114 protein-coding genes and 1 pseudogene (1 of these 115 only partly in view) are annotated in these 111,351 nt (G+C 71.0%); 47 read left to right on the forward strand and 68 right to left on the reverse strand.

Going from position 1 to position 111,351, the window contains the following annotated elements:
- The 24 genes from ACWGO8_RS18710 to ACWGO8_RS18825 all read right to left on the reverse strand — a co-directional run.
- Window positions 1-684 carry the 5' portion of a quinone-dependent dihydroorotate dehydrogenase gene (locus ACWGO8_RS18710; protein WP_452044452.1) on the reverse strand. The gene continues 384 nt to the left of window position 1, outside the view, so only the first 684 of its 1,068 coding nucleotides appear in the window; the start codon lies at window positions 682-684; its stop codon lies beyond the left edge, outside the window.
- A 46-nt stretch (window positions 685-730) separates the two neighbouring features.
- On the reverse strand, window positions 731-1,204 hold the full coding sequence (gene nrdR / locus ACWGO8_RS18715; RefSeq protein WP_376954497.1) for a transcriptional regulator NrdR: 474 nt from the start codon (window positions 1,202-1,204) through the stop codon (window positions 731-733).
- A gap of 24 nt (window positions 1,205-1,228) precedes the next feature.
- Complete coding sequence (gene hisD, locus ACWGO8_RS18720; RefSeq protein ID WP_452044453.1) at window positions 1,229-2,542, reverse strand: histidinol dehydrogenase; 1,314 nt, start codon at window positions 2,540-2,542, stop codon at window positions 1,229-1,231.
- Between the two features lie 46 nt (window positions 2,543-2,588).
- Window positions 2,589-6,059: a DNA polymerase III subunit alpha gene (gene dnaE, locus ACWGO8_RS18725; protein ID WP_452044588.1), complete on the reverse strand. Its 3,471-nt coding sequence runs from the start codon at window positions 6,057-6,059 to the stop codon at window positions 2,589-2,591.
- Between the two features lie 149 nt (window positions 6,060-6,208).
- The gene (locus tag ACWGO8_RS18730) at window positions 6,209-7,129 is read right to left on the reverse strand and encodes an RluA family pseudouridine synthase (RefSeq protein WP_452044454.1); all 921 of its coding nucleotides are present in this window, start codon (window positions 7,127-7,129) and stop codon (window positions 6,209-6,211) included.
- A 2-nt stretch (window positions 7,130-7,131) separates the two neighbouring features.
- Entirely contained in the window at window positions 7,132-7,818 is a 687-nt protein-coding gene (gene lspA / locus ACWGO8_RS18735; protein ID WP_452044455.1) for a signal peptidase II, read from the reverse strand.
- The gene (locus ACWGO8_RS18740; RefSeq protein ID WP_452044456.1) at window positions 7,808-8,488 is read right to left on the reverse strand and encodes a DivIVA domain-containing protein; all 681 of its coding nucleotides are present in this window, start codon (window positions 8,486-8,488) and stop codon (window positions 7,808-7,810) included. Before ACWGO8_RS18740 ends, lspA begins: the two co-directional genes overlap by 11 nt.
- 117 nt (window positions 8,489-8,605) lie before the next feature.
- Window positions 8,606-8,923: a YggT family protein gene (locus ACWGO8_RS18745; RefSeq protein ID WP_376954490.1), complete on the reverse strand. Its 318-nt coding sequence runs from the start codon at window positions 8,921-8,923 to the stop codon at window positions 8,606-8,608.
- A 6-nt stretch (window positions 8,924-8,929) separates the two neighbouring features.
- Complete coding sequence (locus ACWGO8_RS18750) at window positions 8,930-9,412, reverse strand: cell division protein SepF (protein WP_376954489.1); 483 nt, start codon at window positions 9,410-9,412, stop codon at window positions 8,930-8,932.
- Between the two features lie 33 nt (window positions 9,413-9,445).
- Window positions 9,446-10,117, reverse strand: a complete 672-nt coding sequence (locus ACWGO8_RS18755) for a YggS family pyridoxal phosphate-dependent enzyme (protein WP_452044457.1) — start codon at window positions 10,115-10,117, stop codon at window positions 9,446-9,448.
- Window positions 10,118-10,148: 31 nt separating this feature from the next.
- On the reverse strand, window positions 10,149-11,372 hold the full coding sequence (gene ftsZ / locus ACWGO8_RS18760) for a cell division protein FtsZ (protein ID WP_452044458.1): 1,224 nt from the start codon (window positions 11,370-11,372) through the stop codon (window positions 10,149-10,151).
- Between the two features lie 222 nt (window positions 11,373-11,594).
- Window positions 11,595-12,758, reverse strand: coding sequence for an FtsQ-type POTRA domain-containing protein (locus tag ACWGO8_RS18765; protein WP_452044459.1), 1,164 nt, complete (start codon window positions 12,756-12,758; stop codon window positions 11,595-11,597).
- Window positions 12,759-12,771: 13 nt separating this feature from the next.
- Window positions 12,772-14,175, reverse strand: coding sequence for a UDP-N-acetylmuramate--L-alanine ligase (gene murC, locus ACWGO8_RS18770; protein ID WP_452044460.1), 1,404 nt, complete (start codon window positions 14,173-14,175; stop codon window positions 12,772-12,774).
- Between the two features lie 106 nt (window positions 14,176-14,281).
- A complete protein-coding gene (locus tag ACWGO8_RS18775; protein WP_452044461.1) occupies window positions 14,282-15,382 on the reverse strand; it encodes a UDP-N-acetylglucosamine--N-acetylmuramyl-(pentapeptide) pyrophosphoryl-undecaprenol N-acetylglucosamine transferase in 1,101 nt (366 codons plus the stop codon).
- A complete protein-coding gene (ftsW, locus tag ACWGO8_RS18780; RefSeq protein ID WP_452044462.1) occupies window positions 15,379-16,632 on the reverse strand; it encodes a putative lipid II flippase FtsW in 1,254 nt (417 codons plus the stop codon). The genes ACWGO8_RS18775 and ftsW overlap by 4 nt, the downstream gene beginning before the upstream one ends.
- A complete protein-coding gene (gene murD, locus ACWGO8_RS18785; RefSeq protein WP_452044463.1) occupies window positions 16,592-18,148 on the reverse strand; it encodes a UDP-N-acetylmuramoyl-L-alanine--D-glutamate ligase in 1,557 nt (518 codons plus the stop codon). Before murD ends, ftsW begins: the two co-directional genes overlap by 41 nt.
- Window positions 18,133-19,230 (reverse strand): phospho-N-acetylmuramoyl-pentapeptide-transferase, encoded by a 1,098-nt coding sequence (mraY, locus tag ACWGO8_RS18790; RefSeq protein ID WP_376954479.1) that lies wholly within the window; start codon window positions 19,228-19,230, stop codon window positions 18,133-18,135. Before mraY ends, murD begins: the two co-directional genes overlap by 16 nt.
- A 58-nt stretch (window positions 19,231-19,288) precedes the next feature.
- Window positions 19,289-20,701: a UDP-N-acetylmuramoyl-tripeptide--D-alanyl-D-alanine ligase gene (locus tag ACWGO8_RS18795; RefSeq protein ID WP_452044464.1), complete on the reverse strand. Its 1,413-nt coding sequence runs from the start codon at window positions 20,699-20,701 to the stop codon at window positions 19,289-19,291.
- On the reverse strand, window positions 20,698-22,245 hold the full coding sequence (locus ACWGO8_RS18800) for a Mur ligase family protein (RefSeq protein WP_452044465.1): 1,548 nt from the start codon (window positions 22,243-22,245) through the stop codon (window positions 20,698-20,700). The genes ACWGO8_RS18795 and ACWGO8_RS18800 overlap by 4 nt, the downstream gene beginning before the upstream one ends.
- Before the next feature lie 13 nt (window positions 22,246-22,258).
- On the reverse strand, window positions 22,259-24,052 hold the full coding sequence (locus ACWGO8_RS18805; protein ID WP_452044466.1) for a peptidoglycan D,D-transpeptidase FtsI family protein: 1,794 nt from the start codon (window positions 24,050-24,052) through the stop codon (window positions 22,259-22,261).
- A gap of 20 nt (window positions 24,053-24,072) precedes the next feature.
- Window positions 24,073-24,660, reverse strand: coding sequence for a hypothetical protein (locus tag ACWGO8_RS18810; RefSeq protein ID WP_452044467.1), 588 nt, complete (start codon window positions 24,658-24,660; stop codon window positions 24,073-24,075).
- Window positions 24,657-25,610, reverse strand: coding sequence for a 16S rRNA (cytosine(1402)-N(4))-methyltransferase RsmH (rsmH, locus tag ACWGO8_RS18815; protein WP_452044468.1), 954 nt, complete (start codon window positions 25,608-25,610; stop codon window positions 24,657-24,659). The genes ACWGO8_RS18810 and rsmH overlap by 4 nt, the downstream gene beginning before the upstream one ends.
- A 97-nt stretch (window positions 25,611-25,707) precedes the next feature.
- The gene (mraZ, locus tag ACWGO8_RS18820) at window positions 25,708-26,139 is read right to left on the reverse strand and encodes a division/cell wall cluster transcriptional repressor MraZ (RefSeq protein WP_148735185.1); all 432 of its coding nucleotides are present in this window, start codon (window positions 26,137-26,139) and stop codon (window positions 25,708-25,710) included.
- A 333-nt stretch (window positions 26,140-26,472) separates the two neighbouring features.
- Window positions 26,473-26,859 carry a DUF3040 domain-containing protein gene (locus tag ACWGO8_RS18825; protein ID WP_376954471.1) on the reverse strand — a complete coding sequence of 129 codons (387 nt, stop codon included), beginning with the start codon at window positions 26,857-26,859 and terminating at the stop codon, window positions 26,473-26,475.
- Window positions 26,860-26,933: 74 nt separating this feature from the next.
- On the opposite strand from ACWGO8_RS18825, the gene ACWGO8_RS18830 reads away from it, so the two are divergent.
- A complete protein-coding gene (locus ACWGO8_RS18830; RefSeq protein WP_452044469.1) occupies window positions 26,934-28,046 on the forward strand; it encodes a polyprenyl synthetase family protein in 1,113 nt (370 codons plus the stop codon).
- Window positions 28,047-28,094: 48 nt separating this feature from the next.
- Here ACWGO8_RS18830 and ACWGO8_RS18835 read toward each other — a convergent pair whose 3' ends face one another.
- Window positions 28,095-28,433 (reverse strand): Rv2175c family DNA-binding protein, encoded by a 339-nt coding sequence (locus tag ACWGO8_RS18835; protein WP_452044470.1) that lies wholly within the window; start codon window positions 28,431-28,433, stop codon window positions 28,095-28,097.
- A 163-nt stretch (window positions 28,434-28,596) separates the two neighbouring features.
- Here ACWGO8_RS18835 and ACWGO8_RS18840 point away from each other — a divergent pair, with 163 nt between their 5' ends.
- Entirely contained in the window at window positions 28,597-29,715 is a 1,119-nt protein-coding gene (locus ACWGO8_RS18840) for a LysM peptidoglycan-binding domain-containing protein (protein ID WP_452044471.1), read from the forward strand.
- Window positions 29,716-29,848: 133 nt separating this feature from the next.
- Window positions 29,849-31,762 carry a Stk1 family PASTA domain-containing Ser/Thr kinase gene (pknB, locus tag ACWGO8_RS18845; protein ID WP_452044472.1) on the forward strand — a complete coding sequence of 638 codons (1,914 nt, stop codon included), beginning with the start codon at window positions 29,849-29,851 and terminating at the stop codon, window positions 31,760-31,762.
- 80 nt (window positions 31,763-31,842) lie between these two features.
- Here the strand turns inward: pknB and ACWGO8_RS18850 are convergent, their stop codons facing one another.
- From ACWGO8_RS18850 to ACWGO8_RS18860, 3 genes are all read right to left on the reverse strand, one after another.
- Window positions 31,843-33,213: a class II 3-deoxy-7-phosphoheptulonate synthase gene (locus ACWGO8_RS18850; protein WP_452044473.1), complete on the reverse strand. Its 1,371-nt coding sequence runs from the start codon at window positions 33,211-33,213 to the stop codon at window positions 31,843-31,845.
- A gap of 81 nt (window positions 33,214-33,294) precedes the next feature.
- The gene (locus ACWGO8_RS18855; protein ID WP_452044474.1) at window positions 33,295-33,984 is read right to left on the reverse strand and encodes a lysophospholipid acyltransferase family protein; all 690 of its coding nucleotides are present in this window, start codon (window positions 33,982-33,984) and stop codon (window positions 33,295-33,297) included.
- A gap of 51 nt (window positions 33,985-34,035) precedes the next feature.
- Window positions 34,036-34,986, reverse strand: coding sequence for an ROK family glucokinase (locus tag ACWGO8_RS18860; protein ID WP_376954462.1), 951 nt, complete (start codon window positions 34,984-34,986; stop codon window positions 34,036-34,038).
- 146 nt (window positions 34,987-35,132) lie between these two features.
- Between ACWGO8_RS18860 and ACWGO8_RS18865 the strand changes: the two genes are divergently transcribed.
- A complete protein-coding gene (locus ACWGO8_RS18865) occupies window positions 35,133-36,965 on the forward strand; it encodes an AMP-dependent synthetase/ligase (protein ID WP_452044475.1) in 1,833 nt (610 codons plus the stop codon).
- A gap of 95 nt (window positions 36,966-37,060) precedes the next feature.
- On the opposite strand, the gene def is transcribed toward ACWGO8_RS18865, so the two are convergent.
- The 3 genes from def to ACWGO8_RS18880 form a co-directional block, all read right to left on the reverse strand.
- On the reverse strand, window positions 37,061-37,552 hold the full coding sequence (gene def, locus ACWGO8_RS18870; protein WP_376954460.1) for a peptide deformylase: 492 nt from the start codon (window positions 37,550-37,552) through the stop codon (window positions 37,061-37,063).
- 11 nt (window positions 37,553-37,563) lie between these two features.
- On the reverse strand, window positions 37,564-38,952 hold the full coding sequence (locus ACWGO8_RS18875; protein WP_452044476.1) for a nucleotide-binding protein: 1,389 nt from the start codon (window positions 38,950-38,952) through the stop codon (window positions 37,564-37,566).
- A 61-nt stretch (window positions 38,953-39,013) separates the two neighbouring features.
- The gene (locus ACWGO8_RS18880) at window positions 39,014-42,418 is read right to left on the reverse strand and encodes a pyruvate carboxylase (RefSeq protein ID WP_452044477.1); all 3,405 of its coding nucleotides are present in this window, start codon (window positions 42,416-42,418) and stop codon (window positions 39,014-39,016) included.
- A 74-nt stretch (window positions 42,419-42,492) separates the two neighbouring features.
- Between ACWGO8_RS18880 and ACWGO8_RS18885 the strand changes: the two genes are divergently transcribed.
- Window positions 42,493-43,326 (forward strand): ParA family protein, encoded by an 834-nt coding sequence (locus ACWGO8_RS18885; protein WP_452044478.1) that lies wholly within the window; start codon window positions 42,493-42,495, stop codon window positions 43,324-43,326.
- 138 nt (window positions 43,327-43,464) lie between these two features.
- On the opposite strand, the gene ACWGO8_RS18890 is transcribed toward ACWGO8_RS18885, so the two are convergent.
- The 4 genes from ACWGO8_RS18890 to ACWGO8_RS18905 all read right to left on the reverse strand — a co-directional run bounded on the left by ACWGO8_RS18890 (window position 43,465) and on the right by ACWGO8_RS18905 (window position 45,962).
- The gene (locus ACWGO8_RS18890; RefSeq protein WP_452044479.1) at window positions 43,465-44,013 is read right to left on the reverse strand and encodes a MerR family transcriptional regulator; all 549 of its coding nucleotides are present in this window, start codon (window positions 44,011-44,013) and stop codon (window positions 43,465-43,467) included.
- Between the two features lie 109 nt (window positions 44,014-44,122).
- Window positions 44,123-44,815 (reverse strand): transcriptional regulator FtsR, encoded by a 693-nt coding sequence (gene ftsR, locus ACWGO8_RS18895; RefSeq protein ID WP_452044480.1) that lies wholly within the window; start codon window positions 44,813-44,815, stop codon window positions 44,123-44,125.
- Entirely contained in the window at window positions 44,815-45,258 is a 444-nt protein-coding gene (locus tag ACWGO8_RS18900; RefSeq protein WP_376955627.1) for an FHA domain-containing protein, read from the reverse strand. The genes ftsR and ACWGO8_RS18900 overlap by 1 nt, the downstream gene beginning before the upstream one ends.
- Window positions 45,259-45,338: 80 nt before the next feature.
- A complete protein-coding gene (locus ACWGO8_RS18905; protein WP_452044481.1) occupies window positions 45,339-45,962 on the reverse strand; it encodes a CDP-alcohol phosphatidyltransferase family protein in 624 nt (207 codons plus the stop codon).
- A 32-nt stretch (window positions 45,963-45,994) separates the two neighbouring features.
- Here ACWGO8_RS18905 and ACWGO8_RS18910 point away from each other — a divergent pair, with 32 nt between their 5' ends.
- Entirely contained in the window at window positions 45,995-46,822 is an 828-nt protein-coding gene (locus ACWGO8_RS18910) for a DUF1295 domain-containing protein (RefSeq protein WP_452044482.1), read from the forward strand.
- A gap of 28 nt (window positions 46,823-46,850) precedes the next feature.
- Here the strand turns inward: ACWGO8_RS18910 and ACWGO8_RS18915 are convergent, their stop codons facing one another.
- Together ACWGO8_RS18915 and ACWGO8_RS18920 are read right to left on the reverse strand one after the other, a co-directional pair.
- Complete coding sequence (locus tag ACWGO8_RS18915; RefSeq protein WP_376954450.1) at window positions 46,851-47,300, reverse strand: NUDIX hydrolase; 450 nt, start codon at window positions 47,298-47,300, stop codon at window positions 46,851-46,853.
- 54 nt (window positions 47,301-47,354) lie between these two features.
- Window positions 47,355-47,867, reverse strand: a complete 513-nt coding sequence (locus ACWGO8_RS18920) for a MarR family winged helix-turn-helix transcriptional regulator (protein WP_452044483.1) — start codon at window positions 47,865-47,867, stop codon at window positions 47,355-47,357.
- A gap of 66 nt (window positions 47,868-47,933) precedes the next feature.
- Between ACWGO8_RS18920 and idi the strand changes: the two genes are divergently transcribed.
- The 10 genes from idi (at window position 47,934) to ACWGO8_RS18970 (ending at window position 55,225) form a co-directional block, all read left to right on the forward strand.
- Window positions 47,934-48,479 carry an isopentenyl-diphosphate Delta-isomerase gene (gene idi, locus ACWGO8_RS18925; protein WP_452044484.1) on the forward strand — a complete coding sequence of 182 codons (546 nt, stop codon included), beginning with the start codon at window positions 47,934-47,936 and terminating at the stop codon, window positions 48,477-48,479.
- A complete protein-coding gene (locus ACWGO8_RS18930) occupies window positions 48,476-49,522 on the forward strand; it encodes a polyprenyl synthetase family protein (RefSeq protein ID WP_452044485.1) in 1,047 nt (348 codons plus the stop codon). The genes idi and ACWGO8_RS18930 overlap by 4 nt, the downstream gene beginning before the upstream one ends.
- Entirely contained in the window at window positions 49,519-50,400 is an 882-nt protein-coding gene (locus tag ACWGO8_RS18935) for a phytoene/squalene synthase family protein (RefSeq protein WP_452044486.1), read from the forward strand. The genes ACWGO8_RS18930 and ACWGO8_RS18935 overlap by 4 nt, the downstream gene beginning before the upstream one ends.
- Window positions 50,397-52,067, forward strand: coding sequence for a phytoene desaturase family protein (crtI, locus tag ACWGO8_RS18940; protein WP_452044487.1), 1,671 nt, complete (start codon window positions 50,397-50,399; stop codon window positions 52,065-52,067). Before ACWGO8_RS18935 ends, crtI begins: the two co-directional genes overlap by 4 nt.
- The gene (locus ACWGO8_RS18945) at window positions 52,064-52,510 is read left to right on the forward strand and encodes a lycopene cyclase domain-containing protein (protein ID WP_452044488.1); all 447 of its coding nucleotides are present in this window, start codon (window positions 52,064-52,066) and stop codon (window positions 52,508-52,510) included. The genes crtI and ACWGO8_RS18945 overlap by 4 nt, the downstream gene beginning before the upstream one ends.
- Entirely contained in the window at window positions 52,507-52,839 is a 333-nt protein-coding gene (locus tag ACWGO8_RS18950) for a lycopene cyclase domain-containing protein (RefSeq protein ID WP_452044489.1), read from the forward strand. The genes ACWGO8_RS18945 and ACWGO8_RS18950 overlap by 4 nt, the downstream gene beginning before the upstream one ends.
- Window positions 52,829-53,734 (forward strand): prenyltransferase, encoded by a 906-nt coding sequence (locus ACWGO8_RS18955; RefSeq protein WP_452044490.1) that lies wholly within the window; start codon window positions 52,829-52,831, stop codon window positions 53,732-53,734. Before ACWGO8_RS18950 ends, ACWGO8_RS18955 begins: the two co-directional genes overlap by 11 nt.
- A 9-nt stretch (window positions 53,735-53,743) precedes the next feature.
- Window positions 53,744-54,142 carry an RNA-binding S4 domain-containing protein gene (locus ACWGO8_RS18960; protein WP_452044491.1) on the forward strand — a complete coding sequence of 133 codons (399 nt, stop codon included), beginning with the start codon at window positions 53,744-53,746 and terminating at the stop codon, window positions 54,140-54,142.
- 97 nt (window positions 54,143-54,239) lie between these two features.
- On the forward strand, window positions 54,240-54,533 hold the full coding sequence (locus ACWGO8_RS18965) for a GNAT family N-acetyltransferase (RefSeq protein WP_376954439.1): 294 nt from the start codon (window positions 54,240-54,242) through the stop codon (window positions 54,531-54,533).
- A gap of 2 nt (window positions 54,534-54,535) precedes the next feature.
- Entirely contained in the window at window positions 54,536-55,225 is a 690-nt protein-coding gene (locus ACWGO8_RS18970) for an NAD(P)H-hydrate epimerase (RefSeq protein WP_452044492.1), read from the forward strand.
- 59 nt (window positions 55,226-55,284) lie between these two features.
- On the opposite strand, the gene ACWGO8_RS18975 is transcribed toward ACWGO8_RS18970, so the two are convergent.
- Entirely contained in the window at window positions 55,285-56,148 is an 864-nt protein-coding gene (locus ACWGO8_RS18975) for an aggregation-promoting factor C-terminal-like domain-containing protein (RefSeq protein ID WP_452044493.1), read from the reverse strand.
- 166 nt (window positions 56,149-56,314) lie between these two features.
- Here ACWGO8_RS18975 and ACWGO8_RS18980 point away from each other — a divergent pair, with 166 nt between their 5' ends.
- Window positions 56,315-56,728: a YchJ family protein gene (locus ACWGO8_RS18980; protein ID WP_452044494.1), complete on the forward strand. Its 414-nt coding sequence runs from the start codon at window positions 56,315-56,317 to the stop codon at window positions 56,726-56,728.
- Window positions 56,729-56,753: 25 nt separating this feature from the next.
- Here ACWGO8_RS18980 and ACWGO8_RS18985 read toward each other — a convergent pair whose 3' ends face one another.
- Both ACWGO8_RS18985 and ACWGO8_RS18990 read right to left on the reverse strand, forming a co-directional pair.
- Window positions 56,754-57,242: a VOC family protein gene (locus ACWGO8_RS18985; protein ID WP_452044495.1), complete on the reverse strand. Its 489-nt coding sequence runs from the start codon at window positions 57,240-57,242 to the stop codon at window positions 56,754-56,756.
- Window positions 57,243-57,306: 64 nt separating this feature from the next.
- The gene (locus ACWGO8_RS18990; protein WP_452044496.1) at window positions 57,307-58,173 is read right to left on the reverse strand and encodes an MBL fold metallo-hydrolase; all 867 of its coding nucleotides are present in this window, start codon (window positions 58,171-58,173) and stop codon (window positions 57,307-57,309) included.
- A gap of 236 nt (window positions 58,174-58,409) precedes the next feature.
- Between ACWGO8_RS18990 and ACWGO8_RS18995 the strand changes: the two genes are divergently transcribed.
- A complete protein-coding gene (locus tag ACWGO8_RS18995; RefSeq protein ID WP_376955626.1) occupies window positions 58,410-59,048 on the forward strand; it encodes a GTP pyrophosphokinase in 639 nt (212 codons plus the stop codon).
- Between the two features lie 4 nt (window positions 59,049-59,052).
- On the opposite strand, the gene ACWGO8_RS19000 is transcribed toward ACWGO8_RS18995, so the two are convergent.
- Window positions 59,053-59,730: an ArsR/SmtB family transcription factor gene (locus tag ACWGO8_RS19000; protein WP_452044497.1), complete on the reverse strand. Its 678-nt coding sequence runs from the start codon at window positions 59,728-59,730 to the stop codon at window positions 59,053-59,055.
- A gap of 65 nt (window positions 59,731-59,795) precedes the next feature.
- Here ACWGO8_RS19000 and ACWGO8_RS19005 point away from each other — a divergent pair, with 65 nt between their 5' ends.
- Window positions 59,796-60,578, forward strand: coding sequence for a hypothetical protein (locus ACWGO8_RS19005; protein ID WP_452044498.1), 783 nt, complete (start codon window positions 59,796-59,798; stop codon window positions 60,576-60,578).
- Window positions 60,572-61,360, forward strand: a complete 789-nt coding sequence (locus tag ACWGO8_RS19010) for an isocitrate lyase/PEP mutase family protein (protein WP_452044499.1) — start codon at window positions 60,572-60,574, stop codon at window positions 61,358-61,360. The genes ACWGO8_RS19005 and ACWGO8_RS19010 overlap by 7 nt, the downstream gene beginning before the upstream one ends.
- A 27-nt stretch (window positions 61,361-61,387) precedes the next feature.
- Here ACWGO8_RS19010 and ligD read toward each other — a convergent pair whose 3' ends face one another.
- The 4 genes from ligD to ACWGO8_RS19030 all read right to left on the reverse strand — a co-directional run bounded on the left by ligD (window position 61,388) and on the right by ACWGO8_RS19030 (window position 64,561).
- Window positions 61,388-62,410: a non-homologous end-joining DNA ligase gene (ligD, locus tag ACWGO8_RS19015; RefSeq protein WP_452044500.1), complete on the reverse strand. Its 1,023-nt coding sequence runs from the start codon at window positions 62,408-62,410 to the stop codon at window positions 61,388-61,390.
- Between the two features lie 86 nt (window positions 62,411-62,496).
- Complete coding sequence (locus ACWGO8_RS19020) at window positions 62,497-62,775, reverse strand: DUF2277 domain-containing protein (RefSeq protein ID WP_452044501.1); 279 nt, start codon at window positions 62,773-62,775, stop codon at window positions 62,497-62,499.
- Between the two features lie 9 nt (window positions 62,776-62,784).
- A complete protein-coding gene (locus tag ACWGO8_RS19025; protein WP_452044502.1) occupies window positions 62,785-63,552 on the reverse strand; it encodes a DUF2306 domain-containing protein in 768 nt (255 codons plus the stop codon).
- A gap of 10 nt (window positions 63,553-63,562) precedes the next feature.
- Entirely contained in the window at window positions 63,563-64,561 is a 999-nt protein-coding gene (locus ACWGO8_RS19030) for an EamA family transporter (RefSeq protein WP_452044503.1), read from the reverse strand.
- A gap of 72 nt (window positions 64,562-64,633) precedes the next feature.
- On the opposite strand from ACWGO8_RS19030, the gene ACWGO8_RS19035 reads away from it, so the two are divergent.
- Window positions 64,634-65,551, forward strand: a complete 918-nt coding sequence (locus ACWGO8_RS19035) for a LysR family transcriptional regulator (protein ID WP_452044504.1) — start codon at window positions 64,634-64,636, stop codon at window positions 65,549-65,551.
- 36 nt (window positions 65,552-65,587) lie between these two features.
- On the opposite strand, the gene ACWGO8_RS19040 is transcribed toward ACWGO8_RS19035, so the two are convergent.
- Entirely contained in the window at window positions 65,588-66,094 is a 507-nt protein-coding gene (locus ACWGO8_RS19040) for a nitroreductase family deazaflavin-dependent oxidoreductase (protein WP_452044505.1), read from the reverse strand.
- A 201-nt stretch (window positions 66,095-66,295) separates the two neighbouring features.
- Here ACWGO8_RS19040 and ACWGO8_RS19045 point away from each other — a divergent pair, with 201 nt between their 5' ends.
- Complete coding sequence (locus ACWGO8_RS19045; protein WP_452044506.1) at window positions 66,296-66,490, forward strand: hypothetical protein; 195 nt, start codon at window positions 66,296-66,298, stop codon at window positions 66,488-66,490.
- Between the two features lie 84 nt (window positions 66,491-66,574).
- Here the strand turns inward: ACWGO8_RS19045 and ACWGO8_RS19050 are convergent, their stop codons facing one another.
- The gene (locus ACWGO8_RS19050; protein ID WP_452044507.1) at window positions 66,575-67,639 is read right to left on the reverse strand and encodes a YihY/virulence factor BrkB family protein; all 1,065 of its coding nucleotides are present in this window, start codon (window positions 67,637-67,639) and stop codon (window positions 66,575-66,577) included.
- A 77-nt stretch (window positions 67,640-67,716) separates the two neighbouring features.
- Between ACWGO8_RS19050 and ACWGO8_RS19055 the strand changes: the two genes are divergently transcribed.
- The gene (locus ACWGO8_RS19055; RefSeq protein ID WP_452044508.1) at window positions 67,717-69,306 is read left to right on the forward strand and encodes a Na+/H+ antiporter; all 1,590 of its coding nucleotides are present in this window, start codon (window positions 67,717-67,719) and stop codon (window positions 69,304-69,306) included.
- Window positions 69,307-69,382: 76 nt separating this feature from the next.
- Here the strand turns inward: ACWGO8_RS19055 and ACWGO8_RS19060 are convergent, their stop codons facing one another.
- The 3 genes from ACWGO8_RS19060 to ACWGO8_RS19070 form a co-directional block, all read right to left on the reverse strand.
- A complete protein-coding gene (locus ACWGO8_RS19060) occupies window positions 69,383-70,153 on the reverse strand; it encodes an aggregation-promoting factor C-terminal-like domain-containing protein (RefSeq protein WP_452044509.1) in 771 nt (256 codons plus the stop codon).
- A gap of 425 nt (window positions 70,154-70,578) precedes the next feature.
- Window positions 70,579-72,411, reverse strand: a complete 1,833-nt coding sequence (locus ACWGO8_RS19065; RefSeq protein WP_452044510.1) for a cation:proton antiporter — start codon at window positions 72,409-72,411, stop codon at window positions 70,579-70,581.
- 111 nt (window positions 72,412-72,522) lie between these two features.
- Complete coding sequence (locus tag ACWGO8_RS19070; protein WP_452044511.1) at window positions 72,523-72,684, reverse strand: hypothetical protein; 162 nt, start codon at window positions 72,682-72,684, stop codon at window positions 72,523-72,525.
- A 337-nt stretch (window positions 72,685-73,021) separates the two neighbouring features.
- On the opposite strand from ACWGO8_RS19070, the gene msrB reads away from it, so the two are divergent.
- On the forward strand, window positions 73,022-73,510 hold the full coding sequence (msrB, locus tag ACWGO8_RS19075) for a peptide-methionine (R)-S-oxide reductase MsrB (RefSeq protein WP_452044512.1): 489 nt from the start codon (window positions 73,022-73,024) through the stop codon (window positions 73,508-73,510).
- On the forward strand, window positions 73,507-74,052 hold the full coding sequence (gene msrA, locus ACWGO8_RS19080; RefSeq protein ID WP_452044513.1) for a peptide-methionine (S)-S-oxide reductase MsrA: 546 nt from the start codon (window positions 73,507-73,509) through the stop codon (window positions 74,050-74,052). The genes msrB and msrA overlap by 4 nt, the downstream gene beginning before the upstream one ends.
- A 92-nt stretch (window positions 74,053-74,144) precedes the next feature.
- On the opposite strand, the gene ACWGO8_RS19085 is transcribed toward msrA, so the two are convergent.
- From ACWGO8_RS19085 to ACWGO8_RS19095, 3 genes are read right to left on the reverse strand one after another with little or no spacing between them, the layout of a single operon-like run.
- The gene (locus ACWGO8_RS19085) at window positions 74,145-74,948 is read right to left on the reverse strand and encodes a class I SAM-dependent methyltransferase (RefSeq protein WP_452044514.1); all 804 of its coding nucleotides are present in this window, start codon (window positions 74,946-74,948) and stop codon (window positions 74,145-74,147) included.
- 10 nt (window positions 74,949-74,958) lie between these two features.
- Entirely contained in the window at window positions 74,959-75,753 is a 795-nt protein-coding gene (locus ACWGO8_RS19090) for a ferritin-like domain-containing protein (RefSeq protein ID WP_376954412.1), read from the reverse strand.
- A gap of 31 nt (window positions 75,754-75,784) precedes the next feature.
- Window positions 75,785-76,639 carry a hypothetical protein gene (locus tag ACWGO8_RS19095; protein WP_452044515.1) on the reverse strand — a complete coding sequence of 285 codons (855 nt, stop codon included), beginning with the start codon at window positions 76,637-76,639 and terminating at the stop codon, window positions 75,785-75,787.
- A gap of 112 nt (window positions 76,640-76,751) precedes the next feature.
- Here ACWGO8_RS19095 and ACWGO8_RS19100 point away from each other — a divergent pair, with 112 nt between their 5' ends.
- Window positions 76,752-77,492: an alpha/beta fold hydrolase gene (locus ACWGO8_RS19100; protein ID WP_376954409.1), complete on the forward strand. Its 741-nt coding sequence runs from the start codon at window positions 76,752-76,754 to the stop codon at window positions 77,490-77,492.
- A 64-nt stretch (window positions 77,493-77,556) separates the two neighbouring features.
- Here the strand turns inward: ACWGO8_RS19100 and ACWGO8_RS19105 are convergent, their stop codons facing one another.
- Complete coding sequence (locus ACWGO8_RS19105) at window positions 77,557-77,952, reverse strand: SHOCT domain-containing protein (RefSeq protein ID WP_452044516.1); 396 nt, start codon at window positions 77,950-77,952, stop codon at window positions 77,557-77,559.
- Between the two features lie 287 nt (window positions 77,953-78,239).
- Window positions 78,240-78,890: a TetR/AcrR family transcriptional regulator gene (locus ACWGO8_RS19110; protein ID WP_452044517.1), complete on the reverse strand. Its 651-nt coding sequence runs from the start codon at window positions 78,888-78,890 to the stop codon at window positions 78,240-78,242.
- 29 nt (window positions 78,891-78,919) lie between these two features.
- Between ACWGO8_RS19110 and ACWGO8_RS19115 the strand changes: the two genes are divergently transcribed.
- A complete protein-coding gene (locus ACWGO8_RS19115) occupies window positions 78,920-79,576 on the forward strand; it encodes a DUF4386 family protein (protein WP_452044518.1) in 657 nt (218 codons plus the stop codon).
- A gap of 13 nt (window positions 79,577-79,589) precedes the next feature.
- Here ACWGO8_RS19115 and ACWGO8_RS19120 read toward each other — a convergent pair whose 3' ends face one another.
- The 3 genes from ACWGO8_RS19120 to ACWGO8_RS19130 are packed head-to-tail and all read right to left on the reverse strand — an operon-like array spanning window position 79,590 to window position 81,411.
- Window positions 79,590-80,279 carry an NUDIX hydrolase gene (locus tag ACWGO8_RS19120; protein ID WP_452044519.1) on the reverse strand — a complete coding sequence of 230 codons (690 nt, stop codon included), beginning with the start codon at window positions 80,277-80,279 and terminating at the stop codon, window positions 79,590-79,592.
- A 29-nt stretch (window positions 80,280-80,308) separates the two neighbouring features.
- On the reverse strand, window positions 80,309-80,911 hold the full coding sequence (locus ACWGO8_RS19125; protein ID WP_452044520.1) for a mismatch-specific DNA-glycosylase: 603 nt from the start codon (window positions 80,909-80,911) through the stop codon (window positions 80,309-80,311).
- A 53-nt stretch (window positions 80,912-80,964) separates the two neighbouring features.
- Window positions 80,965-81,411, reverse strand: a complete 447-nt coding sequence (locus ACWGO8_RS19130) for an EVE domain-containing protein (RefSeq protein ID WP_452044521.1) — start codon at window positions 81,409-81,411, stop codon at window positions 80,965-80,967.
- A 172-nt stretch (window positions 81,412-81,583) separates the two neighbouring features.
- Between ACWGO8_RS19130 and ACWGO8_RS19135 the strand changes: the two genes are divergently transcribed.
- Entirely contained in the window at window positions 81,584-82,249 is a 666-nt protein-coding gene (locus ACWGO8_RS19135; protein ID WP_452044522.1) for a peroxiredoxin-like family protein, read from the forward strand.
- Between the two features lie 21 nt (window positions 82,250-82,270).
- Here ACWGO8_RS19135 and ACWGO8_RS19140 read toward each other — a convergent pair whose 3' ends face one another.
- On the reverse strand, window positions 82,271-83,917 hold the full coding sequence (locus ACWGO8_RS19140; RefSeq protein ID WP_452044523.1) for a CDP-alcohol phosphatidyltransferase: 1,647 nt from the start codon (window positions 83,915-83,917) through the stop codon (window positions 82,271-82,273).
- Between the two features lie 69 nt (window positions 83,918-83,986).
- On the opposite strand from ACWGO8_RS19140, the gene ACWGO8_RS19145 reads away from it, so the two are divergent.
- The gene (locus ACWGO8_RS19145) at window positions 83,987-84,385 is read left to right on the forward strand and encodes a hypothetical protein (protein ID WP_452044524.1); all 399 of its coding nucleotides are present in this window, start codon (window positions 83,987-83,989) and stop codon (window positions 84,383-84,385) included.
- A 38-nt stretch (window positions 84,386-84,423) separates the two neighbouring features.
- Here ACWGO8_RS19145 and ACWGO8_RS19150 read toward each other — a convergent pair whose 3' ends face one another.
- A complete protein-coding gene (locus ACWGO8_RS19150; RefSeq protein ID WP_452044525.1) occupies window positions 84,424-85,173 on the reverse strand; it encodes a CDP-alcohol phosphatidyltransferase family protein in 750 nt (249 codons plus the stop codon).
- Window positions 85,174-85,212: 39 nt separating this feature from the next.
- Here ACWGO8_RS19150 and ACWGO8_RS19155 point away from each other — a divergent pair, with 39 nt between their 5' ends.
- From ACWGO8_RS19155 to ACWGO8_RS19180, 6 genes are read left to right on the forward strand one after another with little or no spacing between them, the layout of a single operon-like run.
- A complete protein-coding gene (locus tag ACWGO8_RS19155; protein WP_452044526.1) occupies window positions 85,213-86,241 on the forward strand; it encodes a zinc-dependent alcohol dehydrogenase in 1,029 nt (342 codons plus the stop codon).
- Window positions 86,238-86,639, forward strand: a complete 402-nt coding sequence (locus ACWGO8_RS19160; protein ID WP_452044527.1) for a 6-pyruvoyl trahydropterin synthase family protein — start codon at window positions 86,238-86,240, stop codon at window positions 86,637-86,639. The genes ACWGO8_RS19155 and ACWGO8_RS19160 overlap by 4 nt, the downstream gene beginning before the upstream one ends.
- A 4-nt stretch (window positions 86,640-86,643) precedes the next feature.
- Window positions 86,644-87,729 carry a glycosyltransferase family 4 protein gene (locus ACWGO8_RS19165; protein WP_452044528.1) on the forward strand — a complete coding sequence of 362 codons (1,086 nt, stop codon included), beginning with the start codon at window positions 86,644-86,646 and terminating at the stop codon, window positions 87,727-87,729.
- Complete coding sequence (locus ACWGO8_RS19170; protein WP_452044529.1) at window positions 87,726-88,541, forward strand: SAM-dependent methyltransferase; 816 nt, start codon at window positions 87,726-87,728, stop codon at window positions 88,539-88,541. Before ACWGO8_RS19165 ends, ACWGO8_RS19170 begins: the two co-directional genes overlap by 4 nt.
- Entirely contained in the window at window positions 88,541-89,542 is a 1,002-nt protein-coding gene (locus ACWGO8_RS19175; RefSeq protein WP_452044530.1) for a lysylphosphatidylglycerol synthase transmembrane domain-containing protein, read from the forward strand. Before ACWGO8_RS19170 ends, ACWGO8_RS19175 begins: the two co-directional genes overlap by 1 nt.
- On the forward strand, window positions 89,539-90,234 hold the full coding sequence (locus tag ACWGO8_RS19180) for a RibD family protein (protein ID WP_452044531.1): 696 nt from the start codon (window positions 89,539-89,541) through the stop codon (window positions 90,232-90,234). Before ACWGO8_RS19175 ends, ACWGO8_RS19180 begins: the two co-directional genes overlap by 4 nt.
- A 9-nt stretch (window positions 90,235-90,243) precedes the next feature.
- Here the strand turns inward: ACWGO8_RS19180 and ACWGO8_RS19185 are convergent, their stop codons facing one another.
- Complete coding sequence (locus ACWGO8_RS19185; RefSeq protein WP_452044532.1) at window positions 90,244-91,452, reverse strand: Fic family protein; 1,209 nt, start codon at window positions 91,450-91,452, stop codon at window positions 90,244-90,246.
- 70 nt (window positions 91,453-91,522) lie between these two features.
- On the reverse strand, window positions 91,523-92,449 hold the full coding sequence (locus ACWGO8_RS19190) for a helix-turn-helix transcriptional regulator (RefSeq protein ID WP_452044533.1): 927 nt from the start codon (window positions 92,447-92,449) through the stop codon (window positions 91,523-91,525).
- A 33-nt stretch (window positions 92,450-92,482) separates the two neighbouring features.
- Between ACWGO8_RS19190 and ACWGO8_RS19195 the strand changes: the two genes are divergently transcribed.
- The 5 genes from ACWGO8_RS19195 to ACWGO8_RS19215 all read left to right on the forward strand — a co-directional run bounded on the left by ACWGO8_RS19195 (window position 92,483) and on the right by ACWGO8_RS19215 (window position 98,673).
- Window positions 92,483-93,409 carry a TIGR03619 family F420-dependent LLM class oxidoreductase gene (locus ACWGO8_RS19195; protein WP_452044534.1) on the forward strand — a complete coding sequence of 309 codons (927 nt, stop codon included), beginning with the start codon at window positions 92,483-92,485 and terminating at the stop codon, window positions 93,407-93,409.
- Window positions 93,410-93,468: 59 nt separating this feature from the next.
- Window positions 93,469-94,449, forward strand: coding sequence for an NADP-dependent oxidoreductase (locus tag ACWGO8_RS19200; protein WP_452044535.1), 981 nt, complete (start codon window positions 93,469-93,471; stop codon window positions 94,447-94,449).
- A 114-nt stretch (window positions 94,450-94,563) separates the two neighbouring features.
- Window positions 94,564-97,209: a PEP/pyruvate-binding domain-containing protein gene (locus tag ACWGO8_RS19205; RefSeq protein WP_452044536.1), complete on the forward strand. Its 2,646-nt coding sequence runs from the start codon at window positions 94,564-94,566 to the stop codon at window positions 97,207-97,209.
- Window positions 97,210-97,384: 175 nt separating this feature from the next.
- A complete protein-coding gene (locus tag ACWGO8_RS19210; RefSeq protein ID WP_452044537.1) occupies window positions 97,385-98,383 on the forward strand; it encodes a caspase family protein in 999 nt (332 codons plus the stop codon).
- Between the two features lie 2 nt (window positions 98,384-98,385).
- The gene (locus ACWGO8_RS19215; RefSeq protein ID WP_452044538.1) at window positions 98,386-98,673 is read left to right on the forward strand and encodes a hypothetical protein; all 288 of its coding nucleotides are present in this window, start codon (window positions 98,386-98,388) and stop codon (window positions 98,671-98,673) included.
- 33 nt (window positions 98,674-98,706) lie between these two features.
- Here the strand turns inward: ACWGO8_RS19215 and ACWGO8_RS19220 are convergent, their stop codons facing one another.
- Window positions 98,707-101,880, reverse strand: a complete 3,174-nt coding sequence (locus tag ACWGO8_RS19220; protein WP_452044539.1) for a WD40 domain-containing protein — start codon at window positions 101,878-101,880, stop codon at window positions 98,707-98,709.
- On the opposite strand from ACWGO8_RS19220, the gene ACWGO8_RS19225 reads away from it, so the two are divergent.
- The 3 genes from ACWGO8_RS19225 (at window position 101,785) to ACWGO8_RS19235 (ending at window position 104,284) form a co-directional block, all read left to right on the forward strand.
- A complete protein-coding gene (locus ACWGO8_RS19225) occupies window positions 101,785-102,324 on the forward strand; it encodes a YaeQ family protein (protein WP_452044540.1) in 540 nt (179 codons plus the stop codon). The two genes, ACWGO8_RS19220 and ACWGO8_RS19225, sit on opposite strands and share 96 nt — an antisense overlap.
- A 53-nt stretch (window positions 102,325-102,377) precedes the next feature.
- On the forward strand, window positions 102,378-103,163 hold the full coding sequence (locus ACWGO8_RS19230; RefSeq protein ID WP_452044541.1) for a maleylpyruvate isomerase N-terminal domain-containing protein: 786 nt from the start codon (window positions 102,378-102,380) through the stop codon (window positions 103,161-103,163).
- Between the two features lie 398 nt (window positions 103,164-103,561).
- A complete protein-coding gene (locus tag ACWGO8_RS19235; protein WP_452044542.1) occupies window positions 103,562-104,284 on the forward strand; it encodes a hypothetical protein in 723 nt (240 codons plus the stop codon).
- A gap of 1,033 nt (window positions 104,285-105,317) precedes the next feature.
- Here the strand turns inward: ACWGO8_RS19235 and ACWGO8_RS19240 are convergent.
- Window positions 105,318-105,812: an ImmA/IrrE family metallo-endopeptidase gene (locus tag ACWGO8_RS19240; protein ID WP_452044589.1), complete on the reverse strand. Its 495-nt coding sequence runs from the start codon at window positions 105,810-105,812 to the stop codon at window positions 105,318-105,320.
- On the opposite strand from ACWGO8_RS19240, the gene ACWGO8_RS19245 reads away from it, so the two are divergent.
- Entirely contained in the window at window positions 105,708-105,956 is a 249-nt protein-coding gene (locus tag ACWGO8_RS19245) for a hypothetical protein (RefSeq protein WP_452044543.1), read from the forward strand. The two genes, ACWGO8_RS19240 and ACWGO8_RS19245, sit on opposite strands and share 105 nt — an antisense overlap.
- 225 nt (window positions 105,957-106,181) lie before the next feature.
- On the opposite strand, the gene ACWGO8_RS19250 is transcribed toward ACWGO8_RS19245, so the two are convergent.
- Complete coding sequence (locus ACWGO8_RS19250; protein WP_452044544.1) at window positions 106,182-106,436, reverse strand: DUF3892 domain-containing protein; 255 nt, start codon at window positions 106,434-106,436, stop codon at window positions 106,182-106,184.
- 266 nt (window positions 106,437-106,702) lie between these two features.
- On the opposite strand from ACWGO8_RS19250, the gene ACWGO8_RS19255 reads away from it, so the two are divergent.
- Window positions 106,703-107,143, forward strand: coding sequence for a hypothetical protein (locus ACWGO8_RS19255; RefSeq protein WP_452044593.1), 441 nt, complete (start codon window positions 106,703-106,705; stop codon window positions 107,141-107,143).
- A 93-nt stretch (window positions 107,144-107,236) separates the two neighbouring features.
- On the opposite strand, the pseudogene ACWGO8_RS19260 reads toward ACWGO8_RS19255, so the two are convergent.
- Window positions 107,237-107,857: pseudogene (locus tag ACWGO8_RS19260) on the reverse strand (glycosyltransferase); the annotation flags it as partial.
- 404 nt (window positions 107,858-108,261) lie between these two features.
- Here ACWGO8_RS19260 and ACWGO8_RS19265 point away from each other — a divergent pair.
- Window positions 108,262-108,465 carry a hypothetical protein gene (locus tag ACWGO8_RS19265; RefSeq protein WP_452044590.1) on the forward strand — a complete coding sequence of 68 codons (204 nt, stop codon included), beginning with the start codon at window positions 108,262-108,264 and terminating at the stop codon, window positions 108,463-108,465.
- Window positions 108,466-108,477: 12 nt separating this feature from the next.
- Here ACWGO8_RS19265 and ACWGO8_RS19270 read toward each other — a convergent pair whose 3' ends face one another.
- Window positions 108,478-108,720 (reverse strand): hypothetical protein, encoded by a 243-nt coding sequence (locus tag ACWGO8_RS19270; RefSeq protein ID WP_452044545.1) that lies wholly within the window; start codon window positions 108,718-108,720, stop codon window positions 108,478-108,480.
- Between the two features lie 444 nt (window positions 108,721-109,164).
- Window positions 109,165-110,118, reverse strand: coding sequence for a hypothetical protein (locus ACWGO8_RS19275; protein ID WP_452044546.1), 954 nt, complete (start codon window positions 110,116-110,118; stop codon window positions 109,165-109,167).
- Window positions 110,119-110,412: 294 nt separating this feature from the next.
- Between ACWGO8_RS19275 and ACWGO8_RS19280 the strand changes: the two genes are divergently transcribed.
- Window positions 110,413-111,330: a hypothetical protein gene (locus ACWGO8_RS19280; protein ID WP_452044547.1), complete on the forward strand. Its 918-nt coding sequence runs from the start codon at window positions 110,413-110,415 to the stop codon at window positions 111,328-111,330.
- The last annotated feature ends 21 nt before the right edge of the window (window positions 111,331-111,351 follow it).

A 111,351-nucleotide genomic window follows, 5' to 3' on the forward strand; every position in this document is an offset into this window, starting at 1 on the left:
GATGCGTACCACCTCGGCGTCGTCGAGGTCGGGCGCGATCTTCACGAGCAGCGGGGTGTCGCCCGACGTCGCACGCACGGCCTCGAGCAGCGGCGCGAGCGCGTCGAGCTCCTGCAGTCCCCGGAGGCCCGGCGTGTTCGGCGAGCTCACGTTGACCACGAGGTAGTCGGCGTACGGGGCGAGCACGCGCGCGCTCCGCTCGTAGTCGCCGATGGCGTCCTCGACGGGGGTCACCCGGCTCTTGCCGATGTTCACGCCGAGCACCGGACGGTGCGTCCGGCGTGCGAGCCGCGAGACGCGGCCCACCGCGGCATCCGCCCCGCCGTTGTTGAAGCCCATGCGGTTCACGAGCGCGCGGTCGTCGATGAGCCGGAAGAGGCGCGGGCGCTCGTTGCCGGGCTGCGCGACCGCAGTGATCGTGCCGATCTCGACGTGGCCGAACCCGAGCTGGCCGAGGCCGCGCACGGCGAGGCCGTCCTTGTCGAAGCCCGCCGCGACGCCGAACGGCGACGGGAACGTGCGACCGAGCGCCTCAACCTCGAGCGAGCGGTCGGGCCGGGTGAACAGCTCGACGAGCCGGCCGAAGCCGAGGGTGGGCAGTGCCCGGATGACGCGGAACGCGAGGTGGTGGGCGTCCTCGGGGTCCATGCGGGAGAAGACGAGGGAGAAGAGGAGTCGGTACATGCCGGGACTCAGGCTATCGGAGAAGCCGAGGCGGCCGACGCGCGCGTCACTCGACGGGACGGGCGGGCAGGCGGCCGTGCTCCTCGCGCAGCAGGTCGATGGCCGACTCGAAGTCGTCGAGCGACTCGAACGCCTGGTACACGCTCGCAAAGCGCAGGTAGGCGACCTCGTCGAGCTCGCGCAGCGGCGGCAGGATCGCGAGGCCGATGTCGTTCGCCTCGATCTGCGACGCGCCCGTCGAGCGGATGGTCTCCTCGACCTTCTGGGCGAGCACCGCGAGGTCGGAGTCGGTGACCGGGCGCCCCTGGCAGGCCTTCTTCACGCCGAGCACGACCTTCTCGCGGCTGAACGGCTCGATGACGCCGCTGCGCTTGATCACGGAGAGGCTCGCGGTCTCGGTCGTCGAGAAGCGGCGGCCGCACTCGGGGCACTGCCGACGGCGCCGGATCGAGAGTCCGTCGTCGCTCGTGCGGGAGTCGATGACACGGGAATCCGGGTGGCGGCAGAACGGACAGTACATGGTGCTCCCAGCCTAGCGGCGCCGTCAGGGGCGCTCGCCGAACCGGGCGGTCACGGCCTCGCCGTGCGCCGGGAGTCCCTCCTCGTCGGAGAGCGTCGCGATCACCGGCGCGACCTCGCGCAGGGCCGCCTCGTCGTATCGGACGACCTGCTGCGGGCGGAGGAAGGTCGCGGCCGACAGCCCCGACGCGTAGCGCGCCATGCCCCCCGTGGGCAGCACGTGGTTCGAGCCGGCGGCGTAGTCGCCGAGGCTCACGGGCGAGTACGGCCCGATGAAGATCGCGCCGGCGTTCTCGATGCGCGCGAGGGTGGCGTCGGTGTCGCGCACCTGGATCTCGAGGTGCTCGGCGCCGAACGCGTTCGCGAACGCCGCGGCCTGCTCGAGGTCGTCCACGAGCACGACGGCGGACTGCGCGCCCGTCAGAGCGGTGCGCACGCGATCGGCGTGCCGGGTCGCATCGGCGCGGACCGTGACGCGCTCCCGCACGCGCTCGGCGAACGCGGCGTCGTCGGTCACGAGCACGGCCGCGGCGAGCTCGTCGTGCTCGGCCTGGCTCACGAGGTCGGAGGCCACGAAGTCGGCGTCGGCCGAGTCGTCGGCGATGACGAGGATGTCGGTCGGGCCAGCCTCTGCGTCGATGCCCGTGACGCCCGCGACGGCGCGCTTGGCGGCGGCGACGAACACGTTGCCCGGACCGGTCACGCGCTGCACGGGCTCGAGCCCGAGGTCGGGCACGCCGTAGGCGAACGCGCCGATCGCGCCGGCGCCGCCCATCGCGTAGACCTCGGCGATGCCGAGCAGGGCCGCCACGCCCGCGATCGTCGGGTGGATGCGACCCCCGAACGCCGCCTGGGGCGGCGACGCCAGTGCGATCGAACGCACGCCGGCGATCTGCGCGGGGACGACGTTCATGATGACGCTCGACGGATAGACGAGCTTGCCGCCGGGGACGTAGAGCCCGACGCGCTCGACGGGCTGCCAGCGCTGCTCGACCACCGCGCCGTCGCCGAGCCGGGTGACGACGGGCGCGGGGACCTGCGCCGCGCTCGCGGCGCGGACGCGCTCGATCGTGGACTCGACCGCGCGGCGCACCTCGGGCGTGAGCGCGTCGCGTGCGGCCGCCAGCTCGTCGGCCGGCACGCGGACCGCCGGCGGGCGACCGCCGTCGAACCGGTCGGCCTGGTCGTCGAGGGCGGCGGACCCGTCGCGACGCACGTCGTCGATGAGCCCCCGCGCGATGTCGTACGCGGCCGACACGTCCATCGCGGCGCGCGGCACGAGCCCGAGCAGTTCGGAGACGGTCGGGCGGGTCCCGCGGAGGTCGATGGTGCGCAGCATGATCATCCAGCGTACCGACGTCGGCGACCCCGGCCCGCGGCCGGCGTCACACCAGGCAGTTCGGGCCGAGCAGGCTCTTGATCTCGCCGTAGAAGTCGGCCGTGACCTTCACCGGGTACGGCAGCTCGAAGACCCGTGCGGTGCGGCCCTTCACGAGCTTCAGCCGCACCTCGGTGTCGCCCGCATGCCGGATGAGCACGTCGCCGAGCGCCGTGATCGTGTCGGTCGTGGCGCGCACGTCGGGCAGGGAGATGACGACCGGGCCGGACTCGTCGCCCTGCCCGAGCTCAGGCGAGAACACACTGTACGCGTGCAGGTTCATGCCGTCGTCGCGAAGGCTCACGCGACCGCGCACCACGACGATCGAGTCGCCCCGCAGCCCTGGCGCGAACTCCTGGTACGCCTTGCCCATGAACATGACGGTGATCTCGCCCGAGAAGTCCTCGACCTGGATCATGCCGTACTGGTTGCCGCTCTGGCGGGCGACCCGATGCTGCACGCTCGTGACGAGGCCGGCGATCGTGACGGTCTCGCCGTCCTGCGTGGCATCCGACGACACCAGCTCGGTGATGGTGGTCGACGCGTGCTTCGCGAGCGGCGCCTCGAGTCCCGCGAGCGGGTGATCGGAGACGTAGAGCCCGAGCATCTCGCGCTCGAACGCCAGCTTGTCGCGCTTGGCCCACTCGGGCCGGTCGGGCACGAGCGACGGCGCCGCCTCGCGCTCGTGGTCCTCGAAGAGGCTGTCGAAGTCGAAGCCGACGTCGCCGACCTCCTCGGCCCGCTTCTCCTTCACGGCCGACTCGACCGCGCCCTCGTGGATCTCGACGAGCGCCCGGCGCGTGTGCCCGAGCGAGTCGAACGCGCCCGCCTTGACCAGCGACTCGACGGTGCGCTTGTTCGCGACCTGGATCGGCACCTTCTTCAGGAAGTCGTGGAACGACTCGAACCGGCCCTTCGCCTCGCGCGCGGCCCGGATCGCGTCGACCACGTTGAAGCCGACGTTGCGCACCGCGCCGAGTCCGAACCGGATGTCGTCGCCGACGGCCGCGAAGAACCCGATGGACTCGTTCACGTCGGGCGGCAGCACCTTGATGCCCATGCGGCGGCACTCGTTGAGGTAGAGCGCGAGCTTGTCGCGCGCGTCTCCGACGCTCGTGAGCAGGGCCGCCATGTACTCGGCCGGGTAGTGCGCCTTGAGGTACGCGGTCCAGTAGCTGAGCACGCCGTAGGCGGCCGAGTGCGCCTTGTTGAACGCGTAGTCGGAGAAGGGCAGCAGGATGTCCCACAGCGTCTTCACCGCGGCATCCGAGTAGCCGTTGTCGTGCATGCCCTTCGAGAAGCCCTCGTACTGCTTGTCGAGCTCGGACTTCTTCTTCTTGCCCATCGCGCGGCGCAGGATGTCGGCCTGTCCGAGCGAGAACCCGGCGACGCGCTGGGCGATCGCCATGACCTGCTCCTGGTAGATGATGAGGCCGTAGCTCGTGTCGAGGATGTCCTTCAACGGCTCCTCGAGCTGCGCGTGGATGGGCGTGATGGGCTGCAGCGCGTTCTTGCGGAGCGCGTAGTTGATGTGCGAGTTCGCGCCCATCGGGCCCGGACGGTACAGCGCGATGACGGCGGAGATGTCCTCGAAGTTGTCGGGCTTCATCTGCCGCAGGAGTGAGCGCATCGGGCCGCCGTCGAGCTGGAACACGCCGAGGGTGTCGCCGCGCGAGAGGAGCGCGTACGCCTCGGGGTCGTCGAGCTCGAGGTCTTCGAGCACCGGTCGGAAGCCGCGGTTCGCCTCGATGTTGTCGAGGGCGTCGTCGATGATCGTGAGGTTGCGCAGCCCCAGGAAGTCCATCTTGATGAGGCCGAGCGACTCGCACGCCGGGTAGTCGAACTGCGTGACGATCTGGCCGTCCTGCTCCCGCTTCATGATCGGGATGATGTCGATGAGCGGGTCGCTCGACATGATGACGCCCGCGGCGTGCACGCCCCACTGGCGCTTGAGGTTCTCGAGGCCGAGCGCCGTGTCGAAGACCGTCTTCGCCTCGGCATCCGTCTCGATGAGCGCGCGGATGTCGCCCGCCTCCTTGTAGCGCGGATGGGCGGGGTCGACGATGCCCGAGAGCGGGATGTCCTTGCCCATGATCGCGGGCGGCATCGCCTTGGTGAGCTTCTCCCCCATTCCGAACGGGAAGCCGAGCACGCGACTCGAGTCCTTGAGGGCCTGCTTCGCCTTGATCGTGCCGTACGTGACGATCTGCGCGACGCGCTCGTCGCCGTACTTCTCGGTGACGTACCGGATCACCTCGCCGCGCCGGCGCTCGTCGAAGTCCACGTCGAAGTCGGGCATCGACACGCGATCGGGGTTGAGGAAGCGCTCGAAGATGAGCCCGTGCCGGAGCGGGTCGAGGTCGGTGATGCGCATCGCGTAGGCCGCCATGGAGCCGGCGCCCGAGCCGCGGCCCGGGCCGACGCGGATCCCGTTGCGCTTCGACCAGTTGATGAAGTCGGCGACGACGAGGAAGTAGCCGGGGAAGCCCATCTGCGAGATGACGCCGACCTCGTAGTCGGCCTGCGCGCGGACGTCGTCGGGGATGCCGTTCGGGTAGCGCACGTGGAGGCCGCGCTCGACCTCCTTCACGAACCAGCTCTCCTCGCTCTCGCCCTCGGGCACGGGGAACCGTGGCATGTAGTTGGCGCTCGTGTTGAACTGCACGTTCGCCCGCTCGGCGATGAGCAGGGTGTTGTCGCACGCCTCGGGGTGATCGCGGAACAGGTGCCGCATCTCGGCCGCGGTCTTCAGGTAGAACTCGTCGGCATCGAACTTGAAGCGGTTGGGGTCGTCGAGCGTCGAGCCCGACTGCACGCAGAGCAGCGCCGCGTGGCTCTTCGCGTCGTGCGCGTGGGTGTAGTGCAGGTCGTTGGTGGCGACGAGCGGCAGGTCCAGCTGCTTCGCGAGGCGCAGCAGGTCGTCCATGATGCGCTTCTCGATGCCGAGCCCGTGGTCCATGATCTCGGCGAAGTAGTTCTCGCGGCCGAAGAGGTCGCGGTACTCGGATGCCGCCTTCACCGCCTCGTCGTACTGACCGAGCCGCAGGCGCGTCTGCACCTCGCCGCTGGGGCATCCGGTCGTGGCGATGAGCCCGGCGGAGTACTGCGAGAGCAGTTCGCGGTCCATGCGCGGCTTGAAGTAGTAGCCCTCGATCGAGGCGCGGCTCGAGAGCCGGAACAGGTTGTGCATGCCCTCGGTCGTTTCGGACAGCAGGGTCATGTGGGTGTACGCACCGGAGCCGGACACGTCGTCTTCACCGCCGTTGCCCCAGCGCACGCGCGTGCGGTCGCCGCGCGCCGTGCCCGGCGTGATGTACGCCTCGGTGCCGATGATCGGCTTGATGCCGGCGTCGGTCGCCTGCTTCCAGAAGTCGTAGGCGCCGAACACGTTGCCGTGGTCGGTGACCGCGACCGCGGGCATCTCCTGCTCCTGCGCGGCCTTGATGAGCTCCCCCACCCGAGCGGCGCCGTCGAGCATCGAGTACTCGGAATGGACGTGCAGGTGGACGAAGGAATCGGCGGCCACGGGGCTCCTCATCAGGTACTGCGGGTGGATCTCGGGGGTGCTCCGAGTCTACGGCGACCCTGCGACGCGGAGGGCAGGACGCGCCCTCGCCCGTGGTCGCCTCAGTCGCCGCGCAGCACGTCGAGCGCGTGCGCGAGGTCGGCCGGGTACTCCGACTCGAAGGTGGTCCAGTGGCCGGTGCCCGGATGCGTCAGCGAGAGCTCCTTCGCGTGCAGCCACTGCCGGGTCAGGCCGAGCCTGGCCGAGAGCGTCGGGTCGGCGCCGTACATGGCGTCGCCGGCGCACGGATGCCGCTGCGCCGCCATGTGCACGCGGATCTGGTGCGTGCGGCCGGTCTCGAGGTGCACCTCGAGGAGCGACGCGAACGGGAACGCCTCGATCGTCTCGTAGTGCGTGACCGCGTGCTTGCCGTCGGCCGTGACGGCGAACTTCCACTCCGACCTCGGGTGCCGGCCGACCGGCGCGTCGATCGTGCCGGCCAGCGGATCGGGGTGCCCCTGCACGACCGTGTGGTAGATCTTCTCGACCTCTCGGTCGTGGAACTGGCGCTTCAGCTCGGTGTAGGCGCGCTCGGACTTCGCGACGACCATGAGCCCGCTCGTGCCGGCGTCGAGCCGGTGCACCACGCCCTGCCGTTCGGGCGCGCCCGACGTCGAGATACGGAAGCCGGCCGCGGCGAGGGCGCCGACGACCGTGGGCCCGTCCCAGCCGAGCGACGGATGCGCCGCGACGCCCGCGGGCTTGTCGACGACCACGACGTCGTCGTCGTCGTGCACGATGCCGAGGTCGGGCACCGCGACCGGCACCACCTCGAGGGTGCGCGGCGGCTCCCAGTTCACCTCGAGCCACGCGCCGGCGCGAAGCCGATCGGACTTGTCGACCGTGGCGCCGTCGAGCGCGGCTCCCCCGGCGGCCGCGATGTCCGCGGCCTGGGTGCGCGAGAACCCGAGGAGCTTCGCGAGCCCCTGGTCGACGCGCACGCCGTCGAGCCCGTCGGGCACGGGGAACGAGCGATGCTCCATGCTCAGGACTCGGCGGCGAGCTGCGTGCCCGCGAGCGGGGTCCTGCCGTCGCCCGTGGCGGGAGCGCGGTCGACGCCGTCGGCCGTCGCCGCACCGGGTGCCGCCGCGTCGGGACCGGAGCCCGCCTCGGCGTCGACCTCGGCCTCCGCGTCGCGCGCGGCATCCGATCGCTTCGACTCGCGGGTGCCGTCGAGGCCGACGCCCCGGATCGTGAGGATCATGAAGAGCACCATGCTCGACACGATGGAGATGTCGGCGACGTTGTAGATCGCCGGCAGCATCCACGGGGTCGAGATGAAGTCGATCACGTGGCCGAGTCCGAAGCTCGGCTCACGGAGGAGCCGATCGGTGAGGTTGCCCAGCACGCCGCCGAGCAGGAGCCCGAAGACGAGCGCCCACGCGACGGAGTGGATGCGGCGGGCGAACCACACGATGAACGTGATGACGCCGGCCGCGAGGATCGTGAAGATCCACGTCATTCCGCTCGCGAGCGAGAAGGCCGCACCGGGGTTGCGCACGAACTGCCACTGCAGCACCGGTCCGAGCACCTGCACGACCTCGCCCTCGGTGAGGTTCGTGACGACGAGGTACTTGCTCAGCTGGTCGAGCCCGTAGACCGCGAGGGCGGCGCCGAGCAGGATGAGGAGCGCAGCGGTGGTGCCGACCTTCGCGGCCCGCTCAGCCGCCAAAGCCCTGGAAGGTCGGAGCGGGGGTCTGCTCGGCGGGGATGCCCGAGGAGAAGCCCTGGTTGCCCGAGACCTGCACCGGCGCGGCGGTGTCGAGGTCGCGCAGCTGGCCCTCGATGTAGCTCTTCAGCTTGGCGCGGTAGTCGCGCTCGAACACGCGGAGCTCGTCGACGCGCTTCTCGAGCGCGATGCGCTCCTGGTCGAGGATGCCCATCTGCTGGCGCTGCTTGGCCTCGGCCTCGGCGACGACGCGCGCGGCGGTGGCGTGGCCCTCGGCGATCAGCGCGTCGCGCTTCTCGATGCCCTCGCGCACGTGCTCTTCGTGGAGGCGGCGGGCGAGCTGCAGGAGGTTCGTGGTCGAGGTCTGCTCGTCGAGCTCGGACTGCGGCGCGGCGGGCGCCTGCGTCGGCACGGCGACGGTGGGCGGCGGGGCGGCCGGCTCGGTGTAGACCGCGGCGGGGGCCGGCGCAGCGGGAGCGGCCTTCGACGCGTCCGCGGCACGGGCCTCGGCCGCGGCCAGGCGCTGGCGCAGCTCCTCGTTCTCGCCGTTCAGCCGGCGGAGCTCGACGACGACCTCGTCGAGGAAGTCATCGACCTCGTCCTGGTCGTAGCCCTCCCGGAACTTCGTCGCCTGGAAGCGCTTGTTGACCACATCTTCCGGAGTTAGCGCCATGGCTTCCCATCCCTCGAATCTGTCGGACCGTTTCGATCACGTTCTGCTAACGGTAGCAAAGACCTCATGAGGGCCGCAGTGCCGAACGTCACGGCGTGCCACCCTCGCAGGAGATCGTCAGCCGGATGCCGCGGCTCCGGCCGCCAGCCAGGACACGACGGTCATGGCGACGATGACGAGCAGCATGGCCAGGCTCCACCCGAGGTCGAGTGCGACCTGGCCGATGCGTATCGGCGGCACGAGCCGCCGGAAGAAGCGCACGGGCGGATCCGTGACGCTGTAGATGACCTCCACCAGCACGAGCCAGAATCCGCGCGGACGCCAGGTGCGATTGAACGTGCGCACCAGATCGAGCACGAACCGCGCCCACATCACGAAGAAGTAGATGAGCAGGAGCGTGTAGAGGATGTTCCAGACGACGGCCAGTGCGCCCACAAGCGGCTACGCGTGGGTGAAGAAGGACGCGTCGACGTCTCCGTCGGCCTCGCCCGCCTCGCCCGACACCACGACGTGGGCCGGCGAGAGCAGGAACACCTTGCTCGTCACCCGTTCGATCTTGCCGTAGAGGCCCTGCGAAAGTCCACTCGCGAAGTCGATCAGGCGACGCGCGTCGCCGTCCGACATCTGCGAGAGGTTGATGATGACGGGTACTCCCTCTCGGAAGGACTCGGCGATGACCTGCGCGTCACGGTACTGACGCGGGTGCACGGTGAGGATCTCGTTCATCTCCGCCTGCGGTGTGCTCGGGGGTACCTGGTGCTTGCGAAGCGGCGTCACGGCCGCTCCGGTCTTGGGTGCGGGGGCTGGTGCCGCCGCGTGCACGATCGGTGCAGCGGGCGCCGGCGCGGCCTGGGCTGCCTCGTGCTCGAGCTCCTCATCGGCGAGTCCGAGGTAGACCATGGTCTTCTTGAGCGGGTTCGACATCGCTGCCTCCGTCTTCGATCCGTCTCTTCGAGGCTAACCGGCATCCGGCCGATTGCCGGTGATTGCCGTGCCGATCCTCAGGTGTGTCGCGCCCTCCAAGATGGCGTCCCGGAAATCGTGGGACATCCCCATGGACAGCGAGCCCGCCTCGGGTGCGATCCGCTGCACGCGCTCCGACAGCAGGCGCACCCGGGCGAACGCCGGACGCGGCGGCTCGCCGAGCGGCGCGACCGCCATGAGCCCGCGCAGCCGGAGGCCCGGCGTGGCGAGCACGTGCTCCACGAGCGCGTCGAGGTCGTCGGGCTGCACGCCCCCGCGCTTCGGGTCGTCGGTCAGGTTCACCTGCACGAAGCAGTCGACGGATGCCTCGTCGGACCGCAGCGCGTCGACGAGCGACGTCCGGTCGACAGAGTGGATCGCCGACGCGTAGGCACGCACCTGCCGCGCCTTCTTGCCCTGCAGCTGCCCGACGAAGTGCCAGCGCACGTCGACGTCGGCGAGCTCGGCGGCCTTCTGCTGCGCCTCCTGGTGCCGGTTCTCGCCGATGTCGTGCACGCCGAGCTCAACGAGGTCGCGGATGAGCGACACCGGCTGGAACTTCGTCACGACGATGGTGGTCACCTCGTGCGGGTTCCGGCCGGCGTCCCGCGCGGCATCCGCGATGCTGCCCTGCACCGAGGCGAGCCGTTCGGCGAGGTCGTTCATGGACCTCTCCGCACGACCCGCCGCTCGGGCATCACTTGAGGAAGTCGGGGATGTCGAGGTCGTCGCCGTCGTCCTCGAACGCGGGATCCGAGACGATCTGGTCGGCGGCCGCCGTCGGCGCCTCGCCCCAGTTGGCGGTCTCGACGAGCTCGTCGATGTCGATCTCGCCGATCACGTCGGCGGCCTCGCCGCCGAGCGACGAGCCGCCGAGCGATGACCCGCCGACGGCGGCTCCGCCGACCGCCGCCCCGACCGCGGCCGGCACGAAGTTCGTCCGCCTCGCCTCGACCGGCTGCTTCGCGTTCGGCTCGCCACCGTCGAAGCCCGCCGCGATGACCGTGACGCGGACCTCGTCGCCGAGGGTGTCGTCGATGACGGCGCCGAAGATGATGTTCGCCTCGGGGTGCACGGCCTCCTGGACGAGGCGCGCCGCGTCGTTGATCTCGAAGATGCCGAGGTTCGAGCCGCCCTGGATCGAGAGCAGCACGCCGTGGGCGCCGTCGATCGATGCCTCGAGCAGCGGACTCGCGACGGCGAGCTCCGCGGCCTTGATCGCCCGGTCGGCGCCGCGCGAGGACCCGATGCCCATGAGGGCGGAGCCCGCGCCCTGCATGACGGACTTCACGTCGGCGAAGTCGAGGTTGATCAGGCCGGGGGTCGTGATGAGGTCGGTGATGCCCTGGACACCGGCGAGGAGCACCTGGTCGGCCGTGGCGAACGCCTCGAGCATCGAGATCCCGCGATCGCTGATCTCGAGCAGGCGGTCGTTGGGCACGACGATGAGGGTGTCGACCTCCTCCTTCAGGCGGGCCACGCCCTGCTCGGCCTGCGTCTGGCGCCGCTTGCCCTCGAAGCCGAACGGCTTCGTCACGACGCCGATGGTGAGGGCTCCGATCGACTTCGCGATGCGCGCGACGACGGGAGCGCCGCCCGTGCCGGTGCCGCCGCCCTCGCCCGCGGTGACGAAGACCATGTCGGCGCCCGCGAGCGCCTCCTCGATCTCCTCCGCGTGGTCCTCCGCGGCACGCCGTCCGACCTCCGGGTCGGCACCCGCGCCGAGGCCACGGGTCAGGTCGCGGCCGACGTCGAGCTTGACGTCCGCGTCGGACATGAGCAGGGCCTGCGCGTCGGTGTTGATCGCGATGAACTCGACTCCCCGCAGGCCGAGCTCGATCATGCGGTTGACGGCGTTGACACCGCCGCCGCCGATGCCGACGACCTTGATCACTGCGAGGTAGTTCTGGTTAGTCGACATCTCCGGCCCTCCGTGCGAACTCTGAACCTTGAACCTCTAGTCGAGGGTTAAAGTTTTGCTGAGTATGCAATTCCTGATTCGAAGGTAGGTGCCTGCCGCGCACGGCTCGGCAATGACGCCCCGCGTGTCGCGAACCGTCGGCGAAGGACGCTGCGATCGGCCCGCCTCGAGCACCATCCGGCTCCCGTTCGACCCCGATCGGCGATCAGGAGTCGTCGGCGCTCAGGACGTCACGGGGCTCGTCGGCGCCGACACGTCGTACTGCGCGACGGTGTCGGGCGGCGCCGCGCGCATGAGCGCGGCGAGCACCGTGGCCTTCAGCGCGGACTCCTCCGCGCTCCCCCACACGACGCTCGCGCCGCCCTCCAGCTCGAGGCGCACGTCGTCGGCGGTGTCCGCGGTGGCGCGCGCGAGCTGCGACCGCACGTCGGCCGGAAGGCTCCGCACCACTCCCGCGACGGCGCGGAAGCCCGCGCCCGCCACGCCGCCCTCGACCTCGATGAGCGGCTGGCCTGGGGGGCGCTCGTCGGGGCGTTCGATCACGACGCCCGCGCCGTCGACGAGCTCGAGCCCCGACCCGGTGTCGATCACGCCCACCGGCGTGCGCTCGACGATGCGCACCACCAGGGTGCCGGGCGGGATCGTCTCGGTCGCGTACGTCTCGATGAGCGGGAAGCGCTCGAGCGCGGCCTGCACCTCGGCGCCGTCGATGAGCGGGAGCGGCGTGCCGAGCAGCGTCGCGAATGCGCCCTGCACCTGATCGGCCGGGATGCGCTGCGCGCCCTCGACGCGCACCTCGCGCAGGGCCATGAGCGGGGAGTACGCGCCGATGCCGACCACCGCGACGACGGCGAGCACGGCGCCGACGGCCACGGCCCAGGTGATCCGGCGGCGACGCGAACGCTTGGTGAAGCGGCGCACCTCCTGGCGCTCGTAGCGGCGTCGCTCGCGTGCCGCGGCGGCCAGGGCGCGCTTCGCGGCGCGGGGACTGCGAGGCTCGTCGGCGGCTCTCCCGACGCCGTCGCCGGCGGGACCGCGCACGTCGGCCGCGTCCGGCGATCCGGCCGGCCGCCGCGGGTCGCCGAGATCGCGCAGGTCGGGCAGCACCTCGGTCGCGCTCGTCGCAGACGACGGTCGCGACACCGCGGGCGCCGGCGGAGTCACGACGGGGTTCGCGGCGGTGGGACGAACCGGGGCGCCGACGACCACAGGGATCGGCTCGGTGGAGGTGCGGTCGGCGGCGGGCGGCGAGATCGCCCGCCCGACCGGCGCCGCAGCAGCCGACGACGTCGCCGCATCGGGCGACGACGTGCCCTGGCCCCGCACCGCCCCGCGGTCGGCCGCCCGCGGCGCGGGAGCCCGGTCGAAGCCCTGGGGGCGCTTCACGCGCGGGGCATCCTCACTCGCGCTCCCGCTCGAGCGAGCCGAGCAGCTGCGGCACGATGCGGTAGACGTCGCCGCAGCCGAGCGTGATCACGAAGTCGCCGTCGCGTGCGATCTTCGCCGTGTGGTCGGCGGCCTCCTGCCAGTCGACGATGAACGCGACCTTCGAGGCGTCCGCGAACCGCTCGCTGACGAGCGCGCCGGTCACGCCGGGCACGGGGTCCTCGCGGGCGCCGTACACGTCGAGCACGACGGTCTCGTCGGCGTACTGCTCGAGCACGTCGGCGAACTCCTGCGCGAAGGCCTGGGTGCGACTGTAGGTGTGCGGCTGGTGGACCGCGATGATGCGACCGTCGCCCACGACGGTGCGCGCCGCGGCCAGGGCGGCGGCGACCTCGGTCGGGTGGTGCGCGTAGTCGTCGTAGACGCTCACGCCGCCGACGGTGCCGTGCAGCTCGAAGCGCCGGCCGGTGCCGCCGAACTTCTCGATGCCCGCGAGCGCCGCGGCCGGGTCGTGGCCGAGGCCGACGAGCACGGCGAACGCGCCCACCGCGTTGATCGCGTTGTGGCGTCCGGGGATGCGCAGGCGCGCGGTGTAGGTCGCGCCGTCGTAGTCGATCGCGAAGGCCACGGGACCGTCGGTCTCGACGGAGTGCACGCGCACCGTGGCATCCGCCGCCTCGCCGAACGTGACGACAGTGCCGTGCGAGAGCCGCTCGCGCACGCGCGTCGCCCCAGGGTCGTCGGACGAGATGACGACGAGCTCGCGCGCGCGGTCGGCGAAGTCGACGAACGCCTGCTCGAACGCGTCGCGCGAGCCGTAGTGGTCGAGGTGGTCGGGGTCGACGTTCGTGATGAGCGCGATCGAGGTGTCGTAGAGCAGGAACGAGCCGTCGGACTCGTCGGCCTCGACGACGAACAGCTCGGCGTCGCCCGCGGCCGAGCTCACGCCGAGGTCCGCGATCACGCCGCCGTTCACGAAGCTCGGGTCCTCGCCGAGCTCGAGCAGGCCCGTCACGATCATGCCGGTCGAGGTGGTCTTGCCGTGCGCGCCCGCGACCGAGACGAGGCGCCGGCCGCAGATGAGCGCCGCGAGCGCCTGCGACCGGTGCAGCACGGGCAGGCCGCGCTGCAGCGCGAGCTGGTACTCGGGGTTGTCCTGCCAGAGCGCGCCCGTCACGACGACCGTGTCGACGTCGTCGGGCAGGTTCGCGGCGTCGTGCCCGATGGCGACCACGGCACCGAGCTCGCGCAGCGCCCCGATGTTCGCGGAGTCGCGCACGTCGGATCCGGTGACCCGGTGCCCGTCGCCCAGCACGAGTCGGGCGATGCCGCTCATGCCCGAGCCGCCGATGCCGACGAAGTGCACGGCGCCGAGGTCGGCGGGGATCTGGGCGGTGGGGTCGGGCTTGATGGTCACTGCGGCGGTTCTTCCTCGGGGCGATGGGTGCGAAGCGATGCGTGCGTTGCGTTCGATGCGGTCCGGTCGGCGGGTGGCGGATGCCGCGGCATCCGCTCACTCAACGTTACGCGCTGCCGGCCGAGTCGCCGGCACCCCCGCCGAGTGCCGCGTCGACGAGCGCCACCATCCGGTCGGTGCCGTCGCGATGGCCGACGGATGCCGCGGCCGCGGCCATGGCGTCGACCCGGCCGCGATCGCCGAGCAGCGGCACGAGCTCGGTCGCCACCCACTCGGGCGTGAAGTCGGCGTCGTCGACGAGGACGCCGCCGCCCGCGCCGACCACGTCGGCCGCGTTGAACCGCTGTTCGCCGTTGCCGACCGGGTACGGCACGTACACCGCCGGGATGCCGAGCGCGGCGAGCTCGCTCACGGTCGCGGCGCCCGCGCGGGACACGGCGAAGTCGGCCAGGGCGAGCGCGAGGTCCATGCGGTCGGCGTACTCGACCATGCGGTAGTCGGGCAGGCCGGGGTCCTCCACGTCGGACGACGCGCCCGTGATGTGCAGCACCTGCCAGCCGGTGGCCGCGAGGGCCGCGGCGCTCGCCACCATGGTGCGGTTGATGCGCCGTGCCCCGAGGGAGCCGCCCGTCGCGAGCAGGACCGGGCGCCCCGGGTCGAGCCCGTACAGCGCGGCGGCCTCCTCGCGGAGGCCCGCCCGGTCGAGCACCTCGATCTCGCGGCGCAGCGGCATGCCGACGACCTCCGCGTGCTTCAGGGGCGTGCCGCCGAACGCGACGCCGACGCCCGCGGCCCACCGCGAGCCGAGCCGGTTCGCGAGCCCGGGCTTCGCGTTGGCCTCGTGGATGGCGACCGGCACGTCGGCGCGGCGCGCCGCGAGGTAGGCGGGCGTGGCGACGTAGCCGCCGAAGCCGACGACGACGTCGACGCCGCGCTCCTCGATGATCGACCGCACGTCGTCGATCGACCGGCGGAAGCGCGAGGGGAACGCCACGGCCGCGCGGTTCGGACGGCGCGGGAACGGGACCTTCGCGATCGTGAGCAGCTCGTAGCCGCGCTGGGGCACGAGCCGGGACTCGAGCCCCTCCGCGGTGCCGAGCACGAGCACCTCGTCGTCGGGGTTCCGCTCGCGGAGCCGGTCGGCGACGGCGAGCAGCGGATTCACGTGGCCGGCGGTCCCTCCGCCGGCCAGCAGGTACGTGGTCATCGCGCCGGCCGTCCGGTCGATCGGGCCGTGGTGCGGGCCTGCGCGCGAGCGGCCGCACGCACGGATGCCTCGGGGTCGCGCGCCACCGACAGCACCACGCCGATCGCGAAGAGCGTCGTGAGCAGGGCGGTGCCGCCCGCAGAGACGAGTGGGAGGGGGACGCCGAGGACGGGGAAGACTCCGAGCACGACACCGATATTGACACAGGCCTGACCGACGACCCACACCAGGACGGCTGCGGTCACCGCCTTCGCGAACGGCGTGCGCGCCGCGCGCAGCACGCGCGCGAACGCGATCGCGAGCAGCACGAACAGGCCGATCACGACGACCGCGCCGATGAGGCCGAGCTCCTCGCCGATGATCGCGAAGATGAAGTCGTTGTCGGCCGCGGGCAGCCACGACCACTTCGCGGTCGAGTTGCCGAGCCCGACGCCGAAGATCCCGCCGTTGGCGAGCGCGAACCGGCCGTGCTGGATCTGCCAGCAGTCGTCGTTGTCGAACTGCGTGCAGTTCTCCTGCAGGAACGCGGTGATGCGACGCATCCGGCTGTCGCTCGACACCGCGACGATCACGAAGACGACGCCGCCGAGGAGCACGACCGGCAGCAGGAGCCGAAGGCGCACCCCGATGAGGAAGAGCGCGCCGATGAGCATCGCGCCCATGATCATGACGGTGCCGAGGTCGCCGCCGAGGAGCACGAGTCCGATCGCGCCGCCACCGACGAGGAGGATCGGCAGGATGCCCCGCCCGAAGTCGTCGAGGAGCCCCTGCTTCTTCGTGACGATGAGGCCGAGCCAGATCACGAGCGCGACCTTGATGAGCTCCGACGGCTGGAACTGCACGCCGCCGATGGCGAGCCAGTTCGTGTTGCCGCCCACCGTGATGCCGAGCGGCGTCGCGACGACGAGCAGCTGCAGCACGCACGACACGAGCAGCAGCGGCCAGGCGGCCACCATCCACGCGCGTTCGGGCATCCGACTCGCGATGAGCATGATCGGCACGCCGAACAGCGCGTACAGGCCCTGCCGCTGGGCCTGCACGAAGAACCCGCCATCCTCGAGGTTCGACTCGACCGACGACGACGACAGCACCATCACGAGGCCGAACACCACGAGGAATATCGTCGTGCCGAGCAGCAGGAAGTAGTCCTTCGACTCGACGCGGAAGACGCGCCCGAGCCGGATGCGGGCGGCGGAGACGCCCGCGGCCTCAGCCTTCGGGGGTCGGGCCGTGCGGGGCGGAGTCGCCATCCGCCTCACCTCCCAGCCTCGCCCTGACCGCCTCGTGGAACCGCCGGCCTCGGTCGGCGTAGTCGGCGAACTGATCCATGGACGCCGCGGCGGGAGCGAGCAGGACCGTGTCCCCCTCTTCCGCCACGGCGGCGGCCAGCGCGACCGCCTCGGGCATCACCGTCTCAGTGTCGTCGGTGGCCACCTCGAAGAGGGGCAGCTCGGGCGCGTGTCGCCGGAACGCCGTGACGAGCGCGGCCCGGTCGACGCCGATCACGATCGCGGCGCGCAGCCGGCTGGCGTGCGCGGCGACGAGCGCGTCCGCATCGACGCCCTTGAGCAGGCCGCCCACGATCCAGACGACGCGGCCGAACGCGCGCAGCGACGCCTCGGCCGCGTGCGGGTTGGTGGCCTTGGAGTCGTCGATCCAGCGGATGCCGCCGGCCACCGCGACCGTCTCGATGCGGTGGGCGTCGAGCCGGAACTCCCCCAGCGCGTCGTGGATGACGCCCACGGGCACGCCGTACGAGCGCGCGAGGGCGGACGCCGCGAGGATGTTCTGCACGACGTGCGGTGCCGACAGCCCGTGCGGCTCGAGCTCGGACACCGTGACGATCTCGAGCGCGGCGGTGCGCCGCTCCTCGAGGAACGCCCGGTCGCAGAGGATCCCCTCGACGACGCCGAAGTCGCTCGGCCCCGGCACGTCGAGCCCGAACCCGATAGCGCGGGCGCCCTCCTCGACGTCGGCCTCCTCGACCATGTGCATGGTCGCCTCGTCGGCGCGGTTGTAGACGCAGGCGACCTTCGTGTTCTCGTAGACGGTGGCCTTCGCCGCGCGGTACGCCTCGGCCGAGCCGTGCCAGTCGAGGTGGTCGTCGGCGATGTTGAGGCACACGCTGGCCCACGGATGCAGCGCCCCCGGCCCCGTCTTCGGGAGGTGGTGCAGCTGGTAGCTCGACAGCTCGACCACGAGCACGTCGAACCCGCCCGGGTCGCGGACGGCGTCGAGCACGGGCACGCCGATGTTGCCGCACGGCGCCGCGCGCAGGCCGTTGGCCGCGAGGAACGTGGCGGCGAGCTGCACGGTCGTGGTCTTGCCGTTCGTGCCGGTCACGAGGATCCACTCGGCGGCGTTCACCTTGTCGCGCACGCGCCAGGCGAGCTCGATGTCGCCCCAGACGGCGACGTCGTTCGCGGACGCCCACTCGAGCACGGGGTGATCGGGGTGGAAGCCGGGCGACGCGACGACGAGCTCGGGCTCGAACGCGACGAGCTCGTCGGGCACCGCGTCGAGCGGATGCCGCACCAGCCGAGCCCCGATGACCTCGAGGATGCGGGCGCGGTCGTCGTCGACGGCCGGTGCGAGCACCAGCACGTCCGCGCCGAGCTCGGTCAGCGTGTCCGCGACGGCGAACCCGGTGACGCCGAGTCCGAGCACCGCGACGCGGAGCCCGCGCCAGTCGGCGTTCCAGCTCGTGAGGGTCTCGAGCCGGGCGGCGATGCGCGCGGCATCCGGATCGGTCAACTCTGCAGCCATTCGAAGTAGAAGCTCCCGACGCCGGCCGCCACGAACAGGCCGGCGATGATCCAGAACCGCACGACGATCGTGACCTCGGCCCAGCCCTTGAGCTCGAAGTGGTGGTGGATCGGACTCATGAGGAACACGCGCTTGCCGCCCGAGAGCTTGAAGTACGCCCGCTGCACGATGACCGAGCCGGTCTCGATGACGAAGAGGCCGCCGATGAGGAGCAGGAGCAGCTCGGTGTGGCTCACGATCGCGAGCGCCGCGAGGGCGCCGCCGAGCGCGAGCGAACCGGTGTCGCCCATGTAGATGTGCGCGGGGTTCGTGTTCCACCAGAGGAAGCCGATGAGGCCGCCGACGATGGCCGTCGCCACGATCGCGATGTCGAGCGGGTCGCGCACCTCGTAGCAGCGGTACGCGTCGCTCGGATTGAGGTTCTCGCTGAAGCACGACTGGTTGAACTGCCAGAAGCCGATGATGACGAACGAGCCGATGGCCAGGATCGACGCGCCGCCCGCCAGGCCGTCGAGGCCGTCGGTGACGTTCACGCCGTTCGACGCCGCGACCGTGAGGAGACAGATCCAGATGACGTAGAGGATCACGCCGACGATCGTGCCGAACACCATGAAGTCGAGCGGCAGGTCGCGGATGAACGAGATGCTCGTGTTCGCCGGCGTGACCGCGTGGTCGTTCGGGAACTGCAGCGCGAGCAGCGCGAACGCCGTCGCCACCACGACCTGGCCGAGGATCTTCGCCCATCCGCCGAGGCCGAGGCTCTGCTTCTTGCGGGTCTTCAGGAAGTCGTCGATGAACCCGACGATGCCGAGCCCGACCATCATGAACAGGATGAGCATGGCCGACGCGGTCGGCGGCTCGCCGCTCACGAGGAACGTCGCCCCGAAGTAGCCGAACAGGCTGCCGAGGATGAAGATGATGCCGCCCATCGTGGGCGTGCCGCGCTTGACGTGGTGGCTCTTCGGCCCGTCGTCGCGGATGAACTGGCCCCATCCGATGCGCGTGAACAGCCGGATGAACAGCGGCGTGAGGAACAGCGTGAAGGCGAGCGACAACGCTCCGGCGGTCAGCAGAGCTCTCACGCGAACCATTCTCCAAATCGGTCGCCGAGCAGGCGGATCGTCAGTGCTGCGCCGCCGCTCATGCGAACCATTCTCCCAGTCGGTCGCCGAGCAGGCGGAGACCCGCCGAGTTCGACGATTTCACCAGCACGGTGTCGCCCGGCCGGGCGATCGAGGTCACGAGGTCGAACGCCTCGTCGGCGGTCTCGACGTAGGCGGACTCGCCGTCCCACGACCCCTCGTTGATGGCCGTGATGTGGAGGCGACGCGCGCCGGGCCCCACCACGACGAGCTGCGAGATGCCGAGCCGCACGGCGAGCAGGCCGATGCGGTCGTGCTCCTCGCCCGAGAACTCGCCGAGCTCGCTCATCTCGCCGAGCACGGCGATGGTGCGCGTGCCCGGCTCCTGGACCTGCGCCAGCGTCTTGAGCGCGGCCGACATCGAGTCGGGGCTCGCGTTGTAGGCGTCGTTGATGATCGTGACGTCGTCGCGCCCGCCCATGACCTCCATGCGCCAGCGCTCGGCGAGCGTCACGGTCTCGAGCGCCGCGACGATCGCCGGCAGCGGCACGCCGAGCTCGAGCGCCGCGGCGGTGGCCGCGAGGGCGTTCATGATGTGGTGCTCGCCGAGCACGCCGAAGCGCACGCGGGCGGATGCCCCGCCGGGAGCCGTGACCGTGAACTCCGTGCCGCGCGCGTGCACGACCAGGTCGGTCGCCCGCACGTCGGCGCGCTCGCCGAGTCCGAACCACACGACGCGGGCCGCGGTGACGTCGGCCATCGAGGCGACGCGCGGGTCGTCGGCGTTGAGCACGGCGACCTCGTCGGCCGTGAGCTCGGTCACCATCTCGGACTTGGCGCGCACGGTCTGCTCGATGCCGCCGAACTCGCCGGCGTGCGCGAGGCCGACCTTCAGCACGACGCCGATGTCGGGGTGCGCCATGCGCACGAGCCGGGCGATCTCGCCGACGGCCGACGCGCCCATCTCGGCGACGAGGAACTCGGTGTCGTCGGTGAGCTCGAGCGCCGTGATCGGGCCGCCGACCTCGTTGTTGAACGACTTGCGCGATGCGACGGTGTCGCCCTGCGCGGTGAGGATCTCGCGGAGCAGGTTCTTCGTCGTGGTCTTGCCGTTCGAGCCGGTGACGCCGACGATCCGCAGGCGCCCGCGCGCCCGCACGCGACGCACGACCTCGGTGGCGAGGGCACCGAGCGCGTCGACCGAGTCGGCGACGACGACCTGCGGGACGGGAAGCTCGAGGACCCGCTCGACGACGAGCAATGCTGCGCCCTGCTCGACGGCGGCCGGCGCGAACCGGTGCCCGTCGTCGAACTCGCCGCGCTTGGCGAAGAACACGTCACCCGACCCGACCTCGCGGGAGTCGGTGGTCACGACGCCGTCGACGACCGTGGCGGCCGTGGCATCCGTGCCCTGGAGGTGCAGCATGCCGTCGACCGCCGAGGCGATCTCGGCGAGGGTGAGGGAGATCATGCGTCCCAGCCCGCCTCGCGCAGTGCCTGCTTCGCGTCGTCTCTGGCTGAGTACGGGATCTTCACGCCCTTCACCTCGTGGTAGTCCTCATGGCCCGGTCCGGCGTAGAGGATCGCGTCCCCCTCGCCGACCAGGGCGACCGCGGCGCGGAACGCCTCGCGCGGATCCGCGATCTCGTGGACCTCGCGATCTGGCACGGCCTCGCGGGCGCCCGCGATGAGCGCGGCGCGGATGGCGGCCGGGTCCTCCCACCGCGGGTGGAAGTCGGTGATCACGACGACGTCGGCGCCGCGGGCGGCGATCGCGCCCATCTCGGCGCGCTTCGTGGTGTCGCGGTCGCCGTCGGCGCCGAACACCATGACGACGCGGCCCGTCGTGAACCGGCGGATGGCGCCGAGCGTCTGCAGGAACGCGTCGGGGCTGTGCCCGTAGTCGATGTAGACGAGCGGCCCGCGCTCCCCCGAGATGCGCTCGGCGCGCCCCGGGATGTACGCGTCGATGCCGCCGTCGCGCTCGAGCACGTGCGCGACCTGCTCGAGGTCGTAGCCCGATTCGACGAGCATGACGATCGCGAGGGCGGCGTTCGCCGCCATGTACCAGCCGAGCAGCGGCACGCGGGTCTCGAGGCGTCGTCCGCCCGGACCTTCGAGCACGAACGAGGTGTACGTCGCGGTCTCCTCGAGCACCTGGAGGCGCCAGTCCGCGTCGACCTCGGGGTCGGTCGAGAGGGTCGTGACGGGGATTCGCGACTCGGCGACGAGGCGACGGCCCCAGTCGGAGTCGATCGTGACGACGCCCCGGCGCGAGCGCTCGGGCTGGAACAGCTCGCGCTTCGCCTCGAAGTACAGGTCCATCGACGCGTAGTCGTCGAGGTGGTCGTGCGACAGGTTCGTGAAGCCGACGACGTCGAACACGAGTCCGTCGACGCGGTGCCGCGAGAGCGCCTGCGCGGAGACCTCGATGCCGACGGCGCGCACGTCGACCTCCTGCATGCGCGCGAGCAGGGCGTGCAGCTCGCTCGCCTCGGGGGTCGTCAGCGAGCTCGTGACCGCCTCGTCGCCGATGCGGCGCTCGGCAGTCGACGTGAGGCCGGCGACCACGCCGAGCTGGCGCAGGATGCCGTAGAGGAGGTACACGACGCTCGTCTTGCCGTTCGTGCCGGTCACGGCGAAGAGCGTGGCGGGGTTGTCGGCGGTGCGGTGGATCCAGGCGGCGACCTCGCCGAGCGCGGCGCGGGCGTCGGGGGTGACGAGGAGCGGCAGGCCCGACTCGGCGGCGAGGTCGACCCCGGCCGGGTCGGTGAGCACGGCCACGGCGCCGCCGTCGCGGGCGGCCGCGGCGAACGACGCGCCGTGCGCGTTGCGGCCGGGCACGCCGACGTAGAGGTCCCCGGGGCGGACGGCCCCGGAGTTGAGCACGACGCCGGTGACCTCGAGGTCGTCGATGTCGCCGCGCACGTCGAGGTCGAACGTCTCGGCCAGGCCGTGAAGCGATCGAGGGCTCGGATGCTGCGGCCGGAGGGCCGTTGGAGGCGATCCGGTCACGAACCCAACTTTCTCACCAGGTGGCTGGCAACTCGGGCGCCGGGGCGCCGGATGGAACGGTCCGATACTTCTTCAGCACCTGGCTCATCACCTGTTGGAAGACGGGAGCGGATGCGGCGGACGAGTTCATCTTAACGGGATTCATGATGCTCACCGAAACGACGAACTGGGGATCGTCGGCCGGCGCGAACCCCGACACCGACACGAGGTAGCCGCTCAGGTAGCCCCCGTTCCCATCGGGAACCTGCGCCGTTCCGGTCTTCGCGGCGACGCGGTAGCCCGGGATCTCCCACTTGTCGGCGAGCCAGCCCTCGAGGTACACGCGCTCGAGCATGGCGCTCGTCTGCTGCGACGCGGCGGCCGAGATGACGCGCTCGCCCTCGGACTGCGCCGGGGTGTCTTCGCCGCATCCGTCGACGAGCCGAACCGGCATCCGCACGCCGCCGTTGGCGATCGTCTGGTACACACTCGCGATCTGCACCGCGGTCGTCGTGAGGCCCTGCCCGAACATGGTGGCGTACTTGGTCTGGTTGTCCCAGCCCTCGGGGCCGCCGTGGAGGTCGCCCGGCTCCTCGCCCGGGAAGCCCACCTCGGTGCGCTCCCCCAGGCCGAACGCGAGCATGTCGTCGTAGCGCTCCTGGTCGCTCAGCCGCTCGCCGAACTGCGACATGCCGGTGTTCGACGACTCGATGAGCACGCCCGTGAGCGTGAGCCGCTCGTCGCCGTGGAATCCGCTGTCGTTGATGTTCGCGCCGTTCGGCGGCAGGTACCGGTAGGGCGCGACGATCTGGCTGACCGGGTCGGCCTTGCCGGCGTCGATGACGGATGCAGCGGTGAGCGCCTTGAACGTCGAGCCGGGCTCGAACGGCGCCGTGAACGCGCGCGACCCACGGTTCGCCGAGTCCGTCGCCGACGGCGCGTTCGGATCGACCGTCGGCACGTCGGCGACGGCGAGCAGCCGCCCGGTCTTCGCCTCCATGACCGTGACCGTCGCCCAGTCGGCGCCAACGGCCTGCACCTGCGCCTCGGCGATCCGCTGCACCATCCACTGCAGGTCGGAGTCGATCGTGAGCTTCAGCGTGCCGCCGTCGTGAGCCTGCTCGTGGACGACCTCGGTGCCCGGGATCTGCACCCAGTCCTCGAGGCTGTGCAGGTAGCTGTACGCCCCGTCCTGCCCGGCGAGGCACTCGTCCTCGGAGTACTCGAGGCCGGCGACGGCGTTGCCGTCGGGGTCGACGAAGCCGATCAGGTTGCCGCCCACTGCGCCGTTCGGGTAGTAGCGGCTCGGGTGCTCCCACGGCACGACCCACGGGATGCCGAGGTCCTTCACGCGCTCGTAGGTGTCGGTGTCGACGAGCTTGGCGACGTAGGCGAAGTCCGACTCGGCGTTCTCGGCGAGCGAGTCGGCGATGATCTGCTGCACCTGCTCGCCCGTCAGGCCGATGACGGCGCCGAGCTCGGCCGCGGACTGCTCGAGCGGCACGTCGACCTGCACGGTCTTCGACGGATCGTTCGGATCGGGCTCCCCGCGCGTGACAGGCCCCGCGTTCGCGTTCTTCGGCGACACCGCGATGTCGTACCGCATGACGGTGTCGGCGAGGACCGTGCCGTTGCGGTCGACGATGTCGCCGCGCGCGCCGTACACGGTGACCGACGTCGAGCGTCGACCCTCGGCCTCCTCGCTGAGCTCCGCTGCCCGCACGACCTGGAGGTCGACGAGCCGCACCACGAACACGCCGACGAGCGCGACCAGCACGACCGCGGCGAGGAGGATCCGGCGCATCGGGTGGCGGCTGGTGCCGTTCATTCGAGCCTTTCCTCGGAGGATCAGTGCGTGGCGGGCGTCGGGAGGCCTTCGGCGGGCGGCGGCGGGGCGACCGGCGGTGCATCGGCTGCGGTCGCCGGCGCCTCCCCCGAGGTCCCCCCGTTCGGAGTCTGCCCCTGCTGCTGCTCGGTCACGAGCGGCACGCCGTCGATGAGCGCATTGGGCACGAGCGGGGCGGATGCAGCGGCGCCGCCGGTCGCGGGCGTCGGCTGGCCGAGCACCGCCCCGTCGGACAGGCGCAGGTACACCGGGTCGGCGTTCGGCACCATGCCGAGCGCCTCGGCGTTGCTCGCGAGGTACTGGGGGGACTCGACGCGGTCGAGGTCCTCGGAGAGCTTCTGGTGCTCGCGTGCGAGCTCCGCCTGCTGCACCTGGAAGGCGTCGATCTCGTACGCGCCCTGCGCGACGGCGATCGACAGCAGCAGCTGGACGGCGACGATGAGCCCGACCCCGCCGAGCGCGATCACGGCATAGGCCAGCCGGGGCTTCGCGCGGCGACCGGGTTCGGGCGCAGGACGGAGGCGTCGCTCGGGCTTCGGGGCGGGGGTCTTCCGGGGTGCGGGGGCGGACTGGGCCGGCAGTGCGGTCACGACGGCCTCCTCACTCGTTCCGCGGCGCGCAGGCGCACCGGCTTCGCACGCGGGTTCTCCGCCTGCTCGGATTCGCTCGCCAGCTCGGCGCCCCGGACGAGGAGGCGGAACTGCGGCTTGTGCTCGGGCAGCTCCATCGGCAGGCCGGGAGGAGCCGAGGAGGTGGACGCCGTCGCGAGCACCCGCTTCACGATGCGGTCCTCCAGCGACTGGTAGGCCAGGACGACGATCCGGCCGCCGAGGGCGATCGAGTCGAGCGCGGCCGGCATCGCGCGCTGGAGCACGGACAGCTCCTCGTTCACCTCGATGCGCAGCGCCTGGAAGACCCGCTTGGCGGGGTGCCCCTGACGCTGCACGGCGACGGGCGTGGCATCCGTGAGGATCGCGACGAGCTGCCCCGAGCGCGTGATGGGCTCCTCGGCGCGCGCCCGGACGATCGCCCGGGCGTAGCGCTGGGCGAGCTTCTCCTCCCCGTACTCCTGGAAGATGCGGCGCAGCTCCTGCTCGCTCGACTCGGCGATCACGTCGGCCGCGGTGCGGCCCCGCGTGGAGTCCATCCGCATGTCCAGCGGGGCATCCTTCGCGTAGGCGAACCCGCGCTCGGCGCGATCGAGTTGCAGCGACGAGACGCCGAGGTCGAAGAGCACACCCTGCACCTCGTCGAAGCCCTCGGACCGGATCGCCTCGGCGATGCCGTCGTAGACCGTGTGCACGAACCGGGCGCGGTCGCCGAACGCGGCGAGCCGCTCGCGCGCGATGGCGAGGGCGTCGGTGTCGCGGTCGAGGCCGATGACCGTGAGCTTCGGGAACCGCTCGAGGAACGCGCGACTGTGGCCGCCCATGCCGAGCGTGGCATCGACGAGGACCGCGCCCTCCGCCTCGATGGCAGGAGCGAGCAGCTCGACGGTGCGTTCGAGCATGACGGGGGTGTGGATGCGTTCGATGTCCATGATTCCTTCGGGACCGGTTCCCGGACTCCGATCCCCATCCGTTCGTCCTGGTGCGGGGAAGTGCATCAGGCGCACGGCTGGGAGTCGCAATCCGGGACTAGAACAGCCCGGGGATCACCTCCTCCGCCGTCTCCGCGAAGGCCGCCTCCTGCTCGGCGAGGTATGTCTGCCATGCCTCGGCATCCCAGATCTCCACCCGGCTGCCGGCACCGATGACTGCGAGGTCTCGGTCCAGCCCCGCATAGCTGCGGAGCGTGGCAGGGATGGTGACCCGATGCTGCTTGTCGGGGGTCTCCGCGGATGCCCCCGAGAGGAAGACGCGCATGTAGTCGCGCGCCTGCTTGCTCGTCACGGGGGCCTGGCGGATCTTGTCGCTCATCTGCTCGAACTCCCGTGCGCTGAACACGTAGATGCAGCGCTCCTGCCCGCGCGTGAGCACGAGGCCGGTCGAGAGCTCCTCCCGGAACTTCGCCGGAAGAATGACGCGACCCTTCTCATCGAGCTTCGGTTCGTAGGTTCCGAGGAACATCGCGCCACCCCCTTTCCTCCGGCCAGGATCCAGGTGACCCCACTTTACTCCACTCTCATCCACCGATCAACGACATTCGCTCGTTTCCGGGCACGCTGCGGTGTGAGATCCCTGTGAATACGGGGTGATCCGATCGTGGAGCGGAGTGGAGGGAATTCGCCCAACCGGGAGGAGACCGGGCGCGCCCGGGAGGTTTTCGGGGAGGAAACGCTCCGTTGCCGGCCGCTTCAGGGGCGGAGACGGGCGATGCGGGGCATCCGGACGCCGCTCAGGAGACGAGAAACGGGCCGATCCGAAGATCGACCCGTCGAGGTGGTGGGAAGTGGAGGGCGGCTAGTCCCGACCCTCCTGCCTGCGGTCCCAGCGGTCGTTCAGGCGGTCCATGAACCCGCCGCCCGAGCGCTTGCCCTTCGACGAGCCCGAAGTGGGCTCGGCCGGGGCCGGCGCGGCCGCGCCGCGCTTGCCGGGGGTGATGGCCAGGAGCACGCCGCCGAACATGAGCGCGAAGCCGATGACGCCGACGATCAGCAGCTGGAGCGCGACGCCGGCGATGAGGGCGCCGATGCCCGCGACCGCGAGCAGCACGCCGAGCACGATGGAACGGTAGTTCGGCCGACGACCCCGAACGCCACCCACCGCATGCACGAAATCCGCGTCGTTGCGATAGAGGTTGCGCTCCATCTCCTCGAGAAGACGTTGCTCCTGCTCTGAAAGCGGCATCTCATTCCCCTCAGGCTCGGGATCGACGCATCCGTGGTCATTCTAGCGCCGCGTCGCCTCGCTAGGCTAGGCGCGTGGCTCGTGGTTCCCGGCTCGTCGATCTGGTCCAAACGCGCATCGAGGACTTCCTCGCTGAACGCACTTCCATTCTCCGCTCCATCAGCCCCGACCTCGACCCGCTCGACGAGTTCTCAAGGCGCTTTCTCAGCGGCGGCAAGCGCTTCCGGGCGCTGTTCTGCTACTGGGGGTGGGAGGCGGTCGCGGGGCGCGGGTCCGACCCGTTCGAGTCCGACCGCGGGCGCGATCATTACCCCGTCGTCTCGGCCGCCTCGGCCCTCGAGCTGTTCCACGCCGCGGCGCTCGTGCACGACGACATCATCGACAATTCCGACACCCGTCGCGGAGCCCCCTCGGCGCACCGGCTCTTCGAGTCGCTGCACGCCGAGTCGGGCTGGGCGGGCGGCTCGGCGGACTTCGGACGCGCGTCGGCGATCCTGCTCGGCGACCTCCTCCTCGGCTGGAGCGACGAGCTGCTCGGCGACGGGCTGGACGCGGTGGCCGATCGCGAGGCGGCGCGTGCCGCTCGCGCCGAGTTCATGCGCATGCGCACGGAGGTGACGTCGGGGCAGTACCTCGACATCCTCGAGGAGCGGGCCTGGCTCGTGCAGCCCGAGGCGGAGCAGCGCACCCGCGCCGAGCGCGTGATCGTCTACAAGTCGGCGAAGTACTCGATCGAGTCGCCACTCGTCATCGGCGGCGCGCTGGCCGGCGCGTCCGCGGCGCAGCTCGCGGCGTTGCGGGGGTTCGGCCTCCCACTCGGCATCGCGTACCAGCTGCGCGACGACCTGCTCGGCGTCTTCGGCGACCCCGAGGTCACCGGCAAGCCGAGCGGCGACGACCTCCGCGAGGGCAAGCGCACGATGCTCGTCGCGATCGCACGCGAACGGCTGGCGCCCGGGCAGCGCCGGCTTCTCGACGAACTGCTCGGCGATCCCGACCTCGGCGCCGACCAGGTGCGGATGCTGCAGCGCACGATCTCCGAGTGCGGCGCCGTGGAGGAGATCGAGGCCATGATCGCCGACAACGTCGCTCGTGCGACGGCGGTGCTCGAAGAGGCCCCGATCAGCCGCGACGCGCGCGCCGAGCTCGGCTCGCTCGCGAGGGCCGTGACGCGCCGCACGAGCTGACCCGGAGGCGGGCGCCCGATCGCGCGGTCGCGCTGCAGCCGTTCCGGGTCAGGCCAGGGCCTGGGCGACCCGGCGCACCTCGGACTTGCGACCCGCGCGCAGCGCGGCAATGGGGCTCGTGCCGAGGCTGTCGTCCTCGCCGATCAGCCACTCGAGCGCCTCGGCGTCGCTGAAGCCGGCGTCGGCGAGCACCACGGCGGTACCGTGCAGCTCGGGCAGCGGCGCGTCGTCGCGGAGGAAGGACGCCGGCACCTTCAGCACGCCGTCGACGCGCGCCGCCAGCAGGTGGCGGTCGTCGATGAGCTTGCGGATGCGGCTCGGGGTCTGCCCGAGCAGCTCGACGAGGTCGGGAACGGTCAGCCACTCGATCTGGTCGTCGTCGGTCACGGGACCAGCCTGCCAGAGGAATGCGGCGCATCGGAAGCACCCCCGCCGCGACGCGCGGAGCCGTTCGACCCGGAGTCCGGGGACTCGCGGCGAGGTCGTTGACTCGCCCCACCCCCTGTGGGACGTTGGCGACGGACGAGGGGGTCCGGCCCGAGGGGGGATCATGTCGGACGGCACGGAGGCGGTTCGCTGGGGGCGTTCGCGCCGTACCGGCGCCGCGACCGGAGGAGCGGGGCGTCGCGGCATCCGCTCGGTGCTCGCCGTGCCGATCGCCGTCGTGAGCACCGTCGCGGTGACCCTGGGCATCGTGCAGCCGGCCGACGCCGCGCCCGCACCGCTCCCGAAGCGGCAACTGAAGCCGAAGTCGGTGGGCTCGGCGCCCCGCGCCGGCGCCGCGGTCCCCGCCTCCGTGCCGGCGCCGCCCGAGTACGTCGTGGTCGAGGGCGACACCGTGAGCGGCATCGCCGAGCGCTTCGGGCTCGCGACCGCCGAGGTGCTCGCCGCGAACGGGCTCGGCTGGTCGAGCCTCATCTTCCCCGGCCAGCGGCTCGCGCTCCCCGGCGGCTCCGAGGGCGGATCGGCGCCCGCCCACTCGCCGCCGTCCGCGCCCGAGATCGCGCGCCACGTCGTCGTCGAGGGCGACACCGTGAGCAGCATCGCCGCCGCGTACGGACTCGACTCCGCCGACGTGCTGAGCGCCAACGGCCTCGGGCCGACGAGCCTGATCTTCCCCGGCGAGACCGTCGTGCTGCCGCTGGCCGACCCGTCGCAGACGCAGCCGGTGCCGCCACCCGCGCCCCCCGCCGAGTCCGCCGACCCCGCGCGCGCCGACGCTGCGCCCGCCGAGCCCGCGCCGGTCGCGTCCGTGAGCGTGCCGCTCACCGACGAGATGCGGGCGAACGCGCGGATCGTCATCGACCTCGGACGCGCCCTCGGCGTGCCCGACCAGGGCATCGTGATCGCGCTCGCGGCCGCCGCGCAGGAGTCGGGCCTGCGGAACCTGCACCACGGCGACGGCGACTCGCTCGGCCTCTTCCAGCAGCGGCCGAGCGAGGGCTGGGGCACGCCCGAGGAGGTGCTCGACCCCGTGCGCGCGACGACCGCGTTCTACGGCGGCGCGGCGAACCCGAATCCCGGTCGCACGAGCGGCCTGCTCGACATCGTCGGCTGGGAGGGCATGTCGGTCACCCAGGCGGCCCAGGCGGTGCAGCTCTCCGCGCGCCCCGATCACTACGCGAAGTGGGAGGCGTCGGCGCGGGCCTGGCTGTCCGAGCTCGGCTGACGGCGGCGGGCTCGGCGAGACCTCGCGGCTCGGGGCGCTCTCGTCGTCATCCGGGGTCACGAAGCCGTTGCGATTCCGCCATTCCTCGGCGTTTAGTCGGGTTGGGGCATGCACGGGTTCGTACACTCGAACGGTGACCACCGCGCCCGCCGACCCGATGATCGGCCGTCTCGTCGACGGCCGCTATCAGGTGCGCTCGCGGATCGCCCGCGGGGGCATGGCCACGGTCTACCTCGCGACCGACCTGCGCCTCGAGCGCCGCGTCGCGATCAAGATCATGCACGGCCACCTCGCCGACGACAACACCTTCAAGACCCGCTTCGTCCAGGAGGCGCGCTCGGCCGCGCGGCTCGCGCACCCGAACGTCGTGAACGTGTTCGACCAGGGCCAGGACTCCGACATGGCCTACCTGGTCATGGAGTACCTGCCCGGCATCACGCTGCGCGAGCTGCTGAAGGACTACAAGAAGCTCACGCCCGAGCAGACGGTCGACATCATGGACGCCGTGCTGGCCGGCCTCGCCGCCGCGCACAAGGCCGGCATCGTGCACCGCGACCTCAAGCCCGAGAACGTGCTGCTGGCCGACGACGGGCGCATCAAGCTCGGCGACTTCGGCCTCGCGCGCGCCGCGAGCGCGAACACCGCGACCGGACAGGCCCTGCTCGGCACCATCGCGTACCTGTCCCCCGAACTCGTGACCCGCGGCGTCGCCGACGCGCGCAGCGACATCTACGCGGTGGGCATCATGATGTACGAGATGCTCACCGGCGAGCAGCCCTACGTGGGCGAGGCGCCGATGCAGATCGCCTACCAGCACGCCAACGACACCGTGCCGACGCCGAGCTCGAAGAACCCGGCGGTGCCCGTCGAGCTCGACGAGCTCGTGCTCTGGGCCACGGCGCGCGACCCCGAGGAGCGTCCGCACGACGCGCGCGACATGCTCGACCGGCTCCGCGAGGTCGAGCCCGCGATCCGCGCGCCACGGCAGGCGCCGCGCACGCAGGCCACGGTCGTGCTCCCCGACGCGGCGATGCCCGTGGGCGTCGCGACCGCCGCGACCACCGTCATCGGCGGCGGCCCCGTGATCGCGCCGCCGGCGCCCCCCGAGGCATCCGACGACGAGGCGGCGACCGCCCTGTCGGCGAGCTCCGACCGCCGTCGGCGTCGCGGCTACTGGATCTTCGCGCTCGTGCTGCTGCTCACCGGGCTCGCGGCGGGCACCGGCTGGTACTTCGGCGCCGGGCCCGGAGCCATGGCGACCGTCCCCGAGACGGCGACCCTGCTGCCCGACAACGCCCGCCAGGCGCTCGTCGAGGAGGGCTTCCAGGTCGCCGACGCCGAGCGCAACGACCCACGGGTGCCGGCGGGACAGGTCTCGGGCACCGATCCGGCCGCGGGCGAGCAGGCCCGGCGCGGATCGACCGTGACCATGTTCGTCTCGCTCGGGCCGCGCATGCTGCCCATGCCCCAGGTGTCGGGCCAGCCCGAGGCCGACGCGCGCGCCGCCCTCGGAGACTTCACGGTCGCCGAGCAGGCCGCGCAGCAGTTCTCGGGCGACATCGCAGCGGGCTCGGTCATCGCGGTCCTCGGGGCCGACGGCAACCCCGTCGGAGCCGAGTACCCCGAGCTCGGCGACCTCACGCTCGTCGTCTCGGTCGGCGCGATCCCCGACGTGACGGGCATGCCCGTCGCCGACGCCGAGGCCGCCATCACCGGTGCGGGACTCGTGGTGGGCACCGCCGACCCCGAGTTCAACGACGAGGTGCCCGCCGATCACGTGATCTCATGGGCCCCGGCGACCGATCCCGTTCGCCCCGGCGACACCATCGTGATCACCGTGTCGAAGGGTCCCGACCTGATCGAGGTGCCCAACGTCATCACGGGCCAGACCGTCGCCTCGGCACGCCAGCAGCTCGAGGCGCTCGGGTTCACGGTGACGTCGAACGTGCCCGGCTTCCTCGAGGGCGCCGTCGTCGCGTCGGTGCAGAGCCCGGCGGCCGGCGAGAAGCTCAAGCGCGGCTCAGAGGTCACGGTCAACTTCGGCTGAGCCCGAGCGGATGCCGCGGGGCATCCGTCGGCGCACACGACCACGGCGGGGCATCCGCCTGGACACCCCGCCGTCGGCCGTCAGCGTGCCGTGAGCTCCTCGGCCACGAGGAAGGCCAGCTCGAGCGACTGCATGTGGTTGAGGCGCGGGTCGCAGAGCGACTCGTAGCGCGTCGCGAGGGTCTCCTCGTCGATGTGCTCGGATCCGCCGAGGCACTCGGTGACGTCGTCGCCCGTGAGCTCCACGTGGATGCCGCCGGGGTAGGTGCCCGCGGCGCGGTGCGCCTCGAAGAAGCCCCGCACCTCGTCGACCACGTCGTCGAAGCGACGCGTCTTGTAGCCGTTCGGCGTGGTGATGCCGTTGCCGTGCATGGGGTCGGTGACCCACAGCGGGTTCGCGTCGCTGCGCTTGATCGCCTCGAGCAACGGCGGCAGCGCGTCGCGGATCTTGCCGGCGCCCATGCGGGTGATGAACGTGAGACGGCCCGGCTCGCGGTGCGGGTCGAGCTTCTCGACGAGCTCGAGCATCGTCTCGGGCGACGTGGTCGGCCCGAGCTTCACGCCGATCGGGTTGCGCACCCGCGACAGGAAGTCGACGTGCGCGCCGTCGAGGTCGCGCGTGCGCTCGCCGATCCAGATGAAGTGGCTCGACGTGTCGTAGGGCGTGCCCGTGCGGGAGTCGATGCGGGTCATCGGGCGCTCGTAGTCCATGAGCAGGCCCTCGTGGCCCGTGTAGAACTCGGTGTGCTTCAGCGCCTCGAAGTCGGCGCCGCAGGCCTCCATGAACTTGATCGCGCGATCGATCTCGCGGGCGAGGGACTCGTAGCGGATGTTCGCGGGGTTCGCCGAGAAGCCCTGGTTCCACGAGTGCACCTGCCGCAGGTCGGCGAATCCGCCCTGCGTGAACGCGCGGATGAGGTTCAGCGTCGACGCCGCCATGTGGTAGCCGCGCACGAGGCGCGCCGGGTCGGCCTGGCGCGATTCGGGCGTGAAGTCGTAGCCGTTCACGATGTCGCCGCGGTAGGCCGGCAGCGTCACCCCGCCGCGCGTCTCGGTGTCGCTCGAGCGCGGCTTCGCGAACTGCCCCGCCATGCGCCCCATCTTCACGACCGGCATCGAGGCGCCGTAGGTGAGCACGACCGCCATCTGCAGCACGGTCTTGACCCGGTTGCGGATCTGGTCGGCGGTCGCCCCGGCGAACGTCTCGGCGCAGTCGCCGCCCTGCAGCAGGAACGCCTCGCCGCGCGACGCGGCGGCGAGGCGGGTGCGCAGCATGTCGACCTCGCCGGCGAACACGAGCGGGGGCAGGGTCGCGAGCTCGGCGGATGCCGCGTGCGCCGCCTCGGCGTCGGGCCACGTGGGCTGCTGCTTGATCGGCAGCGTGCGCCAATAGTCGAGGCCGTCGATCACGGAGGGATCTGCGTTGACGACGGGCTCGAGGAGCTGTACCACGGGAGTGTCCTGAGGGGTCGGGGCGCAAGCGCGCCGGAACGGGAAACGCGGCGTCGCCTGCGCGCCGCCGCTTCCACGAGCCTACCCCGATTGCGCGGCCCGCTGCTCCCGCACGGAGCTGGCGTACACGTCGACGTACTCCTGGCCGCTCAGCGACCGAAGTTCGTAGACGAGCTCGTCCGTCACGGAGCGCAACACGAACCGGTCGCCCTCGAGGCCCTCGAACCGCGAGAAGTCGAGCGGCTCGCCGATGATGATGCCGATGCGGCGCACCTTCGGCAGCCGCGTGCCGATCGGCATGACCTTCTCGGTGCCGATCATCGCGACGGGGATCACGGGCACGCCGGCCTCGAGCACCATGCGGGCCACTCCGGTGCGACCGCGGTACAGCCGCGCGTCGGGGCTGCGCGTGCCCTCGGGGTAGATGCCGAGGATGCCGCCCTCCCCGAGCACCCGGAGGCCGGTCGCGAGCGAGGCCTCGGACGCCTTGCCGCCGGAGCGGTCGATGGGAAGCTGCCCCGCTGCCTGGAAGAAGGTGCGCGTCGCCCAGCCCTTGAGGCCCTTGCCGGTGAAGTACTCGCTCTTCGCGAGGAAGATCACTCGGCGGTCGACGATGAGCGGGAGGAAGATCGAGTCGATGAACGAGAGGTGGTTCGAGGCGAGGATGACCGCGCCGTCCCTCGGGACGTTCTGGAGGCCGACGACCCAGGGCCGGAAGATCGCCAGCAGGATCGGCCCGATGACGATGTTCTTCATGATCCAGTAGAACACCCGGACCTCCCCTCGTCGCCGAACGAACGATTCAGCCTAGCGCCGAGCGGCTCAGGCGTGCTCCTCGACCCACACGCGCGCCAGGTCGGCCGCGCCGACGACGCCGGCGTCGTTCACGAGCTCCGCGATGACGAAGTCGGGCTCGGGGTGGTAGCCGCGCGCCGGGAGGTGCTGGAGGTATGCCTCGCGGATCGGGCCGAGCAGCAGCTCCCCCGCAACGGCGACACCGCCGCCGAACACGAAGCGCTGCGGGTCGAGCACCGCCGACAGCGACGCCGACGCCTCGCCGAGCCAGTGGCCGAGCTGCCGGAGCGCGGCCACCGCCCCCGGGTCCTCCTGCTCGATGAGCCCGCCGACGATCGTGCCGTCGAGCGCGCCGCGCTCCTCGCGCGCGGCGGCGAGCTCCCGTCCGATACCACCGGCGTCGGCGATCTCGTTGGCCATGCGCAGCAGCGCGCGGCCCGAGCCGTACTGCTCGAGGCATCCGTACTGGCCGCAGCCGCAGGCGATGCCGCCGGGGACCAGGCGCATGTGGCCGAGCTCGGCGCCGGCGCCGAAGCCGCCGCGGAAGAGCCGGTCGCCGGCGACGATCGCGCCGCCGACGCCCGTGCCGACGGTGAGCATGACCATGTCGCTCACGAGGCGGCCGGCGCCGAACCGGAACTCGGCCCAGCCGGCGGCGTTCGCGTCGTTGTCGACGACCACGGTCGTGCCGACGCGGGCCTCGAGCTTCTCGCGGAACGGCTCGTTGCGCCAGTGGATGTTCGGGGCGTAGTAGACGGTCGACTGCGCGGCGTCGATGAAGCCCGCGGCGGCCACGCCCACCGCCGCGGCCGGTCCGTCGTCGGACAACGACTCGATCATGGCGACGACCGCGTCCTCGAGGAGCTGCGGATCGCCCGCCGGCGTGGGCACTCGCTCCGACCGCACGATGGCGCCGAACTCGTCGACGACGGCCCCCGCGATCTTCGTCCCGCCGATGTCGATGCCGATCGCGTGCACGAGGGAGCCGCCTTTCGCAGGGGTTGGGACCGAGCACGCCCGAGCCCTCGTGGCCGCACGCGCAACGGCTAGAGTGTAGTCGACCCCAATGCCGAGGTTCGCGCGCCCTGTCGCGCCCGAGCTTCCCCGGTGCCGAAGGAGCTACCGTGATCCAATTCGATACCCCCGCCGTCGTCCCAGCCGACCCCGACGCGAATGTCACGGACCTCCTCGTGCAGCGCGTCGCGGCGACGCCCGACTCGGTCCTGTTCTCCCTCCCCACCGGCGACGGTGGCTGGTCCCCGGTCACGACCAAGCAGTTCCACGACCAGGTCGTGGCCCTCGCCAAGGGCCTCGTCGCCGCGGGCATCCAACCCGGCGACAAGATCGGCCTCATGTGCAAGACGCGCTACGAGTGGACCCTCATCGACTTCGCGACGTGGTTCGCCGGCGCCGTGCTCGTTCCGATCTACGAGACGAGCTCGCCCTCGCAGGTCAAGTGGAACGTCAGCGACTCCGGGGCGATCGCCGTCATCGTCGAGACGCCCGACCACTTCGCCCGCTTCGACGAGGTGCACCCCGATCTGCCCGCCATCCGCAACGTGTGGCAGATCGACCTCGGCGACCTCGACAAGCTCACGGCATCGGGCACCGGGGTCTCCGACGAGGAGATCGAGCGCCGCCGCAACATCGCGGTCGGCTCCGACATCGCCACGCTCATCTACACCTCGGGCTCCACCGGCAAGCCCAAGGGCTGCGTTCTCACCCACTCCAACTTCGTCGAGCTCTGCCGCAACGCCGCGGTCGCGCTCAAGGAGGTCGTGGCCGACCCCGACGGCGCCTCGACGCTGCTGTTCATCACCACCGCGCACATCTTCGCCCGCTTCATCGCGGTCCTGTCGGTGCATGCCGGCGTCCGCGTCGGTCACCAGCCCGATACGAAGCAGCTCCTCCCGTCGCTCGGGAGCTTCAAGCCGACCTTCCTGCTCGCGGTGCCGCGGGTCTTCGAGAAGGTCTACAACGTCTCGGAGCAGAAGGCCGAGGCCGGCGGCAAGGGCAAGATCTTCCGCGCCGCCGCCGACACCGCCGTCGCGTACTCGACGGCGAAGGAGGCCGGAAAGGTCCCGTTCGGCCTCAAGCTGAAGTTCATGCTCTTCGACCGGCTCGTGTACGGCAAGCTCCGTCATGCGATGGGCGGCAACGTGAAGTACGCCGTCTCGGGCTCCGCCCCGCTCGGTCCTCGCCTCGGCCACTTCTACCACGCGCTCGGCATCACGATCCTCGAGGGCTACGGCCTCACCGAGACCACGGCCCCGGCCACGGTCAACCTCGCGACCAAGTCGAAGATCGGCAGCGTCGGCCCGGCCCTCCCGGGTGTCTCGGTGCGCATCGCCGACGACGGCGAGATCCAGGTCAAGGGCGTCGACGTCTTCAAGGAGTACTGGAAGAACCCCGAGGCGACCGCCGAGGCGTTCGACGGCGAGTGGTTCAAGACGGGCGACCTCGGCAGCTTCGACGCCGACGGCTTCCTCTCGATCACCGGCCGCAAGAAGGAGATCATCGTCACGGCCGGCGGCAAGAACGTCGCCCCGGCCGCGCTCGAGGACCCGATCCGCGCCAACCCGCTCGTCGGCCAGGTCGTGGTGGTCGGCGACAAGAAGCCGTTCATCTCGGCGCTCGTGACGCTCGACCCCGAGATGCTCCCGGTGTGGCTGAACAACAACGACGAGGACGCGGGCATGAGCCTCGAGGAGGCCACGAACAACGCGGCCGTCCTCGCCGAGGTGCAGCGGGCGATCGACGCGGCGAACGAGCACGTCTCGCGCGCCGAGTCCATCCGCAAGTTCACGATCCTGCCGACCGAGCTCACCGAGGCGAGCGGCCACCTCACGCCGAAGCTCAGCATCAAGCGCAACGTGATCCTCGAGGACTTCTCCATCGAGATCGAGACGATGTACTCGGGCGCTCCCGCGACCGAGGGTCATTCGATCGTGCACTGAGCCGCTTCCACGACACGAGAGGGCCCCGCGGATGCCGCGGGGCCCTCTCGCGTGTCGGGCCGGCGGCATCCGCCGTGCCCGGGTCGCGTGCGCGGTCAGAACCAGTCCGACTCGCGCACCTCCTTCATCGCCGCACGGCGCTCGTCCTTCTCGAGCCGGTCGAGGTAGAGGATGCCGTCGAGGTGGTCGGTCTCGTGCTGCAGCGCCTGCGCCATGAGGCCCGTGCCCGAGACCTCGATCTCGTTGCCGTCGAGGTCGATGCCGCGAACGCGGGCGAACGGATGCCGCGGCGTCTTGTGCCACAGGCCCGGGACCGAGAGGCATCCCTCGTCGATGAGCTCGCGGTCCCCCGTGACCTCGACGATCTCGGGGTTGATGACGTAGCCGACGTCGCCGTCGATGTTGTAGCTGAACACCCGCAGGTTGACGCCGATCTGCGACGCGGCGACGCCGGCGCGACCCGGCAGCCGCACGCTGTCGACGAGGTCGGCGACGAGCGCGCGCACCCGATCGTCGATCTGTTCGACGGGGGCTGAGACGGTCTTCAGGACGGGGTCGCCGAACAGGCGAATGGGACGTTCCGGCAATTGCGCTCCGATCAGTGCCCGCGGTCCACGGGCAGCCCTTCGACCACGAGCGCGGCGAGCTCGCGGGCCGCGTGCTGCGTCACGGGACGCAGCTCGTCCCAGTGCACGACGGATCCGGCGGCGAGCTGCGGGTCGTACGGGATCCGCACGATCTCGCGCACGCGCGAGGCGAAGTGGGCCTCGATCTCGTCGACCTTGACGAGATGGGTGCCCTGCGTCGCCAGGTTGATCGCGACCACGGCGTTGCGCACGAGCTCGCCGTAGCCGTTGGCCTCGAGCCAGGTCAGCGTCTCGGACGCGAGTCGCGCCTCGTCGACGCTGCCGCCCGAGACGACGACGATCGAGTCGGCGCGCTGGAGCGTCGCCCGCATCACCGAGTGGACGATTCCGGTGCCGCAGTCGGTGAGCACGATCGAGTAGTAGCGCGCCGCCAGGCCGGCCACGACGTTGTAGTCGTCGTCGTCGAACGCCTCGGAGAGCGTCGGGTCGGTGTCGGACGCGAGGATGTCGAGCCGCGTCTCGTCGCGGGAGACGAAGTTGGAGAAGTCGGTGTAGCCGCCGATCGACGACGCCTTGTTCACGACGTCGCGCACGGTCTCGCGGGTCTGCCGATCGACGCGCTCCGCGAGCGTGCCGCGGTCGGGGTTCGCGTCGATGGCGACGATGCGGTCGTCGCGCGCGTCGGCGAGGGCCATGCCGAGCAGGGTCGTCACGGTCGTCTTGCCCACGCCGCCCTTGCGCGTGAGCACGGGCACGAAGCGCGCGCCGCCCTCGAAGCGTCGCTGGATGCGTCCGCTGAGCTCCTTGTACGCCCGGACCTTCGCCGAGTCGCCGAGGTTCACCAGGTGCAGCGACGCCTCGTAGAGGAACCGGTTGAAGCCGCCGTGCGGCGCCGGACGGGTCGTGCGGTTGAGGTCGATGAGCCGGTCGGCGGTCAGGGACTCCGACGGCTCGGGCAGCTCGGCCGGGACGACCTCGGCGTCGGGCACGTCGACGATCGCGACGTGGCTGCCCGTGTCGGTCGTGACGCGCTCACGGCGGAGGCGGGACTCGTCGGCGGCCAGCAGCGCGCCGTAGGGCGAGGTGTCGCGACGATACGACTGCCGGTAGCCCGCCGCCGAGAGGGCGGGGGTCACGACCTCGACCGACGTGGTGCTCGGCCCGCCGTCGGTCACGGCGGGGTTCACGGCGACGTCGTCGATCGCGACCGCCACCTCGTCTTCCGGCATCTCGGGTCGCGGAGCGGGTGGGAGGTCGACGCGGATGTTCAGGCTGTCGGGCAGCGCCGACGCGGCGTGCGCACCGGTGGACGGTGCCAGCCGGCCGCGGTCGACGGCTGCGGCGTGCCCCCCGGTCGCGCGGCGTGTCGTGTCGTGGTCATCGCCCCTGTCGTCTGACACCGATACCCCTCCTCATCAGTGCGGAATGCAGTGCGGAGTTCAGTGCGAACTCACCGACAGCCTATCGCGGGCGCACCACGACGAGCAGATCGCCGGCCTCCACCTGCTGGGTCTTCGGGATCGCGACGCGCTCCACGACGCCCGCCACGGGCGACGTGATCGCGGCCTCCATCTTCATCGCCTCGATCGACGCGACGCTCTGCCCGGCCGCGATCTCGGCGCCCGGCTCGACCTGCAGCGTGACCACGCCCGAGAACGGCGCGGCGACGTGGCCGGGCTGCGAGGCATCCGCCTTCTCGGCCGCGCGGGTCTCGACGACGATGCTGCGGTCGCGCACGAACACGGGGCGCAGTTGGCCGTTGAGGATGGTCATGACCGTGCGCATGCCCTTCTCGTCGGCCTCGCCGATCGCCTCGAGGCCCGCGTAGAGGCGTACGCCCTTGTCGATCTCGATCACGTGCTCGGCGCCGGGGCGCAGGCCGTAGAGGTAGTCGGACGTGTCGACGACCGAGAGGTCGCCGAACAGCTCGCGGATCTGCTCGTACTGGCGGGTCGGCGCCGGGAACAGCAGCGTGTTGAGCGTTGCGCGACGCGTCGCGCTGTCGGCCTCGAGGGCGCCGCGCTGGTCGTCGGTGAGCTCGGTCACGCCGATGCGCACGTCCTTGCCGGCGAGCACCTTCGAGCGGAACGGCTCGGGCCAGCCGCCCGGCAGGTCGCCGAGCTCGCCCGCCATGAAGCCGATGACCGAGTCGGGCACGTCGTACTTCTCGGGGTGCTCGGCGAAGTCGGCCGGGTCGGCCTTCACTGCGGCGAGGTGCAGGGCGAGGTCGCCGACGACCTTCGACGACGGGGTGACCTTCGGCACCCGCCCGAGGATGTTGTTCGCCGCCGCGTACATGTCCTCGATGAGTTCGAAGTCGTCGGCCAGGCCGAGCGCGATGGCCTGCTGGCGCAGGTTCGACAGCTGGCCGCCCGGGATCTCGTGGTGGTACACGCGGCCGGTGGGGCCGGGCAGGCCCGACTCGAACGGCTTGTAGATGCGGCGCACGGCCTCCCAGTAGGGCTCGAGGTCGGCGACGGCCTGCAGCGAGATGCCCGTGTCGCGCTCGGTGTGCGCGAGCGCGGCGACGAGCGACGACGCCGACGGCTGGCTCGTGGTGCCCGCCATCGGGGCGCTGGCGACATCGACCGCGTCGACGCCCGCGCGGCTCGCCGCGAGGAGCGTGGCGAGCTGGCCGCCCGCCGTGTCGTGCGTGTGCAGGTGCACGGGCAGGTCGAACCGCTCGCGGAGCGCCCCGACGAGCTTCTCGGCGGCCGTCGGGCGCAGAAGGCCCGCCATGTCCTTGATCGCGATGATGTGCGCGCCCGCGGCCACGATCTCGTCGGCGAGGCGCAGGTAGTAGTCGAGCGTGTAGAGGTCTTCTGCCGGGTCGAGCAGGTCGCCCGTGTAGCAGAGTGCGACCTCGGCGACGGCGTGGCCCGTGGCGAGCACGGAGTCGATCGCCGGGCGCATCTGGTCGACGTCGTTCAGCGCGTCGAAGATGCGGAAGATGTCGACGCCGGTGGCGGCCGCCTCGCGGATGAACGCATCGGTGACCTCGGTCGGGTACGGCGTGTAGCCGACCGTGTTGCGCCCGCGGAGCAGCATCTGGATGTTGATGTTCGGCAGCGCCTCGCGGAGCGCGGCCAGGCGGTCCCACGGGTCCTCGCCGAGGAAGCGGAGCGCGACGTCGTAGGTGGCGCCGCCCCACGCCTCCACCGAGAGGAGCTGCGGGGTCATGCGGGCGACGTAGGGCGCGACGGCCACGAGGTCGCGCGTGCGCACGCGCGTCGCGAGCAGCGACTGGTGGGCGTCGCGGAACGTGGTCTCGGTGACGGCGACCGGCGTCTGGGCGCGCAGGGCCGCCGCGAAGCCGGCCGGGCCGAGCTCGAGCAGCCGCTGGCGGGAGCCCGCGGGCGCCGGCTGGGAGAGGTCGAGCTCGGGCAGCTTCTCGGCGGGGTGCACGGCCGTCGGCGCGGGGCCGTTGGGCTGGTTGACCGTGACGTCGGCGAGCCAGTTCAGGATCTTCGTGCCGCGGTCCTTCGAGACGCGCCCGCGGAGCAGTTGCGGGCGCTCGTCGATGAACGACGTGCTGAGGTCGCCGGCGATGAACGCCGGGTCCTCGAGCACGGCCTGGAGGAACGGGATGTTCGTGGACACGCCGCGGATGCGGAACTCCGCCAGCGCTCGCTTCGCGCGGGCGACGGCCGCCGGATAGTCGCGCCCGCGGCAGGTGAGCTTTGCCAGCATCGAGTCGAAGTGGGGGCTGATCTGGGCGCCGGGGTTGATCGTGCCGCCGTCGAGGCGGATGCCGGCGCCGCCCGGCGAGCGGTAGGTCGTGATCTTGCCCGTGTCGGGCCGGAACCCCGCGGTCGGGTCCTCCGTGGTGATGCGGCACTGCAGTGCGGCGCCGCGGAGTCGGATCTGGTCCTGCTCGAGCCCGAGCTGGGCGAGCGACTCCCCCGCGGCGATGCGGATCTGCGCGACGACGAGGTCGACGTCCGTGACCTCCTCGGTCACGGTGTGCTCGACCTGGATGCGCGGGTTCATCTCGATGAACACGTGCTGGCCGGCGCGCTCGCCCGCGGTGTCGAGCAGGAACTCGACCGTGCCGGCGTTGACGTAGCCGATGGACTTCGCGAACGCGATCGCGTCGCGGTAGAGCGACTGCCGCACGTCGTCGGAGAGGTTCGGGGCGGGCGCGATCTCGATGACCTTCTGGTGACGGCGCTGCACCGAGCAGTCGCGCTCGAAGAGGTGCACGGTCTCGCCCGCGGCATCCGCGAGCACCTGGACCTCGATGTGGCGCGGGCGCAGCACGGCCTGCTCGAGGAACATCGTGGGGTCGCCGAACGCGCTGTCGGCCTCGCGCATGGCCTCCTCGAGGGACGAACGGAGGTCGTCCTTCGAGTTCACGCGACGCATGCCGCGGCCGCCGCCGCCGGCGACCGCCTTCGCGAAGATGGGGAAGCCGATCTCGTCGGCCTGGGCGACGAGCTCCTCGATGTCGCGCGACGGGGGCGTCGACTTGAGCACCGGCACGCCGGCGGCGATCGCGTGCTCCTTGGCCGTGACCTTGTTGCCGGCCATCTCGAGCACCTGCTTGGGCGGGCCGATGAAGGTGATGCCCGCCTCGGCGGCCGCCTGGGCCAGCTCGGGGTTCTCGGAGAGGAAGCCGTAGCCCGGGTAGATGGCGTCGGCGCCCGACTCCTTCGCGACGCGGATGATCTCCGACACGTCGAGGTAGGCGCGCACCGGATGCCCCGGGGTGCCGATCTGGTAGGCCTCGTCCGCCTTCAGGCGGTGCAGCGAGTTGCGGTCCTCGAACGGGTACACGGCGACGGTCTTCGCGCCGAGCTCGACGGCTGCGCGGAAGGCCCGGATGGCGATCTCTCCGCGATTGGCTACCAGGATCTTCGTGAACATGCAGGCCTTTCCGAGGGTTTCCGCACAGCGAACATTTAGGTATCGCCCGAGGTCTAAAGGTAACGTATCTGTTCGTGCACGTTCTCTCCGTCAGCTCCCTCAAGGGTGGCGTCGGCAAGACCACCGTGACCCTCGGACTGGCGTCGGCGGCCTTCGCCCGCGGCGTCCGCACGTTGGTCGTCGACCTCGATCCGCAGTCCGACGTCTCCACCGGCATGGACATCCAGATGGCCGGTCACCTCAACGTCGCCGACGTGCTCGCCTCCCCGAAGGAGAAGATCGTCCGCTCGGCGATCGCCCCGAGCGGGTGGGCCCGGTCCAACCCGAGCTCGACCATCGACGTGATGATCGGCAGCCCCTCGGCGATCAACTACGACGGGCCGCACCCGTCGATCCGCGACATCTGGAAGCTCGAGGAGGCGCTCGCCAACGTCGAGGCCGACTACGAGCTCGTCCTCATCGACTGCGCCCCGTCGCTCAACGCGCTGACCCGCACCGCCTGGGCCGCCAGCGATCGCGTGGCCGTCGTCACGGAGCCCGGCCTGTTCTCGGTGGCCGCCGCCGACCGCGCCCTCCGCGCGATCGAGGAGATCCGCCGCGGCCTCTCCCCTCGTCTCCAGCCGCTCGGCATCATCGTGAACCGTGCCCGCGTGCAGTCGCTCGAGCACCAGTTCCGCATCAAGGAGCTGCGCGACATGTTCGGCCCGCTCGTGCTCTCGCCGCAGCTGCCCGAGCGCACGTCGCTGCAGCAGGCGCAGGGCGCCGCGAAACCGCTGCACATGTGGCCTGGCGAGAGCGCCGAGGAGATGTCGCGCCACTTCGACCAGCTGCTCGACCGGGTGCTGCGCACGGCGCGCATCGGCGAGTACGCGGGCACCCCGCTCGAGCTCCAGTCGCCCGTCATCTGACGGGCGTCGGCCGCCCGAAGTCGGTCGCGGGATCGACGTCACGCGACGTCATGAAGCCCGTCACGGGGCATCGGTCGACCTGAATCGCGTGCGCGCGCTCGACAGCAGCGCACCCCAGGGCGCCGAGCGGATGCCGCGTCAGGAGATCTTGCGCGACCGCGAGCCGCGACGCACAGCGAGCTCGTCCATGGGGTCGGCGGGCTGCGTGTCGAGCTCGACGAGCGTCGACTCCACCTCGCGCAGCACCTTGCCGACGGCGATGCCGAAGACGCCCTGCCCGCGGTTGACCAGATCGATGACCTCGTCGTCGGACGTGCAGAGGTAGACGCTCGCGCCATCGCTCATGAGCGTCGTCTGCGCGAGGTCCTCGATGCCCGCCTCGCGGAGTTGCGTGACTGCGGTGCGGATCTGCTGGAGCGAGATGCCGGTGTCGAGCAGTCGCTTCACGAGCTTCAGCACGAGGATGTCGCGGAAGCCGTAGAGGCGCTGCGATCCGGAGCCGGCAGCACCGCGCACCGTGGGCTCCACGAGCTGCGTGCGCGCCCAGTAGTCGAGCTGCCGGTAGCTGATGCCGGCCGCGCGGGCGGCGACCGCTCCGCGGTAGCCGGTGCCGTCGTCGTGCTCGGGCATCCCGTCGGTGAAGAGCAGGCCGAGGTCGTAGCGTTCGCTCCGGTCGAGCTCACTCATCCGATCGCCCCTCACTCTCACGCCGCACCCCGGCGGCGCGTCTCCCACGCTACCCATCCGGGGGGTTCCGGCCAAACACATCGGGCCGAACGTCACGGCGTGTCGCGGATCAGCGCGCGACGGCCGAGAGCGCGCTGCGGACGACCGACGTGCGGACCGTCTCGAGGTGTCCGGCGAGCTCGAGCGCGGCCTCCGCGGCGCGGGCCTTGTCGGCGGGATCCGACCGCCGGGACGGCGCGATCGCACGCTCGACGAGGGCGGCCTCGCGCTCGGCCGCGGCCCGCAGTCCGCGCAGGTGGCGTGCCTCGATGCCGACACCGCGGAGCGCGACGAGCGCGGTCAGCACGCCGAGCGCGTCGTCGCCGTACTGCTCAGCTGCCGGCAGCAGCGACGCCGAGATCGCCTCGTCGAGCAGCGCGCGGGTCGCGCCCGCGGCCTGGATGAGCTCGGCGCGCCGGTAGCGGCGCGCGCCGGCCAGGAACGACGACGCGTCGACGGCGCCCGGCAGCGCCGGCGTTTCGCCGGCGTCGATGGACTCGAGGTGCGCGCGGATGACCTTGAGCGGCAGGTAGTGGTCGCGCTGCATCGACAGCACGACGGTGATGCGCTCGACGTCGGCGTCGGAGAACTTGCGGTACCCGGCGGCCGTGCGCGCCGGCGAGACGAGGCCCTGCTCTTCGAGGAACCGCAGCTTCGACGGCGTCAGCTCGGGGAACTCGGGCTGCAGCAGCGCGAGGACCTGGCCGATGCCGTGGAGCCGACCCTGGCCGCTCGCGCTCGCGGACGCGGCGGTGCCCGGCACTAGCCGCTCGCCAGCGGCGCCAGGTCGCGTCGGGAGGCGTAGAAGGTGAGCCGGTACTTGCCGATCTGCACCTCGGCGCCGTCGCTGAGGAGCGCGGTGTCGATGCGCACGCCGTCGAAGTAGGTGCCGTTCAGTGACGACAGGTCCTTCACCTCGAACGCGGTGCGGTGGCGGAGGAACTCCGCGTGACGACGCGACACGGTCACGTCGTCGAGGAAGATGTCGGCGTCGGGATGACGGCCCACGGTCGTGACGTCGGTGTCGAGCAGGAACCGCGCACCCGTGTTGGGGCCGCGGCGCACGATGAGCAGCGCGGACCCCGACGGCAGGGCGGCGATGGCCTCCTGCTCCTCGGCCGAGATGTCGGTGTCGACGGCCGAGAGCTGCGCCGCAGCCTCACGACTGAAGCCGATCGTCGTGTCGGCCGTGTTGTCGCCGACGATGCTGTTCGACGAGGTGTCGGGGGCGACGCCGTCGGCCTCGCCGGTTCCGCCAGCCTGAATGTTGTCGGTATCCGCCACGGCTAACCTCCTTGTTCCAGCGTATCCGATCGGGACTCGTCCGCCGCAAGCGGCAGGCGGATGACCCGCGCCGTCTCGATCGCGTAGATGATGCCCGCCCACCAGTAGAGGAACGCGCCCCACAGGGTGATCGCCCAGCCCACGGGCTCGCTCACCGGCTCGACCGACGGGAAGGCGAGGCCGAGCATGATGACGGGCAGCCCGAAGAAGAGCGCGAAGGTCGCGACCTTGCCGAGCTGGTGCACGGGCAGCGGTCCGTAGCCGTGGTTGGCGAGGACGATCCCGAGGATGAGGAGGAACACGTCGCGGGCCACGATGACCACGACGATCCACCACGGGACGAGGCTGTTCGCGGCGAGCCCCACCAGCGCCGCGAAGATGTAGAGGCGGTCGGCGGCGGGGTCGAGGAGCTGGCCGAGCCGGGTGATCTGCCCGAGCCTGCGAGCGAGGTAGCCGTCGAGGAGGTCGGTCAGGCTCGCGACGATGAGCACGACGAGCGCCGACACGTAGTCGCCGATCACGATGAACACGAGGAAGACCGGCACGAGCGCGAGCCGGAGCATGCTCAGCACGTTGGGGATCGTCCAGATCCTGGTCCCCACCGCCCCCGCGCTGTCCCCGGCCACGTTGCGATCCTATCGAGCCCTAGAATGCGGCCATGGGTCCCCTCGGCGTGTGTCTCGTCATCTGCGCGGCGGTCACCGCCGCGACCTGGATCGCCTCGGTGGCGACGCGCGAGTACTCCTGGGTCGACCGCATCTGGTCGATCGTGCCGGTGGCGTACGTGTGGGTGTTCGCGGCATGGAGCGGCTTCGACGCCCGGCTCGTGCTCATGGCCGCGCTGGTGACGCTCTGGGGCATCCGGCTGACGTTCAACTACGGGCGGAAGGGCGGCTACCGGCCCGGCGGCGAGGACTACCGCTGGGCGGTGCTGCGCGGGCGGATGGCGCCGTGGCAGTACCAGCTGTTCAACCTGTTCTTCATCGCGATCTACCAGAACGCGCTCATCCTGCTGTTCTGCCTGCCGGCGTTCACCGCCTACGAGGCCGCCGGCACGCCGCTCGGCGTGTGGGACGTCGTGCTCGCGGTCGCGTTCCTCGGCCTCCTCGCAGGCGAGACGGTCGCCGACCAGCAGCAGTGGGCGTTCCACCGGTGGAAGGCGGCCGAGCGCGCGGCCGGGCGCACGCCCGAGCCCGGGTTCCTGCAGACGGGGATGTTCAGGTACTCGCGGCATCCGAACTTCTTCTTCGAGCAGGCGCAGTGGTGGGTCTTCTACGGGTTCGCGGTGGCGGCCACGGGCGTCTGGCTGCACTGGACGATCGCGGGCGCGGTGCTGCTCACGCTGCTGTTCGTCGGCTCGACGATCTTCACCGAGTCGATCTCGCGCGCGAAGTACCCCGAGTACGACGCCTACCGGGCGCGGACGTCGGCGATCGTGCCGTGGTTCCCGCGCCCGCAGGCCGCCGCGGGCGAGCGCACCGCCTGAAGCTTCGGCAAAAGGCGCGCGGACGGATTCAGAGCCGCTCGCGCAGGCCCGGCCAGGCCTCGGCGAAGCGCGGGTGCAACGGGAGGTCGTCGACGTCGGCGATCGGCACCCAGCGCAGCTCGATGCTCTCGGGGTCGCTCACGACGGGCGTGAAGCGGTCGGCGGCATCGGCGACGACCGTGGTATACGACCAGTAGCCGAGGTCGAGCACCGAGGTGAAGCGCACGTGCAGGGCGTCGGCGGGGACGCCCGCCTCCTCGCCCGCCTCGCGCACGGCGGCGTCCACGGCGCTCTCCCCCTCGTGGCGCGCACCGCCGGGCACGCCCCACGTGCCGCCGAAGTGGCTCCACGCGGCGCGGTGCTGCAGCAGCACCTCGGACCGCGGGCTCACGACGAGGAGGCCCGCGGCGCCGAAGCGCCCCCAGTACCTCGCGCCGTCGGGGCCCTCGACCCAGGTGTCGCCGCTCCCTCTGTGCATTGCTCCAGCATGACGTACTCCCCCGCCGGCGCGATCATCGACCGCAATCCCGGGTCATGCCGGATCGGTGCTCGGCGCGGTCTCGACGACCTCGACCAGGCCGTCGAGGAAGCGGACGATCACCTCGCGCTCGACGTGGTCGAATGACGATGCGAGCCGCATCATCCGCTCGTGCATCGGGCCGAGCGCCTTGCGCACGCGCTCATGGGCGCCGGGCAGCGTGCCGAGCAGCAGCACCCGCCGGTCCGACGGATGCCGCGTGCGCTCGATGTAGCCGCCCTCGCTGAGCCGCGCGACGACCTTCACGGTCGCGGCCGTGGTGATGCCGAGGGCGCGCGCGAGTCCGGCGCTCGTGGCCGGGCGGCCGTCGCGCTCCTCGCGGATGAGCCACCGCAGCGCGGCGAGGTCGGTGTCGCCCATGTCCATGTCCTCGCGCATGCGCCGGCGCATGAGCGCCTCGGCGGCGCGGTGGCGGCGGACCGCCTCGAGCACCTCGAGGGCCGACTCGTCGACGCGACCGTACCAGTAGTGGTCGTCACTCCGACTTTCGGTTGTTCCCTTCGGCATACAGCGATGCTATCGTCAAATCACTAACCTAGTTAGTGAATTATTCGTCGCCATGCTGGAGGGGCCATGTCACAGTCACAGACGATCGAAGCGATCGACGACGAGGTCGTGCTCCTCGACGAGGCGGGCAGCCCCATCGGGCGTGCGCTCAAGAGCGCCGCCCACGGCCCGGACACCGCCCTGCACCTCGCCTTCTCGTGCCACGTCGTGAACGCGCTCGGCGAGGTGCTCGTCACGCGCCGCGCGCTCACGAAGCAGGCCTGGCCCGGCGTCTGGACCAACTCGTTCTGCGGACACCCGAAGCCGGCCGAGTCGCTCGCCGCCGCCGTGCGCCGACGCGCCGACTACGAGCTCGGCATCGACCTCGGCGACGTGGAGCTCGCGCTCCCCCTGTTCCGCTACCGCGCCACCGACGCGAACGGCATCGTCGAGAACGAGGTGTGCCCCGTGTACGTCGCGACCACGAACGACGAGCCCGATCCGAACCCGCGCGAGGTCGCCGAGTTCGCGTGGATTCCGCCGCACGACCTCGTGCGCGCCGTCGAGTCCGCGCCGTGGGCGTTCAGCCCGTGGCTCGTGCTGCAGGCGCGGGAGCTGGAGCTGTTCCGGTGACCGACCTGCTCTCCCCCTCGGTCGACGAGGAGCTCCGCACGTTCTTCGCCGACGCCCGCGAGCGCGCCGGCGAGTACGGCCAGCACTACGCGGCGCTCTGGGAGTCGCTCGAGCAGCAGAGCTCGGGCGGCAAGCAGATCCGGCCGAAGCTCGTGTACGCCGCCTACCGGGGGTTCGGCGGTGACGACCGGCCGGTCGCGACACGGGTCGCGCTCGCGTTCGAGCTGCTGCACACGGCCTTCCTCATCCACGACGACGTCATCGACCGCGACACCGTGCGGCGGGGCGCGCCGAACATCGCGGCGCGGTTCGCGGGGCGGGCTCGCGCGCAGGGGGCCGACGACCGCGTCAGCGAGGTGTGGGGCGAGACCGCCGCGGTGCTGGCGGGCGACCTCGCGCTCAGCCGCGCGCACCGCGAGATCGCCACGCTGCCAGTGGACCCGGGCCGCCGGGCAGCCCTCCTCGACATCCTCGACCGGGCCGTGTTCGTGTCGGCGGCCGGCGAGCTCGCCGACGTGGTGCAGGCCGGCTCGCACCACCCGCCCGAGGTGGCGCGCGTGGTGGCGACCCTCGAGCAGAAGACGGCGGTGTACTCGTTCGAGTGCCCGCTCACGGCCGGGGCCGTGCTTGCGGGCGCCGACGACGCCGCGGTCGGCGCGCTCGCCCGGTACGGGCGCCTGGTCGGCGTCGCCTTCCAGATCACCGACGACATCCTCGGCGTGTTCGGCGATCCGGCGGTGACCGGCAAGTCCACGGCGTCCGACCTGCGCGAGGGCAAGCAGACGGCGCTCACCGCGCACGCGGCGACCACCGACGCCTGGCCCGCCATCGCCTCGCGCCTCGGCGACCCCGACCTCGACGACGCCGGCGCCGACGTGCTGCGCGAGGCGCTCCGCGGCTGCGGCGCCCTCGAGGCCGCGCGCCGGCTGGCCGACGAGTACGTGACGCTCGCGCGGTACGAGCTGGACGCCGAGGACCTGCCGGCCGCGTTGCGCGCCGAGCTGGGCGAGCTCGCGCAGCGAGCCGCGGAGCGTGCGCGATGAGCCGCGAGGCCACGCCGCTCGACCGCTACGACCACGCGGCCGAGGCGAGCGCGGCAGTGGTCATCGGACGGTACTCCACGTCGTTCGGCGCGGCGGCCCGTCTGCTCGACCCGAATGCGCGCCGCCGGATCCGCTCGATCTACGCGCTCGTGCGCGTGGCCGACGAGGTCGTCGACGGCACCGCCCGGGCGGCCGGCCTCGACGACGGCGAGCTCCTCGACGTGCTCGACGAGCTCGAGTCCGAGACCGAGACGGCGATGCGCCGCGGCTATTCCGCGAATCTCGTGGTGCACGCGTTCGCCCTCACCGCCCGCGACGCCGGCATCGGCGAGCAGCTCACCCGTCCGTTCTTCGCGTCGATGCGCCGCGACCTCGACCCGTCGCCGATCCGCGCCGAGGAGGTCGGGCCGTACATCCACGGCTCGGCCGAGGTGGTCGGGCTCATGTGCCTCGCGGTGTTCCTGATGGAGGAGCCGCCGGATGCCGGGCGCCGGGCGCGCCTCGAGGAGGGCGCCGCGCACCTCGGCGCCGCGTTCCAGAAGATCAACTTCCTGCGCGACCTCGCGGTCGACTGGCAGGAGCTCGGCCGCAACTACTTCCCGTGGGTCGACCCCGACGCGTTCACCGAGTCCGACAAGGCGGACATCCTCGCGGACATCGACCGCGACCTCGAGATGTCGGGCCGCACGATCCGGGAGCTGCCGCGCCGGGCCCGCGCGGCGGTGGCCGCGGCGCACGGCCTCTTCTCCCGGCTGGCCGAGCGCTGCCGCGAGACGCCGGCCGAACAGCTCATCGCCACGCGCATCCGCGTGCCCGATCCCGAGAAGCTCGCGATCGCGGTGCGGTCGGCCATCGCTCCCGGCGGGATCGGGCGATGACCGCGGCATCCGAGCGCATCGTGGTCGTCGGCGGCGGCATCGCCGGGCTGGCGTCGGCGGCGCTGCTCGCCCGCGACGGGCATCACGTCACGCTGCTCGAGGCCCGGCGCGAGCTGGGCGGGCGCGCCGGCACGTGGGAGCGGCGGGGCTTCCGGTTCGACACGGGTCCGTCGTGGTACCTGATGCCCGACGTCTTCGACCACTTCTTCCGCATGTTCGGCACGAGTGCAGCGCTGGAGCTCGACCTCGTGCGACTCGACCCCGGCTACCGCGTGTACGCCGACGGGTACGACGCGCCGCTCGACGTGCGCGCGACGCGCGACGAGAACGTCGCGCTGTTCGACTCGGTCGAGCCGGGCGCCGGCGCGGCGCTCGAACGCTACCTCGACTCGGCCGCCTCGACCTACGACGTGGCGGTGCGGCGCTTCCTCTACACGAACTTCGACGACCCCCGTGCGTTCCTCGCGCCGGAGGTGCTCGGGCGGGCCGGCCGGCTGGCGCGCCTGCTCACCACGCCGCTCGACCGGTTCGCCGCGCGCGCGGTGCGCGACCGCCGGCTCCGCCAGGTGCTCGGATATCCCGCGGTGTTCCTCGGGTCGTCTCCCTCGACCACGCCCGCGATGTACCACCTCATGAGCCACATGGACCTCGAGGAGGGCGTGTTCTACCCGCAGGGCGGGTTCGGTCACCTCATGGCCCGGATCGCCGGGATCGCCGCGGCCGCGGGCGTCGAGCTGGTGACGGAGGCACGAGTCGAGGCCATCGAGGTGACGGGCGATGCGACGCCCACGGTCACGGGCGTGCGCTACGTCGACGCCACCGGGTCGCTGCATCGCGCCGCAGCCGACCGGGTCGTGTCGGCCGCCGACCTGCACCACACCGAGACCGAGCTGCTCCCCCGGCACGCGCAGACGTATCCCGAATCGTGGTGGGAACGACGGACCTCGGGTCCCGGTGCGGTCCTCGCGATGCTCGGCGTGCGCGGGCACGTTCCCGGGCTCGCCCACCACACGCTGTTCTTCACCGAGGACTGGAACGCGAACTTCGACCGCATCTTCGGCGACGACCCGGGCATCCCCGATCCGGCGTCGTTCTACGCCTGCATGCCGAGCGCCACGGACCCGACCGTCGCACCGGCCGGCGACACGAACCTGTTCATCCTCGTCCCGGTCCCTGCCGACGTGTCGATCGGTCGCGGCGGCGAGGACGGCGCCGGCGACCGGCTCGTCGAGGACGCGACCGACCGCGCCGTCGCCCGCATCGCCTCGGCGACCGGCACCGCCGACCTCGCGCAGCGCATCGTCGTGCGCCGCACGGTCGGGCCTGCGGACTTCGCCGAGGACCTCCACTCCTGGCGCGGCGGCGCCCTCGGACCGGCGCACACGCTGCGGCAGAGCGCGTTCCTGCGCGGATCGAACCGCTCCCGCCGCGTGCGCGGCCTGTACTACGCGGGCGGATCGAGCGTGCCCGGGATCGGGCTGCCGATGTGCCTCATCGGGGCCGAGAACGTGCTGAAGCGCGTGCGCGGCGACCGGTCGAGCGGGCCGCTGTCCGAACCCCCCGCGGCCCGCCCGACCCCACCGGCCGGCGTGCCCGACCTGCTCGACGTCGCCGCGCTGGACACCGCCGCACTCGACGCCCGCCCGCTCCACCGGAACCGCGGATGACCGGCTTCACCTACCTCGGCGCGCTCCTTGCCTCCATCGCCGCGATGGCCCTGATCGACGTCCGCTGGCGACTCGCGTTCCGGCGTGCGCCGGCCGCCTCGGCGCTCGCGGTCGGCGCGGGCACGCTCGTGCTCCTCGCCTGGGACCTCGCAGGCATCGGCTTCGGCGTGTTCTTCCGCGGCGACTCGCTCTGGGCCACCGGCGTGCTGCTGGCGCCCGAGCTGCCGCTCGAGGAGCCCGTGTTCCTCGTGTTCCTCTGCTACCTCTCGCTCGTCGCGGTGCTCGGCGTCGAGCGGATGCTCGAACGGCGATCAGGGGCGCAGGGTGGCGACGCGGCATCCGATGCGGTGACGGATGCCGCGACGCGACCGAGTCAAACGGATGCCGCGACGCGGCCCACCGAGACGAACGCGGCCGCACGCTCTGGTGGGAGGCCGTCGTGACCTACTCGCTGATCTGCCTGCCGTTCCTCGCCGTCGCGGTCGTGCTGTCGCTCGCGGCGGCCCGACGGCTTCCGCCGGCTGCACGGCGCCGGCGCTGGCTCGCCATCGGGTTCGCGGGCGCGCTCGTGCTCGTGCTGAGCGGCGTCTTCGACTCGCTCATGATCGCCGCGGGCCTGTTCGGCTACGTCGAGGGGACCCGCCTCGGGCCGACCATCGGACTGGCGCCGATCGAGGACTTCGCGTACCCGATCGTCACGGTGCTGCTGGTGCCGGCGATCTGGACGCTCGCGCGGCGGCGCCGGGCGAGGGGCGGTCGTGATGAAGACTGACGTCGTGCGCCCGGGACTCCGTCACGTGATCGGCCAGGTCGTGCTGTCGTCGCGGCCGATCAGCTGGATCAACACCGCGTTCCCGTTCGCCGCCGCGTACCTGCTCACGACGGGATCGGTCGACGCGCTGCTCGTCGTGGGCACCCTGTTCTTCCTCATCCCGTACAACCTGCTCATGTACGGCGTGAACGACGTGTTCGACTACGAGTCCGACCTGCGGAATCCGCGCAAGGGCGGGTCGGAGGGCGCCCTCCTCGAACCGCGCCTGCACCGCGCCGTCGTCTGGACGGGCATCGTCACGGCGGTCCCGCTCGTCATCGCGATGCTGTGGCTCGGCGGCACGGGGCATCCGTGGTCGTGGGCCGTGCTCGCGGTGAGCCTGTTCGCCGTGTTCGCCTACTCGGTGCCCGGGCTGCGGTTCAAGGAGGTGCCGGTGCTCGACTCGATCACGTCGAGCACGCACTTCGTGAGCCCCGCGGTCTACGGCCTCGCGGTGGCGGGCGCCGTGCCGACGCCGCAGCTGGTCGCCGTCGTCGCGGCGTTCTTCTGCTGGGGCATGGCGAGCCATGCATTCGGCGCCGTGCAGGACGTCGTGCCCGACCGGGAGGCGGGCATCGCGTCGATCGCGACCGCGTTCGGGGCGCGCGCCACCGTGCGGATCGCGCTCGGGCTCTGGATCTCGGCGGGCGTGCTGATGCTCGCCACATCCTGGCCGGGCCCGCTCGCGGCGCTGCTCGTGCTGCCGTACGTCGTGACGGCGTGGCCCTACCGCTCGGTGAGCGACGCGGAGTCGGGCACGGCGAACCGCGGCTGGCGGCGGTTCATCGCGCTCAATTACGCGGTCGGCTTCCTCGTGACCATGCTGCTCATCTGGTGGTCGTTCGCGCGGCCGTAGGCTGGCTGCATGTCCGACTCCCCCGTGCGCACGAACCCCGTGCGCGTGGACCCCGTGCGCATCGACGCCTGGCTCTGGGCGGTGCGGCAGTTCAAGACGCGCTCGGCCGCGACGGCCGCGTGCCGGGCCGGGCACGTGCGGGTCAACGGCGAGCGCGCCAAGGCGGCCCAGCCGGTGCGGCCGGGCGACGAGGTGCGGGTGCGGGTCGACGGGTTCGACCGGATGCTGGTGGTGCGCCAGACCCTGGTGAAGCGCGTCTCGGCGACCGTCGCCGCCACGGCCGTCGAAGACCGCACGCCGGCCCGACCGCCCCGGGAGGCCGTGCCGACCGTGCCCGTGCGCGAACGCGGTGCGGGGCGCCCCACCAAGCGCGAGCGCCGCGATCTCGACCGGCTCCGCGGACGCTGACGGCGCGAGTACGGCCCGTCGCCCGCACCCGCTGCCCCGGCGCGCCGTGCGGGCGGGCGCCTGCCGAGGGACCGCGATCCGGGCGTAGCCTGAAGCGGTGCAGAAGGAACTGAGCCACGAACCCGACGCCCGACGCTACGTGCTGCGCCTCGACGGCGACATCGCGAGCGTGCTCGACTACCGGGTGCTCGGCGATTCGGTCGCGTTCACACGTGCCTTCACCAATCCGCCCTACCGGGGCAGCGGACTCGCGGGCGAGCTCGTGGCCTTCGCCGTCGACGACGTCGAGGCGACGTCCGACCGCCGAATCGTGCCGAGCTGCTGGTACGTCGGCGAGTGGTTCGACCGGCACCCCGATCGACGCGCCCTGCTCGATCCCCGGACGGCCTGATCGTGGTCGCCGGCTACTCCGCGGCCCAGGTCCGCGCCGCGGAGGCGCCGCACCTCGCGGCCGGCGAGCCACTGATGCGGCGTGCGGCGGCGGCCCTCGCGGCGAGGCTGCGCCGCGAACTGGCGGAGCTCGGTGCGCCCGACGGTCCGGTCGTGCTCCTCGTGGGCTCGGGCGACAACGGCGGCGACGCGCTGTGGGCCGGCGCGGAGCTCGCCGCGGCGGGCGTGGCCGTGACCGCGATCCCGACGTCGGAGCGGATGCACGTCGAGGGCGCGCAGGCCGCGCGGGATGCCGGCGTCCGCGTCCTCGAGCCGACGGGCACCGATGACGACACGATCGCCGCCGTGTTCGATGACGCCGCCGTCATCGTCGACGGGATCCTCGGCACCGGCACGAGTGCGTCCCCTGCGCTGCGCGGTCGTGCGCGTGAACTCGTCGTCGCGGCGAGCCGTGCGATCGAACCGCGCGGCGTCCGGGTGGTCGCGGTGGACCTGCCGAGCGGCATCCAGCCCGACGACGGCAGCGTGCCCGACCCGACGGTGCTCCGCGCCGACGTCACGGTCACGTTCGGTGCGATCAAGGCCGGCCTGCTGCGGGAGCCCGCCGCCGGCTACGCCGGCCGGATCGAGCTCGTCGACCTCGGCCTCGGCCCCGAGCTCGCTTCGATGACGCCGCTCGTCACCGTCGACTGACGACGAAGCGGGCCGGGGTCCACGACCCCGGCCCGCTCACGATTCCGTCGTTCGTCGGATCAGTACCAGTTCATCGACTGGGAGTGCGACCACGCGCTGCACGGCGTGCCGTACGCGCCGCTGATGTAGCCGAGGCCCCACCGGATCTGCGTGGCGGCGCTGGTCTCCCAGTCGTCGCCGGCGGTCGCCATCTTGCTGCCGGGCAGCGACTGCGGGATGCCCGTCGCGCCGCTCGATGCGTTGTAGGCCTGGTAGTTCCAGCCCGACTCCTTCTGCCAGAGGTTGTCGAGGCACTGGAACTGGTCGCCGCCCCAGCCGTACTGCGAAGCGGCGAAGTCGGCGGCGTACGCGCGCGCGCCGTCGGCGGTGTTCGCGTTGGCGAGCGCCTGCGCGGCGGCCGCGGCGGCCGCGGCGGCGGCCTCGGCCTGCGCCTGGTCGTACGCGGCGATGGCGGCGGTGGTCTTCGCCGCCTCGGCGCGGGTGACCTTCGTGAGGTCGAGGACCTTCTCGGTCGAGATCTTCTTGTAGTCGCTGAGCGACGCCACCGAGGCAGCGAGGCCCGAGGCGTCGGCCTTGCCGTCCGCGGCGGCGAGCGTCTCGTTCGCGGCGGTGATGGTGTCCTTCGCGTTGTCGATGGCCTTGGCGGCCGCGACGCCGGCGTAGGCGCCGAGCTGCTCGTGGCGGAAGCCGCTGGTCGCGTTGAGCGCCTGCGTGGCGTTGATCCGCTCCTGCGTGGCCACGGCGCTCTGCACCGAGAAGCCGGTGCCGACGAGGAGGCCGGCTGCGGCGATGGCGCCCGCGACGATGAGGCGCTTGCGGCCGGTGCGGCGGCGGCGGAGGTCGCGACGCGAGGTGGCTGCGGTGTCGGTGGGAACGGAGTTCGTGTCGGTCTGGGCGTGCGTGTTGGAGGTGTCGTTTCGCATAGATTCAGAGATGCTCGGAACAGGAAGTCGTCGGAGGAATCGTCAGGGGCGTGCCACCGAGCACGGCACAAGTCCCCTACCCTGCACCACGAAACTGAGCAGTTCCTCACTTTTGCCTGTGCACTCCATGTCCATGCATGGTTTGCGGCCCGGGCATACTGGGGCAATGTCCGACGCCCCGGCCGCCTTCCCTGCGCCGTCGTCGACCGATCGCTGCCCCTGCCACAGCGGCGAGGTGTTCGGCGCGTGCTGCGGCCGATTCCTGGGCGGTGCGGCGGATGCCCCGACGGCCGAGCAGCTCATGCGATCGCGCTACTCGGCCTTCGTCGTCGGCGATGCCGCCTACCTGCTCGCGACGTGGCATCCATCGACCCGGCCCGGCGAACTCGAGCTCGACCCGGCGATGCGCTGGTTCCGCCTCGACGTCGAGCGACGCGAGCGTGGTGGACCGCTCGACCGCGACGGGATCGTCGAGTTCACGGCCCACTACCGCCACGACGGGCAGCGCGGCGAGCAGCACGAGGCGAGCGCGTTCGTGCGCGAGGGCGGGCGCTGGAGCTACGTCGGCCCCGTCGGCTGACGGCCGGCCCCTCGGGCGAGCGGGGTCAGTCGCCCGGCGTCGCGTCGTCGCCGCTGCGCTCGGCGTCGGTCGAGAACCCGTCGAGCACCGCGCGTTCGCCCGAGTGGAGCAGCTCCTGGAACAGCGTGACCTGGACCCCGGCCGGCGCGTCGAGCCGCGAGTTCAGCGACTGCCACGGCGTGACGATCGGCTCGGCGACGACCCGGCCGCCTGCGGCCTCGAGCCGGCGCGTGGCGCCCTCGGTGTCGGTGACCTCGAACGCGAGCCGGATGTGCGGGCTCTCGGCGCCGCCCGCCTCGATGCGGTCGATCGCCTGCTTGTGCACGGGGTTCGCGATCTCGAGCGTGGCGCGGCCCGCGTCGAGGATGACGACGCGCTCGTCGCCGCCCTCGGCGAAGGCGAGGTACTCGGGCAGGCCGAGGGTGTCGCGGAAGAACGCGACCGCCTGGTCGTAGTCGACGGCCTCCACGACGACGCGGAGCTGGAGGACCGAGGGCGTTGCGGCATCCGTCATGCCCGAATCCTCCCAGCCGCGGCCGACATCCGCGAGCGAGGCCGACGACTCGGCGTCGGCGGGGTCAGGCGTCGCCGGCGGGCTCGTCGTCGAGCGGCAGCCCGTCGAGGGCCGCGTACGCGCGCTCGATCGCGCCGACGAGCCCCTCGACCGGCACGGGCCACTCGGCGTGGGCGGCCAGCGCCTCGGCGGCGCCGAGTCCCGCGTCGTGCGCGTCGACGAACCGGTTCGCGATCACTCGGAGTTCATCGGCCTGACGTGCGACGAACTCGCGGCGCACCACGCTGCCGTGCCCGGGGACGACGAGGTCGCCGACCTCGAGCTCGTCGCCGAGCGCATCGAGCACGCCGGGCCAGTCGAGTGGGTAGCAGCCCGAGCCGTACACCGGCGGCCCCGACTGCTCGATCAGGTCGCCGACGACCCAGACCCGCTCCTCGGGCAGGAGCAGCACGAGGTCGGTGTCGGTGTGCGCCGGCGACTGCGGCCGCAGCACCACGAGGCGGCCGCCGAGGTCGAGCGTCGTCGCGGTCGCGATCGGATGCGTCGGCGGCACGAGGCGCAGGTCCTCCCATCGCCGATCGGGCTCGAGGGCGTGGTCCTCGCGCCACGACGCGACCCGGGGACCCTCGTAGCGCTCGAAGTGCCGCGCGATCGCCGCATGGCCGTGGATCGCGGCATCCGTCGCCGAGCCCGGGCCGAATACCTGGTTGCCGAACGTGTGGTCGAAGTGGGCGTGCGTGTTCACGAGCGCGACGACGGGCCGCGCGAACCGGGCCGTGACGTCGGCCAGGATCTCGGCGCCCTCGACCGGGTCGGCGCCGGAGTCCACGACGAGGAGGCCGTCATCGCCCTCGACGACCACCACGGAGAGGTCGAAGGGGCCGCCGCGCCGCTGGTGGATGCCGTGCGCGACGGTGGTCCAGGTGGCCATGCCCCGAGCCTACGACCCGCTCGGGTGCCCGGCGCGGTCGACGGCACGGTCGCGGTCCGGGACGCGGCCGCGGCTCATTGCCCGGTCAAAGGGAATCCCGAGGTTCGGCCCGTAGCGTCGAGCACGTGACCCCGCTCGACGGCATCCCCTCCCAACGGCATCCCGACGCTCCCCACCTGCTGACGCCACGGGCGCAGCGCACGCTCGAGGCGATCGACGGTCGCACGCTCGACGAGATGCGCGCCCTGCGCGACGAGACCGAGCGCTTCATGCTCCGCTACAAGTTCGGCATGGACGAGGTGATCACGAAGCTCTCGATCCTGCGCGAGGAGTTCAGCCAGAACCACGACTACAACCCGATCGAGCACATCTCGAGCCGGCTGAAGAGCCTCGACAGCGTCATCGCGAAGATGCAGCGCAAGGGCATCGAGCCGACCTTCGACACGATCCGCGACACCGTCACCGACATCGCGGGCGTGCGCGTCACGTGCAGCTTCGTGTCCGATGCCTACCGGCTCGCCGAGCTCCTCACCGAGCAGCCCGACATCCGCGTCCTCAAGGTGAAGGACTACATCGCCGAGCCGAAGGAGAACGGCTACCAGAGCCTGCACCTCATCGTCGAGGTGCCCGTGTTCCTCTCCACGGGCGCCCACCCGGTCGCCGTCGAGGTGCAGATCCGCACCATCGCGATGGACTTCTGGGCCAGCCTCGAGCACAAGATCTACTACAAGTACGACCGGCAGGTGCCGCAGGAGCTCCTCGACGGGTTGACGGATGCCGCGCACACCGCCGCCGAGCTCGACTCCCGCATGGAGCGCCTGCACCGCGAGGTGCACGGCGCGCCGGTGCACCGGCGCGGCACGATCGCGATCTGACCCGTCAGCGCAGAGCGACGAGCGCCGCGCGCCCCTCGTCGGTGATGCGCAGCGAGCGGTCGCCGGCCACTCGCGACACCCACCCCTCGGCGAGCAGGGTGTCGAGGAGGTGGGCGCCGAGTCGCCCGGCGATGTGCGGCCGCCGCTCGGTCCAGTCGAGGCATCCGCGCACCGCCGGCCGGCGCCCGTCGGGGTCGACGGCGCGCAGGTGCAGGGTCGCCGCGAGTGCACCGTCGACGTCGAGGATCCGTCCCGTCTCCCCGGCTTCGAGCGGCGACAGGGAGCCTTCGGCCACGAGCGCATCGGCGAGGCGCAGCGCGGTGCGGCCGGCGAGGTGGTCATAGCAGGAGCGCGCCTCGGCGAGGCGCTCAGCTGCGGCGGACTGCCGGTACGACCGCACGGTCTGCCTGGGCGCGATGCGCTGCAGCGCCTCGACCGCGTCGGCGACCTCGGGACCCGCGAGCGTGAAGTACCGGTGCCGGCCGAGCCGTCGGTCGGTCACGAGCCCGCCCGCGACGAGCTGCGCGAGGTGGGCGCTCGCGGTCGGCGCCTTCACGCCCGCGATCGCCGCGAGCTCGCTCGCGGGAAGCGACCGGCCGTCGAGGAGCGCGACGAGCATCGCGGCTCGTGCCGGCTCTCCCATGAGTCGGGCCGGGGTGGCGAGGTCGGCGTCTCCGTCCATGGACTCCACGGTACGACCGCCAAGGTTCGTCCGTCATCGAAACGTGCCACGCGTAGCGTCGAGGCATGGACGTCGTCGCCGAGCGCTCCGAGGTCGAGCGCATCCTCGAGGATCCCGCCTGCATCGTGCCCGAGGCGGATGCCGCATCGACCGGTCCGGGCGACCGGTTCCGTGCGAGCGCGTCCCGGTTCGTGAACGGCGCGACGCACGCAGCGCGACGGCACCGCCTCGAAGGGCTGCTCGCCGGGATCGACATCGACGAGCTCTCGCTCGACGCCGCGGTGCGGACCCGGGCGATGCTGCCGGCCGGGATCGACCAGATCGCCGCCCAGGTGCCGGTCGCATGCCTCGCCGCGCGGCTCGGATTCGCCGATCCCGATGCTGCGCCCCCGTGGGTGGCCGCGCTCGCGGCGCACTACCCGACGGGTGGGTCGTCGTCGTCAGCGGATGCCGCGGCGACCCGGCTCATCGCCGCGGCCGACGACCACGCGCATGGCGGCGGCGACCGCGCCGACGACGCCGAGCTTCGTGTACAACTCCTCGTGCAGGCCCACGCCGCCACCGCGGGGCTCATCGGTGCGGCAGTACGCCTGCCCGCTGCGCGGGAGGCCGACGTGCCGACGGCCGACCTCCTCGCGGCCGTGCTGCGCGACACACCGCCCGTGCGGCAGACGAAGCGGCTCGCACCCGACGGCGAAGTGCTCGTGCTCCGCCTCGACGGGGCCGACCGCGGCTCGCCGCACGACCCGCGCACCCTGGCATTCGGCGCCGGGCCGCGCGCATGCCCCGCCATGGCGCACGCGATCGCGATCGCCGCCGCCGTCGTCGACGAGGTGCGCGCATGCTGACGCCGGACGAGTTCCGCGAGCTGCATCGACCGGGCGAACCGTTCGTCCTCCCGAACGCCTGGGACCTCGCGTCAGCACGGTGGCTGCACGCGGACGGCCATCCGGTCGTCGGCACGACGAGCCTCGGCGTCGCGTTCGCCGCAGGGCGCGGCGACGGCACCGGCGAGACCGCCGCCGAGACCCTCGACCTCGCCCGTCGGATCACCGGCGCCGGCATCGCCGTCACCGTCGACATCGAGGCCGGATTCTCCGAGAAGCCCGACGAGGTCGGCCGCTACGCGGCGAAGCTCGCGCGCCTCGGCGTGGTCGGCGTCAACCTCGAGGACTCGGATGCCGCGGGCCGGCTGGTCGATCCCGAGGTGGCCGCCGGGAAGATCGCCGCGGTCGCCGCAGCTGCCCCCGGGCTGTATCTCAACGCGCGCACCGACCCGTTCTGGATCGACGGGGACGCCGACCAGTCCACCCGCACCCACGAGGCGCTGCAGCGGGCGCATCGCTATGTCGCGGTGGGCGCCACGGGCGTGTTCGTGCCGGGCGCGATCCCGCTCGAGATCATCGCGGCACTCGCGCGCGATATCCCCGCCCCAGTGAACGTCCTCGTGCAGTCGCGCGTGCCGGTGCGGGACCTGGCCGCCGCCGGGGTCGCGCGCATCAGCGCCGGATCGCTGCTGTTCCGCGTCGCCCTCGGAGCGATCGCCACGGCCGCACGGCGCGTGAGAGACGACCGGTACCTTCCGGAACCCGGAACGCCGTCCTACGACGAGGTGGCGGGCCTTCGCTGACGGGCCGCGACCGCGCGCGGCATCCGCTCACTCGGGGTTGCGGGCCCGGCTCGGTTGCACGCGCATCGGCTCGCCCGGCATCTTCGGGAAGTCTGGCGGGAACGGCAGCTCGCCGAGGCCGTCGTCGAGGTCGCGCTGCCACCACTCGAGCAGCGTGTCGATGCGCCCGAGCTGCGACCGCATGCCTGCCCACGGGTCGCCGACGTCGCGCAGCCGGTCGGGCATGGAGCGGATCGTGAACTCGCGCGGGTCGGCGGACTCGACCTCGTCCCAAGCGAGCGGACACGACACCGGCGCGTGCGGGAGCGGGCGCGGGCTGTAGGCGCCCGCCATCGTGCGGTCGCGGTTGGCCTGGTTGAAGTCGATGAAGATGCGGTCGCCGCGCTCCTCCTTCCACCAGGCGGTGGTGAGCTCGGCGGGCATGCGTCGCTCGAGCTCGCGGGCGAGGGCGATCACCGCGTGCCGGACGTCGAGGAACTCGTGCTCGGGCTCGATGGGCGCGAAGACGTGGATGCCGCGATTGCCCGACGTCTTCACGAACGGCGTCAGCCCGACCTCGCCCATGAGGTCGCGCAGTGCGAGCGCGGCGGGCACCGCCTCGGCGAAACCGGTGCCGGGCTGCGGGTCGAGGTCGATGCGCAGCTGGTCGGGGTTGTCGGTGTTCGCGGTGCTCGACGCCCACGGGTGGAACACGATCGTGTTCATCTGCGCGGCCCAGACCGCGGCGGCGGGCTCGTCGAGCACGACCTGCGGATGCCGCCGGCCGCTCGGGTAGGTCACCGTCACCGATCGCACCCAGGCGGGCGCGCCCTTCGGCGGGTTCTTCGAGAAGAACTGCTCGCCGTCGATGCCCTCGGGGAACCGCTGGAGCGACACGGGCCGATTGCCGTTCGCCTCGATGAACGGGCCGCCCACGGCGACGAGGTACTCGGCGAGCTCGAGCTTCGTGATGCCCGGTTCGGGCCAGATCACTCGGTTCGGCGAGGAGACGCGCACCTCCCGATCGCCGTCGGGACCGGGCACGGTGAGGGTGACAGCTTCGGCGGCCATGGTGCGACGCTACCGTGCCGGGGTGACACCGCGACAGGGCGGCCGGCGCGGCGGCCGTGCGCGTGCCCCTGCCCGCCGGACGCCGGTCACGCGCTGAGCGTCGCGTACCGCTTCTCGGCCCGGGTTCGCGCCTTCGCGGCCTCGATGTCGCGGTCCTTCGGCGGCGCGTTCGTCACGAGGTCGTCGAGGAGATGCCGCGTGATGTGCGCGATCTCGTGCACGGCGCGGTCGAACGCCTCGGCGTTCGCCTTCGACGGCTTGGTCGATCCGCTCACCTTGCGCACGAACTGCAGTGCGGCCGCGTGCACCTCGTCGTCGGTCGCGGCGGGCTCGAAGTTGTGGAGGGGGTGGATGTTCCTGCACATGCGACGAGCCTAACCCCGGGCGGCTGGGGCCGCCTCGGTTCCCGAGGTGATCCGGTACGACGGGAGCCCGCGGCGCCGGATCAGCCATTCCGCGACGACGAGGTTCGGCAGCCAGGCGAGGAACGGCACCACGCCGTAGGCGTTCGCGAACGCGGCGTCGAAGTCGAAGTCGCCGGGGATCGCCTGCAGGCCGATGAGCAGGCCGAGCCAGAGCCGCAGTGTCACGGCGGCGTAGGTGAGCGCGAAGTTGCGCATCATCCAGGCCCGGTGGCTCGCGACGTCGCGCGCGCGGATCGCCCGGTACGCCCGCCACGCAGTCAGGAGCCAGAGCACGGCGAGCGTGCCGAAGCCGATGAACCCCGCGAGGCCCGCCTCGCTGGACGGGGCGATCACAAGGCCTGAGACACCCGCGATCGCCACGGCCGCGAGGTACCCGCGCCCGATCCACCGGTGCACGGCGCGGTACCGGTCACGGAGTCCGCGCCAGAACTGGAACGGACCTGCGACGAGGGCCAGGCCGCCCGCCACGATGTGCGCGTAGAACGCCGCCTGCACGATGGCCGGCCGGCCGTCGTAGTTGCCGGCGAGGCCGGCGCCCGACTCCGAGAGCTCGGCGAGTGAGGCCGTGAGGTACGGCACGACGGCGAACGCGGCGATGGCGAGCGACGAGAGGACGATCCAGGCCCAGCCCGCCCGGGTCGCGACGAGGCGCGGCGTCGCCCCGCGCGGGCGTCCGGCGGCGGCCGGCTGTGACGGACGTGCGGTTCCGGTGGTCATGCGGCTGACGCTAGGAGCGCCGCTGCACCGCCGGTATCGGGTCAACCCCCCGATCGGATGCCGCGATCCCCCTGTCGTCGTCGGACGTGACGGATGCCGCGGCATCCGCCGCGACCGCGACCGACGCCGCGGGCGCGAGCCGCCGCCGGCGGCGCACCTGCCCGACCGCCACGCCGCCGACGAGGAGCGCGCTCCCGGCGAGCTCGAGGGCGTTCGGCACCTGGCCGAGTGCGAGGGCCGCGGCGGCGAGCCCGATGGGTGGCGTGAGCAGCGCGAACGGCGCCACCATCGCTGCCGGGTACCGGCCGAGCAGCATGTTCCAGATCGTGTAGCCCACGAGCGATGCCATGCCCGCCGTGAAGCCGACGCTCGCGAGCGTCTCCCAGCCGATCGTGGCGAACGCCTCGCCGACCGCTGCGGGTCCGTCGAGCAGCAGGCTGAGCGCGAGCACGGGCAGCGGCACGAACAGGGCGGACCAGACGACGATCCCGAAGCCGTCGGCGCCGGCCGCCGACCGGGAGATCACGTTGCCGACGCCCCAGCTGAGGCCCGCCGCGACGCAGATGAGGAGCGGCACGATCGCCGTGAGCCCCGGCGCGCCCTCGAGGCGGCCGAGCGCGACGATCCCGAGCCCGGCGACGCCGAGGAGCGCACCGAGCAGCTGCATCCGGGTCGGGCGCTCGCGCAGCACGACCGCGCCGATCACGAGCGTGAAGATCATCTGGCACTGCAGCACGACCGCGGCGAGGCCGGCGGGCAGGCCGAGGTGCATCGCGGTGAAGAGCAGGCCGAACTGGCCGGCGCTCATGAACAGGCCGATTCCCGCGATGACGCGCCACGGGGCATCCGGTCGGGGCACGAAGAACACGAGCGGCACGGCGACGAGGAAGAAGCGCAGCGCCACGAGCACGAGCGGCAGGGTGTCGCGCAGGCCGAGGTCGATGGCCACGAAGTTGACGCCCCAGATGAGGGCGACGAGGAGGCCGAGCAGGAGGTGTCGCGGGGTCACGACTCCAGCCAAGCAGGCGACCGGATTCAGCACCAGTTCCGAATTTTTCGCTGGATCACGTACGATCACTACATGATCGATCTGCAGGGACTGCGGGCGCTCATCGCCGTCGACCGGGCGGGATCGGTGGTCGCGGCGGCCGACCAGCTCGGCTACACGCCGTCGGCGGTGTCGCAGCAGGTGAAGAAGCTCGAGCGCGACCTCGACGCCGTGCTGCTCGAGCGTCGCGGCCGCGGCGTGCTGCTCACGGAACGCGGTCGCACGCTCGCGAGCGAGGGTCGCGAGCTGCTCGACGGCCTCGAACGTCTCGAGGCGGTGGCTGCGAGCGGTGCCCGGCCGACGGCCCCACTGCGCATCGCCTCGTTCTCGACCGCCACCCGCGGGCTGCTCGGTCCGGTGCTCGGCGAGCTGCGCGATGCGGATGCCGCGGTGCTCGCGACCGTGACGAGCGTCGACCCCGTCGACGCCATGGCCATGGTCGCCTCGGGCTCCGCCGACCTCGCCGTCGTGCACAACTGGAACTCGGTGCCGCTCATCGCGCCGTCGCACGTGGCCACCGAGCACGTGTGCCACGACGAGGCCGATGTCGTGCTCCCCGTCGACCACCAGCTCGCCGGCCGCGCCGAGCTCGAGCGCGCCGACCTCGTCGGCGAGGCATGGGCGAGCACGCCGAAGGGCGCCATCTGCCACGAGGCGCTCATGCGGATCTTCGCCGACCTCGGCACGGTCCCCCGCGTGGTCGCCGAGGATCCCGACTTCGCCTCCCTCATCGAGCTCGCCCGGCAGGGCGTCGCGATCGCGCTCGTCCCACGTCTGGGGCGGTCGACGCTGCCCGACGGCGTCGTCGCGCGTCCGCTCGCCGACCACAGCCAGGTGCGCGACATCCGCGTCGCCTACCGCCGTTCGATGGCCGAGAGTGCGGGCATCCGCCGCGCGGTGCGCCTGCTCCTCGACGCCGGACGACGAATCGAAGCATCCGCGATCACCTGACCGACGGGGTCGGAGCGAACGGCGACCGGGCCTGGGTCACATCGACGCGTCGTGCGGACCCGTGACGGGCCGCAGGCGGAAGAGCCGCACGATGCGGCCCGAGTCGCGCTCGTACCCGCGGTAGCCGGGCCACTGCGCCTCGATGCGCGCCCACGCGGCGTCGCGTTCGTCGTCGGGGATGCGGCTCGCGCGCACGTGCAGGCGTCGGCCGCGCACGGTGATCGACGCGTCGGGGTGGGCGAGCAGGTTGTAGGTCCAGGCGGGATGCCGCTCCTGCGCGAACGTGGTGCCGGCGACGATCGCTCGGCCACGCCCGTCGGGCGTGTACATGAGGTACGTCTCGCGGGGCTCGCCCGACTTCGCGCCGACCGTGTGGAGCACGAGCGAGGGCACGAGGAGCCCGCTGAGCTGCACGCGCCCGCCGGTGAGCCACGCCACCAGGCGCTCGGCCGGCGGGAGCAGCGCAGGGCCGATCGCGCGGAACAGCCGCGTGCGCGTGACGGGCGCGATGACGGACCGGACGACCTGCTGCACGGTGGGCACGTGCCCATTCTGCTCGCGGCGGCGGACGGCGGAAAGGACCCGCCCGCCCGATCGCCGGGTCGGCGCCGGACGCCGGACGCGGCCCGAGCGGCTACCGCGCCGGTCGCGGCACGTCAATCCCCTGCGCCCACGCTTCGCCCGGCCGTACCGTGGGGCGCAGGCCGACCGACCGGCGGATCGGCCGTGACGATCGGAGCAACCATGTCGGACGCACGACCGGGAGAGCCCTTCGAGGGCGAGTACACGGACTCGGAGCTGCCGCTGAGCGCGGAGCTGCCGAAGGAGGAGTACGACGAGGTCGAGGAGGTCGTCGACGCGGACCGTGACGATGTCGACGTTGACGACGTCGAGGTCATCGAGGTCGTCGACGACGGCACCACGTACCCCGAACGCTGACCCCAGGACGGGCGGCCGGGCGCAGGACTGCAGGGACCAGCGCCCGGCCGTCGCCCGTGTCCGGGGTCCGAGGCACTGCCGCCCTCAGGACGTCGGCGGATGCTGCGCCGCCAGCTCCTTCTCGACCGCCTCGCGGGCCGAGGCGAGCTCCGTCGCGGCATCCGTCGCCCGACGCTCGGCCCGCTGCAGCCGTCGCAGTGCGAGCGTCGGTGCGCCGTGCCGAGCGTGCACGCGGTCCTGCTCCTCGTCGACGGCCGCCACGATGAAGGCGCCCGCGATGAGGATCACCTGCGCCGACAGGTTGATCCAGAGCAGCAGGGCGATCAGCGACGCGAACGACGCGAGCAGCGGGTTCGCGTTGGCGCCGCCGACGAACAGGCTCGAGAGCAGCTGCAGCACGAGCAGCCCCACGCCGCCGAGCAACGAACCCGCCCACAGCGACCGGCCACTCGGCCGGACCCCCGAGAGGATCCGGAACATGGCCGCAATGACGACCGTGTCGATCGCGAAGATGACGATCCCCGAGCCGATCCGGACGAGGACGTCGAAGGCCGGCTCGCGCGTCGAGAGCCCGAGCCAGCCGAAGAACGTGGTGAGGGCGTTCGTGCTCACGAACGTCACGACGGCCGCCAGCGTGAGCGCGGCGCCGAAGCCGACCGCGAGCACGAAGTCCCGCAGCAGCACCCACACGAAGAACGTCTGGTCGTCGGACTGGTCGGCGAGGTCGCGGAACGCGATGCGCAGCGACCCCACGGCGCCGATGGCGGCGCCCACCAGGCCGACGAGCGCGATGACGCCCGCGATGCTGAGCGTGATGGGCTGGATCAGGTCGTCGGGATTGATGACGCCGTTCTCGCCGATCAGGCCCGGGATCGCCATCTCGATGGTCGCGACGAGGGCGTCGAGGGCGTCGGGGCTGCCGGCGAGCCAGATGCCGCCGATCGCGAACCCGAGGAAGACGCCCGCGAACACCGAGAAGAGGGTGCGGTACGTGACGCTGTCGGCGAGCATCGGCCCGTGATGCTCGAGGTAGATGAACCACGCGCGCACGGGCCTGGTCGCGAGCGCCCACGCCGTGAGCTTCGTGCCCCACGCGACGATCCCGGCGAACGGACCCCCCGGTCGTCGCTGCGTCTGCTGGTCGGCCATGCGGTCAGGCTATCGAGGCGCGGGTGGGGATCGCAGTCGCTTGACACGCCCCCAGCCGGAATGGGATGACGGGACGCATGGACGGACTCATCCTCGTCGTGGTGCTCGGCGCCACGATCCTCGGCGGCGGCATGCTCGCGAGACGGATCCGCGTGCCTGCGCCGCTCGTCCTCCTCGTGGCCGGTGCGGCGCTCAGCTTCGTCCCGGCGCTCGGCGACGTCGAGCTGCCGCCCGAGCTCGTGCTGCTCCTGTTCCTCCCCGCACTGCTCTACTGGGAGTCGCTCAACACCTCGCTCCGCGAGATCCGCGACAACCTCCGCGTCATCGTGCTGCTCGCGATCGTGCTCGTGTCCGTCACGGCCTTCGCGATCGCGTGGCTCGCGACGTCGCTCGGCCTGCCGTGGGCGATGGCCCTCGCGCTCGGGGCGATCCTCTCGCCGACGGATGCCACGGCGGTCGCCGCCGTCGTCCGGAGCCTGCCGCGGCGGCAGGGCACGATCCTCCGCGCAGAGAGCCTGCTCAACGACGGGACCGCGCTGGTCCTCTACAGCGTCGCGGTCGGCGCGGCGACCGCCGGCGCGTCGATCTCGTTCGTCGACCTCAGCCTGCAGTTCACCTACGCGTACGCGCTCGGCATCGCCATCGGCCTGCTGATCGGCTACGGCGTGTACCTGCTCCGACGCGTCATCCGCGACGACCGGCTGCTGAGCGGCACGCTGAGCATGCTGACGCCGTTCCTCGCCTACCTGCCCGCCGAGCTCGTGGGGGCGTCGGGCGTGGTCGCGGTCGTGGTCTGCGGCCTCGTCGTCAGCCACTTCGGCCCGCGGATCATCACGGCGGCGACGCGCGCGCAGACCTACGGCTTCTGGCAGCTGGCCAGCTACGTGCTGAACGGCTCCCTCTTCGTGCTGATCGGGCTCGAGCTGAAGCCCGTGCTCGACAGCCTGGGACCCGCATGGCCCGAGGCGCTGCTGTTCGGGCTCGCCTGCGCGGTCGGCGTCATGGCGGTTCGACTGCTCTGGGGCGTCACCACGCCCTACCTCATCCGTGCCCTCGACCGCCGCCCGGCGCAGCGCCTGCGGCGCATCGGCTTCCGCCAGCGCTTCCCGTTGAGCTGGGCGGGCTTCCGGGGGGCGGTCTCACTCGCCGCGGCGCTCGCCCTGCCCGAGGAGACCGCCGCCGGCGATCCGTTGCCGGGGCGCGACCTCGTGATCGCCGTCACGTTCGTCGTGATCCTGTTCACGCTCGTCGTGCAGGGGCTCACCTTGCCCGCGATCGTGCGCTGGTCGCACCTCGGGCCCGACCCGCGCGAGCTCGACGAGGAGTTGCTGGGCGAGCAGCGGATGCTGCGCGCCGCCCTCGACGCGCTGCCGGGCACGGCCGTCGAGCTCGGGTCGGACGACGCGGTGGTCGACGCGCTCCGCGTCGGCTACGAGGAGCGGCTCACGCTCATCCACCGCGAGGACGGACGCCCCGAGGCCGCCGCGCGAGACGGGAGCCGCGCCGACGAGGAGGACGAGCTCCGCCTGGCCCTGCTCCCGGTGAAGCGGGAGGCGCTCATCGCCCTCCGCCACGAACGGCGCATCGACGACGTCATCCTCCGGCGGCTGCAGGCGCGCCTCGACCTCGAGGAGCTGCGCCTGTCGCGGCCGCCCGACGACGAGTGACGCCCGAACAGGGAACGCCCCCGACCGCGCTGCGGTCGGGGGCGTTCCCTGGGGGTCGCTTCGGGTCGGCGACGGATCAGTACCAGCCCTGCGAGTTGAAGGCGTCCCAGGCACCGCACGGGGTGCCGTAGCGGCCGGTGATGTAGCCGAGGCCCCACGAGATCTGCGTGGCGGGGTTCGACTCCCAGTCGGGGCCGGCCGAGGCCATCTTGCTGCCGGGCAGCGCCTGGGGGATGCCGTACGCGCCACTCGGGTTCGAGGCGTAGACGTTCCAGCCGGACTCGTGGTTCCAGAGCTCGACGAGGCAGCCGAACTGGTCGTCGCCCCAGCCGCGCTGGAGCAGCATGTCGCGGGCGATGGCCTGGGCGGCGGTCGGGTTGGCGGGCGCGCCGGGGCGCGAGGACGACGACGACGACGCCTGCTCCGCCTCGGCGGCGGCAGCGGCCTCGGCGGCGGCCTTCGCGGCGGCGGCGGCGGCAGCAGCGGCCTGCTCCGCGGCGACGCGGTCGACCTCCGCCACGGCGGCGCGCACGGTCTCGGCGTGCGCCTGCGTCGAGTCGACGAGGTCGAACACGCGCTCGGGCGCGAGGAGCTTGTAGTCGCCGAGCGCGGAGACCTCGGCGACGAGCGCGGTGGCATCCGTCTTGCCCTGCGCGGCCGTGATGGTGTCGTTGGCGCCGGCGAGGGTCTCCTCGGCCTGCTTCACCGCGCGGGCCTCGAGGATGCCGCCGTGCGCGTCGAGCTGCTGCACGTCGCTGTTCGCGGCGTCGGTGAGCGCTCGGGTCTCGGCGATGCGGTCGTTCTGGGCGGCGACGGCGCCCTGCACGGCGAAGCCGGTGCCGACCATGGCGCCGATCGCGACGACTGCGCCGGCGGCGAGCCATGCTCCGCGGCGCCTGCCGCGCCGGTCGCGCCGATCGCGGCGGGGGACGGTCTCGGGATCGACTGTCTGGAGTGAGCTGGAGTTTTCAGGTGTGGAGGAAGACTGGTTCTGCATGACTTTCACGGGGGCGGCTCTCGGGCGGGGCTGCCGCGCGAACCTTGACTCGACGTTCCACGGGCGCGGGGGCGCCCGGGCGAAGTGGCCAGTCTGCCGAGGGCTTCTGTACAAACCCTCATGTGTTCCTGTGAATGTCCTCCACGTTCTTGACCTTTGCTCACGATTATCGCGAGCGAGTACGCATTCTGCGTGGTCGCGAAGGGCGCGTGACTCGAGTTCTCGGGAAACGGTTGCCGAGCACAGCGCGAGGTCCATCCCCGCGGATGCTGCGGTCAGGCCTCGTCCTGGTGCGCCTGCCGCAACTCCATGCTGATCTGGTCGGCGTCGAGGGTCTCGAGCGCACCCGTGAGCACCGATGCGCTGAAGGTGCCCTCGTCGCGGACCGAGAGGAGGGCCTCGCGCTGTGCCGCGATGATGTCCAGTCGGAGGGCGCGATAGAGCTCGCGATCGGCCTCGGCGTCGCGCGGGCCCGACGGTTCCCCCGCCGCCGTGCGGGCCTCGCGGTGCTCGCGCACGACGTCGTCGGCGACGCCGCGGAGCATCTCGAGCAGATCCGCGCGTTCAGTGCGCGCGGCTTCCCGGTCGACGCCGGCGGGCTTCACCAGCCGCACCAGCCACGGGAGCGACGCGCCCTGGATGATGAGCGATCCGGCCGCGACGAGGAACGCGATGAAGATCACGAGCGAGCGGTCGGGCGTGCCCTGCGGCAGTGTCTGCGCCGCGGCGAGCGTGATCGCGCCGCGCATGCCCGCCCATACGATCACGGTGCCCTCGCGCCAGCCCAGCGGCTCCGCCATGAAGTAGTCGATGTCGGCGACCTTGCGTCGCAGTCGCGACTGGAACCGCTGCAGCGACGCCGACGAGATCGCCCGGTCGGGCGGCCGGCGCCGGAACCGGCGACGGCGATGGTCGGCCGCGGGCTCACCGTCGGCGCCCTCGTCGTCGGTCGGCGGGTCGGCATCGGGGTCGGCGGACTCGATCGGGTCCGGCATGCTGCCCGCTCGCGCCGCGTCCGCCCTCGCGGCGTCGAGCATGAGGTCGGCCTGGGTCGGGTCCACCCCCTCCAGCCGTTCCTGCACGGCGGTGAGGTGCGGCTTCATCCGCTCGCCACGGCGGAAGCTCCGGCGCTGCAGCCCGAGCATGGGGAACACGAACAGCGCCCGGACGACGACGACGCCGAGGAGCGTGATCCCCGCGACGCGGGCGCCGAGCTCGATGCCGCGCACCTCGTTCGTCAGGTCGCTGACGATCGTGGACAGCTCGAGCCCCATGACGAGGAAGACCGCTCCCTCGAGGATGAGCTCGATCGTGCGCCAGTTCTGCACGTCCGACATGCGGTGCTGCGGCGAGAGGCTGCGGATCGCGCCGCGGCCCGTCACGAGCCCCGCGACGACGGCCGCGACGAGCCCGGATGCCCCGAGCGCCTCGCACGGAACCGCCGCGACGAACGGCACGGCGAAGGAGATGACCGTGTTCACCGTGGCATCCGTGACCCGCGACCGGACCCACAGGTTGACCTTGCCCACCGCGTACCCGACGACCACCGCGACCGTGACGGCGAACACGAAGTCGCCGACGATCTCCCAGAACGTGATCGACGCGGCGGTCGCGGCGATCGCCGAGCGCAGCAGCACGAGCGCCGTCGCGTCGTTGAGCAGGCTCTCGCCCTCGAGCACCGTCACGATGCGCGGCGTGACCCCGACGCGCTTCACGATCGAGGTCGCGACGGCGTCGGTGGGGCTGACGATGGCGCCGAGCGCGATGCCGGCCGCGAGGCTCAGCCCCGGCACGATCCAGGTGAACAGCAGCCCCATCGCGACCGAGCTCATCACGACGAGCGACACCGAGAGTCCGCTGATCGCCCCGAACTCGCGGCGGAACTCCATCGAGGGCATCGCGACCGACGCGGAGTAGAGCAGTGGCGGCAGCACCCCCGCGATGATCCACTCGGGGTCGATCTCGATCTCGGGCACGAACGGCAGGAAGCTCACGAGGATGCCGACGATCACGAGCAGCAGCGGCGGGGACACCCGCACGCGCGGACCGAGGGCGGTGGCGGCGGCGATGCCGAGGAGGCCGAGCACGCCGACGACCAGGAGCTCCACCGACGCTCACCTCCCCCGGGATCCTGCCGCCAAGTCTGGCGCATGACCGCCTGCGGGCGCGACGACGGCTCGGTGATCGTGCCCGAGCGAACGTCCCTCGGGGATCGTGCCTCAGCGAGCGTGGAAGTCGGGATACCCCGGCCAGTCCCCCGGGCCGTGCGACCGCACGAACGCGTGGTGCACCTGCTCGCACGCGCCGCGCAGGGTGGTGCCCCATCCGAGCAGCCGTCCGCCGAACTCGGCGCGATACCGCACCCGGCCGTCGATGCGCACGATCGTGACCGTGCCGTACTCGCGACCCGTGCTGTCGATGAGGCGCCAGCGCCCCGGCTCGGGTTCCGCCGCGGCGAGGATCGGGTGCCAGGTGGTGGCCAGTGCTGCTCCTTCCAGAGCGCCCCGGCCGGCGTGGCTCCATCGTACGTCCGCGGGGCGACGGCCACACGTCCGCCGGGTGCCGACGGGCGCTCACAGGGAAGTCACAGCGGGGAGGCCCGAACGGCGGAACAGGACCGCCTCCCCGACTGTTTTCTCTGGTGACGCCGCGAATCGCCAGCCGGTCGAGCGTGCGTCGAGCGCCGCAGCCAGCGGCGCCCGCGAAGGAGGATACGAAGTGCCACAGGACTACCGCAGGACTCCCGAGGCGGTCTCCCGCCTCACCCCCCAGCAGTACCGGGTCACGCAGGAGGACGCGACCGAGCCGGCGTTCCGCAACCAGTACTGGAACAACCACGAGCCCGGCATCTACGTGGACGTCGTCTCGGGGCAGCCGCTGTTCGCCTCGACCGACAAGTACGACAGCCGTTCGGGCTGGCCGAGCTTCACGCGGCCGATCGAGCCCGACGCCGTCACCGAGAAGGTCGACCGGACGCTCTGGATGAAGCGCACCGAGGTGCGCTCCTCGGGCGCCGACAGCCACCTCGGGCACGTGTTCGACGACGGCCCGATCGAGGAGGGCGGCCTGCGCTACTGCATGAACTCCGCCGCGATGCGGTTCGTGCCCGCCGCCGACCTCGAGGCGGAGGGGTACGGCCAGTACCGCTCGCTGTTCCCGACGACGACCCCGGATGCCGCGGCATCCGAGAAGGAGGACGCATCATGACCAACCCCGGCGAGATCACCAGCATCCCCGGCACCGAGACCGCCGTCCTGGCGGGCGGCTGCTTCTGGGGCATGGAGGACCTGCTCCGCAAGCGCCCGGGCGTGATCGACACGCGCGTGGGCTACACCGGCGGCGACGTGCCGAACGCGACGTACCGCAACCACGGCACCCACGCCGAGGCGCTCGAGATCGTGTACGACCCGTCGAAGGTGTCGTACCGCGACCTGCTCGAGTTCTTCTTCCAGATCCACGACCCGTCGACGCGGAACCGCCAGGGCAACGACGTCGGGATGAGCTATCGCTCGGCGATCTTCCCGACGACGCCCGAGCAGGAGGTCACCGCGTACGAGACCATCGCCGACGTCGACGCCTCCGGCATCTGGCCGGGGCCGGCGACCACCGAGGTCTCCCCCGCGGGCGCCTTCTGGGAGGCGGAGCCCGAGCATCAGGACTACCTGGAGCGCTACCCGAACGGGTACACGTGCCACTACGTGCGACCCGGCTGGAAGCTGCCGAAGCGCGACGCGGAGACCGTCGCGTAGCCACCGGCAGGTGAGGTGACGCGAACGGCCCCGGCGCGACATCCCGCCGGGGCCGTTTCCGTGCTCGGCCGTCCGTGCCGAGCCGTCCGTGGTCAGCCCGCGACGATGCCGCGCACGGCCCACGCGCGGGCCACGAGCGGGATCGTCCCGTCGTCCTCGACGGGGAGGAGCTTGCGCAGTCGCTCCCGCAGCTGCCCGCGAGCGGACTCGTCGAGCATCATCGCGTAGGCCGGCGCGACGCCCTGCCCGCCGAGGAACGGCGTCCAGTAGTCGTCGAAGTCGCGGAAGACGGTCGGGATCTCGATGCCCGTCGTCTCCACGTCGAGGAGGCCTGCACCCGCGAAGCGCCACGTGAGCGCCTCGGGGGTGAACTCCGCGAACCGGTCGCGCTCGTCGAGCTCCGCGGCCACGGGGTCGAGGTCGCCCGCGGCATCCCAGAACCACCGCATGAGCTCCATGCGCTCGGCGTAGTCCCACACGTAGGCGGCCACGACGCCGCCGCCGACCGCGACCCGGGTCATCTCGGCGAGCCCGCGGTCGGGATCGGGCACGAAGTTGAGGGCGAGCCCCGACACGACGACGTCCATCGAATCGTCGTCGATCGGCAGTGCCTCCGCTCCCGCCCGGTGGAAGGTGACGCGGCTGCCGAGCTCGGTGACCGCCGCCTCGAGGAAGCCCTCCGAGGGGTCGACGCCGTCGACGGTGGCGGGCATCGCCTGCTCGATGATGGCGGCGCTGAGCGCACCCGTGCCGCATCCGACGTCGAGCCACCGCAGCCCTGGCGGCTGCCGCAGCCACTCGAGGAAGCGCGGGGCGACCTCGCGACTCCACCGTCCGACGTAGGACTCGTACGCGCGTCCGTGCGCCCACGTGTCGGGCTCGCGTTGCTGAGCCATGCCCTTCACGCTACCCGGGCACGCCGATGCGGTCGAGCGCGTCCTGCACGATCGTCAGGCCGTCGAGTCCCGGCATCCCGCTGATGCTGTCGTCGACCTTGCGTGCCGCCCGCCGCCCTTCGGGGCCGCTCATGAGGTGCGTCATGACGTGCCGCACGTCATCGTCGGACGAGATGCTCGAGCCGACGGGCGCCCAGAACCGGCTCAGCGCGAAGCGCGTCACCTTCCGCGCCTTCGCGCTCGCCGCGAGCCGCTCGCGCGCCTGCGAGGTGTAGAACGCGACGTGCCTGGCCTCCTGCTTCGCGATGCGGCGCAGCAGCTCGGCGAGCACCGGATGCTCCTCGAGGTCGGCCATGCGCTGGTACGCCGTGATCGCCGACCACTCGTTCGCCGCGCCCCACGACATGTGCACGGCGACGAAGTCCGAGCCGACGAGCGAACCGAGCACGGACTGCTTGATCGGGTCGAGCCGGTCGCGCCAGCCGAGCTTCAGCCGGCTCGCCTTCAGGGCGTCGTAGTCGACGGTGACGTCGTGCATCGCGAGCACGGCCGCGAGCGCCTCGCCGTGCCAGAACTCCTCGCGGTTCCACATCGTCATGAACGCGCTGACGTCGGCTTCGCGATGCGACGGCGTGGTGAGCAGGTCGCGGGTGTAGCAGACGGTGTGGTACTCCACGTCCGCCATGTAGCGCAGGGTGCGCAGCGACTCGGCCGGCAGCGGCGAATCGCGGAACGACTCGAGGTCGAGGTCGTCCCAGTGCACGCTCACCGAGGTCGCCGTGTAGCGGTCGATGTCGAACGCCATCGGGCCCCCCTTCCCACCTGCGACCATGCAATCACGCCACGGGCCGGGCCGCGAGGGCGGCGAGGCTCGCGGTGACGGATGCCGCGGTGCGCGCGTCGAGGCCCGGCAGCCCTCGGACCTCGTGCTCGAGCACGCCCAGCGCGGCGCGGCCGGCATCGCCGCCGAACGCGAACCGCCCGAATGCGTCGAGCTCCGCCGGCTCGAGCGCCGACCCGCCGAGGGGCCACGAGGTGCGACGCAGTTCGCGCCGGGCGAGCCGTGCCGCACGCGCGGAGGTCCCGAGCCGCGCCCGCGCCTCCCCCTCGAAGAACTCCGCGTGGCGAGCCTTCACGCGCAGGATGCGGTCCGCCGCGGCGGCGAGCGGCGGGCTTCCCGCGACGTCGACGACGCGCAGGTGGGCGGCGCGCAGCATCCGGTCGTCGACGAAGCCGACGGCCATGTGCACGCCGACCACGGCCCAGCCTTGCGTGAAGCCCGCGAGCGCGCGGCGCACCGGCCCGCGCCCGGCGGATGCCGCGACCCGGCCGGTCTGCGCAGGCGCCGCCGCGTCGGGCCGGCCGGCCGAGCCCGGCTCTTCGCCGGTGCCCGCCGCGACGATCGCGCGCAGCGCGTCCGCGATCCAGAACTTCTCGAACGCCCAGGTGACGAGGAACGCGGTCACGCGGGCGTCCTTGTGCGTCGAGGTCACGAGCACGTTGCGGAGGTGCGCCATCGTGGCGCCCTCGAGTACGGCGAGGGCCGCGAGCGTGCGCGCGACCTCGTGGGAGGGCGGCTCGGCGGCGATCGCCGGGAGGTCGAGGTCGTCACGCAGGCTCCCCTGCGCGGTGCGGGCGAACTCGCGCACGTCGAATGCAGGCGGCTCATGGTGGGCCGCGCTCACCGTCATGGGCCGAGGCTACTCCCAGCTTCCGGCTCTGGCGGCGCGATGCGGGCTGCCGTAGCGTTCGGCGTGGCGACCGGAGACGAGTCGCCGCTTCGTATCGAGGAGGGGAAACGACATGACGGATGCGACGACGAAGCCCACGATCGTGCTGGTGCACGGGGCGTGGGCCGACGGTTCCAGCTGGGACGCCGTGACGAGGGCGTTGCAGGCGCAGGGCTATACCGTGCTGGTGCCGCCGAACCTGTTGCGAGGACTCGCCGACGACGCCGCGTACGTGGCGTCGTTCCTCGCCCAGCGGACGAGCGGGCCGGTCGTGCTCGTCGGCCACTCCTACGGTGGCGCCGTCATCACGAACGCGGGGAACCAGGCCGGCGATGTCCGAGCGCTGGTGTACGTGAACGCCTTCATGCCGGATGAGGGCGAGAGCGTGCTGCAGATCCTCGAGGGGTCGTCGTCGGCGCTCGCCGTCGCGGACCCCACCACCGTGTTCGACATCGCGGGCTATCCGGGCGCTCCCGAGGGCGCGGCCGAAGTCTTCCTGAAGCCCGAGGTCGTGCACGGGTCGTTCGCGCAGGACCTGCCCGAGGCCGACCGCTGGACGATCGTCGCGAGCCAACGGCCGGCGTCGCTCGTGGCGAACGTCGTCCCGTCGGGGCCACCCGCCTGGCGCACCATCCCCAGCTGGGCGGTGATCGGTACCGCCGACCGAGTCATCCCAGTCGATGTCCTCCGCCGCCTGGCGGAGCGCGCCGGGTCGACGGTGAGCGAACTCGACGCGTCCCACGTGTCGATGGTGTCGCATCCGGATGCGGCTGTGGACGCCATCCTTGCCGCAGCAGGTTCGATCGAGCCGTAGCCCGGTCCCGAGCGCCCCGGCCGCCGTGGCTTCGGCGCGGCCGGGGCGCTCGTCGTCGGAACGGCTAGAACTTGCCGCCGAGGGCCTTGTTCTTCAGCGCCTCGTACTCGCCGTCGCTGATGACGCCCTGGTCGCGCAGCGCCTTCGCCTTCGCGATCTCGTCGGACGGGCTCGCGAACGAGATCTTGCGCAGCTCCTCGTCGGAGTACTCGACGTACTGCGGACGTCGCTCCGCCGAGCGCTCGGCCATGCCCTTTCCGCGCGCGATGAGGTAGACGAGCGCCGTGATGAAGGGCACGAAGATCAGGAAGATCAGCCAGACAGCCTTCAGCCAGCCGTTCAGCGAGTGGTCGCGGAAGATGTCGATGACGATGTAGATCAGCACGAAGAGGTAGGCGACCCACACGAACACCCAGAAGAAGAACCAGAAGATGTCCCAGACACTGCCGATGAAGTTCATCGATTCCCTTTCGCCCCGCCCCAGGACCCGCCGGCGCGGCAGGTCGTCACATGCGACAACCTACTCGCGGGGTGCGATCGGGTGCTCGTGAATTCCGTGTCGGCGTGTCGTGCAACTCGCGGCGGGCTCACAGGATCGATCGGATACAGTCCCGTCGGGAGCCCTGAGTTCCACCCCCGCCGCGCGAGGGATCCGAGGAGTCGACGAGGACGTCGGCGGCCTCGTCGAGAACTCGCGCGGCGGCACAGCGGGTGCCGCGTGTCGAGCTCGCGCTCCGCGTCGGCTGCTCAGTGCGTCGCGGCCAGCCCCGTCAGGAGCGCCCGCACCGACCTGCGGAACTGCTCCTCGGAGCCGTAGTCGGCGAGCGTCTCGGCCGCTGCCGCGGTGTGCGGCAACCCCTCGACGTCGCGGATGCGTCCGACGACCTCGTCGCGCTCCTGCGCGTCGGGCGAGTGGCCGGCCGCGGTGGTGAACGCCGCCGTGCCGTAGACCACGGCGAGCGTCGCCGTGAACGCGACCGCCGCCGTGTGGGGATCGAGCCCGCGTGCGAAGGTACGGAGGTAGTGCTCCCCCGCCATCGCCGCCGCCGGTCCCGGGTTCGGGCGTGCGAGCAGCACGGGCACCGCCCATGGATGCGCCGTGAGCACTGCGAGGTGCGCGGCCGCCCGGTCGACGCCGGCGTCGATCCAGTCGCCGGGGCCGTCGTCGGGACCGGGGAGCTCCGCGAGCACGCGGTCCGCGACGGCGTCGAGCAGGTCGGCCTTGGTGGCGATGTGTGCGTACAGTCCCATCGGCGACGCGCCGATCCGCGCGGCGACGCTCCGCAGGCTCACGTCGGTCGCGCCCTCCTGGTACAGGTCGAAGGCCGCGGAGACGATCTCGTCGCGGCTGAGGCTGTTCCGCCGTCGCCTGGCGATCGGCCCGCTCCTCATTTCCATAACGTACATTGTACGCTATGCTGTGCCGCATGATCGCGCTCGCCGTGCTGCTCATCGCCACGCCGCTCCTGTTCAACGCGGGCTACGCCGGCCTCGCCGTCCGCTTCGGCTATCCGGGCATCCTGCGCCGCCCGACGGGCGAGATCCTCGAGCGCTTCCGCGCGGGCGGCACCGGGCTCGTGCTGCTCTGGTTCGGCTTCGCGTGGTCGGCGCTGCTGTTCATCCCCGTCGCCGTGCTCGCCGGCGGGCTCATCGCCGACCCCGGGCTCGCCGCGCTCGCGGTCGCGGTCGGCGTCATCGCCGGCACGGTGCAGGCGCTCGGCCTGCTGCGCTGGGTCTTCGTCGTTCCGTTCCTGGCGCGCGAGCACGCGGCCGCGACCGACGGATCGGCGATCGACCTCGTGTTCCAGGTGCAGCACCGTTACCTCGGCGTCGCCGTCGGCGAGCACCTCGGGTACCTCACGACCGGCGCGTGGACCATCCTCGTCGCCGCGGCCGGCGGTCTCCCGCTCTGGCTCGCGATCCCCGGCATCGTGATCGGTGCGATGCTGGTCATCGGCTCGCTCGAGTTCGTGGGTCCGTTCGAGCAGCGCGGCTGGTCGGTCGCCGGCGTGCTGGTGCCGATCGGCTACACGCTCTGGTCGCTGTGGCTCATCGCGCTGGGTGTGCTCCTGCTCGTGCGCTGACGGCGAGCGGGGATCAGGCGCCCAGCAGGTCGTCGCGCTCGACGACGCGCTCCTCGTCCCACGGCTCGACCCAGCCGAGCTCGTCGAACATGCGCGACAGCATCAGCCCGGTCACGCCCCACACGACGCGCCCGCCGACCTCGAATGCCGGCGAACGCCAGATGCGGCCCTGGTAGCTGCCGACCACGTTGCCACGGTTCGCGGGATCGAGCAGGTCGGCCACGGGCACGCGGAACACCTCGACCGACTCGTCGTGGTCGACCGCCGCGACCTCCGACGGCCGCGTCCACCAGGCCGGCACGGGTGTCACGACGTGGTTGCTCACGGGCACCGGCATCGGCGGCAGCGTGCCGAGCGGATCGATGCCGTCGGGGTCGAGCCCGGTCTCCTCGACCGCCTCCCGCAGCGCCGCGGCGATCGGGCCGTCGTCGGATGCCTCGAGGCGCCCGCCCGGGAACGCGATCTGCCCGGCATGGCTGGCGAGCGTCGCCGCCCGTCGGAGCAGCAGCACGTCGAGGTCACGTGGCATCGGGCCGGCCGATCGGGCGGGCACGGAATCGAGGATGCCGAACAGCACGAGCACCGCGGCCGGACGCGCTCCCCCGGCATCCGCCAGCGCTCGCGTGAGGTCGGGCCGCCACTCGAGGCCCCGCTCGCACAGCGCCACGAGCTCGGACCGGGGATCTGCTGACGTCGGCGGCATGGGTTCATGCTACGAGGGCTCTTGGCCGGTCAGTCCCCCGGCCGCTCGCTCGCCGGCTCGGGCCGATCGAGGAGGACTCCCGCGGCCCGGGCCGGTTCGGCGTACGCGCGCGCCAGGTCGGCGACCGTCGCGTGCGCGTTGAGCCCGCTCGGGTTCGGCACGACCCAGAGCTCGGCGTCGGCGATCGGCTCGTCCTGCCGCCCGGCTCGGGCCTTCGGGCGGTCGAAGCCCTGTCGATAGGCGGTCAGCCCGACGATCGCGACGACGCGCGGTCTCCAGCGCGCCACATCATCGGCGAGCCGCACCGCGCCATCGCGCAGCTCGGCTCGGTCGAGCTCGTCGGCGCGGGCGGTCGCGCGGTGCACGAGGTTCGAGATGCCGATGCCGGCGTCGACGAACATCCGCTGGTCGGCCTCGCTGAGTCCGTTCGCGAAGTCGGGGACCCGCGCGATGATGCCCGCCGCGGCGAGCGCCGGATAGAAGCGGTTGCCCGGGTACGCGAAGTGCGAGCCGGTCGCCGCCGTCCAGAGCCCGGGATTGATGCCGACGAAGACGAGCCTCGGATGCTCGGGCATCAGGTCGGCGACGCTCGCCCCGCGGAACGACTCGAGCTCGGCGCGTGTGAATCCCATGAGACGATTCTGCGGCCCGCGTGTGACCTTCGCCTCGCGCATGCTGCTCGTGCCTAGCCGACCAGCTCGTCGGCCCCCATCTCGCGGGCGATGACGTCGAAGTCGTGCTTCGTGAGCTCGAGGTGGCCCCGGCGCAGCTGGAAGCCCCAGTTCGCATTGCCCCGGGTGAGGTCGAGCACGGGTAGCAACGGGGTGATCGGCGCAGGGCGGGCGTGCGACGAGTAGGCCACCGCACGCCGCCACGGGCGGAACCCGGCCATGAGGTTCGGATCCGACTCGGCCTGGTAGACGTCGCCGTCGGCGACCCGGCCGATCGCGGTGAACTCGCGCAGCGGGTCGCCGTCGGGGTGGCTCGTCTTCGGCGAGTAGTACACGAAGCCGTCGCCCGGCTGCATGCGCTGCACGCCGGCCTTCTTGCCGTGGTTCGTCTGAGCGATCCCCCACTCGACGCCGAGCAGCACGTGCGCGCGCTGCACCACGCCGAGCCAGTACCTGGTCATGGGCACATCGTGTCAGCGGCATCCGACATCGGGCTGCCGCGGGTCGCTGGACAGCGTCGCCTGCGGTACGAAAAGCTGATCCTCGAGCCGGCACGCTACGAGCAATGGTCCCAGGTGCACGGGACGACGTCGGGTTGCTCGGTCGCCGACTACTCCAGAGAAGTGGTGCCGCATGGATTCCGAACTGGCCGCCGCCGAGCAGCAATGGCTCGACCTGTGGACGCGCGGACCGCAGCGTCTGCGCTGGGATCGCATCCCGCTTCAGGTCGGTGACGCCGCGCCCGATCTCGTCCTGCCCGACCACACCGGCGCCCCGATCCGGCTGTCGTCGTTGTGGACCGACCGGACCGCGGTCATCCTGTTCTGGAGGCACTTCGGATGCAGCTGCGGTCGTGACCGCGCCCGCAGGCTCCGGGACGAGTACGACGCGCTCATCGAGCTCGGCTGCACAGTGACGATCATCGGTCAGGCCGCGCCCGAGCGCTCGAACCGATACCGTGACCGGAACGAGATCCCGTGCGCGATTCTGAGCGACCCCGACGAGTCCGCCTATCGGGCGTTCGACGTCCTCGAGGGAACCACCGCCCAAGTGCTGTTCGACGCATCCGACGATCTCCTCGCGTGCGAACGGTCGGCGGGCGTGGAGTTGGCAGCCTCCCGGCACGACACGGAACGGGCATCCGTCGACAATCCGTTCCTCCTGCCGGCGGAGTTCGTGATCACCGACGGTGTCGTCCAGCTCGCCTACCGGTACCAATACTGCGAGGACTTCCCCGACCCCCGGGTGCTCACCGCTGCGGTTCGCTTCGGAGGAGCGCCCTCCTCGGGTGCGTCCTGACGACCGACCGCGTGCCCGACCTCAACCGGCGCTGAAGGCGGCGAGGAATCGGTCGCGGAAGTCGTTCATCGGCCAGACGGGCGCGTCGGGCGACGGCAGCATCCCGTCCTGCCACCGCCATCCGTCGATCGCTGCGAGCACCGCCGGGTCCTTCGCGATGATGCTGATCGGCACGTCGTGGCCTGCGCCCTGCCCGCTCACGATCGTCGCCGGCTGGTGGTCGCCGAGCACGACGATCACGAGGTTCGGATCGTCGGCCCGGTGCAGGAAGTCGAACGTCGCGCCGAGCGAGTACTCGACGGACTGCCCGTACGCCTGACGCACCCGGTCGGAATCCCGCCAGACCTCGGTCGCCGACGCCCCCTGCTCAGGCTGGGGATCGAACACGGAACCGTCGCCGATCTCGGACCAGGGCACCAGCTTCGGGAGCGGTGCCCACGGGGTGTGCGAGGAGACGAGGTCGATCTCGGCCATGACCGGCTGGTCGTCGCGGGCGAGTTCGGTGTCGGCGAAGTGCTTCCAGGTGTACTGGTCGGGGATCCGCGCGTACCCGAAGGACGGGCCGCGGTAGCCCATGTTGTGCGCGTTGAGCTGCGTGTCCCAGTGGTAGAACGAGGTGCCGAACGGCCACGGGTCGGTGTTCGACGGGATGACGCTCACCGTGCGCCATCCGGCCGCGCCGAAGGCGTCGCTCAGCGTGAACCGATCGCTCCGGATCAGCTTGCTGTAGAGCGGCTGCCGGTCGATCCACAGCCCGGTCTGGAGCGTCGAGTGCGCCAGCCAGCTGAGCCCCCCGAACGTCGGCGACGTGAGGAACGCGCTTCGAGAGGCGTAGCCGTCGGCGCGGAGCTGCTCCTCGCCGTCGCGCAGCACCCGCCGGACGCCGGCCGAGATCTCCGGGTCCTCGACGGCCACCCGGCCGTAGCTCTCGACGAACGCGAAGACGACGTCCTTGCCGCGCAGTGCGGTCAGCAGCTCGGAGCCGGGGACGTCGCGGTAGGGATCCGTCGTGATCTGCTGCGAGAGCTCGGCGACAGCGGCGATCCCCTCGGCGGCCTCCCTGGTCGATGCGGAGATCGAACCGAACGAGGCGGCCGCGGCGGTCGGCTGGCCCGCCACGATGTGCGCGCCCACCAGGGCGGCGGTGATCCAGGCTGCGGCGACCGCAGAGAGCACCGCCGTGCCGCGCACGCGCGGTCGAAGCGCCCCGGCCGCGCGGAGCGCCGCCCACGAGAGTGCGACGATCAGGCCGACGGCGACGAGCACGAGGAGCGCGAGCAGCGCGCTCGCGGCGGGCCCGCCGATGGAGCCCCGGACGACCCCGTACGCGTCGCCCAGCTGCTGCCAGTCGAGCGGATCGAAGTGGATGTCGAGCACCGTCCGGTAGCCGGAGTCGATCGCGGCGAGCACGAGCGCGACCACGACGAGGACGCCGAAGCCGACCGCCACGACGACGCGTGCCACCCGCCAGGGAAGCAGCACGAGCAGGGCCAGCACGATGATCGACTCCACCGGAAGCCCGATGAGCGGCGCCGGCGAGCCGTGGGTGATCGCTGCCGGCGCGAGCGGCACCTCGACGAGGATCAGGACGGCGACCACGAGCCAGACGACCTTCCACCCGGTCAGCCTCGGCGCGAGTGAACCCTTTGCGCCGCCGTCTCGTGTCACTCCTAGCGTCTCCGCCGGAGGCTTCGATCGGAAGCGAGTCTGACCATGACTGGAAACACTGGCACGACCATGACCCGAACCCCCGACACGACCCTCCTCTGGGTCATGCGGATCCTCAGCGCGATCGTGCTGCTCGCCGTCGGCGGGATCCACCTCTACCTGGTCTTCGTCGGCGTCGGCGGCCTGCTCGGCGTGCTGTTCGTGCTCAACGCCATCGCGGCGCTCGTGCTGGCCATCGGCATGCTGTTCCTGCGCGGACGGCTGCTGAGCATCACCACGGTGCTGAGCCTGCTGTTCGTCATCGCGACGCTCTCGTCGCTCCTGCTCGCGCTGACGGTCGGCTTCTTCGGCATCACCGAGGTGTGGAGCTTCACCCTCGTCCCCGAGACCGTGATCATCGAGTCGATCGGCATCGTGGTGCTCGCGATCGCCACGGCCGTCGTGCTCCGCGCCCCGCGGACGGCATGACCGCTGCTCCTCCTCGGCCGGTTCGGCGGGTGCGTCGATCACGGCGCATCCACCTCGGCTGGGCGAGCGTCGTCGCCGGCACGGCTCCGAGCGGTGCTGCGGCGGCGCAGCGCGAGCCAGATCACGTCGCGACCGAACGACTCGACGAGCAGGGCCAGCGCGATCGCCACCGCCACGCCGGCGAGCATCGGCGCCAGTCCGGATGCCGCGAGCGCCAGCGCGATCCCCTGCACGGCGGTCACGACCTTGCGCCAGTACCGCGGCGGGAGCTGCCCGCGCATCCAGGGCAGCACCCATCCGGCGACGACGAAGGCGTACCGCATCAGCCCGATCGCGAGCACCCATGGCCCCAGGAGCTGCGCGACGAACGCGCTGAGCACGAGGAGGAGGAACGCGTCCACCTCCATGTCGAACCGTGCGCCGAGTTCGGTGATGGAATCGGTACGACGCGCGACCCAGCCGTCCACGGCGTCGAGCGCGAGCGCCGGCACGGCCAGTCCGATGAGCAGCGCAACCGGGATCGGCTCGATGAAGGAGGCGACGACCAGGCCGGTGATGATGCCGACCAGCGCCGATCTCGTCGCCGTGACGACATTCGCCCAGCCGAATCGAACCGCCTGCCGGTGTCGCAATCCACGAAGCAGCAGCGCGGTGCTCACCATCAGGTAGGCCAGCGCCGCCCACCAGCCGGCGGCGGGCAGCGGATCGGCGGCCCAGATCGCCGTGACACCCCCGGCACCGAGGGCGGCCGATGCGACGGGTGGGAGCTGAACCTCGACGCTCGCCATCACGTGTCCTTGTTCGGGAGCGTCGCACGGAGCATATTCATGAATACGGAGGAGATCGTCGGATGGTTCATCGAGGGAGACGTGTCGGTGCGTGAGGCCGTGGCCTTCTGGGTCGACGAGCCGGGCGTCGGAGGCCTGCGCCGCGAGTCGGTCGCCGGCGCGGGCGCGGGCGAGGTGCTGGTGCGCACCCGGTGGACGGGCGTCAGTCGCGGCACCGAGGCATCCGTCTTCCTCGGGCACGTGCCGCCGAGCGAGCGGGAGCGGATGCGCGCGCCGTTCCAGGAGGGCGACTTCCCCGGACCGGTGAAGTACGGCTACCTCAACGTCGGCGTCGTCGAGCAGGGGCCCGACGCGCTCCTCGGGCGCACGGTCTTCACGCTGTTCCCGCACCAGTCCGCCTTCGTCGTCCCCGCCGAGGCCGTGGTCCCGGTCCCCGACGGCGTTCCCGCTCGCCGCGCGGTGCTCGCCGGCGCCGTCGAGACCGCCGTGAACGTGCTCTGGGATGCCACTCCCCTCGTCGGCGACCGGGTCACGGTCGTCGGTGCCGGCATGATCGGATGCTGCGTGGCGCGCCTGGCCGGCGGCATCCCGGGCCTCGACGTCGTGCTCGTCGACGTGGATCCCTCGCGTCGTGTGGTCGCGGATCGACTCGGCGTCGGCTTCGCGGAACCCGGCGACGCACCGGGCGGCCGCGACCTCGTCGTGAACACGAGCGGGTCGGAGGCCGGGCTGCAGCTCGCCCTCGAGTCCGTCGTGACGGACGGCGAGGTGATCGAGGCCAGCTGGTACGGCGACCGGCCCGTGACGCTCGCCCTCGGCGCGGACTTCCACTCGCGCCGGCTGACGATCCGGGCGAGCCAGGTGGGCGCCGTCGCCCGACGTCGACGCGGGACGCGCTCGACGCGCGACCGGCTGGCGCTCGCGCTCGACCTGCTGCAGGACGACGCCTTCGACGCCCTGCTCACCGGAGAATCCCCGTGGAGCGAGCTGCCCGCGGTCATGGCGACGCTCGCCGAGGGACCGGGCCCTGATCTCTGCCACGCGATCGATTGGACGGATGCCTCGTGACCTTCACCGTGACCGTGCGGGACCACATCATGGTCGCCCACAGCTTCACCGGGGAGACGTTCGGCCCCGCGCAGCGCCTGCACGGGGCGACCTTCGTCGTCGACGCGTCGTTCCGCGCGAGCGAGCTCGACGCCGACGGCGTGGTCGTCGACATCGGGCTGGCGTCCGGGGTCCTGGCCGAGATCACGGGCGCGCTGACCTACCGGAACCTCGACGACGAGCCCGAGTTCGCCGGGGTCAACACGACGACCGAGCGGCTGTGCCAGGTCATCGCCGACCGTCTCGCCGAACGCGTCGTCGACGGTCGGCTCGGGGCATCCGCCGCTCGGCTCTCGTCGATCGAGGTGACCCTCCACGAGTCGCACATCGCGTGGGCGAGCTACGAGCGCGAGGTGTGAGCGGATGACGGACGCGACCGTGCACTTCCTCGTCCCCGACGGCTTCGACGACGACGAGCGCGTCAGCGGCGGCAACGTCTACGACCGGCGACTCGCCGAGACGCTGCGCGCTCGTGGCTGCGACGTGCGGATCGTTCCCGTCGCGGTCACCCGAGTGACGGATGCGGCGCGCGCGATGTCGGCGCTCCCCCACGACGCGCTCGTGCTCGTCGACGGCCTGCTCGCCGTCGCGGCGTCCGCCGTGCTGGAGGCGCAGGCGAGCCGCCTTCGCATCGTGGTGCTCGCGCACATGGTGGCGAGCGCCCTGCCGGGGACGCCGGGCCATGCGCGAACCGCCGAGCGGGAACGCGTCGCCCTCGGTGCCGCGCGACGCGTGATCACCACCAGCGAATGGACCCGTTCCGAGCTGGTCGCGCGGGGGCTCGCGGATCCGGATCGGATCACGGTCGCCCTGCCGGGCACGTCCCCGGCGACGGCGGGTTCCGGCTCCGGATCGGGCGGCCACCTGCTCAGCGTCGGCGCCGTCGTCCGGCACAAGGGGCACGACGTGCTCGCCAACGCGCTGGCGGGCATGACCGACCTGCCCGGCTGGCGCTGCACGATCGTGGGCTCGCTCGATGCCGATCCCGAGTTCGCGGATCGCGTGAGGGGCGTGATCAGCTCCGCCGGGCTCGCGGATCGAGTGGTCCTCACGGGCGTGCTCACCGGCGGCCGGCTCGAGGATGCGTACCGCACCGCGGACCTCGTCGTCGCACCTTCGCGGTCGGAGAGCTACGGGATGGTCGTCGCCGACGCGCTCGCCCGTGGCATCCCGGTGGTGGCCGCGCAGGTGGGCGGGGTGCCGGAGTCGATCGCCGGCAGCAGGGGCGGCATCCTCACCCGGCCCGACGATCCGGTGGCGCTGCGCGCGGTCCTGCGGCGGTGGCAGGTGGATCGCGGATGGAGTGCCGTGCTCGAGGCGGAGGCGATGCGCTCGCGGACGGTCTTCGCGACGCGGACCTGGGATGCCACGGCGACGATCGTCACCGCGGTCCTGGGTGAGCTCCGCCCGGCGGCCGACGTCGAGTTCGAACGGCGGCGCACCGCATGAACGAGATCATCGAGGTCAGCAGCGACTGGCTCAGGCTGCGCGAACCCGAGGACGCGCGGTCGCGGTCCCGCGAGCTCGCCCTCGCGGCATCCGGCCTGCTCCGACCCGGCCCCGTCGAGGTCCACGACCTGGGCAGCGGCACGGGCTCGATGATGCGGTGGCTGGCGCCGCTGCTGCCGGGCCCGCAGACGTGGATCCTGCACGACTGGAACCCCGACCTCGTCGAGCTCGCGACGAACGGCGCGGCGCCGCTCGACCGTGACGGGAGGCCCGTCGCCGTCCGCACGCGAACGGGCGAGCTCGGGGCGCTCGACGCCGGCGAGCTCGACGGCGCGTCCCTCGTGACCGCGTCGGCGCTGCTCGACGTGCTGACCTTCGACGAGCTGCGCGCGGTGGCCCGGGCGATCATCGCGGTCGGATGCCCCGCGCTCCTGAGCCTGAGCGTGACCGGCGACGTGCTCCTCGATCCGCCCGATCCTCGCGACGCCGGGGTCGCGGCCGCGTTCAACGCGCACCAGGAACGCCTCGTCGGCGGGCGCCGGCTCCTCGGGCCCTCCGCCGCCGCACTCGCGCAACTCGTGTTCCGCGAGGCGGGCTGGAACGTCCGCACCGCCGAGACCCGCTGGCGGCTCGGCCCGCACGAGCCGGACCTCCTCGAGCAGTGGTTCGACGGATGGATCGATGCGGCGCTCGAGCAGCGTCGCGACCTCGAGGGCGAGTGTGCGGCCTACCGCGCGCTCCGGTCCGAACAGCTGCGGCGCGGCGTGCTCTCCGCCGTCGTCGTGCACGCCGATCTCCTGGCGTGGCCGTGATGTCCGCGTCGACGAGCGCCCCTCGGATCCGCGCGATCCTGTCGTCGACGTGGTTCCGGCTCGCCGCGCGTTCGCTCGTGGGCATCGTCGTGCTGGTCGCGGTCATCGCGCAGGTGGGGTCCGAACCGTTCCTGCAGGGGCTCTCGAGCATCGACCTCCGCGTGATCGCGCTCGCGCTCGCGCTCTCGTTCGTCGCCACGGTCGCGGCGGCGTGGCGCTGGAGCATCATCGCCGGGCGGCTCGGCGTCGGCCTTCCCCTCCGGCAGGCCGTCGGCCGGTACTACCGCTCGCAGTTCTTCAACAGCGTGCTCCCCGGCGGCGTGGTCGGCGACGTGCAGCGCGCGGTCACGCAAGGTCGCGACGCGGGGAACGTCGCGCAGGGCGCCCGCGCCGTCGTCATCGAGCGCACCATGGGCCAGGTGGTCCAGATCGTGCTCGCGGTCGTCGTGCTCGCCGGCTTCGGCTTGGAGTTCGAGGGGTACGTGCTCCCCGCGCTCGGCATCGTCCTCGCGGTGATCGCCCTCGCCGTGTTCGTGACCGCCGCGACGAGCGCCCGCGCGCGGCGCGCGCTGCGACGCGAGCTCGGCGAACTGTCGGCTGGCGTGGGCTCCCCTGGCGCACTCGTGCGCGTCGTCGTCGCCTCGGTCCTGGTTGTCGGATGCCACGTCGCGACCCTCGGCGTCGCGGTCGCCGCGGTCGGGGCGAGCGTGCCGCCGCTCCGCCTCGCCGCCCTCGCGCTCGTCATCCTGCTCGCCGCGTCCATCCCGTTCAATGTCGGAGGCTGGGGCCCGCGTGAAGGCATCGCCGGCTGGACGTTCGCCGTCGCCGGCCTGGGCGCAGCGACCGGCGTCGCGGCATCCGCCCTCTTCGGCGTGCTCGCCATGATCGCCGTCGCACCCGGGCTCGTGCTCGCCGTGGCCTCTGCGGTTCGCCACCCTCGCACCCGGGAACCGGCACCGGGGGTCGTGCTCGCCGGTGCGCGTGGCAGGGTGGACTCGTGAGCGATCGGCCCTATGTGATCCTCAGTGCCGCGATGTCGATCGACGGCTACCTCGACACCGCAGCCCCTCCCCGCCTGGCCCTCTCGAACGCGGCGGACTTCGACCGGGTGGACGAGGTGCGCGCGCACAGCGACGCCATCCTCGTCGGTGCGCGCACCGTGCGCCTCGACAATCCGCGCCTGCTGGTGCGCAGCGACGAGCGACGGACCCGGCGCGAGGCCGAGGGCCTGACGCCGACGCCCGTGAAGGTGACCGTGACCGCGACCGGTGACCTCGATCCCGACTCGGCGTTCTTCGCCACGGGGCCGACGGAGAAGCTGGTGTACTGCCCGCGATCGGCGGCCCGCGGCATCCGTGACCGGCTCGGTGAGCTCGCAACCGTGGTCGGGCTGGGCGAGGAGGTCACGATGGCGGACTTGGTCGATGACTTGGGCGACCGAGGAGTGCGCGCGCTGCTGGTCGAGGGCGGCCGGACGATGATCACGCAGTTCCTGGCGTCCGACCTCGTCGACGAGCTCCAACTGGCCATCGCCCCGTTCTTCGTCGGCGACCCGCGGGCTCCGCGGCTGATCGGCGACGGCACGTTCCCGTGGACGCCCGAGCGTCACGCCGTGCTCGCCGAGAGCCGCCAGGTGGGCGACATGGTGCTGCTGCGGTACGCGCTCTCGGAGCGCTGCGTCACTCGCTCGTGAATCCGGGAGTCAGCGGGTCCGCATGCTCCGCTTCGCGAAGCCGTCGAGGTTGCGGATCACGTCCTGCGCCACCCAGAGGCGGTTGCGGCTCTGAGACGTCGTCTCGGTGAGCACGCCCCGCTCGACCAGCTGGTCGAGGCCGCGGAACACCGCCGGTCCCGAGCGATCGACCTCGGCGCGCACGAAGGTCGAGGTGAGCACGGGGTGCCCGATGGCGAGCCGGGCGATCTCGCGGGCCGCCGAGTCCGAGCGCAGGCCCGACATCCGCTCGGCCCAGTGCTCCTGGGTCGCCTCGATGTCGTCGACCAGCTGTCGCCCGTTGACGATCGCCAGCACGGCGCCGTCGGCGAACACCCGGACGATCGGCTCGACCTCGCCGGCGCGGTAGGCGTCCAGCGCGTCGAAGTACCGGTTCCGCTGCTGCAGGATGCCCGCCGAGATCGGGACCGTCACGCTGCGCGTCAGGCCGGTGCGTCGGAGCGCGGCCTGCACCAGCGCTCGCCCGGTGCGGCCGTTGCCGTCGGGGAACGGGTGGATCGTCTCGAACTGGGCGTGCGCGATCGCGATGCTCGCGAGCGGCAGCGTCGCCACCCGGCCCGAGTACGCCTCGAAGTCCTCCATAGCCGCAGCGACGCGATCGTGGTGCGGCGGGATGAAGTCCGCGTCGTGCGGACTGTAGCTGCCGCCGCCGATCCACACCTGCTGGGTGCGGTACGTGCCGGTGATGTCGGGATCCGTCCGGAACAGCAGCTCACGATGCATCCGGATGATCGTCTCGGCGTTGAGGTCGTCGGCCGCGTCGAGCGCAGCCTGCAGCGCGCGGACGTTGTTCACGATGAGCGGCGCGTTGCCGTCGGCGCGCTCGCCGAGCTCCGCCTCGGCGATCGCCCGCGCCCCACTGGTGAGGTTCTCGATCTGCGAGCTCGACGCCGACTCGCTCCGCAGCAGGATCGACGCGAACGGTGCCGTGATCGACCCCACTTCGGTGTCGAACCGCACGAGCTGCTGCTGCGCGTTCGTCACGTCCTCGACGAGCTCGTCGGGCAGGTCGAACTCGAGGCCCGCGATGACGGCCGGCACGGATGCGTCGTAGGGCCGCGTGATCCGCTCCCAGACGCGTCGACTGACCACGTCCTGCGCGATCGTCGGGCGCCACGGACGCGACTCGAAGCCCACGGCCGTACCGGCGGCGGGCTGCGGTGAGGTCGACGGTGCCATCACGTGTCCTTCATCACGAAGCGAACGTGGTTAATGTTATCGCATAAACGCAACTATGCGGCAGACGTGATCAACGATGCGGCAACTTCGCTGCGGTCGCGTCGTCGGCCGGTACGAAGGTGAACATCGTGATCTCCGAATGCAGGCCGGCGTGCAGCTGGGACACGTCGAAGCTCAGGAGCCCGGCCGTCGGGTGGTCGAAGCTTCGGGTCGTCAGAGGCTCGCGGCTCACGTCGCATCGGTCCCAAAGCTGCGCGAACATGGGCGACTCGGCCGTCAGCCGCTTCACCAAGGATCTCCAGGCGGGCTCGCTGACGTGCTCCGCCCATGCGGCCCGGAAGTCGGCCACGAGACGACGAACCTGCTCCTCCCAATCGATGGTGCGCGCCCGCCAAACGGGGTTCAGCAGGGATTGAACGAGGAGATTGCGCTCGTCGAACGGGAGTGCGTCCAGCTCGCCCATCAACCAGGAGAAGCCCGGGTTGAATGCGAGGATGTCGCAACGCGCGTTGCGCACCATCACTGGATACGGGTCGAGCTTGCCCATGAGCGCGGTCATCGACGGGGTCACCGCGGTGCAGTCCAGCCCACTCAGCGGGTCCGTCATGCCCGCCAGCGTGAAGAGGTGCGCATGCTCGTGGGGATCCAGCCGAAGCGTGCGCGAGACCGCCACCAGCACCTGCTCGGATGCGGTGATGTCGCGACCCTGCTCGAGCCAGGTGTACCAGGTCACTCCGATGCCCGCCAGCTGGGCGACCTCCTCGCGCCGCAGTCCAGGCGTCCGGCGTCGGCCGCCCGCGGGCAGGCCGACCTGCTCGGGCGTGATTCGGGCGCGCCGGCTCCTCAGGAAGGCACCGAGCTCGCCGCGCCGAGCGCTGACGTCGCGAAGCACAGCCATGACCTCCATGGAACCACGCCTGCGGAACGCGATCCAGTTGGTGCTGGTACCAGGATGAATGGACTCCTGGTACCGGTGTACGTTGCGGCGCAGGCTCATCTCATGAGACTTGGACTTCGACTCCCCCAGCGAGTGGGAACCGACCTTCGGCACGACGTGACGGAGGTCGCCAGGACCGCTGAGCGGGCGGGTTTCGAGAGCATCTGGGCATGGGAGCGACTGCTGTTCCCTGAGGCGCCGCGCAGTTCGCTCACGCCTGGCGAGCCGTGGCCTGCGGCGTATCGGCAGGCGGCCGACCCATTGACCCTGCTGGCGGCCGCCGCGGCGGTGACGGAGCGGGTCCGCCTCGGCACGAGCGTCATCGTGGCGGGCCTGCACCAGCCGCTCCAGCTCGCGAAGCGCTTCGCCACGCTCGATCAGCTCAGCGGTGGGCGAGTGATCGCGGGCCTGGGGACGGGCTGGGCGGCCGAGGAGTTCGAGGCGGTCGGCGTGACCAAGTCGGATCGCGGTCGGCTGCTCGATGAGACCCTCGACGTGTTCGACGCGGCCTGGGGTCCGGACCCCGTGAGCTATCGCGGGACTCGCACGCGGATCGATCGTGCCTACGTCCTCCCGAAGCCGGCGGCGCGGATCCCCGTCATGCTCGGTGGCGATGTCGATGCCAGCGCGTCGGGAGGTCCCAATGCACACGTGCTCGAGCGGATCGCGCGACGTGCCGACGGCTGGCTTCCGCTCTTCCCGATCGCCGGTGCAGCCGGTGGTCGGAGACTCCGGACGGATTGGGACATGATTCGCGAGTCCGCGGCAGCGGCGGGGCGCGACCCGTCGACGATGCAGATGATCGTGGTCGGGAACGTCACGTTCTCCGAGACCACCGCCGGCGAAGACCGGAGCGGCTTCACGGGCACCATCCCGCAGATCCTCGATGACATCGCCGCCGTGGCGGATGCGGGCGCGGATGAGCTGATCCTCGACCTGCACCTGCAGGACTGGTGGCGGAACACGTCCCAGATGCTGGACGCTGCACTCGAGATCCGTGAACTCGTCTCGGCTGCATGAGTGCGACGAGAAGGATGGATGGTGCGGCATCCGCCCGAATGCGCTACGAAGGAAGACCGATGAACACCGCAGACTCCCCCGACATGCCGCCCCGACTGATGAAGGCCCTTCGAGCCCACGCCCGGGGCGGACCCGAGCAGCTCGTCTACGAGGACGCGCCGCTGCCGCCGCCGCCCACCGGCTCCGATGTCTGCGTTCGGGTCACGGCAGCCGCCGTCACGTTCGACGAGCTGACGTGGCCCGAGACCTGGGAGTCCGACGGTGTCGACCGGACCCCGATCATCCCGTCGCACGAGTTCGCGGGCGTCGTCTCCGCCGTCGGGCCCGACGTGCACGACTTCTCGATCGGTGACGAGGTCTTCGGCCTCGTGCCCTTCGACCAGGACGGCGCCGCAGCGGAGGTCGTTCGGCTCCCCGCCGCCAGCCTCGCCCGTAAGCCGGCGAACGTCTCCGACGTCGTGGCGGCCGCCGCAGTGCTGCCCGCACTCACGGCGATGGAGGCGGTCGAGGAACACCTGCGACTCGAGTCCGGGCAGCGGCTGCTCATCCGCGGCGGCACCGGCGCGGTGGGCTCGTTCCTGATCCAGTTCGCTCACCGCGCGGGGATCGCGGTCACCGCGACCGTGCGGTCGCAGGACGCGGTGGAGGTCGTCGAGCGCCTCGGCGCGCACGAGGTGCTCGTCGCCGACGAACCCGACGAGGTCGCGCCGGCGAGCTTCGACGCCTCGATCGACTCGGTCGGCGCGGGCACCCCCGAGTGGCTGTATCGGGCGGTTCGTCCTCGCGGGCGGGTCATCACGCTGCAAGAGGCACCGGATGCCGCGCTTGCCGAGGCGTTCGACGTCGATGCGCAGTTCTTCGTCGTCAGCCCCGACGCCGAGCACCTCGATCGACTCGCTGCGCTGCTCTCCGACGGAGGCATCGAGGTGGCCGTGGCGCAGACCTATCCGCTCTCCGAGGGACGGGCCGCCTACGCCGATCGGGGTCGGGCGGGCCGTCTCGGGAAGACCGTCCTCCAGGTGTCGGCGCCGTCGGAGTGAGTCGAGCGGACACGCGGCCGGTGCTCCTTCCGTGCCCTTGCGGCCGTGGCCCCGCAGTGCGATCCTGCTGATAATCCGCACGTGCGGAATTCCTTGGTCCGAAGGACGAGGCAGATGGGCGAAGCGAGCCGAGCACCCTCCGTCGACGAAGACGTCGCCCTCGTCCTCGATCTCGCGCAGCTGTCGGCCGACGACCTCGCGGCCGTCGGGGGCAAGGCCGCGAATCTCGGCGAGCTCATCCGCGCGGGCTTCGACGTGCCGCCCGGCTTCTGCATCACCACTGAGGCCTACCGGCTGGCCGTACGGGGAACGACCGTCGAGGCCGGCACGGGCACGGATGCCGCAGCTGCGCGTGCGGCCGTGCTCGGTGCGCCCTTCCCCGAGTCGGTGGCCGCCGCAGTGCGGGACGCGTACGCGCGACTGGAGTCCGGAACCGACGGACCGGTCGCGGTGCGATCCTCCGCCACCGCGGAGGACCTGCCCGGCGCGAGCTTCGCCGGCCAGCAGGACACCTACCTCAACGTGACCGGCATCGACGACGTGCTCGACGCCGTGCAGCGCTGCTGGGCGTCGCTGTGGACCGACCGTGCGGTCGCCTATCGCGCGGCTCAGGGCATCGACGACGCCGCGGTCGCGCTGGCCGTCGTCGTGCAGCGGATGGTGGACGCCGAGTCGGCGGGCGTGCTGTTCACGGCCGATCCTGTGACCGGTCGACGACGGCAAGCCGTCCTGGATGCCGCGCGCGGCCTCGGTGACGCGGTGGTGTCGGGTGCCGTGGACCCCGACCACTTCGTCGTCGACACGGGAACCGGGCGGATCCTCGACCGGCGGCGCGGCATCCCGGCCGACGACGGCGCGGCCAGCCTGACGGACACGCAGGTGCGAGCGCTGGCGTCGCTCGGCGACCGCGTGGAAATCGCGTTCGGCAGCCCGCAGGACATCGAGTGGGCCGTGGACGCCGACGGACACCCGTGGCTGACGCAGTCCCGGCCGATCACGACGCTGTATCCGGTCCCGGTGCGCGCAGTGCCACCGCCCGCCGACGAAATCCGTGCTTTCTTCTGCATCACGCTCGCGCAGGGCCTCCACCGGCCGGTCACGCCGATGGGCATCGCCGCGCTCCGGGTGATCGGCTCGGGATTCCTGAACCTCGTCGGCCGTCCACCCGAGCGGATCGTCGACGGGCCCAGCGGGTTCGCCGTCTCCGGGGGTCGCATCTTCGTCGATGCCACGCCGATCCTACGTTCGTCGGTGGGCCGGGAGATCTTCCCCCGCGCGCTGGACGTCATGGAGGCACGCTCGGCCGTCGTGCTCCGAGGGTTGTTCGACGACCCGCGGTTCTCCGTGCTGCCGAGGTCACGTCGCCGCTTCGCGGGACCCGCACTGCGTCTTGCCGCCCGGGTCCGGCTGCCGCTGCTCGTCGCGCAGGCGCTGGTCAGCCCGGCGGCCGCGCAGCGCCGCGTGCGGCGGCTCGCGGACGAGGTCCGTGCCGGCTCCGTCCCGGCGGGCGACATCCCGACCCGCGTCGACGGCGTCGTCGACCTGCTCTTCCGCGCGATGCCGCTCGCTCCGCGCAGCCTGCCCGGAGCGGTCGTCGGCTTCGGCATGCTCGGGCTCGCGGGGCGCCTGCTGCGAGGATCGGCGCAACCGGGCGACCTGCAGACGGTCCTCCGCAGCGCGCCCGACAACGTGACCACCGAAATGGATCTCGACCTGTGGAACGTCGCTCTGCGCGCGCGGGACGACGCCGACTCCGCGGCCGCGTTGCGCACGCACACCGGACGCGAGCTGGCCGACGCGTACTGCGCCGGCAGCCTGCCCACCGTTCTGCAGCGCGCCATGACCGCCTTCCTGGACCGCTACGGTCATCGCGCCGTCGCCGAGATCGACCTCGGGATGCCGCGGTGGTCCGAAGACCCCACGCACCTGTTCGGCGTGCTCTCGGGGTACCTCCGCCTCGACCCCGACGCGGCCACGCCCCAACAGCACTTCGCTGACGGCGCGCGCGACGCCAAGGCGATGATGCGTACGCTGGTCGGGCGTGCCCGCCGGCGGGGCCCCCTTCGTGCCGCGGCGGTCCGGTTCTGCCTGCGGCGCGCTCGTGCGCTCGTCGGGATGCGCGAGATGCCCAAGTTCCTCGTGATCACGGCGATGAGCGGGGCGCGAGCGACCATGGCCCAGATCGGGCGCGAGCTGGCCGAGTCGGGCGGCATCGCCGAGCCCGAGGACGTCTTCTTCCTCGACTTCGACGAGACGAAGCGCGCCGCCGCGGGCGACGACCTGCGGGCGACGGTCGCCGAGCGACGGGATCGCTACGACGCCGAGCTGCGGCGCCGGCACGTGCCACGGGTCCTGCTGTCGGACGGGACCGAGCCCGAGGCCGTCGGCTCCGCGTCGGCGGTCGCCGCGGGGGCGCTGCGCGGAACCCCCGCGTCGGCCGGGACCGTCACCGCGCCGGCCCGCGTCATCCTCGACCCCGTCGGCGCCAAGTTGGAGCCGGGCGAGATCCTGGTGGCCCCGTCCACCGACCCGGGGTGGACGCCGCTCTTCCTCACGGCCGGCGGGCTCGTCATGGAGATGGGCGGCGCGAACAGCCACGGTGCGGTCGTCGCCCGGGAGTACGGCATCCCCGCGGTCGTCGGCGTGCCGCGCGCGACGGAGGCGATCGCAACGGGTGCCGAGGTGACCGTCGACGGGGCCGCGGGCGTGGTGAGCCTCTCGAAACGCGTCACCGAGCCAACGGGCAGATCCGCGACATGACCTCTGCCATGGAGGCAAGTCAACGGCGAGTGCGCTGCCATCAAGGAGCGGCCGGCTCTGGTGTGATGCGAGCAATGCGGCCACTCTGGGCGCAAACCCGCCGCGCGACTACACTCGCAACCGTAATCGCAGGGTCGGGGGTCGACATGCGTATCTGCGGTCCGGGGGGCGCGCGATGACCACGCGCAAGGCGCTCATCATCGGCGTCGACTACTACGAGCACATCGCTGGGCTCAGCGGGTGTGTGAACGACGCCCGGTCGGTCCATACCGTGTTGGAGCGGAATGCCGACGGGTCGCTGAACTTCCCGGCACCGAAGCTCATGCTCGCCGACTCGCCCGCCAAGCTGATGACCAAACGCCAGCTCAGGGAAGGCGTTCGCGAGGTCTTCGAAGACGACGCGGAGATCGCGCTCGTCTACTTCGCCGGCCATGGCTACATCGACGCTACCGGTGGGTTCCTCTGCGCCAGTGACGCCGAGACGGGCGACGACGGACTGTCCCTGCAGGAATTGATGGCGTGGGCCAACACGTCGCCTGCAAAGCACAAGATCGTGATCCTCGACAGTTGTCACGGAGGCGTGGTCGGCAACAATCCCGTCGCACAGGACTTGGCAGAGATCTCGGATGGACTCACGATCCTCACGGCGTCGACGGCGAAGCAGAACGCCGTGGAGATGCCGGGTGGCGGAGGCGGCGTGTTCACCCGACTGCTCGTCGACGCGCTCGACGGAGCCGCCGCGAACCTCGTCGGCGACATCACACCCGGCAGCGTCTACGCCCATATCGACCAGTCGCTCGGTCCGTGGGCCCAACGGCCCGTCTTCAAGACCAACGTGAAGAGGTTCGTCTCACTTCGTCGCACCGAGCCACCGATAGCCCTGCGTGATCTGCGGGCCCTGACAACGTACTTCCCGACGGCGAACCACCAGTATCCACTTGATCCTTCATACGAGCCGGAGCGATCGCCCGGGCATTCGACGGACCCGACGATCCCGGAACCCGATCCCGATCACACGGCTACGTTCCGTGTCCTGCAGAACTACGTGAGCGTGAACCTCGTGCGGCCGGTCGGCGCACCTCACATGTGGCATGCCGCCATGGAGAGCAAGGCGTGCGAGCTGACGGTCCTGGGAAAGCATTACTGGAAGCTCGTACACGAGGACCTCATATGATCGTGCCTTCGGACGACGCAGCACGGGCGACGCTTCGCGATCCGGCACTCCTCGAGCAACTCGCTGCGGCCGAGCATGAACGGTGGTCCGATTGGCAGCGGTACGTGTTCACGCAGTGCCAGCAGACTGCGGATGGGTCACTCGTCGTCCCCGCCGAGCTCGTTCGGAAATGGAGCCGCCAGATGGACTCGCCATTCGCGGCGCTGACGGAAGCCGAGAAGGACAGCGACCGCGAGCAGGTCGAACGGTACCTGCCGATCATCGAGCGGGCGCTGGAGGCGTTGGGCTGAGTCCGAGCGCAAAGTCGGACTGAGTTGGAAGCTTCATTTTCGGTAGTCACACTCGAGGGTCCAATCCTCAGGGAGGAGCGGCTCGAACTGGGCTTCAGATACGTACGGTTCAGTGAGTTCGCAGGCGTCGGATAACAGCCAGTGGGTGGGCCACAGCCGCACAGTTCCGTCATCGCCGGCCGTGGCGATGAGTGCCCCGTCCGGGCTGATGGCCACCGACCACACCACACCGTCGTGGCGAGCGAGCGGCTCGCCAACCAGTTCTCCGCTTTCGACGTCCCACAAGCGCATCGTCCCGTCGTAGCCAGTGGTAGCCAGCCAGGTCCCGTCAGGGCTGAATGCCATGCCCGACACCACATCGTGGCCAGTCAGCGATTGCGCGATCTGCTCGCCCGTGTTCGAGTCCCACAGTTCCACGGAACCGTCATCGTTGGTGGTTGCGAGCACCCTTCCATCCGGGCTGAACGCCACTGCCCACCCCCCGCCAGGGAAGGGTTCGCGCACCGGATCACCCGTATCCACGTTCCAGAGGCGAGCACCCTCGATGCCGGCAATGGCCACGAGCCTGCCGTTCGGGCTGAAGACCACCGTCGATCCTCCACCGTAGGTATCGACGGTTATCGGCTCCCCGATCGGGTCCCCTGTATCGGCGTCCCAGAGGCGCAGGGCATCTGATCCGGCGGAAGCGAGGACGGTTCCGTCCGGACTGAATGCCACCGAAAGCACGAAGCCGTCGTGGCCCAGGAGCGGGTCCCCGATCGGATCGCCGGTGGCGACATTCCACAACCGCACGGCCCCGTCACCGCCGGCCGATGCGAGCACCCTTCCGTCGGGTCTGAACGCCAGCGATATCACTTCATTGAACGTGCCGGTGGTCAGTTCCTCGATGAGGTCTCCGGTGGCAGCGTCCCACAACCGCAGTCTTCCGCCACCTCCAGCAGAGGCGAGCACCTTTCCGTCCGGGCTGAATGCCACGGCCCTCACCCTGTCGTCGTGGCCCATGAGCGGCTCGTCCATCGGATCACCAGTTCTGACATCCCAGAATCGAACGGTCCCGTCATCTCCGGCGGAGGCGAGCAAGTTCTCCACGGGACTGAACGCCACCGACGACACTCCCCCGTCGGGAGTGAGCGGTTCACCGACCGGGTCTCCACTCCCGGTGTCCCACAACTGCACCGTCCCGTCGCCTCCAGCGGAGGCGAGCATCTTCGAATCCGGACTGAAGGACACTGATACCGCACCTTCCTGGCCGCCGAGCGGTTGCCCGATCACGTCGCCGCTGTCTGCATTCCTGAGGGTCGCGGCCCCGTAGAGGCCGACGCCGGCAGAAGCGAGCATGGTTCCGTCGGGGCTGAACGCCACCGACGACCCTCCGAAAAGGTCGTCGATGGGGTCACCGACGAGATTTCCAGTGGCCGGATCCCAAAGGCGCACTTTCGCACCGAGCGCGTTGTCAGTGGAAGCGAGCACCGACCCGTCCGGGCTGAAGGCCACCGACCAAGACCCGCCCAAGGGCCCCGGGACCGTGAGCGGCGCTCCGATCAGGCCGCCTGTGTCTGTGTCCCACAGTCGGACGGCGCCGAGGTCCGCAGATGCGAGGCGCTTCGAATCGGGGCTGAAGGCCACCGACAACACAGCCCCACCGGCGGCGTTGATCGGTTCGCCCACCGCGTGGCCGGTGCCGACCTCCCACAACCTGATGGTCCCGTCATCGCCGGCGGACGCGAGTAGATCCCCGTCCGGACTGAACGCCACCGACTCCACCTCGCCCTCGTGCCCCATGAGCGGTTGCCCGACTGGATCGCCGGTGCTGACCTCCCACAACCGCACAGTCCCATCCACTCCCGCGGACGCAAGGGATCGCCCGTCAGGACTGAATGCCACCGTCGACACCGCGCCGTCATGACCGACGAGTGGCGGACCCACCTGATCGGCCGTCGCCGATGCCGCCGCCACGCGAGCGTGCCACATCGCTTTCGCCGCCTGCGACGGTGCCACGGTGGACCCGTTGGCTTCGGCGGCGAACGCAAGTGCAAGGAGCGGGTTGTCGTCCACTACCGATTGGGATTCGGAAACCATTGCCTGTGCGATCGCCTGGTCTCGCTGCCGCCGGGCCTCATCGCGTTGGGCCTGCGCCTCTGCTGCTTGCAGGAGCGCGGAGACTCCGGCAATGACGGCGATCACCGTCAGAATGGCGAGTCCGGCAATCGCGGTTCTGCGCAGCCTGCGCTCTCGGCGCTGCTGACGGAGGTCCTCCCCTGCCAGCTCGGACTTCTCCTTGCCCTGCAACGGCGCTGCGAGGTCGGTGACTCGTTCCCGGAACCCAGCATCTCGCGGGTTCCAGGGAGCGTCCTCGCTGACGTCGACGTAGAAGGGCTGCGCTGGGAGGATCCCGGGCTGAGTGAGGAGATGGGGTGCCGCGGTGGAGCGGGCAGCATCGAAGCACCCTTCCGACTCGTCCCACTCCAAGGTCCCATCGGCGATCACCAGGAACAGGCGCTCCGGCCCGTTGCGATCGAGCCAATACGAGAGTTCCTTGTCCACCCATCTCGACGACGCCGCCTTCGGCGAGAGCATCACGACGAGGTGGCGCGACGCATCCATCGCCTCAGCCACCTTCGCCCAGAGGTCCGGACTGGCCGTCAGGTCAGTCGAATCCCGGAACACGCGCAATGCTCGCAGTTGCCCGAATCGACGACCGATCGTGTGCAAGCCCCGTTGCACGCCTCGGGCGGCGGCTCTGTCGTGGTGGCTGTATGACAAGAACGCGTCGAAGGTCGGCGCGTCCGGTCCCGGCGGAGCCGTCCGCGCCGCCTGTGCTGATTGCGCGGTAGTAGCGCGTGGTCTGTACATTTCGGGCCGCATTGTCCGACATGTGAGCAGTGACCCGACGACAGGCTCATCTTCACGCGAGTGTCGAGCCACTACTACGAATACTCCTCCGGGAGAGTGCCCACCAGCCTCCGGGACAGCCCGGAACCCCGCGACTGCCCGCCGATCGTCCGAGCTCATGCTTCGGATGCCGACAGCATGGAACCGACGTGCATTCGTACCGGCTTCACGCCCAGGACGGTACGGGCCGCGTCGCAACACCGCGTAGGCTCGCTCACCATGGCGACTGGCGCAACCATCCACACCTTCGCGGTACAGCTGGCCGACATGGACCGCGGCGTCTACGAGGACCTCACGCTCCGCGTCGCGCGCCATCCCTCCGAGACGGACGCGTTCATGTTGACGCGCGTGCTCGCGTACTGCCTCCAATTCCAGGAGGGGATCGCGTTCAGCGACGGCATCTCGGCGACGGACGAGCCGGCCGTGTACGTACGCGACCTCAGCGGGAAGCTCATCGCGTGGATCGAGGTCGGCGCACCGGACGCGACCCGGCTGCACTACGGGAGCATGCAGGCCGAGCGGACCGTCGTCTACACGCACCGCGATCCGGCGAAGGTCGCCGCCGCCTGGGCGGGCAAGCGGATCCACCGAGCGGACGAGCTCACCCTGTTCAGCTTCGACCCCGGTTTCCTCGACGCCGCCACCGCGTTGCTCGAACGGCGCAACTCGATCGCGCTCTCGATCACCGAGCACCGCATGTACCTCGAGATCAACGGCACGATGCTGGAGTCGGTCGTCCACGAGTACCCCGTCGCATAGCGGCGCTGCGAAATGGGCGACCGGTCATCTGAGCACAGTGGGAGGAAGGCGGGATGCTCGAGATGCTCACGTTCCCTGATCAGTTGCGGCTGATCGACGAACGATCGGCCGCCTTCCGCGCTGCGGTCGCCGCGGCACCCAGCCTGGATGTGCGGATGGCGACCCATCCCGAGCGGACGCTGTTCGATCACGTGCAACACGTGGGGATGGGTCGCCGCAAGGCAGCCGCCATCGTCGCCGCCGGACCCGCGGACGCTCCGCCGGACGAGTCCGAATGGGGCGGCGGCACGGGTGCGCCTCGGGAGCGCGAGGCGCTCCTGGCCTGGTGGGTGGAGTCCGTCGAGCATCTGGCGAGCGTGCTGCGCGAGGCGGGCCCGGATCGCGCCTGCTGGACCTGGTGGGGTGACTCGCCGTCACCGCAGACCTCCGGAGCCTGGGCGCGGCGCCAGCTCCACGAGATCGCGGTGCACACCTATGACGTCCAGCTCACCGGGGGCGCCCCGCAGCCGATACCGGAACGAATCGCCCTCGACGGGTTCGACGACTGCCAGTTCACCCTCTGCGCGACGACGGTCGCCTGGCCGCAGCACCCCGCCGTCGTCGACTATTACGCGACTGAGGGCCCATCCTGGCGCCTCCGGCTGTCCCACGACGGCGCACAGGTCGCCCGCCTCACGCGCGCTGCCGGCGAGGACCCCGACACGGCCGACGCCTCCGCCCGGGGTACGGCCAGCGACCTGGTCCTGTTCTTCTACGGCCGCATACCACTGGAGTCGCTGGCGTTCGAAGGCGGTCGTCGTATCTTCGATCAGCTCGCGGCCTGGGACCCGTCGGTGTGACAATCTGGCGGGACGACGAAGGCCCGGCAAGATTCTGCATCTCACCGGGCCTTTCCCGTGTCGGGCTGACAGGATTTGAACCTGCGACCCCTTGAAGGTTCCAGCCCGTTTCGGGATGCCTCCGGATGTCTCGGGAACTCGCGGATTCCCTTGTGGTGACTGGGAACCGGGCGGTTCGACAGTTCCGAGTGTACGCGGACGATGCTGGACGTTCACGGTTGATATCGAGGAGAAATCGGTGAGCGACCGCGATTCAGACGTATCCTCGGCGCCGCGGCCCGACGAGGAGCGGACGGCCGATCATGAATGCGCCGTGCCGAATGCCGACAGTGCGTCGACGATTTCACAACGTGCGCCGACGCGTTCGACGTCAGGCAGGTGGGCGGGAGAATGGGCAAATGACGACTGCGACGGCTGCGACCGTGCCCGTGGAGGCGTGGCTGGACTTCATCGAGCGGCGCGAGCGCTGGCTCCACGACACCGAGTCGTTCGAAATCGCGGAGGAACATCAGCTCGAGTTCCAGGCCGTCTACGGTATCTGTGCTCAGGCCATCCGCTACGCGGGCGCGTACGTCGTTCTGTACCGGGCCGGGCGATCACGCGAGGCCGTCGCCGTGGCCCGCCAGGCGCTGGAACACGCGTTCACGGCACAATGGGCGCATTTCGAAGACAGCGGCCCCGATCAGCTCGTCGAGGGGTACCGCCACACCAGCGGGCGCGCGTTCCGAGCGGTCGCCGCATTTCTGAGCACGCCTCAGGGAGAGGTCGATGAGGCACTGAAGTCGATGGAAAGCGAAGGGAAGCGCCTGCTCCGGATCACCAAGATGATCGAGCAGATCGACTACGGCTCTCTTTTCGCGACCCAGTACCTAAAACAGTCGCAGTTCGTACACGTGACTAGCGAGACGGTCACGGCCTTCCTAGACCTTGACGAAGAGAAGCAGTTCACGGTTCTGAGCGAGGCGATTGACCCTAACAAGCGGCAAACGGCGCACTTCACGGCGATGGCCACGATGTTCGCCTCGTGGGTGCTCGAGACGCTCCGCATCGACCCGTCCGGTATGACAGACCTCGACTGGCTTTCGGACGAGTTGGCGTTGCCGCTCAGCGTCCGCGACTGACGGCGGGCGGAATCATGGTACGCGCCGGATCCGCGCGTGACCTCGCCGCGCGCGGTCGGATAATCTGGCCCGGCGAGAGCGGGGGACGCCATGGCGCCGGGGCGCGAGTATTTCGAACCTTCCGACGGTGAGCGCGCGTTCGCAGAAACGAGGCAGTCTGGCCGTTCCCGGGCGGTCCAGCTCCTGCTAATCGCCGAACAGCTCTCGCGCCGCGACGGCGACGAGCTTCCGACCGGGCTACGCGAAGACGCCGCGTCCCTAGGCACTCCGGTACTCAGGCCTGACGGATCCGACGCCCTCCGGGGAGAGCAGCGGGCGCGCGCCGTGGCGGGCACGAGGTTGCGCGGGTACGACGCGGGACTCGCAGGCGAGATGTGGTCGGCGGCGCGGGCGGAGTCCGACCCGGGAGCCGCGATCGACCTGCTCGGGCTCTCGCTCGAAGACCCGTCGCCCTACGCCCGGCTCAGCGCGATCCTCGGCCTGTTGTCGCTGGCGCCTCCGGACGGTTCCATATCCGGAGTCGACGCGTACCTTCTCGCTCGACTATTCGACGAGCAGTACCAAGCGCCGAGCGCCACCGGCGCGTTGGCCCGGGATCTCTTCGACCTCCTGAACGGCCCGCCCGGCGGGGACGTCCCGCCGTTTGGCGCGGTGCCGCCCGCGCCAATCGGTAGCGGCCCTCTCAGCATCGGTGTGCACGGGACCTTCTCCCGCTACGGCACGAGCCGCGTGGCGCCCAGTCATAAGTTCTATGGATACCTTGGGAAGGAGTTCAGTCCGGACCTGTTTCCGGACGCGGCGAGGTTCTTCAGGTGGTCCGGCCGGTATTCTCGCCACGACCGGGCCAAGGGCGCCCGAGACCTTCCACTCTGGCTCCGCTCGGTGGGCGGGGTCGGCGAACTCGACACGGTCTACGCCCACAGCCACGGCGGCAACGTCGCCCTCTCGGCCGCCGCGGACGGCGTCCGGATCAACTTCCTTGTGCTCCTGAGCGTGCCGCCGATCGAGCGGCCGGCCCACGAATGGGTCGCGATCAAGCGGAACGTTGGTTACATGATGTCGCTCCGTTCGAAGCTCGACTGGGTGATCCTCTCCGACCTCGTCGCCGGCCGGACCCGCGGCGCACGCAACCTGCTCGCTGCCGAACGCTCCGCCGGACTCGACTTTCCGCCCGAAGCGGACGTCTACACGACCGCTCCCCTGGGCTGGTTCTCGCACTCGTCGTGGCTGGACAAGCGCGTCTGGCGGTCAACAACGATCGAGGCGGAAGTGCGGAATAAGTACTATCTGACTCACGGCGCGCGCTGAGCGCAGCGTCTCTCACGGCTCGGGGCGCGCGGTAGCGTTGCCTCCGTGAATGCACGCGGCGACGCGACCGGCCAGGGCACGCCTCGACATGAAGCGAGCCGCCGCGCATGACCAAGTGACCCAGTTCGTGCGCCAGGTCGAAGCAGAGGCGCTCCGCAGACTTTTGAGTGTTCAGCAAGATGACTGGCATTGCGCCGTGTCGGAACGAGAACGCGTCGATCGCCTGACGCGGCCCGCCGGCGGAGTAGACCTTGGCGCCCTTCGACTCGAGGCGCCGCATCAGGTTCTTGATCGGCGCAACACCGAGACCCCGGGCACCACGGAGCGCTTCGGCGGCCTGCTCAGGAGCAACCTCGTCGTCTGAGTCAATGAGATCTCGCACGGCCGGTTCGGGTGCATGGTACGTCGCCTCGATCCACTCGGAGAGCTCGATGGCAAGCTTGACAAGCTGCGCGCCGTCGCCTCGTTCTTGGCGAGACGTGAACCGGCGAAAGCGAAGGCGAAGGGTGCCTAGCGAAGATCGGAGCCCGAAATGTGCAGGACAGCACCTGCACATAGGGGTACGGTCCTTCGCCTCGTTGACCTCGCGTCACAGGTCTGGCAGGTCGTCCAGGTTGTCGCGGGTGGTGTAGTTGCGATCGGTGCGGAGGTACTTGCCGGTCGCGCCGTTGACCACCGGGATCACCGTGCGCTTTCCCGGCCACTGCACGTAGTACCTGTGGATACACAGCTCGATGTCGCTGAGGGCGTCCGCCTTCGGACGCGGCGACCAGTACTGGCCGGGCGTCCCGATCGCGATGATGCCACCGTTATCCGACGGGTTCGGGCAATGACGTGATTTCACTCGGTGCAGCCAAATCAGGAGCGGACAGCGAACAACGTATCTCAAGGGTTAATAGTCAGTGGCGGGGACTGTGTCGGGCGCGAGCCATTCGGATCTATCGTGACGTCAACGTCATAGAATGCGTCACCAAGTCCCCCGAACCTGCCGCGAGGACCTCGGTAGCGAGCCAACGATTCGGCCGCCCCGAACATCCCATCCAGGCGAACCGGTGCGTAGACCTCCTCGATCGCGACCGTGTCACGCCGCACTGCAAATACGTAGATCTGATGGCCCTCGTGTACGAACCCATCGACTGGTGCTCTTCCGAAAATGGCGTCATTCGGAACGTGCCATACCCGGTTCGTGATTTGGCGTTCGTCAAGAGTGTCGTCTCCGATGCCGCACCAGACCATGGCGGTGTGATCATCGAGAGTCGCGGCGTCGTCAATTGGGATGCCGTACAGTCTCGTGGTCGTGGTTGCTTCGAGTGCTCTGCGCTTCACTTCTGCGTACCCGAACGTTTCGGAGTCGTGTTCGTGTGCCATCTATCCGTCTCCATTCCCAATTTCGCTCGAAAGCTGGTCCCCGAGCTCGAAGTACGCTTCGTCGCTGCGGCGGCGGTGCTGGAACAGAAGCTTCCGCCGCTCCCAGATACCACCCCTGAGGCAGAGGTCGAAAGCCTGTTCAAAAAGGGGGTGAGATCGCAGGTGCGCCATCACGGCTCTTAGTCGGGGCTCGCTGAAGTGAGCGCATGCGAGTCGAAGCTGGTTGTGTAGGGCCCACACGGGGTCGATTCGATATGGAGATACTTTGCGGAATAGGTGCTTGGCGTCAGCACCCGCAGCGACCCGAAGGTCGTAACCCATAACCCAGAGACGCATGCTCATCTCGACGTCCTCCCAGCCCCAGCAGAGCATTCCGTTGTCGAACCCGCCGACATCCCAAAATGTCTGGCGCCTGAGCGCCGTGAAGCACCCGCAGAGATGCGTCGCCGCGCTCATCGGCCCGCCCGCGGGAAGCCATTCAACGTCCATGTCTGTGCGGCGCATGGTGAGGCCGTAGCCCCAACCGCTCTTGCCGAAGCCCATCACGCGTGGCGACACCGCCCCGACGCGTGGGTCTCGAAGCCCAGCGACAAGCGTCTGCCAGGCGCCCTGGCCCACCGCTACGTGTGCATCACAGAACGCAAGCACTGCGCCGCCCGCCTGAGATGCTCCGTAGTTTCGTGCTCGCGCAACGCCCAGTTGACCGATCGATCTCAGTAGACGTACGCCGGCGTCTGCGTGGAGCGCGGCAAGCGCCGTCCTGTCGTGGGAGCCGTCGTCAACGACCAAGATCTCGCCATCCGCAGGAAGCGTCTCGCGGATCGAGCGAACCGTCGCGGCGATCGTAGGCGCCTCGTTCCTCGCTGGAACGATTACGCTTATGGATGGACGCGGCATGGGACCCTTTCTCAGCGTGCGCGGTTTACGTTCCTATCGCTTTGGTGGATTGAACGCGTGGCACGGACTCGGTCACTGACAAGGTCTGCCTGCCATCCGAAACCTCTCGCGAGCCAATCGCGGTGCAGTTATGCGATGAAAGTCGTGTAGAGGCCCTACCGGCCCATGCCTTTCTACTCGTAACGTTCTTCATCGAGAAGTCCTCACTTATGCGGACTGGGTGTGTTCGAAGAGCACAGCTGCCCGTATCGCTTGGGCGATTTACACCTCGAACCGGAATCCTCTATTCAAGAACGGCACGGAGGTGCGGATCTGCCTCTTCGCTGGCGAAATCTTCATTCGCCGCGAGCGCCACGTACACCGCATCCGCGCCGCCTTGATCTCGGGGAAAGCTGCCGTGCCGGATCTGCCGGTTGCCGATCGCATACGGCATCCCCGGTGCACTCGGCGACGGGTTCGAGCTCGACCACTTCTACTCGGTGCCGTCGCATCCGCACCTGGTCGACGACTGGTCGAACTTCCGCCCGTCCCACTCCCGCTGCAACCGTGCTCGTGGAGACGGTGCACCGCGGGCCGGGCGCTGCCGGCTGAGCCGGAAGTGGTTCTAGGGGCTCGCAGGTCTATTCCGTCTCGCACGCGTCCCGATGCAAGACGTACTGCCGCTCCCACATCTCCTGCTCGGCGACCGAGAGAGAATCGTCGTTCGACTTGATAAGCGCGTTTTCGGCGATCTCGCATTCCGTCGGCGGCTGCGATGCCTGCACTACGCCGATGACGATCGCAGCGACGACAAGGACGAGAACTCCGCACCCTGCGATGGAGCTAGGCGTCCATCGAGTGAGATCCGGCGGCGGCGAAGTCATGCCCGAATCGTATTGGAGGCGAGACGGAGGGGCCGTCGCATCGCGACGAGCGGCGCGTCGGATGCCGAGGTGTTGTCGTCCGGTCAGTACAGTAACGAGGTCTGAGCCCTGCTGCATGGCTTGCAGCCCGCGCCTCGGGCTTTGTGGATATCCTTTGCCAGCTTGAAGGCCAGGCCATTGTGCCTTGCACCGCGACGATGGCCCCCTGCGTCGTATGCACCTGCGCAAGCTCTAGTGGTACGAGGACACGCACACTCGGCCCACGGCCATCAACGCGCCATCCATCTTGTCTAGGAAGAACCGTGCAATGCGCGCCAGAATGGTCGCCGACTCAGGCGCCACACATTAGGTTCGGGAGTCACTCTTATCCCGCAGCAGTCCCGATTACGCTCCAGATTCGTCGGCCCGTTTGGTCGTCACGGCAAGGTACCTTCCCGCGCTTGATCACCTCTCGTGTTGGGCAATTTGGAGCGTCGGGATGTGTCCGCCATTCGGCTCCGGATCCGGTTCGTCCCCATGATGATGTACCTCGTATGTCATAGCCGACAACGTTAGGAAGAAAGCGAACACGGCGTACACGAGCGAGACAGCCACGAGCCAGCCGATACTCCACCCAACCTTGTACGGCAGTACGAGAACAAACACTCGTGCAGCAATGGCCGCAATGGCTATTCCAATAGCCGTGATAGAGAGCCAACGAAGTACCGAGTGCTGCTTGCGCTGGAAGAACCGCCACGCGGCCCGCAGGCCGGGCACACGCGCGTATACCCCTACTAGGGCCAGTATGGAGTTGAGTAGGAGTAGTGTCGCGGCCCCGATGCACCACCAATCAGCCGCGCCAAATTCCATTTGCTCGTTCAGAATCTCGGCTTGCCTCAAGGCCGACCACTGCAGCAGCATCAGAAGTGGAGCCGCGAGGGCTACGGAGATCTTCAAGATACCGACCGCACCGTTAAGCTGACTGCGTCTGCTTTGCTCGTCCGCCGCCGCCGCTCCGAGGAGGACGAGCAAGACATATGGCAGAAGTATCCCTGCACACGTGAAGCCAATGCCCGTTACCACCGCAATAGTGGCCAATCGAGGCGTGCCGTCTGACTCACCCGCGACGACGGCATAGTTCAGACTTACAAGGACCAAGCTGACGAACAGAGCAGTCATAGGCGACGCCGCCATCATCACTGAGTTCTCGCGGTTCGGTTTTAGGCCGGGTGACAATGCAATCGTGGTCAGGCATGCGAACGCGAAGCCAGCGAGGACTGCGGCGAGGGCAGAGTAGTTAGCAGCGACCTCACTGAACTTTCCGATTTCTTGTACGATTTCGTCGGTTTGATCTTCCACGCGACTCCTCATTCCTGGGGTGATTTTGACCTGACGGTAGGGGCTCCTGAGGTAGTTCACACTCCCCCTTTTGGGTGCCCGCGGATCACGCCTGCTGGCCGTGCTCTCCTGCGATGCGATGGGCCATTCTCGGAGTTCCCTTTCGCGAGACCCTGAGGAAAGGGTCGGAATCAACCTGCGAGCCCGAACGTTTGAGTGCGCCAGCGAGTGATCAGCGGCCGCGTATCCACGGCGTCCACCTGCATCGCAAGGCTCATCACACGCCCGAACTCGTTTCGGAGCAGGTGCACCGACGCGCGAGTTGTCGGCGCGTTGAAGTGCTCCCTAGACGCCGTCAACCAGCACCATTGAGGCATGCCACACTCGGAGATACCTGGCCGGCCTGAAGGTGCCACTTCTACCCGCCGAGAGTCAGCCGCCCAGCAAACCGCGGCTGAGGCCTTACTGCCCGTGTTGTTCGAGCGAGTCAAGGAGTTCGAGGGACTCGACGACAGGGGACTACTAATTGTCGAATCGGCGTCGTCATTGGCCATCGACGACCAGTTCGCATATCCGCTCCGGCTTGCAAGTTCGACCCAGCTGGCGCTGGGGTCGGCGATCGATCATCTGCGAACCATTCGACTCGTCGTAGAGAGCGGAGCGATGCCATGGGTGGCGCTATTCTCCATGATGCGAAGCGCATTGGAAACTGCCGCAATCACGATATGGCTACTGGAAAGCGATGACCGAAATGTCCGGTTACTCCGTCTCATGCAGTCGGAATGGCAGGAGGTGGGAGATGGGATCAACATGGTCCAGAATCTGGGCTTCGTCCCCAATCCGCCTCGTGCGGTCAGAGAAGGGCACGTCCTGAGAGCCCACAAGCAACGCCCCGAAGCCGGAACTGTGCGTGACGTGAAGAGGAAGATCACAATCACATCGAAGATCACCGCCGCTCAGTCAGTGGTGAACGGCATGATTCCGCGCGACGGTCGCGCGCCGGGTGCGATCCTCGGTTTGTGGCAGGGGTTCAGCGGCCTCACTCACGCGCGGGGCTATGCCATGCAGGTCATCCTCGACCGGGAGGAACTCGGCTACGACCCGGAAACTGGCGTCGTGAATCTCCACGTCACCACCGGCGCGACCAGTCTCGTGGGCTGCCTGCGCGTCGTACTCGATGTCGTGGACACGGCCGTTCGTCTCTTTGGGAAGCGACGCGTTCATTGGCAGAGTAACTTGCAGGACGCCGAGGATATTGCACGTCTCCGGGCCGGAGAGGACGGTGGCCTCTAGGTCTGCGAAACCAGCCGCCAT

The organism is Agromyces sp. NPDC055661, from assembly GCF_053618135.1.

Coding starts and splice junctions, on each gene's coding strand:
- nrdR (WP_376954497.1), bottom strand. CDS start 1,204: ATGTACTGTCCGTTCTGCCGCCACCCGGATTCCCGTGTCATCGACTCC.
- hisD (WP_452044453.1), bottom strand. CDS start 2,542: ATGCTGCGCACCATCGACCTCCGCGGGACCCGCCCGACCGTCTCCGAA.
- dnaE (WP_452044588.1), bottom strand. CDS start 6,059: ATGCTCGACGGCGCCGCTCGGGTGGGGGAGCTCATCAAGGCCGCGCAG.
- ACWGO8_RS18730 (WP_452044454.1), bottom strand. CDS start 7,129: ATGGAGCATCGCTCGTTCCCCGTGCCCGACGGGCTCGACGGCGTGCGC.
- ACWGO8_RS18740 (WP_452044456.1), bottom strand. CDS start 8,488: ATGGCGCTAACTCCGGAAGATGTGGTCAACAAGCGCTTCCAGGCGACG.
- ACWGO8_RS18750 (WP_376954489.1), bottom strand. CDS start 9,412: ATGTCGAACCCGCTCAAGAAGACCATGGTCTACCTCGGACTCGCCGAT.
- ACWGO8_RS18755 (WP_452044457.1), bottom strand. CDS start 10,117: ATGAACGACCTCGCCGAACGGCTCGCCTCGGTGCAGGGCAGCATCGCG.
- ftsZ (WP_452044458.1), bottom strand. CDS start 11,372: ATGTCGACTAACCAGAACTACCTCGCAGTGATCAAGGTCGTCGGCATC.
- ACWGO8_RS18775 (WP_452044461.1), bottom strand. CDS start 15,382: ATGACCACGTACCTGCTGGCCGGCGGAGGGACCGCCGGCCACGTGAAT.
- ftsW (WP_452044462.1), bottom strand. CDS start 16,632: ATGGCGACTCCGCCCCGCACGGCCCGACCCCCGAAGGCTGAGGCCGCG.
- murD (WP_452044463.1), bottom strand. CDS start 18,148: ATGGCTGCAGAGTTGACCGATCCGGATGCCGCGCGCATCGCCGCCCGG.
- ACWGO8_RS18795 (WP_452044464.1), bottom strand. CDS start 20,701: ATGATCTCCCTCACCCTCGCCGAGATCGCCTCGGCGGTCGACGGCATG.
- ACWGO8_RS18805 (WP_452044466.1), bottom strand. CDS start 24,052: ATGAACGGCACCAGCCGCCACCCGATGCGCCGGATCCTCCTCGCCGCG.
- rsmH (WP_452044468.1), bottom strand. CDS start 25,610: ATGGACATCGAACGCATCCACACCCCCGTCATGCTCGAACGCACCGTC.
- mraZ (WP_148735185.1), bottom strand. CDS start 26,139: ATGTTCCTCGGAACCTACGAACCGAAGCTCGATGAGAAGGGTCGCGTC.
- ACWGO8_RS18825 (WP_376954471.1), bottom strand. CDS start 26,859: ATGCCGCTTTCAGAGCAGGAGCAACGTCTTCTCGAGGAGATGGAGCGC.
- ACWGO8_RS18840 (WP_452044471.1), top strand. CDS start 28,597: ATGTCGGACGGCACGGAGGCGGTTCGCTGGGGGCGTTCGCGCCGTACC.
- ACWGO8_RS18880 (WP_452044477.1), bottom strand. CDS start 42,418: ATGTTCACGAAGATCCTGGTAGCCAATCGCGGAGAGATCGCCATCCGG.
- ACWGO8_RS18890 (WP_452044479.1), bottom strand. CDS start 44,013: ATGAGTGAGCTCGACCGGAGCGAACGCTACGACCTCGGCCTGCTCTTC.
- ACWGO8_RS18910 (WP_452044482.1), top strand. CDS start 45,995: ATGGGTCCCCTCGGCGTGTGTCTCGTCATCTGCGCGGCGGTCACCGCC.
- ACWGO8_RS18915 (WP_376954450.1), bottom strand. CDS start 47,300: ATGCACAGAGGGAGCGGCGACACCTGGGTCGAGGGCCCCGACGGCGCG.
- ACWGO8_RS18920 (WP_452044483.1), bottom strand. CDS start 47,867: ATGCCGAAGGGAACAACCGAAAGTCGGAGTGACGACCACTACTGGTAC.
- idi (WP_452044484.1), top strand. CDS start 47,934: ATGTCACAGTCACAGACGATCGAAGCGATCGACGACGAGGTCGTGCTC.
- ACWGO8_RS18935 (WP_452044486.1), top strand. CDS start 49,519: ATGAGCCGCGAGGCCACGCCGCTCGACCGCTACGACCACGCGGCCGAG.
- crtI (WP_452044487.1), top strand. CDS start 50,397: ATGACCGCGGCATCCGAGCGCATCGTGGTCGTCGGCGGCGGCATCGCC.
- ACWGO8_RS18945 (WP_452044488.1), top strand. CDS start 52,064: ATGACCGGCTTCACCTACCTCGGCGCGCTCCTTGCCTCCATCGCCGCG.
- ACWGO8_RS18955 (WP_452044490.1), top strand. CDS start 52,829: ATGAAGACTGACGTCGTGCGCCCGGGACTCCGTCACGTGATCGGCCAG.
- ACWGO8_RS18960 (WP_452044491.1), top strand. CDS start 53,744: ATGTCCGACTCCCCCGTGCGCACGAACCCCGTGCGCGTGGACCCCGTG.
- ACWGO8_RS18975 (WP_452044493.1), bottom strand. CDS start 56,148: ATGCGAAACGACACCTCCAACACGCACGCCCAGACCGACACGAACTCC.
- ACWGO8_RS18980 (WP_452044494.1), top strand. CDS start 56,315: ATGTCCGACGCCCCGGCCGCCTTCCCTGCGCCGTCGTCGACCGATCGC.
- ACWGO8_RS18985 (WP_452044495.1), bottom strand. CDS start 57,242: ATGACGGATGCCGCAACGCCCTCGGTCCTCCAGCTCCGCGTCGTCGTG.
- ACWGO8_RS18990 (WP_452044496.1), bottom strand. CDS start 58,173: ATGGCCACCTGGACCACCGTCGCGCACGGCATCCACCAGCGGCGCGGC.
- ACWGO8_RS18995 (WP_376955626.1), top strand. CDS start 58,410: ATGCGCGCCCTGCGCGACGAGACCGAGCGCTTCATGCTCCGCTACAAG.
- ACWGO8_RS19000 (WP_452044497.1), bottom strand. CDS start 59,730: ATGGACGGAGACGCCGACCTCGCCACCCCGGCCCGACTCATGGGAGAG.
- ACWGO8_RS19005 (WP_452044498.1), top strand. CDS start 59,796: ATGGACGTCGTCGCCGAGCGCTCCGAGGTCGAGCGCATCCTCGAGGAT.
- ACWGO8_RS19010 (WP_452044499.1), top strand. CDS start 60,572: ATGCTGACGCCGGACGAGTTCCGCGAGCTGCATCGACCGGGCGAACCG.
- ligD (WP_452044500.1), bottom strand. CDS start 62,410: ATGGCCGCCGAAGCTGTCACCCTCACCGTGCCCGGTCCCGACGGCGAT.
- ACWGO8_RS19020 (WP_452044501.1), bottom strand. CDS start 62,775: ATGTGCAGGAACATCCACCCCCTCCACAACTTCGAGCCCGCCGCGACC.
- ACWGO8_RS19025 (WP_452044502.1), bottom strand. CDS start 63,552: ATGACCACCGGAACCGCACGTCCGTCACAGCCGGCCGCCGCCGGACGC.
- ACWGO8_RS19035 (WP_452044504.1), top strand. CDS start 64,634: ATGATCGATCTGCAGGGACTGCGGGCGCTCATCGCCGTCGACCGGGCG.
- ACWGO8_RS19045 (WP_452044506.1), top strand. CDS start 66,296: ATGTCGGACGCACGACCGGGAGAGCCCTTCGAGGGCGAGTACACGGAC.
- ACWGO8_RS19050 (WP_452044507.1), bottom strand. CDS start 67,639: ATGGCCGACCAGCAGACGCAGCGACGACCGGGGGGTCCGTTCGCCGGG.
- ACWGO8_RS19055 (WP_452044508.1), top strand. CDS start 67,717: ATGGACGGACTCATCCTCGTCGTGGTGCTCGGCGCCACGATCCTCGGC.
- ACWGO8_RS19060 (WP_452044509.1), bottom strand. CDS start 70,153: ATGGTCGGCACCGGCTTCGCCGTGCAGGGCGCCGTCGCCGCCCAGAAC.
- msrA (WP_452044513.1), top strand. CDS start 73,507: ATGACCAACCCCGGCGAGATCACCAGCATCCCCGGCACCGAGACCGCC.
- ACWGO8_RS19085 (WP_452044514.1), bottom strand. CDS start 74,948: ATGGCTCAGCAACGCGAGCCCGACACGTGGGCGCACGGACGCGCGTAC.
- ACWGO8_RS19090 (WP_376954412.1), bottom strand. CDS start 75,753: ATGGCGTTCGACATCGACCGCTACACGGCGACCTCGGTGAGCGTGCAC.
- ACWGO8_RS19095 (WP_452044515.1), bottom strand. CDS start 76,639: ATGACGGTGAGCGCGGCCCACCATGAGCCGCCTGCATTCGACGTGCGC.
- ACWGO8_RS19100 (WP_376954409.1), top strand. CDS start 76,752: ATGACGGATGCGACGACGAAGCCCACGATCGTGCTGGTGCACGGGGCG.
- ACWGO8_RS19105 (WP_452044516.1), bottom strand. CDS start 77,952: ATGAACTTCATCGGCAGTGTCTGGGACATCTTCTGGTTCTTCTTCTGG.
- ACWGO8_RS19110 (WP_452044517.1), bottom strand. CDS start 78,890: ATGGAAATGAGGAGCGGGCCGATCGCCAGGCGACGGCGGAACAGCCTC.
- ACWGO8_RS19115 (WP_452044518.1), top strand. CDS start 78,920: ATGATCGCGCTCGCCGTGCTGCTCATCGCCACGCCGCTCCTGTTCAAC.
- ACWGO8_RS19120 (WP_452044519.1), bottom strand. CDS start 80,279: ATGCCGCCGACGTCAGCAGATCCCCGGTCCGAGCTCGTGGCGCTGTGC.
- ACWGO8_RS19125 (WP_452044520.1), bottom strand. CDS start 80,911: ATGGGATTCACACGCGCCGAGCTCGAGTCGTTCCGCGGGGCGAGCGTC.
- ACWGO8_RS19130 (WP_452044521.1), bottom strand. CDS start 81,411: ATGACCAGGTACTGGCTCGGCGTGGTGCAGCGCGCGCACGTGCTGCTC.
- ACWGO8_RS19135 (WP_452044522.1), top strand. CDS start 81,584: ATGGATTCCGAACTGGCCGCCGCCGAGCAGCAATGGCTCGACCTGTGG.
- ACWGO8_RS19145 (WP_452044524.1), top strand. CDS start 83,987: ATGACCCGAACCCCCGACACGACCCTCCTCTGGGTCATGCGGATCCTC.
- ACWGO8_RS19150 (WP_452044525.1), bottom strand. CDS start 85,173: ATGGCGAGCGTCGAGGTTCAGCTCCCACCCGTCGCATCGGCCGCCCTC.
- ACWGO8_RS19155 (WP_452044526.1), top strand. CDS start 85,213: ATGAATACGGAGGAGATCGTCGGATGGTTCATCGAGGGAGACGTGTCG.
- ACWGO8_RS19165 (WP_452044528.1), top strand. CDS start 86,644: ATGACGGACGCGACCGTGCACTTCCTCGTCCCCGACGGCTTCGACGAC.
- ACWGO8_RS19170 (WP_452044529.1), top strand. CDS start 87,726: ATGAACGAGATCATCGAGGTCAGCAGCGACTGGCTCAGGCTGCGCGAA.
- ACWGO8_RS19175 (WP_452044530.1), top strand. CDS start 88,541: ATGTCCGCGTCGACGAGCGCCCCTCGGATCCGCGCGATCCTGTCGTCG.
- ACWGO8_RS19185 (WP_452044532.1), bottom strand. CDS start 91,452: ATGGCACCGTCGACCTCACCGCAGCCCGCCGCCGGTACGGCCGTGGGC.
- ACWGO8_RS19190 (WP_452044533.1), bottom strand. CDS start 92,449: ATGAGCCTGCGCCGCAACGTACACCGGTACCAGGAGTCCATTCATCCT.
- ACWGO8_RS19200 (WP_452044535.1), top strand. CDS start 93,469: ATGAACACCGCAGACTCCCCCGACATGCCGCCCCGACTGATGAAGGCC.
- ACWGO8_RS19205 (WP_452044536.1), top strand. CDS start 94,564: ATGGGCGAAGCGAGCCGAGCACCCTCCGTCGACGAAGACGTCGCCCTC.
- ACWGO8_RS19210 (WP_452044537.1), top strand. CDS start 97,385: ATGACCACGCGCAAGGCGCTCATCATCGGCGTCGACTACTACGAGCAC.
- ACWGO8_RS19225 (WP_452044540.1), top strand. CDS start 101,785: ATGGCGACTGGCGCAACCATCCACACCTTCGCGGTACAGCTGGCCGAC.
- ACWGO8_RS19220 (WP_452044539.1), bottom strand. CDS start 101,880: ATGGCGCGCGACGCGGAGCGTGAGGTCCTCGTAGACGCCGCGGTCCAT.
- ACWGO8_RS19230 (WP_452044541.1), top strand. CDS start 102,378: ATGCTCGAGATGCTCACGTTCCCTGATCAGTTGCGGCTGATCGACGAA.
- ACWGO8_RS19235 (WP_452044542.1), top strand. CDS start 103,562: ATGACGACTGCGACGGCTGCGACCGTGCCCGTGGAGGCGTGGCTGGAC.
- ACWGO8_RS19255 (WP_452044593.1), top strand. CDS start 106,703: ATGGCCCTCGTGTACGAACCCATCGACTGGTGCTCTTCCGAAAATGGC.
- ACWGO8_RS19270 (WP_452044545.1), bottom strand. CDS start 108,720: ATGACTTCGCCGCCGCCGGATCTCACTCGATGGACGCCTAGCTCCATC.
- ACWGO8_RS19280 (WP_452044547.1), top strand. CDS start 110,413: ATGCCACACTCGGAGATACCTGGCCGGCCTGAAGGTGCCACTTCTACC.